Genomic DNA, 115,343 nt, shown 5'->3' on the forward strand with positions numbered 1-115,343 from the left:
GGGCAAGTACGTGAAGCCTCCGGCCGCGGTGCGCAAGCGCATGGCGGCGGACCGCCAGGCCTTCGCCGAGGCCTTCGCGCAGCCCTTCGCCTCGCCCCACTTCACCCAGAACTTCGCGTGGCCCCGTGAGGACCGCATCACCGCGCCCTTCGGAGACCGCCGCACCTTCAACGGTAAGCTGTCCAGCCAGCACTTCGGCGTGGACATCGACGGAGACCCGGGCACGCAGGTGGTGTCCGCCAACGACGGCACGGTGGTGATGGCGCGCGACAACTACGCGGCGGGCAACACGGTGCTCGTGCACCACGGCGCCGGCCTGTACACGGCGTACTTCCACCTGTCGCGCATCAACGTGAAGGCTGGCGACACGGTGAAGCAGGGCCAGGACCTGGGCCAGGTGGGCAGCACGGGCCGCGTCACCGGGCCGCACCTGCACTGGGGCGTGAAGGTGGACGGGCTGTGGGTGGACGGCCAGAGCCTGCTGAAGATGGACTTCTTCCCGCACCTGCCGCCCAGCGTGGCCCGGAATGAAACCACCGGGCTCACCACGCCGTAGCCGAGTTCAGCGGTCGTGCCACTTGGGCGGGCGCTTCTCCAGGAAGGCGGAGATGCCCTCCCCCGCGTCGTCCGCCAACACGTTGAGCGACAACTGGGAGGACAGGTACTCCAGCGCGGCGGGCAGCGGCAGGTCCTCCGCGGTGAAGAAGGCCCGGCGGCCCAGCGCGAGGACGGCCTGGCTCTTCCCCGCCAGCTTCCCCGCGAGCGTGGACACCGCGCCGTCCAGCTCCGCCGCAGGCACCACGCGGTTGAGCAGGCCCAGCGTCAGCGCCTCGCGCGCGGGCAGCCGGTCGCCGGTGAGCACCAGCTCCAGCGCCCGCTTGCGGCCCAGGTGCCGCTGGAGCAGCGCCATCATCATCATGGGGAACAGGCCCACGTCGATTTCGGGCGTGCCCAGGTCCGCGGTGTCCACGGCGACAGCCAAATCACACGCGAGCACCAGCCCCAGCCCTCCCGCCAGCGCATGGCCGTTGACCCGCGCCACGGTGGGCTTGCGCAGCTCCTGGAAGCGGACCAGCAGCCGCCCGTAGGCCCGCCGGCCTTCGTGCGTGGCCAGGAAGCCCTCGTCGCCCGCCATCGTCCCCAGGTCACCGCCCGCGCAGAAGACCTTCTCGCCCGCGCCGGTGAGCACCACCACGCGCACGGCCGCGTCGGACTCCGCCCGCTCCAACGCCGCCATCAACTCGCGCACCACGCCGGGTGACAGCGCGTTGCGGGCCTTGGGCCGGTCGATGGTCAGGAGCGCTTGGGGGCCTTGGACTTCGTAGCGGACTTCTCCGGCTTCCATTCGGACACCTCCGCTGCCTGAGCGCCGGTGAGGACGCCGTAAAGGAAGGAGTTGGCGATCTGCGCCTTGGCCTGCTCCAGCGCCGCGGGGTCTCTCGCGTCGGCCAGGCCCACGACGAAGGCCGTGAGCCCCATCTCGATGTTGCCGAAGAGCAGCGCGGAGGCCAGGTGCGCGTCCAGCTCCGGCCGCAGCTCGCCGCGCTCACGCGCGACGCTGAACAGCTCCGAGCTGAGCCGGATGGCGTCCACGAAGGCCGTCTGCCGGTTGATGCGCGAGCCTGCCGGGCTGCGGGCAATCTCCAGGATGAGGACCTTCACCGCGCGCGGGTCCACCCGGTACGCCTCGAAGGCCACGTCGACGATGCCGCGCACCTTCTCCGCGAGCGTGCCTTCGCCCTCCACCACCGCGCGCACACGCGTGACGAAGCCGCTCCAGCCCGTGTCGAACACGGTCTCCAGCAGCTCATCCTTGTTCTTGAAGTAGTGGTAGACGAGGCCGTACGCGACGCCGGCCTCCTTGGCCACGTCCGCGATACGGCAGCCGTGGTAGCCCTTCCGGGCGAACACGTCGATGGCCGCGCGGAGGATGGTACGGCGCCGCTCGCTCTCACGGGAGCCGCTGTCCGCCGCCGGCTTGTTCTGCTGACCCACGAGGTCCTCCACCGGCGGGTGATTCGCCAGTCAACCAGCGGAGAACCTACGGAGGGCGGGCCCTGGGGTCAATGCCTTCGTGGGCCCGCCCAATCAAACGGTGCTGACTACTCCACGGTGCCCGAGATGGTGGGCCCAATCACGTAGACCTGGTGCCCCTCCTCCTGCGCCGCGGTGTACTTGCACAGCGGGTTCACCGACCAAGGGACGGGCGGGTTGGAGGGCGCCGGCGCGGGCCCTTCGGAGGGCTGCTCGTGCACGTCGCTGATGAGGTACGTCTCGAAGTTGAAGGACGGGTACGTCAGCGCGATGCCCGCGTTGGCCTGGGTCACCTTGACGGGCCCGGAGGCCCCACCGGCGCAGCCGTCATCCTCGCCATTCTGAGCGATGCGGTTGAACCAGGGGTCGGAGACGATGAACGAAACCGGGATGCCACCAAAGTGGCTGATGAACGGAGGCGGCGTGGTGGGCGGGGAGATCTGGAGCCGCGTGTCGCGATAGTCCAGCCCGTGGGGCATGCCCGTCCACAGGATGCGCTCCTGCACCCAGATGAGCGTGCTGGCGTCGTACTGGCCATTCTTGCCCGTCCAGCGGCCATCGCCGTTGGTGTCGACGTAGCGCTCACCCGGGTCCCACGTCCCGTTGTCGTTGTTGTCGACGAAGGGCTCGGTGGTGTCCTCGAAGGGCTCGCCCGAGTCCCACACGCCGTTGTTGTTCAGGTCGTCGAAGGCCTCCTCACCGCTGGTGATGGCGATGAGGGAGACCAGGTTGTCACGCGGGTTGTTGACGATGCCCGGGCGGATGGGGTCCGGACGGCGCGGCTCCGGGCGGTCCTGCTGCGGCTGCGCGGTGTTGCCGTAGCTGGCAATCGGGTTCTCGTCCCAGAGGAAGGGGTGCATCCAGAGCGGCGCCAGGTACTCGCCGGTGTGCGTCGCGTCCTTCACCGGGTTCCAGGTGAACACGCCCGGCTCCACGTCCTGGGGCAGCGGCAGCGACGTCTTGTAGAGGACCTCCGCGTTGCCCACCACGTCCGTGACGGACACCGCGCTGGGGCCAATGGTGCCGGCCTCGGTGAGGAAGGAGACCTGGGCGCCCACCACGCCGTCGCCGTTGCGGTCACCCACGTGCGCGATGCACTTGAGCTTCACGCCGGCGATCAGGCTGCGCGTGTCGTCCCAGGCGCCAATGGCGTGGTGCAGACCGGAGGCGTTGCCGGAGAACGAGCCGCACTGGAAGGTGAACTGACGGGAGCTCGAGTTGGTCCCCGCGAAGCTGACCACGGGGCTGACGGCCCGCTTCATCTCGGCGCCCGTGCCGGCCGTGGCGATGACGACGGCGGAGGCCACCCGGCCACCACGCGCCACCACCTGCACCGTCACGAGACCGTCGTTGGGATTGGTGACACCCTCGGTGGGCGACAGCTCGACGCCCGGGACCGGGGACTCCAGCGTGAAGGACACCTGCGTACCGGCTTGCGGCTGGCCTCGGGTATCCACCGCGCGGAAACGCAGCGTGGTGATTTCACCCAGTCGCGGCTGAGCCGGTGACTGGTCCACGAATTCAAGTGTGGCGGGAGCCGACGGCGAGCATGCGATGAACAGCAGGCTCGCGACGGCCACCCACGGGGCCAGACCCGGACGCATCAGTGGAAACTCCTTGAAGGCGATGAAGGAAGCGGGCTGTACGCGAGCAGCGCACAGCGCATCTTCCGCATCTTCCCGGGCCACCTACCGTCCAGTCAAGGACAGGACAGGCGGACCGGAGCCCTCTTGCGTCCAGGGCCTGGAATCCCTGGGGGATGTCTCAGGCGGCGGTGCCGCTGAACATCACCCGCGCGACGCCGAGGAGGCGGTCCACGTCCCGGGCGGTGAGGCCGCGGGCGCGCGCGAAGTCAGACAGGGGCCGCAGGAGGTCCTCCGTCTGAGCAAGGGTCTGCTCCGTTCCCGTGAAGAGCTCGCCCAGGCTCACGCCCAGGGCGTTGGCCAGTGCGGCCAGCGTCTCCACATGTGGGACGCGCTCGCCACGCTCAATCATCGAGAGGAACGACACGCTGATCTGCGCTCGCTCGGCGAGCTCTTCCTGCGTCCAGCGCTCCGGCCGCTGTGTCCGAAGCTCGCGGATGCGCTGCCCAATTCGTTTTCCGAGGTCCGACACGAAGTACTTCTCCTGGCTGTTTCGGGGTTGGAGGAACCACCACCCACGGCTGGTGATTCCTAGCCTCCGGAACCAAAGGATCCGAAATTCGCCACGATGAGGTTGATGCCGGAGAATTCCAGCCCCAACTCCCGCCGCAGCGTCATCACTCCCTCGACCCGCCAGCAGTCGCATGCAGGCCCATACGAGAGGCCGAACGTCTGCTGCTGGGCAACGAAGCGAGTTTCTTGAGTTTTAGGATCCCGGTAAAGCGGTTGCACAATTGCTTCGTACCGCACTCCCAGCCCAAATCCGAGCTTCAAACGCGTACCCGCGATGAGGGCCTGAGCACGTTCGGCCGGAGAGAAGCCGGGTTCTACTCGGGATAGTCCGCCTACCAAGGTATCCAGCGAGCGGCGAACGACGTCAGGGCCCACCCAACGGGGATCGGCGCCCAGCGCGCGGTCCTGCTCACTGATGGACAACAAGTCGTCGAAGCGCGCGTAGACGGCGTGCCCTTTGCCGTCATCGACGTTGATCTCCGCGGCCAGCCCGGAGATGCGGCCCGCTGTCGGATCGTACCTGACGGTCCCCGCGGCGGTCAGGATGCCCGCGTTGGCGCTGAGGCGCGCGAAGGTGTCGCGGAGCACGGGCCCTGAATCATCGAGCTTCCCCGCCGCCGGCACATGCCGGGTGAGGTCGAAGCCCTGACCGATGCGCAGGCGCAGCGGCTCGCGGATGGTGTTGCCCCGCTTGAAGCGCAGCGTCTGGTCCACGGCGAGCACCGCGTGCAGGAACCCGCGTGTGCGCCCGTCGGGTTGATACGGCACGGCCGCGTCCACTTCATCGTAGGGCCGCGCGGAGCCGTCCTCGGACGCGCCCGCCGTGGGCAGGCTGCCCCACCCTCCTGGCACGTAGCGCACCTCCAGCGACGGCGTGATGGCGTGGCGGAAGCTCGTCTCCTCCCCCTTGAAGACGCGCGTGAGCTGGCTCTCCAGCAGCACCCCCGCGATGGGATAGCCCCGCTGCCACGTCCTGCCGGAGACCTCACCCAGCCACACGTCCTGGCGCAGGCCCAGCGAAGGTGACACCCGCATCAGGTCGCCCACCCCGAAGGACGTCGACAGGCGCGGGTTGAAGTCCACGCGGTCGCGGGCCTCGCGGTCGTTCGAGTTGAAGATGCCGTCGGACTGGGGGGTGTCCGGACTCAGGCTCCGAGTGAGCGTCTCTGCGTTGAACACGGAGTAGTCACCGGCGCGACGGAAGATGCCGTCGATACCCTCATCGCCGTGCCCACCCCGAAGCGGTGCCAACCGGGAGTACTGCACGGTCAGCCCGCCCATGAGCCCGGCCAACACGGGGCGATCTGGCAACGCCAACGTGATGGCCGGCAGTCGCTGGAAGGTGGTGGGCGCCTTCAGGTCGGGACGCGACGGGTCCGCCGCAGCGGGCACGCGGTTGTCCTGAAAGAAGCGATACCCCCACCGGATGTCCTGACGCAGCGACACGTCGAGCCCTGCGTACAGGTCATCCTGACGCTGGTACACCGTGGCCGTGCTCCGGAGATATTGGAACTCACGGGCGACGATGTCCGCCGTAAGGTCGCGGGTGTAGAAGCCGTCGGAGACGAACGCGGCGTCCACGCGGTCGTGCCACCCGTTGCCCAAGTCCTGCGTGTGCTGCCAGGACGCCTCGCCCCGAAGTCCGCGACGTTCGTCCACGAGCTCAGACGTCCTCACACCGTCCACGGTCCGCCGGTAGAAATCGTCTCGGCTCGGGTCCCGGATGGGGCGGAAGTCATAGAGGAAACCCAGCGTGGCGCGGCCCCGGGTCCGCTCGCTGGGTGCGTAGCGGAACTCGGTGAGCAGGCGTGGCCCTTTCACGCCCGTGATGCCTGGCTCGCGCAGAGCCGAGTCAGCAGGATTCGGAACGGAGGCGCCGCCGCTGAAGTACCCCGGCGTGAAGGTCAGGTCGTAGCTCTGCCCCAACGTGATGAAGAGCGGCTGCTCCAACGCGAAGCCGTTGAGTGCGTTGAACGTGGGCTTGGGAATCAGCAAGCCCGTGCGCCGCTGGGACAGGGGCATGTAGAGCCACGGCAGCGCCATCACGGGCACGGACTTCACGTACACGACGGGCAAGGTCATCGTGGCGCGCTCGCCCAGGACGACCGTGGCGGAGCTTGCCTCCATGCGCCAGCCCGGCTCATTCGGGCTGCAGTTGCAGGGCGTGAAGGCCAGGTCCTCCACCACGAAGGTGTTCTCTCCCGTGCGCCGGATGCGCGTGCCGCTGAGCAGCACGGGCGTCTCGCCGATGGCGCGCAGCTCCTGGGGCGTCTTCGCGGCGAACAAGGCGTCCTGGGTGACGCCCTGCTTCTGCATGAAGAGTCCGCCCTCGAGGTTCGCCTCGTAGGTGCGCACGTCCATCGTCACGCGGTCGGCGACGGCGGCCATGCCACCCGGCCCCACGTACACGACGTTGCCGGTGGCGGTGACGAACGGATTCGCCGCGTCGTACTTCACTTCGTCGGCGCGCAGTTGCTGGGTGTCCGTGCGAAGCACGGCGTTACCGCGCGCGGTGACGACCTTGGTGTCCGCCTCGTAGACGACCAGGTCTGCCGTGAGCTGCGCCTTCTCGCCGTTGGGCAGGGCCAACGGCGTGGCGAGCGGCACCTGCGACGTGGTGACCAGCAGCGCGGCGGCGAGCGGGACGAAGAGGCTCATTCAGGGGGTGCAGGGTATGCCGCGCCCGGGCCGAGCGGCCCGCCCTTTTCACCGCCCTGTGCGCTGGAAGTCCAATGAAATGACGTTCCCGTCCTGCCGGGTCTGGAACGGCGCGCCCTGCCGGAGCTGGATGGTGATGCGCACATCCCGCCCGGAGGCGCTCGGGTCCACGCGGAGCACCGGGGACGCGAAGAAGGAGGTGTCCAGCGGCAGCGTGTTGTTGTTGGAATCCACGCGGGTGTTCTCCAACTCCAGCACGACCGTGCGGCCCCGCTCGCCCACCGAGTAGCTGACGGGTTCGTTGGTCCGGATGAAGACCCGGGACGAGTCCGCCTGCTGCTGGAAGCCCACCAGCGTCAGCGTCTTGCGACGGGACGACACCTCGCCGCCGCTCGAGCGCGACGGCTCCGAGGCGGGCTGCGGGCGGCGCTCCCGAGCGGCGCGGGCATCGGCCTGACGCTGGCGACGCTCATCGGCGGCGGCCTGTGCTTGCGCGCGGCGCTCTTCGTCGGCGGCCTGCTTGGCCGCGCGACGCTCATCGGCGGCGGACTGCTTGGCGGCGCGGCGCTCATCGGCGGCGGACTGCTTGGCGGCGCGGCGCTCATCCTCGGCGGCCTGTGCGGCGGCGCGACGCTCCTCCTCCGCGGCCTGCTGGGCGGCCCGCTTCTTCTCGGCCTCGGTCCGCGCAAGCTCCTTCTTGCGCTGGGCCTCCTCAGCGGAGGCCTGCGCCTGCGCGCGGCGCTCATCCTCCGCGGCCTGCTTGGAGGCACGCGCGGCCTCTTCCTGGCGGCGCTTGTCCTCGGCCGCCTGTGCGGAGGCGCGAGCCTCGGCCTCCTGCTGACGCTTGCGCTCCGCCTCAGCGGTGGCCCGGGCCTGCTCCTCCTGCTGACGCTGGGCGGCGGCACGGGCCTCGGCCTGCCGCTTCGCCTCGGCATCCTGGTCCCGCTTCGCGGCAGCGGCGGCCTCCGCGGTGGCCTTCTCCTGGGCCTCGCGGTCAGCCCGCGCTGCGGCGGCGGCATCCGCGGCGGCCTTCTCCTGCGCCTCACGCTCAGCCCGCGCGGCGGCGGCGGCATCCGCGGCCGAGTTCCCCGCGGGGGCCTGCTCCGGCGTCGGCGCCTGCGCCACGGCCTGCTCTCCACCGCCCGCGACGCGGACGATGAGGCTGTTGCCCTGGGCCTGGATGTCCGTCTCGACTTCGCGGTCGTACCCGATGAGCACGCGCGCGATGGAGGACGACTCGGAGCCGTAGGCCGCGGTGCGGATGCCCGTCACCGTGGTGCTCGACACCGAGATTTCCTCGGGCACACCGGAGAAGGTGGCCTCGGAGATGTCGATGACGAGCCGCGGCGGGTCCGTCATGGTGAAGGTGGTGAAGTTGGCCTTCTGCGTGCCGGTGATGGTCACCGTCCCACCGTTCACCTGCACCGCGGTGATGGTGTTCAGGCTCCCAGCCGGCGCCTGCGCGAGCGCCACGAAGGGCACGAGCACCACACCGAGCAGCCACGCGACAAACGGCTTCATCGACCACACCCCTTCACATTGACAGAAGAGCGGGGAGGCTATCACGCACCAATGAGCCTCCAACTTTCCGTCCACACGCGTCTAGCGAAGCCGCGGCAGGCTCGGTGAGCGGTAGCGGTGGGTCCGCGCGTACTCGATGAGGTTCTTGATGTCGTAGCAAATCTGCCGGATGTCGTGCCCCATCGTCAGCTCGATGTGGCTGTTACCCTTCACCGGCCGCCAGAGCAGGTACTCGCTCTTCGCGGCGCGATACACGCTGCGCGTGGACTCCAACGAGGCCAGGGGATCCAAGTCCCCGAAGATGATGGCCATGGGAATCTCGATGCGACCGAAGCCCCGCTTGAAGTCGAAGCCGGTGCGGTAGCAGACCATCTCACCCCGGCGAATCCAGCGCGCGAACTGCTCCAGCACGCGACGCGGCTCTCGCTCACCGCCTTCGCGCAGGAGCCAGCGGATGTCATCCGCGCTCACGCGCTCCGGGTTGATGAGCCGGTTCAGTCGTGTGGTGAGCTGTTGATACAGCGGCGAGTCCTCCGCCTTCGCGAGCTGCCGCTCCAGCGTCTTGAGGATGATGTCCACCGGCACCGCGTCGAAGCGCAGCGTCCGCCGCGCCCGAGGGGTCAGCTTGCGCCCCATGCCCTTGTTCACCAGCCCCACGCCCCGCGCGAGCAGCTTGCGCCCGACGCCTTCCATCTTCCCACTCACGTTGAGGCTGGCGAGTGTCAGGTCGATCATCCCGGCCAGCATGGGCGCGCCGTGCGCGAGCAACCGCAGCAGCATGAAGCCGCGCCCCAGGTCCGCCGGGGAGCCGATGGTGATGAGGCCCTCGAAGTCGTTGTGGATGCCGGCGTAGCCGTAGCCCAGCATCCCGCCCATCGAGTGGCCGCAATAGAAGATGCGCTCACGCCGCGTGATGCGCTTCACGCCGGAGACGGCCGCGGGCAAGTCGTAGAGGAAGTAGCTGTCGATGTCCCAGCCGTAGTCGAGGTCGGGAGGCAGGGGGCGCTTGAAGCGCTCGGCCCGCTCCTTCTGGAACGCGATGGAGCTCTTGCCGTGCCCGCGCAGCTCCAGGATGTGGATGTCCACTCCGAAGAAGAGCAGGTTCTTGACGAACTGCCCGCTCGTCCACGTGTGCCGGTTCTGTGAGAAACCGTGCACCAGGAGCAGGGGCTCGCCAAACAACGGTTGCGGAAAAGGCTGCTTCACTGGACGGTAGCGGGTGATGACCAGCGACCAGCCGTCCGCCGTCTCCACGACGTACTTCGTCTTCGAGTAAAGCGCCCTGAAGTCGACTTCGTCGATGGAGGGGATGGGCGGCCCCGGTGTCGCGGCGGCTCTCCAGTCCGGCAGGCGCATGTCTTGAATCTACGGCGGCTGCTGCATCGCGCCAAGGTTTCGATACAAGCGAGCCTTCAACATCCCGACCAGGAACAGTGAGCCTGTACCCAGGATCAGGTCGTCCGAGGTTGCCCGCTCACGCGCGGCGGCCAGGGCGGCGTCCACATCCGGCCAGGCCGTCACGTCCTGACACAGCGCGCGCGCCTCGGCCAGATAGGCCTCGGGCGCGAGCGAGCGCGGTGTCTCCAGGGGTGTGAGCTGCACGGAGGCACACTCGGGGAAGAGCGCTCGCATCATCGGTCCCCGGTCCTTGTCCCCCACCACGCCGAAGACGAGGTGGAGGCGACGTCCCGGGTAGAGGTCCTTCAGCGACGCGAGGAGCACCTCCACGCCCGCCGGGTTGTGGGCACCGTCGAGCAACACGACAGGGCCCTGCCCCACCTCTTCCAGGCGTCCCGGCCAACACGCGGACGCCAGCCCCGCCCGCGCGGCCTCCGGCGGCACGGTGATGCGGCGCTCCTGCAAAGCCTCCAGGCAAGCGAGCGCCACCGCCGCGTTCTGCCGCTGGTGCGAGCCCCGCAGCGCCAGGGACAGCCCCTCCAGGCGCCACGACGTCCCTTGGTACGACAGGCCGCCGTCCGCTTGACGTTCGGCGAAGAAGTCACGGCCTTCGAGCCGCACGGGCGCGCCCACCGCCTCCGCCTTGCGGAGGATGGCCTCCAGGGCCTCCGGGGCCTGCTGCCGCGCCACGACACAGGGCACGCCGGGCTTGAGGATGCCCGCCTTCTCCCCGGCGATGGCCGTCAGCGTGTCGCCCAGGTAGTCCATGTGGTCGAAGGACACGGGCGTGATCGCCGTCACCACCGGGCTCGCGGCGGTAGTGGCATCCAGCCGGCCCCCCAAGCCCGTCTCCAGCACGGCGACATCCACGCGGACCTGGGCGAAGTGCCACAGGGCCACCACGGTGCCGAACTCGAAGTACGTCATGGGCTCGGACACCGCGCTGGGGTAGCGCTCCAGCACCTCCAGGATGCGCAGCCCGAAGTCCGCGTCGGAGATGTCCTCGCTGTCCACGCGGATGCGCTCGTTGACGCGCACCAGGTGCGGGGACGTGTAGAGGCCCACGCGGTGCCCGGCGGCGTGCAGCGCGGCCGCCGTCATGGCACAGGTGCTGCCCTTCCCGTTCGTCCCCGCGACGTGGAGCGCCGGGTACTGGCGCTCCGGGTGGCCCAGGGCGGCCAAGGCCTCCTGGACGCGCTCCAACCCCAGCTTGATGCCCGAGGGGTTGAGCTTCGAGAAGAAGGCCAGCGCCTCTTCCGGTGTCCGGGGCGCGCTCAGCCGAGCAGCCCCAGAATCTGCCCCAGCTTCGTCCGCAGGTCCTTGCGGTGGACGATGCTGTCGATCATCCCGTGGTCCAGCAGGAACTCCGAGCGCTGGAAGCCCTCCGGCAGCTTCTGGCGGATGGTCTGCTCGATGACGCGCGGACCGGCGAAGCCGATGAGCGCCTTGGGCTCGGCGAGGATGATGTCGCCCAGCCACGAGAAGGACGCGGCGACGCCGCCCGTCGTCGGGTTGAGCAGCACGGAGATGTACGGCCGCGTGCCGGTGCGGAAGCGGGCGATGGCCGCGGACGTCTTGGCCATCTGCATGAGGGAGAAGATGCCCTCCTGCATGCGCGCGCCACCCGACGCGGAGAAGACGATGGCGGAGCACTTCAGCTCGTGCGCGCGCTCGAAGACGCGGGCCACCTTCTCGCCCACCACCGAGCCCATGGAGCCACCCATGAACTCGAAGACGAAGCAGCCCACCGACACCTGGTGGCCCTGGATGCGGCCCACGCCGGAGATGAACGCGTCCGGCTCGCCCAGGTTCTTCCGCGTGGACTTGAGGCGGTCCTTGTACTTCTTGGAGTCACTGAACCCGAGCGGGTCTTGCGGCTCCAGCTCCTTGTCGAACTCCTCGAAGCTGTCGGGGTCCAGCATCGCGACCAGCCGCGCGCGCGCCGCCCAGTAGTGGTGGTGCTCGCAGTGCGGACACACCATCCAGTTCTTCTCCAGCTCCTGGCGGTAGATGATCTCGTCGCAGGACTCGCACTTCGCCCACAGGCCCTCCATGCGGGACGGGCGGGGCTCGGCTTGCGGTTCGGTGTCGACGGCGATGCGCGGCTTCTTCGAGAACCAGGCCATGAGGTGCGCGGGGTTAATCCGACGGCAGAAAGTCGTCAACCCCTCCGTGTGGCGCGCCGCGTCTAGAACTCGAAGGCGTCGTTCAGCTCCAGGACCTCCACCGGCAGCTCGGCCAGCTCCTTCTTGAGCTGCGTCACGAACGCCGGCTTGAGGTGGTACAGCAGCACCGACGCGCCGTTGCGCTCGAACTTCTGGAGTTCCAAGCCCAGCGTGTGAGGCGTGAGGTGGCCCGAGATGTCGGCCAGGGACTGCAGCTTGTTGGGGAAGGACGTCTCCAGCAGCAGCGCCTTGAGGTTCTTCGTCTCGTTGAGCGCCTTCCACAGCTTGTCGGTGGGCCCGGTGTCGCCGCTCATCGCCAGAGCGCTCTTGCCGTTGGAGATGATGAAGCCGCACGACTCCACGGGGTGGCTCACCGGCACGCTGCGCACGGTGTAGGGCCCCACCTGGAAGGTGCTCCCGGCGCGGAACGTCTTGATCTGCAGCACGGGCTGGCGCTTGGTCGGGATGCGGGTGAAGTCCGGCCACAGCGCGTTGTTGAACATGTTCTCGCGCAGGGCCTTGGCGCACTCGCGCGAGGCGTGGATGGTGACCGGGGTCTCCCGCCGGCCAATGACCAGGTCCGCCATCAGCGGCAGGTCCTTCACGTGGTCGAAGTGGCTGTGCCCCACGAGGACATGGTCCACGCGACACAGCTCCTCCAGCGACAACGTCCCCGTGAGCGCCCCCGCATCGAGCGCCAGCACGTCATCGACGAGGAAGCAGGTGCTCTTGCAATGGGGCAGCTCGCCGCCGTGGCAGCCGAGGACTCGCAGCTTCACGCTAGAGGTCTCCGAACTTCCACTTCATCTCCAGGTATTGGAGGAAGTCGTGCAGCTTGCCCGTGTCCGGCACGGTCATCCGGTCGCCATCCCGCTCGACCAGGCCCGTGCGCTCCAACCGGTCCAACATGGCGCGGACAGCGGGCTCGCCCACGCCAATCTGGCGCGGCAGCTCCCGCACCGGGAAATCAATCTCCACGCCGTCTTCCACCGGGCGGCCCCGGCCCTGGCAGGCCTGGAGGATCTGATGCACCACCCGGCTGGCCGGATCATTGTGCAGCAGGTTTTCGATCTGGGCGTCCGCCTCGGAGAGGCGCTCGGCCAGCTTCTTGATCATCCGGACCGCGATTTCGGCGTTGCCGCGGATCATCCCCTCGAACGTCTTGGGGTCGATGACCAGCAGCCGCGCATCCTCGTTGACAGTGGCGGAAGCATTGCGGGGCTTGTTGGAGATGATGGCCATCTCCCCGAAGAATTCTCCGGGGCCCAGCACGGCAAGGACCTTTTCCACATCCCGGACTCGCTTGGAGATGGCCACCCGTCCTGCCTGGATGACGAACATCTCCTTGCCGGCCTCTCCCTCGCGGAAGAGCTCGGTGCCCTGGGGGAACTCCTTGCCGAAACGTTGAAAGAGGGTTTCCTCGGCGCCCATCCTGCAAAGGAGTCAATCAGCCCACACTCGCCCGGTCAAATTCCCTTTTCTGTGCGCGACGGTGGGACAGGCGCCACGCCACGCGAGACACCGGCGCGGTGGCCGGGTAGAAGGCCGCCCGTGGGAACGACCTACAAGCAGTCCGGAGTGGATATCGAGGCCGGCGACGCGTTCGTCGAGCGCATCAAGCCCCATGCCGCACGCACCCTGCGCCCCGAGGTCATTGGCGGCGTCGGCGGGTTCGGCGGTCTGTTCGCCTTGCCACCTGGCAAGTACAAGGAGCCGGTGCTGGTGGCCGGCACGGACGGCGTGGGCACCAAGCTGAAGGTGGCCTTCGCCGCCGGACGCCATGGCACGGTGGGCATCGACCTGGTGGCCATGTCGGTGAACGACATCCTCACCTGTGGCGCCGAGCCGCTCTTCTTCCTCGACTACTTCGCCACGGGCCGGCTGGAAGTCGACGATGCCGCCGAGGTGGTGAAGGGCATCGCACAGGGCTGCGAGCAGGCAGGCTGCGCGCTGCTGGGCGGCGAGACGGCGGAGATGCCGGGCTTCTACGCGCGAGGCGAGTACGACCTGGCGGGCTTCTGCGTCGGCGTGGTGGAGCGGTCGGCCATCATCGACGGCAAGAGCGCGCAGCCGGGTGACGCGCTCATCGGGCTCCCCTCCTCTGGCCTGCACAGCAACGGCTATTCGCTGGCGCGCAAGGTGCTGCTGGACGACGGCAAGCTGGCCCTGGACTCGACGCCCGAGGGCCTGGACCGGCCGCTCGCGGACGCGCTGCTGGAGCCCACGCGCATCTATGTGAAGGACGTGCTGGCGCTGCTCCAGGCGGTGAAGGTGAAGGGCCTGGCGCACATCACCGGCAGCGGCATCCCGGGCAACCTGCCCCGCTGCCTGCCGGACGGCACGCGCGCGGTGCTGAGCGAGAAGACGTGGCCCAAGCCGCCCATCTTCGACCTCATCGCGAAGCTCGGTGGCGTGGACCGGGACGAGATGTTCAGCACGTTCAACATGGGCCTGGGGCTCATCCTGGTCGTGGCGAAGGACGACGTCGCCCAGGCACTGGGTGTCCTGAGTGGCCGGGGCGTGCAGGCGTTCGAGGTGGGCCGGGTGGAGGCGGGACAGGGCGAGGCCACGGCGGTCGTCGAGCCATGAGCAGCGCGCGGGTCCGCCTGGGCGTGTTGGTGTCGGGCAGCGGGAGCAATCTGCAAGCGCTGCTGGATGCCTGCGCGCGGGAGGACTTCCCCGCGGAGGTCGCCTGCGTGGTGTCCAACGTGCCCACCGCCTTCGCGCTGGAGCGGGCGCGCAAGGCGGGCGTGCCGGCCGTGGTGGTGGACCACAAGGCGCATGCGACGAAGGCGGACTTCGAGCAGGCCCTGCGCGAGGCGCTGCGCGCGGCGAACGTGGAATGGGTGTGCCTTGCGGGGTTCATGCGCCTGTTGAGCGCGGATTTCCTGGGCCACTACGCGGGACGGGTGCTGAACATCCACCCGTCCCTGCTCCCCGCGTTCCCCGGGCTGAATGCCCAGAGGCAGGCGCTGGAGCGCGGGGTGAAGGTCGCGGGCTGCACCGTGCACTTCGTCGATGCGGGCACGGACACCGGGCCCATCATCGCGCAGGCGGCCGTGCCGGTGCTCCCGGATGATGACGAGAAGGCGCTGGGCTCGCGGATCCTCGCGGAGGAGCACCGGCTCTATCCGCTGGCCGTGCGGCTCGCGGTGACGGGCAAGGTGACGCTGGATGGGGTGCGTACCCGCGTGGAGGCACCCGCCACCGTGGGCGAGCTGGCGCTGCGCAGCCCCGGCGCCACGGTCGAGCCCCGGTGAGCGAGAAGGAGCAAGGCCCGGGAGCGTTGCACGCGACGTCCCATGAAGGCGAAACCGCCCCGTCCTCGCGGGAGCAGCGCACCGCCGCGCTTCAAGGCGCGCCGGTGGTCCTGGTCAGCGCGTGCCTGCTGGGCGAAGCCTGCCGCTACGACGGCCGCTCACAGCGCTCCGAGCGCGTCCTCGCGGCGCTCGCGGACAAGGACATCGTGCCCATCTGCCCCGAAGTGGCTTCGGGCCTACCAGTCCCACGGCCTCCCGTGGACCTGTGCGGCGGCACCGGCGTGGACGTCTGGGCCGGGCGGGCCACCGCCGTGGAGCGGGCCGAGGGCGTTGACCGGACCGAGGCGTTCCAGCGTGGCGCCTGCCTCGCGTTCGACGCGGCCCGCAGGTTCGGGGCGACGGTAGCGCTGCTGAAGGAAAAGAGCCCTTCGTGCGGCAGCCAGCGCGTCTACGAGTCCGGCCAGCTCCGCGCGGGCGAAGGCATCACCACCGCGCTCCTTCGCGAGCACGGCGTCACCGTCCTCAGCGACGAAGATTTGTAACCACGCCCCTACCCGCGCGCGGGCAACGTCCACCCGTCCCCGGGCAGCGGCGCGAAGAGCGTCTCCACCACCTCGTCGGTGACCTCCGCCAACGTGGTCGGCTTCCAGTGCGGCTTGTTGTCCTTGTCCACGAGCACCGAACGGATGCCCTCGCGGAAGTCCGGCCGCGCCGTCATCGTCTGGCTGAGCCGGTACTCCACGTTGGCCATCTCATCGTAATCCCGCGTGCGCCCCATCCGGAGCTGGCGCAGCGTCACCTTGAGGCTCGTCGGGCACATGCGCAGCAGCGTGCCCCACGTCTCCTGGGCCCAGGGCGTGCCCTCCACCTCCAGGGCCTGCTGGATGTCGTCCACGCGCTCCGCGGCGAAGCACCGGTCGATGGCGGCGTGCTGCACGCTCAGCGGGGACGTCCCGGCGTCCGCGTGGAAGCCCGCGAGCACCGCGTCCACCACCGAGCTCGCCGCGCCGCTGCCCCAGGGCGCGGACACCAGCGCCTCCAACACGGAATCCAGCCGCGCGGACTCCACGTTGTGCGTGCCGTAGCCCAACCACATCGCGTCCGCCGCGTTGCACCGGGCCCCCGTGAGGCCCAGGTACGTCCCCGACTCACCCGGGAAGCGCGGCAGGAACCAGCCACCGCCCACATCCGGGAACAGCCCCAGCGCCGTCTCCGGCATGGCCAGGATCAGCTTCTCCGTGACGACCCGGTGCGTCCCATGCATCGACAGCCCGAGCCCACCGCCCATGCAGACACCGTCCACCAGGGAGACGTACGGCTTGCCGAAGTGGTGGATGCGGTGGTTCAGCGCGTACTCCGCGCGGAAGAACTCACGCGACACCCGCCCTTTTTCGTCGGCGGAGGCGTCTCCCACCGACAGCGCCACCGCGCGCACATCCCCACCCGCGCAGAAGGCCCGTCCGCCAGCGCCCCGGATGACGACCGCCTGGATGGCCGGATCCGCCGCCCAGGCGTCGAGCGCCGGGTGCAGCGTGCGACACATGCCCAGGTTCAGCGCGTTCAGCGCCTTGGGCCGGTTCAAGGTCACCACGCCTACCGCGCCACGCGTCTCGAGCAGGAGGTCGTCACTCATGCCGTGGGGGATATCAGGCGACCAGCCCCTTGGGTGGATTCATTGGCCCACGGTGTCGCCAGACGCGCTATGGCTCGGGCCATGACCTCCGCACTGTCTCCCCTGCGAGCCGTCGTCTTCGACATGGACGGCACCCTCGTCGACAACATGCGCTTCCACAACGAAGCGTGGGTCTCGTTCGCCCGGAAGCTCGGCCTGCCACTGACCGCCGAGGACTTCCAGAGCCGTTACGCCGGCAAGAAGAACGAGGAGATCATCCCGGAGCTGCTCGGCCGCCCGGTCGCCCCGGACGAGGTGGAGCGCATCGCCGAGGAGAAGGAGAGCCACTACCGCACCCTCTACCGGCCCCACCTCCAGCTCCACCGGGGCGCGGAGGCGTTCATCCAGCGCCTGCGTGACGCCCGCTGCCCCGCGGCCATCGCCACCGCGGCGCCCCAGGGCAACCGCGAGCTGGTGCTGGATGGGCTCGGCATCCGGTCGCTGTTCGCCAGCATCGTCGGCGCCGAACAGGTGGCGCGGGGCAAGCCCGCCCCCGACATCTTCCTGGCCGCCGCGAAGGCGCTGGGCGTGGAGCCCACCGCGTGCCTCGCCTTCGAGGACGCGGTGCTGGGTGTCATGTCCGCGCGCGAGGCCGGCATGACGGTGGTGGGTTTGACCACCGGCGCCCCCGAGGCCGACCTCCGTCAGGCCGGCGCGCACTGGGTTCTCCAGGACTTCACCACGCTGCCTCCAGAGCTGGAGCAGCGGCTCTTCGGCGCCGCCGCGCGCTGAAGCCGCCCCGGGCGCGCACGGCCCGTGGTGAAAAGGGCGCCAGCGGCGGGCACGTTGTGTAGTGTTGCCCGCCTCATGGCGACGTCCTCTGCCAAGCTCAAGCTTCCCGCCGGGCCGTCCCGGCATGTCTACGACGTCATCGTGCTCGGCAGTCAGTTGGGCGGTGCGCTCGCGGCGGCCCTCCTGGCGAAGCGCAACCACCGCGTGCTGCTGGTGGAGCACGACGGCATGGGGCCCGGTTACGAGCACGGTGGCTACGTGCTCCCCTACGCCCCCTTCGTCTCCCCGCCCCTCAAGGCCATGCCCGCCGTCGAGGAGGCCCTCACCGAGCTGGGCATCACCGGCCTGGTGCAACGCGCGCTGCGGCCCCATGCGCCAGAGCTCCAGCTCCTCATGCCCCGCGGCCGCCTGGACCTCCACGGCGACGCGACCCGCCGCAAGGCGGAGGTGGCGCGAGAGCTGGGCGACGAGGGCCCGTCCCTGCTGGGCGCCCTGAGCGGCGCCGCCGCGCAGCACGAATCCAGCGATGCCTTCTTCAAGGCGGGCCCCGCCCTGCCCCCGGACGGGTTCTTCGAGGGCTGGGGCCTGAAGAAGCTCATCCGGGCCCACCCGGGCCTGGACACGCCGCCCCAGCTCACCGGCGACGCCCCGGCCGTGTCATTGGTTCGCGGCCTGCTGCCCTTCGTCAGCCACCTGGAGCGCCCCGAGTCCGCGCTCGCGCAGTCGCGCGCCATGTCCCAGGTCCTCGCGGCCCCGTCCTTCTTCACGGGCGGGCATGAAGGGCTGCGAGAGATGCTCGCCCGCCGGGTGGCGGAGCTGGGAGGCGACGTGCTCGGCCGCGACAACCCCGCGGGGTTCATCGTGGAGGAGCTGGCCTTCGACGGCAGCAAGTTCGCGGGCATGAAGCTGATGCGCTCGGACACCGTGTACCGCGCGGCCTGCCTGGTGGCGGCGACGGACGCGGGCGCGCTGCGGCGGCTGGTGAACGACAAGAAGCACCACCGCGGCCTGCTGGAGCACCTGGATCAGTCGAACACCAAGTCCCTCCTCTTCAGCGTCAACTGGGTGGTTCCGGAGTCCGCGTTGCCACGGGGCCTGGGCGAGCTGGCGCTGCTGGACACGGGCGACGCGGAGCTGGGGCCGCTGCTGATCCAGGTCCACCCCGCGCGCGCGGCGCAGACCCAGGGCGGCAAGGAGGCCAAGGCCACGGAGGGCATGCGCGTGGTGTGCGCGGGCGCCTTCGTGCCGGCCTCCGCGAGGGATTTGGGCGAAGAGCACCTCCAGGGGCTGGCCACGCGCATCGACGAGCACCTGGACGCGCTGATGCCCTTCACCGCGCAGCACCGCCTGCTGCGCTCCGCGCCCTACCTGGACGCGGGCGGCGTGCGGGGCAGCCGGCTGATGCCACATCCCCTGTTCAGCTTCGAGTCGGAAGCCTTCCTCGGCGTCACGGGTTTGACCCAGCGCACGCCGGCGAAGAACATCCTGCTCGCCAGCAGGGAAGTCCTTCCCGGTCTCGGGCTGGAAGGCGAGCTGCTCGCGGGCATCCGGGCCGCACGGCTGGTGCAAGACATGTTGAAGAAGAAGGATCCGCTCAAGGGCTGATCCTGGATCTAAGGCTGGATTTCCGGGCCGTTCTCTGGCAGGTTCCGCCGCTCTTTTAATCGGCAGGCGTCCAACGCCCCAGTTTTCAAGGAGTTAGAGGTCATGGCGTGGAAGTGTGACATCTGTGGCAAGCGTCCGCTGGTCGGCAACAACGTCAGCCACGCGAACAACAAGACGAAGAAGCGGACCCTGCCGAATCTCCAGAAGGTTCGGGCCAGTGTGCAGGGCAGCACCCAGCGCGTTCTCGCGTGCACCCGCTGCATCAAGGCGGGCAAGGTGACGAAGGCCGCTTGAGGTCCTCACGCTCGAGGGTGGGTCCGTAGCGCGTCTCAACCCCCGCCACGGCCCCCCCTACCGAGCGGCTTTATCCCGTGCATCCGCCGCATCGCTGCTTTCGGGCAGCGCGGTGCTTTGCCGGTCGCATGACATGCAGGCCGCCATCCGTGCGGTTCGTGCCGTCATTCCCTTTATGGGAAACGGTATGTTCCGTGGCGGATGCCTTGCGGGCACGCATCCTGGCGAGCCCTTCGCGAGCATCGGGCCATACCTTCCGTGCCTCGGGTCCTGGACTCGTGGTGAATGTCGCGTCGTCAACTGGCGCGAGGTGTCAAGTCGGTCTAGGTAAGATGGCACCGTGAGCAGCGTCAATCTGATGGCCCGCGAAGTGGCCGCGAAAATCGTTTTCTATGGACCGGGCCTGTCCGGGAAGACGACCTCTCTCAGGAAGATCTACGAGACGGTCCGCCCCGCGCACCGCGGCGAGATGATGTCCATCGCCACGGAGGGGGACCGGACGCTCTTCTTCGACTTCTTGCCGGTGAAGGTGGAGCGCGTGGGCGACTGCTCCGTGCGGCTCGCGCTCTACACCGTGCCGGGCCAGGTCTTCTACAACGCCACCCGCAAGCTGGTGCTCCAGGGCGCGGACGGCGTGGTGTTCGTCGCGGACTCTCAGCCGGAGGCCATGGACGCCAACCGCGAGTCCCTGGCGAACCTGGAGGAGAACCTCTTCGAACACGGCATCCGGTTGGATCGCTTCCCGCTGGTGATGCAGTGGAACAAGCGGGACCTGGACGGCGTGCTGCCCGTGGAGGTGCTCCGCCAGGAGCTCAACCCGCGCGGCGTCCCGGAGCTGGAGACCTCCGCCGCCAACGGCCGCGGGGTGCTCGACACGCTCAAGGCCATCACCCGGCTGGTCATCAAGGACCTGCGCGCCAAGCGCATCGTCCCGCCGCCCCGCCCCGCCGCGGGCGCGCAGCCCGCGGGTCTGGAAGCGCAGCTCACCCAGCACCTCCAGCACCGGCAGCAGCCCGGCACCCCGCCCCAGGCCGCGGCCCAGGCGGCAGGCCCGGTGCCTCGCGTGGCCCCGGTGGTGGCCGTGGTGCCCCCGCCCCGCGTGGAGCCGGCGCCCATCCCCACGCCCCAGCCCGGTCCCAAGCTGCTGGGCGCCGCGAGCGCGCTCGCGCCCGGCGACATGTTCGACCACGCCCGCGCCGCGGAGGCCGCGTTCATGACGGGGGACTACTCCACCTGCGTCACCGCGTGCTCGGACGCCATCCGCCGGGCCCTGGCCTTCGCGGGCGAGGGATCCCTGGGACAACAGGCCTTCCTGCTCCGCGTGGACGGGGCGGACCTGCTCCGGCTCCAGGGCCTGTCCACCCAGCAGCACCTGCGCGTGGATGACGCCGCCTTCTCCCTCTACGTGATGATGCAGGTGTTCGTGCGGCTCAACGCGGTGGGCCTGCCCAGCGCGGAGTAGCCCCCGGGCTCCCGCACCGGCGCGGGAGCCCTGCCCCACTCAGCGCGGGTAGCCGAGCTGCAACAGCCCCATCCGCTGGAGCTTCGCCAGCGTCTTCAGCGTCTCCAGCTCCCGCGCCGGACTGGCGAGCACCAGCGTGGACACGTCCCAGGTGCCATTCACCAGCCCGGCGATCTGCCGCTCCTCCGGCTTGAGCAGCGCCTGGCCCTGGGGGTCATGAATCATGTGCGGCACGGACAGCGGCGGCAGGTCCGCGTAGAGCGCGGCCACGTGCTCGCGCTGCACCAGCCGCGCGAACTCGCGCACGCGCCGGTCCGCCGGGTCGCTGGCCAGCAGGGACGTGCAGACGATGCCCGCGGCGTCGAACTGGCCCTCGCGCATCAGCACCGCGCCCTTCTCCAGCATCTCCGCCACGGGGTCCGCCTCCACCTGCGGCGCCCCGTCCACCTCCACCAGCTTCGCGCGCAGCAGCTCATGCACCCGGCGCGTCACCGACGAACGGGACACCCCCATGGACAGGCGCAGGCGCCCCAGGTTCTGCGGCGTCGCGCACAGCCCCAGGATGATCCGGTGCATCAGCGGCTGGCTCGGGCTGGGCGGTGACAGCGCGCGGACGCTGAGCGCGTCGATGGGCAGCGCCTTGTCCACGTCGGACTGCTCGTCCACCCAACGCAGGGACTCGAAGAGCAGCTCCCGGATGCTCATGTCGGACGGAACCCAGTCCTCCCCCGAGCGGTCCGCGTCCTCCGTCCAGTGGAAGGTGCCTCGGCCGGCGATGGTCAGGTCCATCATCGCGGCGAACAGCTCCTCCCGGCCCAGGTCGCGAATCCACCGCGCCTGGATGCCGTGGATGTCGAACGCGGCGTCCACGTCCGGCGTGCGCGCCAGCTCGTCGAAGGCCGCGAGCACCTTCGTGCCCGACGCCAGCTTGGACAGGGTGAGGAGCCGGGCCACGCGCCCGCGAAGCCCTTCGGCCGCGGTGGCCCCCACCTGGCCAGACAGCAGGAAGAGCTTGCGCTCACCGGCCTCCCAGGAAAGCTGGAGCGTTCCCGTCTTGCGGGAGCTGTCCAACCATTGAAGGAACTCAGGAAGCGGATAGCTGAAGAGGTCGCCGTGGAGGGCCATGCGTGTCGGACTCTTCGATCAGGGATGGGGCTTCACTCTCGTCGTCGCCGGATGCAAGGCGCGGCTCGAACACGGCTTCTCGTTGCGCCGGGCAGAAGACGCGCAGCCCTGAGCGCCACCCGCGACCGGCGGCATTGGCACTTTGCGGACGTTCCAAAACGTCTCGAAGGTACCGGGATTTTCGCGAGTGCCTAGAATGAGTTCGATCCCACGCGATGATGTGCCGACTCTAGCCGATTACTCAATCTTCGTTGGCCGACCCAATGGAAATGGATATTCGGCAAGCCGGAACGAACCTCTCGACACCCCTCGGAATCCGCAGCGGGACACAGCCATGACGAAGATCGCTGATCACGACGCCTACATCGCCGCGGCGCCCGAGCCCTTCCAGCCCGCGCTGAAGCAGTTGCGCGCCCTCCTGGCCCGCGTCCTGCCGGAAGCGGAGGAGGTCGTGGCCTACAACATGCCGGGCTTCAAGCTCGGTGGCTCGGTTGTCGCGGGCTATGCGGCGTTCAGCAAGCAGTGCGGGCTGTATCTCCATCCCAGCGCCATTTCCGAACATGCCGAGGAGATCGCGGCCGCCGGCCTGAAGGCGACCAAGACCGGCATCACCTTTTCGCCGCGCAAACCCATCCCGGACGACCTCGTCGAACGACTGGCGCGGGCGTCACGGAAGGGTGCCGGAGCCTGACCGCTCATCCATGGCAGCTCCGTCCGCATCGAGGATAGAGTCCCCCGCCGCGCGCGTCGCGCTCCTGTTCATCGATGGTGTGGGCATTGGCCGAAAGGACCCGGCCATCAATCCGCTCGCCCACCGGGAGCACCTGCTCTCCCACTTCGAGGACGCCCCGAGCCCGCCCCTGCCCCATTCGGGCCGCTGCATCCCCGTGGACACCACCTTCGGCGTCCCCGGGCGGCCCCAGTCCGCGTCCAACCAGACGGCCATCCTCACGGGGGACCCGGCCCCCGTGCTGCTGGGCCGCCACGTGCTCGGGTACCCCAATGCGCCGCTGCGGGGGTTGATGGCGGACCGCTCCATCGTCCGGAGGCTGGGCGCCGCGGGCCGCACCGCCACCTTCGCCAACGCCTACCCCGCGCCCTACCTGGACGCGCTGGGCGTCCCCCGCCGGCCCAGCCATTCGCCGCCGGAGTTCGTCCTCGCGCCCGAGGCCCGCCGCAAGGTGAGGCCCTCCGCCTCCAAGCTGGCCTTCGCCGCGGGCGGCGTCCCCCTGCGGACGCTCGATGACGCCCGCGCCGGGGACGGCCTCACCCACGACATCACCGGCGCCAGCGCCCGGGCCTACGGACTGCCCGCGCCGGAGCGCTCGCCCGAGGAAGCCGCCGCCATTTTCTGGAAGGTGGCCTCGGGCGCGGACTTCACCTTCTTCGAACACTACCTGGCGGACGAGGCCGGCCACGCCCAGGACTGGACGGCGGCCCTGGCCGCGCTCGACGCCTTCGACGCCTTCACCCGCGCGGTGGCGGCCTCCCGGCCCGCCGGCGCCCGCGTGCTGGTGTGCAGCGACCACGGCAACGTGGAGGACCTGTCCACGCGAGGCCACACGCTTCACCCCGTCCCCGTGCTCTACTTCGGCCCACCCGCGCCCGAGGTGGAGTCCTTCTCCACCGTGGCCGACGTCGGACGCGCGGTGCTGAGCTGGTTGGGTGCGGAGTGAATGGAGTCGTGACTTCACGAGCCGACATTCTCGGGCGCCCCGGCTGGGTGGCGGCGCTGCTCGTCCTCGGGCTGCTCAGCGGGTGCGCCAGCGTGCGCAGCACCCGGGTGCAGTTGGAGCCGGGCCAGGGCGCCGCCGCGCGCATGCCCGCGGGCACGAGCATCGACATCGAGTTCCAGCCGCGGGACGCCGACGCCGCGGCGCAGGTCCGGCTGGCCGTGGAGCGCGCCATTCCCCGGCTCATGCGCTGGGGGAACTTCGACGACCGCGTCACCATCGTCGTCCACCCGAACCATGCCGCGCTGGAGCGCGCCGCCAACCGCCGCGGCCATGACTTCCTCCGCGCGTGGGCGCGGTACGAGCAGATTGAAGTCCAGAGCCCTCGCACGTGGACGTCCCGGGGTGCCAGCCAGGCCCAGGTGGACGAGCTGCTGCTGCACGAGCTCACCCACAGCCTGATGTACCAGATCGCCTCGGACCGGCTCGGCTGGACACGCAAGCGCATTCCCCTCTGGTTCCGCGAAGGCATGGCCTCGTACACCGCCGAGCAGGGCTACCGGCTCTCCAGCCTCGAGGACCTGGAACACTTCTGGCGCACCCACCCCAATGCGGACCCGCTGTCCCAAGCGGACGCGCTGTACCAGGCGGAGAGCGGCATCGTGTACGGCGCCGCCCACCACGCCTTCACCTTCCTGGTGCGCCGCTACGGCGAGGAGGCCGTGAAGTCGGTGCTCCAGGGCATGGACCGAGGCCCCGACTTCGACCAGGCCTTCCGTCAGGCCGTGGGCCTCCCGCCGGAGAACTTCCTTCAAGACTTCCGGCGGTATGTCCAGTTGCGCGGCTTCAAGGGCGCCAGGCCACTCCGGCCTCCCCAGCCACGTCCCGCCCGGCTCGTACCTCTGCCTACTCCGCAGTGAGGCGGCGCGAGCACGTCCGCGGTTTCAGAAATTGAACACATGAGGCATCGTAGGGCCCACGAACCATTCTCATGAATTGGGAATTTGGGAATCGCTGGATTTGACGGGTCCGGCGTCGAGGGACATGCACCATGGAGCAGGAACGCCCCCTGCAGCATCCGCCAGGCTCGGTGTCGGATTCGCGGTCCCTGCGTGAACGGCTGAGCTCCTCCCTGGCGAAGCTGGAGCGCCTGAGCGCCGGTGAAGACGTGCCCGAGGCGGTCCGCGCGGAGCTGGCTTCGCTCCAGGGCCTGCGCGGTGAGCTGGAGACGTTGCTCAAGCACCGGACGCTGTCGCTCAGCCACCTCGCCGCGGGCCTCGCGCACGAAATCAACAACCCGCTCGCCTACACGACGGGGAATCTCGAATACCTCCAGCAGCGGCTGAACAGCCACCCATTGCCGGCGTCCCTCGCCGACGAGTGCCAGCAGGTGCTGGACGAGGCCTTGGAGGGTGCGCAGCACATCCACCGCGTCGTCGCGGACCTGCGGGCCCTGTCCATGGGCGACACCGGCGTCGAGCGCCCCGTGGATCTCCAGTCGGTCCTGGAACGCACGCTCCGAATGGCCGCCAGCCAGCTCCGCCACCGTGCGCGCGTGGTGCGGGCCTACGCGCCGGACGTGCCGCGCGTGCTGGGCACGGAGACGAAGCTGGGCCAGGTGGCGCTCAACCTCGTGCTCAACGCGGTGCAGGCCCTTCCGGAGGGCCGCACCTCCGAGCATCAACTGACGCTCGGCCTCCGGGAGGAGGAGCGCGGCGTGGTGCTGTCCATCACCGACACCGGCCCGGGCATCCCCACCGAGGTGCTCCCCCACATCTTCGACCCGTTCTTCACCACGCGGAACGAAGGCATGGGCATGGGGCTGGCCATCTGCCGCGACATCGTCACCGCGATGGGCGGCGCCATCCGCGTGCTCAGCACGCCGGGCCACGGCACGACGGTGGAAATCACGCTGCGGCGCGCGCAGCCCGCCCGGCCCCCGGAGGCCCCACAGCCGGAGAGGCCTTCACCGCGCCGCCGCATCGAGCACGCGGCTACGGCTTGCGCGCCGGAGCCTCCAGCGCCGCGGGGCTGGTGAGGATGGGCGGCCGGTCCTTGCCCTCCATGGTGCGCTGGAGCTCCAGCTCCTGGAGCAGCATGGCGGGCGCCACGGTGGACACCGGCACGTTGCCGCTCTCCGCGCCGCAGAAGCCGTTGAAGACGCCCTGCTTCTGGCCCGAGGCCAGGATGCGGTTCACCGCCGACAGCGGCGTGCCCACGATTTCCACGCCGCGCACCAGCGTCTCCTTCCCCGTCTTCACGTCCACCCGGTACACCATGCGCGGCACGCCCTTGAACGCCTGATAGCCGTAGCTGGACGTGTTGGTGTTGCCGCCGGTGATGTCGCGGATGATGAGGCCGTACGGCTTGCCCTGACGCTTCGCCTCGGCGATCAGCCGCTTCTTCAGCTCCGCGTCGCTCACGCCATTCGTGCTCTCCACCAGCAGGTTCGCCATGCGCGCCACGGGCTTGAGGTTGCCCTGGCTGCGGCCATGGCCGTTCGACTGGAGGAAGCCCTCCACGGGACGGCGGCCCTGGAGGTAGTTGCGCAGCACGCCCTTCTCCACCAGCGTCACCCGCTGGCCGCGCACGCCCTCCTCGTCGAAGAGGTAGTAGCCATTGAGCGGCTCACCGTGGAGCACGCGGCGCGTGGGGTCGTCGTGGATGGAGATGAACGACGGCAGCACCTGCTTGCCCACCTGCCCCTTGAACGTCTTGCCCTCGCTTTCGCCGCCCTGCCGGTCGCCTTCGAGCCGGTGGCCCACGGCCTCATGGAAAAGCACCCCCGCGGCCTCCGGCGCGAGGATGGCGGGGCCCGTGTACGGGTCGATGGCGGGCGCTGCGCGCAGGGCCAGCAGCTCCTCGACGATGGTGTCCGCGGCCTTCACCAGGCGCGCCTCGTCCGGGAGCCCCGCCTCCGTGGGCGAATAGAAGTTGCGTGAGTTGTCCAGGAGCTGCCCGTCCGGCGCGCGCGTGACGGCGGAGACGTGCAGGCCGTACAGCGTCTCCTCGGTGATGATGCGGCTGCCTTCCGACGACACGAACAGCCGCGTCACCTTGTCCTGGGTGATGCGCACCTCCGAGTCGAACAGCTCCGGGTGCGCGTTGAAGCGCGCGGACACGTCACGCGACACCTTCACCCACCGCTCGCGGTCGAACGGCGCGCTCACCGGAGGTTCGGTGTGCTGCACGGGCTTCTCGCGCGAGAAGGACGGTGGACGCTTCGGGTCCTCCACCGCGTAGACGTCCTCGCCCTTCTTCTTCAGGTATTGGAAGAGCGCGGACTTGAACTTCTCGTCGGTGATGAGCCACAGCGAGGTGCGAAGGGCCAGCGGGGAATCATCCAGCGGGCCTTCCTTGCGCGACACATAGCTGGTGCCCTTGCTGGAGAAGCTGAACTCGAGCCCCTCCTCCACCGAGCTGTCGAAGTCATAGTCACCGACGCGCACGTCGACGTACAGCTTCCGCTCGCGGTAGCCGTCGTCCATGAACAGCGCCCCGTAGCGCGCGGCGACCGCGTACGACACGTAGTCCTTGAGCTGGTAGCTCATGAAGTACGGGGGCTCGTGGTTCTGCATCTTCAACTGCTGGTGGTTGCGCGACAGCTCGGCGGACATCGCGTCGAGCAGCGTCACGCGTGCGTCCGGCACGGGCGCCGCCGCCGTCAGCAGCGCCGAGACCGCCAGCAGGGGAAACACGGGTCGAAGGAGGGCTTGCACGTCCCCGACACTAGCCCATCCACTCCACGTTACGAGCAGCTCCGCGCTCACGGATGCCGCCAGGCGGAATCCGTGAACGAGAGGCCCCCCGCCCGGAGGGTCGGTTTCCGGGCGGGCGGCGTGTACTGTCAGGCCTTGGTCACTTTTTCGCGGCCCTTGCTCACGCCCTTGGTGGCGTTGCGCGTATCGATGACGACCTTGGAGCGGTCCACCACCATGGCGTAGTCGATGTCCGAGTGGTCCGTGAGGATGAGGACCGCGTCGTACTGACCCAGCGTCTCCGGCTTCAGCGGCACGGACTTCATCTCCATGTTGAAGCCGTGGCCCTTGTGCAGCTCGGGGACGTACGGGTCGTGGTACGACAGCTCCGCGCCCTTCTCCGCCAGCAGCGTCATGATGCGCAGCGACGGACTCTCACGCATGTCGTCGATGTCCTTCTTGTACGCCGCACCCAGGCAGAGGACCTTCGCGCCGTTGAGCGTCTGCTTGTTCTGGTTCAGCGCCTCCATCGTGCGCTGCACCACGTAGTACGGCATCTGCCAGTTCACCTCGCCGGCCAGCTCGATGAACTTGGTGTGGAACTCGTACTCGCGCGCCTTCCACGTCAGGTAGAACGGGTCAATGGGGATGCAGTGCCCACCGAGGCCCGGGCCCGGGAAGAAGGGCATGAAGCCGAACGGCTTGGTGCTCGCCGCCTGGATGGCCTCCCACACGTCCACGCCCATGCGGTCGCAGAGCATCTTCATCTCGTTGACCATGGCGATGTTGACGCAGCGGAAGATGTTCTCCAGCAGCTTGGTCAACTCCGCTACGCGCGTGGAGGACACCGGCACCACTTCCTTCAGCGCGCTGCCGTAGAGGGCCGCGGCCACCTCGGAGCACTCGGGCGAGTAGCCACCGACGATCTTGGGAATCGTCTTGGTGTTGAAGCTCTTGTTGCCCGGGTCCTCGCGCTCGGGGCTGAAGGCCAGGTAGAAGTCCTTGCCCGCCTTGAGCCCATTCTTCTCCAGCAGCGGCTTGAGCACTTCCTCCGTCGTCCCCGGATACGTGGTGGACTCCAGGATGAAGAGCTGTCCAGGACGCACGTGCGGCGCGAGCGCCTCACCCGTCTGGATGATGTAGCTCATGTCCGGCTCACGCGACGCCGTGAGCGGCGTGGGCACGCAGATGATGACGCAGTCCATGTCCTTCGCCTTGGCGAAGTCCGAGGTGGCCTTCAGCTTGCCCGACTTGCTCAGCTCCGACAGCGGCGCGCTGGGGATGTGCTTGATGTAGCTCTCCCCCTTCTCAATCTTTTCGATTTTCCGCTTGTCGACATCGAGCCCCATGACAGGGAAGCCCGCCTCCGCGAACGCCATGCCCAGCGGAAGACCGACGTAGCCAAGCCCGACCACACCCACCCTCGCGTCCCGCTTCTTGATGCGATCCAGCAGCGGGCTGCTCACCATCACCCTCATCGTGCTCACCTCTCCTGATGCGACGTGCCGTCCATGACGGTCACGTCCCGACCCGACAATCAGCGGAAAACGACGACCCACCTCAGCCATGCCGGGGGCGTCACCTGCCCCCGGAACTCCACCGCCAGCGACGGCACCACCCGCCCGTACCCTGGCGAATACCGCGACGGCACCAACCGCGCCGTCAATCCCTGCTCCAGCACCACCCAGGCGAGCGGAGCCCCTTCGGGGCCCAGCTCCACCACGAGCGGCTCGAACGACACCGGCTCTTCCATCACACGACCCGCGCGTGACAGGACCTGCACCTGCGGCGCCACCACACGCGCCTGTTCGTCTGGCAGATGGAATCTGCCCACCACGTCATGCCGGCCCGTGCCCACGAAGCGGTCACGTCCGGCCAGAGCGCGCTCGCCCCGGTCCAGCCGGAACGTGCGCTCGATTCCCACCGGCGCGGCCAGCCGGCGATAGCCGTCATGCCGCACCAACAGCCTGTCCACACTCTTCCCTGGCAGGAAGGCCACCACCCGCGCCCGGGCTTCCTCGGGCAGCGCGAACAAGCGCGCCGTATCCAGGGGCGCCTGCTCCTCGCCGTCCACCTGCACCGTGTTGTGCGCCGCCGTGGAGCGAAACCAGTTCCGCGTCGCGGGCTCACGCGTATAGGTGCCCGTGCCCGGATCCACGATGACGGGGCGCCCGTCGAGGTGGAGTTCAAAAGAAAGTTTGTCGTTGTGGCTGTGTCCCCCGACTCCGCCCTGCCCCTGCTTGCCGGCGCTGACAGTGATAACGACTCCGTCGCCGCGCAAGATGTGAAAACCACCTTCCGGAAAGCTCACCGACACGGGCGCCGGCGCGGACGCGAGCGCGGCGAAGCGCGACTGGCCAGCACGGCCCAGCAGCCACGCGGCCTCGTCCACGAGCTCGCCACCGCCCAGGCCCGCATCGCCGAAGAGCGCCGCGCCCAGCCCCACCAGATAGCCGTGCGCGTTGTCCTCGCGCTCTCTCAGCGGGAAGACCCGGCCGGAATCATTGTCGCCAATCTGCGGCGCCAGTCCCTGCTCCGAGCACCACGCGCGCACGGCGTGGAACATGCGACGCAGCCGGGATTCATACCGGGGTCCCATGGGCACGCCCGCGCCGCGTGCAACGACATACGCCAGCGTGAACAGCTCCACCGATAAGCGGTGATAGGGAATGGAGCCCTCGAAGGACGTGCCCTCGAGGTGGACCTGCGTCTCCATCTGCTCGCGCAGGCCGCCCACCGACAGGGACAACTGCTGCGCCGCGCCCGGCAGCTCCGGGAAGAGCAGCCCTGTCACCAGCAGGCCCACGTAATTGGAGACCAGGTGGTTGTTGGGCACCGCGCCCCGGTCCTCGAGATGCGCCTCCACCCAGGCCGTGTGGTCCGCCAGCGCGCTCAGCACCGGCACCACGAACTCCGGCCGCGCCACCTCGGGCGCGTCGGAGAACATCACCAGCGCCTGTGCCAGGTTCGCGGCGCGCAGCGCCACCTCCATGGCACACGTCCAGTGCACGCCGTGGCCCAGGGGATTCGCCTGGAGGAAGTCCAGCACCTGCGACACGAAGCCCCGCGCCAGGCGCGAGCGCGTGTCCGCCTCCGTCTCCACCCAGTAGCCCTGGCCCAGCGCCACCACGCTGTCCAGGCGGCCCATCACCCACGGATACTTGGGGTCACGCCCCGTCGCGGCGAGCGACATGCGCTCCACCGGCTCCACCGGGTAGCGGTGGCCGCTCCCCGGGTCGAGCGACCAGTCCACGGGACGGCCTTCACCGAAGGCGACCACCGTTCCAAAGATGTCCCACTCCTGCCGGAGCGCCGCCCTCGCGCGAGCCCGTGCGCGCTCGACACCGCCCGGCACCGCGCCGAGCGCCGCCAGCACCGACGGACGCTGCGAGGCTTCACACCAGATGCGCGAGGTCCGCTGGCCCAGGGCCAGCTCCACCAGCTCGGCGCCATCCGCGGCCCCGTAGGACTGGAGGAGCTGCACCTCGTCCGCGCGCTCGCGCCGACGATAGAGCGCCTGTCGCGCCACACCCTGGACACGTCGTACCGCGCTCCGCGCCAGTCCTGCTGGTGCGAGTCGAGCGATCGCCGCGTAGTAATCGAGAGTCCCCATTCGCCCCTTCCGCCACCCGTGCCGGATGCCGTTAGCAAGTGCCCGGCCAGAGCCCCCTTCTCAGGAATTGAGCGGGGTTGCGCGGAGCCGTCTTTCCCCCTGACGGTAAAAAGTGGGGGGATCACACGCCCTGAAGGGAAAAGGATTTCCGATTCACGGGCCTCTCAATCCCACCCAGGGCAGTGTTGCGGCGCGCGCGAGGCGTGCTCATACCTTCGGGTGTGCTGGCGGGTGCTTGGACGGGGTGGCGCATCGAGCCCGAGCTCGATGCAGGGGTGGAGCAGGCGCTCGCGCGTATCGCTGAGCGCGCTTTTCGGTGCGGGGCACGTGCGGGGATGGAAGCGCTGGTCAGGGAGACACAACGGATGACCGGCGCCGCTTCGGTGGCGTTCTATGACGGCAGCGTCTGCGTGGCGGAGACAGGGCGAGGCGCCGGTGCGCGCGCTCCATCCCGCTCGCGGCGCCAACCCGCATTGGTGGTGTGGCCCGAGCGCTCGGCGACGCGGGACACGCGGGTGATGGAGCGGATGTCGGCGTTCGGCGCCGTCCTGCTGGCGGCACACGCGCGCGAGCAGGACGCGGCGGCGCGGCAAGTGCAGCTCCTGAAGACGCAGCGGCAATTGGAGCGGCGGGTGGCGAACCAGGAGCAGCGACGCTCCCGGGCGTCTCACGACCTCAGGACACCATTGATGGTCATCAAGGGATACGTGGACATGATGCTGAAGGGAACGGCGGGCGGGCTGACGGCACCCATCCAGCGGTATCTGGAGCGGCTGAAGCGGTCGGCGGAGGACCAGAGCGCCATCATCGACCGCAGGCTCGCGAAGGTGACCGAGGTGGGCGTGAGCGACCTGCGCCCGCTGCTGCGCACGGCCTTCATTCCCGCCGCGCGGGGCGGCAGGCCGGTGGACACGACGCTGACGCTGCCCGACAGGCCCGTGGCCGTACCCGGGTCCAGCGATGACGTGGAGCTGCTGGTGCGCACCCTGTCGCGCGCCGTCGCGGCTTCGGGCGCCCCCGCGGCCGTGCGCGTGGAGGCGGTGGGCGACGCGGGCGTGTGGCAACTGCGCGTGAGCCTGCGCGGTGGCAAGGCGCTGCCGGAGAAGACGGTCACCACGCTGCGGTACCTGACGCAGCGACTGCGCGGCGGACTGTCGCTGCCAGAGGAGACGGGCAACGGGCTGGTGGTGCACCTGCCCGTGGATGACACCGTGCCCGTGGCGCATCGCGACGCCTGAGTCCACGTGGGCGCGAGCCACGGGCGGGTGATGCACCTACCGGCGGGCACCAGGCGTCTGGCGACGCCTGACCCCAGGCCTAAGTGAGCGCGAGCCACGGGCGGGGGGAATGAACCTGCCAGTGGATGACACCGTGCCCGTTGCGCATCGCGACGCCTGAGTCCGGGCCGGCTGGGCGCGAGCCACGGGCGAGTGGTGCACCTGCCCGTGGATGACACCGTGCCCGTGGCGCATCGCGACGCCTGAGCCCACGTGGGCGCGAGCCACGGGCGGGTGATGCACCTACCGGCGGGCACCAGGCGTCTGGCGACGCCTGAGCCCTCGCCTCAGGACGCGGGCAGAAGCTGGCGCACCATCTCCAGCAACCGGCCCCGCTCCACCTCGCGTTTGACGAGGTAGCCGTCCGCACCTGCCTCCAAACCGGCGGCGCGGTCCTCGGGGCTGTCCAGTGACGTCACCAGGATGATGGGCGTGCGGTGAAGCTGCGGATGCGACTTGATGCGCCGCGCGAGCCCCACGCCATCCAACCGAGGCATCTGCCAATCGCTCACCACGAGCTGACAGGCCGTGCGCTCCAGGATGCCCCACGCCTCCTCGCCGTCCGCCGCCGTCACCACCGGGTAGCCGGCGATCTCCAGCAGCGACTTCATGGCGAAGCGCGTGGTGAGCGCGTCGTCGCAGACGAGAATGCGAGGCCGCGCCGTCTCCGTGGCCGCCGAGCGCGTCTCCGGCCGGGCCGCGCGCACCAACTCCGGCGCGTTGAGCACCGGCACCACGCGGCCATCATCCAGCACCGCCGCGCCCGCCAGATGGCGCACGGCACGCAGGTGACGCCCTAGCGAGCGGACGACAATCTCCTGCTGCCCCACCACCTCGTCGATGGCGAACAGCACCTTGTCCTCGCCCACCGTGAGCAGCGCGGCCGCCTGCACCTTCCCTGAATCCAACGCCAGCGGGAGCCGAGGCAACCCGATGGCCTCCGCCAGAGACAGGAAGGTGAGCTGCTCGCCATCCAGCCGCGCCACCACGCGTCCCGCCACCGTGCCCACGTCCCCGGGCTCCAGCCGCAGGATGCGATTGACGCTGTCGGAAGGAATCGCGGACACCGCCGTGCCGGTGCGCACCAGCAGGCCCAGCGCCGCGGCCAGCGTCAGCGGCAGGTCCACGGTGAAGCGCGTCCCCCGCCCCGCCGTGAAGGCCACGTCCACCGAGCCCTGGAGACGCTGCGCCGTCGCCTGCACCACGTCCAGGCCCACGCCCCGGCCCGACGTCGCCGTCACCTGATCTCGAGTGGAGAACCCCGGCTGGAACACCAGCCGCGCCGCCTGGCTGTCCGACAGCTTCTCCGCCGCTTCGGACGTCAGCAGGCCCCGCTTCACCGCCGTGGCCCGCACCCTCTCCGGAGACAAGCCCGAGCCGTCATCCTCCACCACCACCGCGATGCGCGAGCCACGCGGCTCCACGCGCACCGACAGCCGGCCCGCCTCGGGCTTGCCCAGCGCGCGCCGCTCCTCGGTGGACTCCAGCCCATGGTCGATGGCGTTGCGCACCAGGTGCAGCAGCGGGTCCTTCAGCGCGTCGAGGATGCGCCGGTCGAGCCGCACGTCCCCGCCACTCAAATCCAGGGTGACTTCCTTGTTGAGGCGCGCGGACGTCTCGCGAACGGTGCGCCGCAGCGGCTCCAGGACCTGCGAGGACGGCACCATGCGCAAATCGCGCAGGTCGTCTCGAGCCACCTGCGCCACCAGCGCGAGCTGCTCGCCGTCGCGGTGCGACTCCTTGGTCAGCTCCAGCAACTGCTTCTGGAGGCCACGCATCTGCGTCACACCCGCGCGCAGCGGCTCCAGCGCGGGTCCGCCCCCGGCCATGGCGAGCTGCGACGACGCGCGCTCAAGGTGCATGAGCACCTCACGCATGCCGTCCATCAACTGCCGGTGGGCCGCGCCCCGCCGCGTCTGCTGCGCCCGGCCCGCCAGGAGCAGCTCGACCTGGAGCGCGATGGACTCCAGCGTCTTCAGCGACACCCGGACCACCTGGTCCGAAGCGCCACGCGCCTCCTGAGGCGCCGCAGCGCCCGACGCCGCCTGCTGCGCGGCCGGGCTCTCCGTCTGCGTGGGTGACGGCGCGGCCCTGAGCGCATGTACGGCGCGCGCCACGGCGCCCGCACCTCCCGCCGCCTCCAGCGCGGTGCGCAGCGCCACCAACGTGCCGGCGACATCCGACGCCGCCAACCCCGCCGAATCGCCCCCCGGCTCCATCCGCGTGAAGCCCAGCGCCGCGGCCTCCGCCAACGTGGCCACCTTCTGCGCCCCAGCGGCCTCCGCGGAGGCCTTGAGCGTCCGGGAGCGCTCCACCGCCGTGCGCACCACCGCGGCCCGGTCCGGAACGTCTGGAGAGCACAGCGCGCTCAGCGTCGCCTCCAGGAGGTCCAGCACCTCCATCCCCTGCGCCGCGGCACCGGACGAGGCGCCCTCGGGCGTGGCGTCAGGCACGGAGTGGCCCAACGCCGCCAGCAGCGAGGCCAGCCCGTCCACCGCGGGCGACTGTCCCGCGTCGCCCCGCGCCATGGCGGTCTCGATGGCGGAGAGGCCGCGCAGCATGGCCTCCACGGTGTCGCGAGGCAGCCGCTCCTCGTGGTTGAAGGCGGCGAGCCCGTCCTCGATGGCGTGCACCACCTGCTCGATGTCGTCGAGCCCCAGGCTGGCCGCGGAGCCTTTCAGGCTGTGGACCAGCCGCTTGAGCGACGGGAGCAGGTCGGGCTCACGCCCCTGCACCGGCCCCTCCAGGCCCAACACCTTCGACCCGATGGCCTGGATCTGCTCTCGCGTCTCCGCGGAGAACACCGGCCAGATGCTGCGCAAGAGCTGAGGATCCATGGTGCGTGCCTACTCCCCATCGGGCCGCGTGGCGGACGGGCCCCCGAGCTGCTCCAGGTCCAACACCGTCAGCCGGTCCGGCGTGAGGAACAAGAAGGGCCCGGGTGGAGGCTGTGACAGCTCCACCTTCGGCAACTCCTTGCGCCCCTCCACGGACTCCGCCGCCAGGCCGAACCCCTCTTCATTGTCGCCCGCCTCGACCACCACCACCTTGCTGAGGTCGGACATGCCGCCGCCCTCCAGCCCCAACAACTGGCGCAGGTCCAACACCGGGACCACGCGCGAGCGGCTCACCAGCGCGCCCAGCACGTGCCGGGGCGCGCCGGGCAACGAGGCGATGCCCCGCGCCTCCAGCACATGGTCCACGTGCTCGATGCGCACCGCGTAGCGCTCCCCGCCCACCGTGAAGGCGAGCACGGAGAGCACCTCCTGGCGCTCCTCGTGGCGAGACTCGGCCAGGGCCCGGGCGCGCGCGCTCAGCACCTCGCGCCGCTTCTCCGGGCTCACCGCCTGCCGGCCATCCAACTGCGAATGGGCCTCGGTGAGCTGCCGCTTCAGCCCCGCGTAATCCGTCTTGGCGTCGTCCTTCGACATGCGCTCAGTACCGGGTCGCAGGCAGTTTCAGGATGTCGCGCACCTTCGAGCGAAGGTCGTCGACGGACACGGGCTTGTTGAGGAACGCGCTGGCACCCACCAGCTTGCCCTTCTGACGGCTCGCATCGTCCTTGAGCGAGGTGAGCATCATGAACGGCGTGTCGTGCAGGTGCGGGTCGGCCCGCACCGCCGCGCAGAGCGCGAAGCCGTCCATCTCCGGCATCTGCACGTCGGAGATGATGAGGTCCGGCTTGAGCTCCCGCGCCTTCGTCAAACCCTGTGCGCCGTTCGGCGCGTCGAAGAACTCCAACCCCCACCCCATCAGGTAAACCTGCAGGAGGTTGGTGATGGTCTTCGTGTCTTCGACGATCAGCACCCTTGCGTTCATAACTGGTACCTACCCACCAGGTCCGAGAACCGTTTCGAAAGATTGGTCAGATTGCCCGCCACCTGCTCGATGCGCCGCGTGCTCTCCACGGCGTCGCTCATGGCGGAGGTCAGCTCGCCCATGGCGGTGGAGATCTGCTCCACGCCAATCGTCTGCTGCCGCGTGTTGCCAGCGATTTGCCGGGCCGCGCCCGACGACTCCCGGATGACGTCCGACAGCCCCAGGATGGTGGTGCCCGCCTCGCGCGCCAGCTCCATGGCGGCCTGGGCCCGGCGGCTGCCCTCCTCCGTCGTGCTGACCGCCTGCCGGGTGCCCTTCTGCACTTCGTTGAGCAGCCCGCGCACCTGCTCCGCGGCGATGCGGGACTGCTCCGCCAGCGTGCGCATCTCCGTGGCCACCACCGCGAAGCCGCGCCCGTGCTCGCCGGCCTTCGCCGCCTCGATGGAGGCGTTGAGCGCCAGCAGGTTGGACTGCTCGGCCACGTCCTTCACCGTGTTGATGATGTCGCCAATCTGCAGCGTGCGCTCACTCAGGTCGGTGATGGACAAGGCAATGGCCTTCACCTGCTCGCCCAGCTTCTCCATGCCGGCGACGCTCTCACCGACGACCTTCTGGCCCTCCGCGCTGAGGGTCTCCGACTTCTGCGTCTGGGAGATGACCGAGTCCGCGTAGGACGTGGCCTGCTTGGACGTCTGCGCAATCTCCGCCACGGTGGTGCTGGTCTCGTTGATGGCGGAGGCCTGCTGGTGGGCCATGGCCGACTGCGCCGTGGACGTGGACAGCACCCCCGCCGCCTCGCGCTCCATCTCCGACGCCGCGCCGCGCAGGTCCTGCAGCAGGTGGGACAGCGCGTCCGTCATGACGGCGAAGCTGCGCGCCACGTCACCAATCTCATCCGAGCCGTTGACGTCGATCTGCTGGCGGAGGTCTCCCGAGGCGATGCCCGCCGCCGCGCGGGCCAGCCGCTCCAGGGGAACGACGAGCACGCCCGACACCAGCCACGCGGCCACCAGGCAGACCACCAGGACGAGCACGCTGATGATGGCGGTGAAGCGCGTCGCCTCGCGAAGCGTCGTGCTCAAGCCCTCCTCGTGCAGCGCCACCTGGAGGGTGCCCAGGTGCGTCGTGGTGCCCGGCGACAGCACCGGCGCGGTGCTCTCCATCAAGCCAATGCCCTTCGCCGTGCGCTGGCGGAGCACCGCGGCGTCGCCCTCGACGGCGGCGGGAGCCTGGGCCTCACCCTCGAAGCGCTCCGCGGAGGCCTCGCTCACGAGCGCGCCCTCCGCGTTGTGCACGCGGACATAGGCGACCTCGGGCCCCATGCTCAGCGCGCCGCGAACCACCTCCTGGAGCCGCTCCAGGTCCCCCTTCGCCATCAGGGGCGTCACCGCCTTCACCAGCTCGGAGCTCACCGAGCCGGTCCGGCGGGACAAGTCATTGCGAAGCGCGCCGCCCATCTGCATCCAGGTCGTCACGATGAGGATGATGGCAACCAGCCCTCCCGTCGCGCCGGTGAGCGCGAGGATTTTCATCCGCAGGCTGAGCCGGCCCAGATGCGCGCGGCCCGGCGGTGCCTGGTGCGTCTCTTTGACGTCCACGTTACCTCCCACCTCGTGTGGAGCGCGCACGACTCAGCGCCCTCCGTGCCAGCCAGCCTGCTCGACTGGCGCCAGCGCCTGCCTGAGGCCTCCGGCCGTCATCGTCTCCACCCCACGCAGCGGGTGTTCATCATCCAATCCGTCCAGCGCGCGCAGGGCGTTCTGCCGCGCGCGCTCCGCGTCCTCGCGGCGCTCCATCCGACGGTACAGCGCCACCAGCGTGGCGTGCCCCAGCGCGAGCCGAGGCTCCAGGTACAGCGCCTTGCGGATCGCCTCCACCGCCCCATTCAGGTCCCCTCGGACCTCGGCCACCATGGACAGCAGCAGGTACGCCTCGGGAATCAGCGCCTTCGCGGCCTCGCGGGCCAGCACGTCCGCCTCCTCGAAACGCCCCGCCCGGGCCGCGTCGATGGCGCGCTCCAACGGCGGGGTCTGCACGGACGCGGCCGCCGCCGCGGGGACGAAAGCAGGAGGCTGCGCGAACGACGGAGCCTCCACGGGCGCGGCTGGAAGCGAAGCGATGTGGGCCTCGCGGGCGGACGCCATGTCGCGAGCGTGCTCGGACGAAGCAGCCGCGGCGGTGAGTGGCGACGGCACGCGGCTCGCCTCCGCGAGCCCCTGCACCACGTTCCCAGTCCCTTGCGCGCTCCGCGAAAGGCCCGCCTCCGCTGGCGTGGGCCAGACGAACGGAGGCGCCGCGGCGACCACCGTGTTCCGGCCCCGCGCGGCCCTGCCCGCGCGAGGCAGGCCGGTGTCTGTCGTTGCGGCGCGTGCCTCACCCGGCATGGGCAGACGCAGCGCCACGCTGCCCTCGGCGTCCACCATCTCCAGCCCCAGGCCGTTGGTGAGGGGCACCTCGGCCGGCGAGACGAAGAGGAGGCCGCCGGGCGCGAGCGCGTCGACGAAGCGGCGCAGGACCTCGCGCGCCAGCTCGGTCGGGAAGTAGATGAGCACGTTCCGGCAGAAGATGGCGCCCAGGCCCAGGAAGGGCGGCGGATCCACGGCCAGGTTGTGGCGGCGGAACTCCACGGCGCGCCGCACCTGGGGGATGACGGAGAACGACTCGCCCTCCGCCACCAGGAAGCGCTTCTCCTGCTCCGGTTCGATGCGGCGCAGGGACCACGGCCCGTAGAGCCCTTCCTTCGCGCGCTGGAGCGCCCGGCCGGACACGTCCGTCGCGAGCACGCGGAAGCGGCCTTCGGGCATGCCCTCGGCCAGGAGCGCCATCGCGATGCTGTAGGGCTCCTCGCCGCTCGCGCAGCCCGCGCTCCACACCTGGAAGCACGACGCCGCATGGGACTGGGCCAGCCGCGCCACCGAGCGCAGGTGCTCGGGGTGGCGGAAGAAGTACGTCTCCCCGATGACGGCGTGCTCGATGAAGCACTCCACCGCCGCGGACTCACGGACCAGCAGCCTTCGCAGGAAGGCGTCGGGCGCAAGCCCTCGCGAGCGCGCGGCGCGCTCCAACGCCGTCTCCAGCGAGCGGCGCAGGCTGCGCGCCAACGTCACGCCGCAGGCCGTCTGGAGGACCTCCTCGACCCGGCCCAGCGTCGCGTCGTCGAGCACACCCTCGCTCACGGCGCCTCCGGACTCACCAGCACCGCGGACGTCCGCAGCAACGGGCGCACGCCTTCGGGCGTCCGGCACAGGCCCGCCATCAGCCCGCTCGCGTCCCACGGCAGCGGCGCCGTGCCCTCTGGGGTCCCGTCCACCAGCACGGGCGCCTCCACCAGATCGCGCACGCGGTCCACCAGCACCGCCACCGTGCGGGCACCACCGCCACAGACGACCAGGTGCGCGTCCAACGACGCCTCCCGCTTCACCCCCAGCAGCGCCGACAGGTCCACCACCACCGCCGGACTGCCCCGGTAGACGAAGGTCCCCGCGATGTGCGCCGGCGCCCCGGGCAGCGGCTCCAGCTCCACCAGCCGCACCACTTCCTGAACCGACTCCGTATCCATGAGGGCGCTGGTGCCCGCCGCGTCCACCGTCAGGTACATGCCCGGCAGTCGCAGCTCACCCGCCAGCGACGTCAGCTCCTGGCGCAGTTGGGCCTTCTCCGTCTCGAGCTCGCGCAGCCGCTCCTCGACGGAAAGACGGCGCGACTGCGCGACCGTGGAATTGTCTGGTGTGTCTGCCATCAGGGGAACTCCCGCCGCTCAATGAAGCGCGGGATTTGAGCACGCTAATCTGTCAGACAAAGAAGCGTCAATGCGGGCTAACCGGCATGGAGTTTCGCATTTTCTGACGGAGGATGGTCGCAACGGAAGGCATCAGACGTGCTGGATCGGACAGCCCCCTGGTGCGTAGCCGAGGGCAGGTATGGTTTGATGAAGTGCGGCGACACTTCAGGAGAACCGATGTTGCTTGCAGTCTGGGGCTACCAATGATCAAGGGCGACTCGCCGAATCCCGAGGCACCCGCAGGCGCGGGCTCGGATCCTCTCATCGGCCGCACCCTGAACGGCCGCTTCAGCATCCTGGAACCGTTGGGCATCGGCGGCATGGGGCGGGTCTATCGCGCCCTCCAGGCCCCCCTCGAGCGCGTGGTCGCGCTCAAGGTCCTCAACCCCAACTTCCCCAGCAGCCGGGATCCGGGATTCCAGAAGCGCTTCCTGCGTGAGGCGTCGCTGACCTCGAAGCTGCGCCATCCCAACACCGTCACCGTCATCGACTATGGACAGACGGACGACGGCATCTTCTATATCGCCATGGAGTACCTGGACGGCCGCACGCTCGCCCAGGTGCTGGGTCAGGTGGGACCGCTGGCGTGGTCCCGCGCCATCTCCATCACCCAGCAGATCTGCCGCTCGCTGCGCGAGGCGCACAGCCAGGGCATCATCCACCGCGACCTGAAGCCCGCCAACATCATGCTCCTCAACGAGCATGATCAGGACCTGGTGAAGGTCCTGGACTTCGGCCTGGTGAAGTCCGTGGCGGCGCCGCAAGAGGGGCAGATCTCCCCCGAAATCACCCAGAACGGCACGTTCCTGGGCTCGCCGCAGTACATGGCGCCGGAGCAGGCGCGCAACGCCACCGACGCGCGCAGCGACGTGTACTCGCTGGGCATCGTGCTCTTCCAGATGCTGATGGGGCGGCCGCCGTTCATCGCGCGCGACCACATCGAGCTCATCTTCGCCCATTACAAGGAAGCCCCGCCCACCTTCCAGCAGGTGCGACCGGACCTCCACATCCCGCCGGAAATCGAGGCGGTGGTGCGCCGCTGCCTGGAGAAGGACCCGGCGCGCCGCTACCAGACGATGGACGAGCTGCTGGAGGGCCTGCGCGAGGCGAGCATGTCCGCCGGCGGCAACAGCGGCATCTTCAAGCGTCCCGGTGGGGCGACGACGACGGGCCCCTACCCGTCCCCCGCGCTCTTCTCCAACGTGGGCAACAGCACCGAGTCCGGTGACACGCTCGCGGTGGACATCAGCGTGGAGGTGCCCCAGGAGGTCAAACGCGCCCGGCAGCGCACGCTGCTGACGGGTGGCCTGGGCGGCCTCGTCGTGGCGGGCCTCATCGCGGGCGGCGCGGTGGTCTTCCTGTCGAACAAGGCGGAGCAGCCCGTCACGCCTCCGCCCGAGGTGGCGGCGGCCCCCGTCGCCGCCGCGCCCGTCGCGGAGCCCGCCGCCGAGGCCGCGCCCGCCAACACCGGCAAGGTGCGCTTCAAGCTGATGAGCCAGCCCACCGGCGCCCGGGTCTTCTACCGGGGCAAGGAGCGCGGCGTCACGCCCTTCACCCTGGAGATTCCCTCGGGCCAGGATGGCTCCGTCACCGTGGAGCTGACCTTCGCGATGGAGGGCTACCAGATGGAGACCGTCGTGACGGGCGGCACCGGCGAGGTGGTGCTCTCCCAGAAGCTGCAGAAGCGCCGGGGGGGTGGCGGTGGCCGCAACATCGAGGTCGCCGCGGCGGCGCCGGAGGAGAGCTTCGAGGAAGCCGAGCCCGTCGCCACGCCGGGCGGCATGTCCGCGCCGGTGCTGCTGGCCCCCACGGCCTCCCCCGCCGCCGAGCTGCCCATCGCCGCGGCGGTGGGTGGCGCCACGGCCACCGCGGCGGACCCGTCTCCGGCCAAGGGCTCCACGACGGGACTGGCGCTGCCCGTCCTGCCGACCGCGGCGGTGGCCTCCGCCCGAGGCGACGTGCTCCCCTATAACGAGGACATGCCGCGCCCAGAGATGCTCGAGCAGGGCAAGGACATCGTCTACACGCGTGAGGCGATGGCCGCGAAGTCCAGCGGCGTGATGATTGTCCGCTGCACCATCACCCAGCAGGGCCGCGTGGAGAAGTGCCGCACCATCAAGTCCGTGGCCCACATGGAGCGGGCGGTGCTCGACGCGCTCGCATCCCGCACCTACAAGCCCATCATCTACAAGGGCTATCCGGTGAACGTGGACTACACCTTCAGCATGCGGCTCGTGGCCCCGCGCCGCTGAGCCACTGAAGGCCCGCCGGACCGGGCGCGCTGACGGCGCGTCAAGGTCCGGTGGACGGCACCACGGGCGGCGCGGGCGGAATGGCCGGCACGCCGCCCCCCGGGGGCACGCCCCAGTCCACCACGGGCCAGCCCCGCTTCCGGGCGTGACTGCGCAGCCGGTGGTCCGGGTGGACCGCCACCGGCCGCCCCACCACCTCCATCACCGGCAGGTCCGAATACGAGTCGGTGTAGAAGGCGCACGCCGAGAGCGCCACGCCCGCCTCGCGGACATAGGCCTCGGCGCAGACGCGCTTGCCCTCCCCGAAGCAGATGGTGCCCAGCGCGCGCCCCGTGTGCAGGCCGTTGCCGTCGACCTCGAAGCGGTTGCACAGCACCGCGTCCAGCCGCAGCTCGCGCGCCACCAGCTCCGACAAGTACCCGGTGGACGCCGTCAGGAGGACGAGCCGGTCTCCCGCGCGCCGGTGCTCCTCCAACACGGCCCACGCACCGGGCCGGTAGAGGGGCCGCACCCGCTCCTCGTAGAAGACGGCGGTGCGCGCCTGGAGCGGCTGCGCGGGCGTGCCCGCCAGTTGGGAGATGGCGCGGGCCACCGCGTCCTGCATGGACACGAAGCCCAGGTGGTAGCGCGCAATCCAGAGGCTCGCGCGCAGCGCCTGCATGCGGGTCATGTGCCCCAGCTCCAGCTCCCTGCGAATCCACAGCGAGCCCGAGTTGGCGGCGATGAGCGTCTTGTCCAGGTCGAAGAAGGCGACGGCCACGTGTGAACCTCTAATCCCGTGAGCCCGGCGCCGCCGCACGGACCGGCTGGCCGCCTGCCCGCCGTCGGCCTCGCACCAGGGCCAGCGCGGCCCAGGCCAGCCCCAGCCCCAGCACGCCCTGCCCCGGCGCCGCCGCGCAGCCACTGCCACGCCCCTCCGCCTTCAAGGCCATGCCCGCGCCCTCACGCACGAAGCACTGCGTGGGAGGCAGGTGCCTGGGGTAGATGGAGCAGAAGCCCTCCGCCGAGCCCGGGTCGATGATGCGCTTCTGGATTTCACCAGGCGGCGCCGTGGCCTCCATCGTGGCCCCGGGGACGAAGACGTGGTCCAGCCCCACCACGTGGCCAATCTCGTGCGTCATCGTGTTCTGCAGGTCCGTGGACACGCAGTCCACCGCCGCCCCGCGCTCACAGACGGGCGAGTCCACGGTGGTGAAGAGGAACCCGTAGCCCCCCTGCGGCTGGGACGCGTTCATCTCGATGTCCGAGTCCAGCACCCGGCCATCCCGGTACGAGAACGTGGACGTGGTGAGACCGATGGTGCCCATCCCGTGTTCCCAGCACTGGTACACGTTGCCGCACGTCTCCTCGTCCCAGCACGGGTCCTCCGCGGGGGCGACCTCCCGGCACGACGTCTCGCGGAACGTGATGATGTTGTAGTTCTCGCGCGGGCGCGTCTGGTCGTAGCCCACGACGACCGGCCCCTGTTTGTCTTCTCGCCGGATGAACTGGAAGTCGCTGCACTCCCCGGAGAGCCGCCGCCACGAATCGAAGGACGCCTCGATGGCCGTCACCTCGGTGTTCCCTGGCGTGCGCGCGCTGCCCGCCGCGTCCAGGTGATAGACGTACTCCCGCACCGGCCACAGCAGACACAGCGGGTGGCCGGGCACCACCGTGCGCCGGTAGACGGGCTCCTCGGACATCTGCGCCTGGGCGCCCAGGGCCAGCAGCCCGGCAACGACTCCCAGTCCCGTTCTCACCGCGCCGCCTCCTCGCGACGCGAGCGGCGCAGCCACCACAGCGCCCAGACGCCCACGAGCGACAGCGCCCCGCCCGGCCCCGCTGCGGAACAGCCTCCCGCCTTGGGCCCCAGCTCGACGCCCGTCACCGGATGCAGACACGCCTGGCTCGCCTGCCCCTTCGGATAGGCGTCACAGACGAAGTCCCGTGAGCCCGAGTCCACGATGCGCTTGGACACCTCGCCCGGCGGGGCGCTCGGGTTCATGGTGGAGCCCGGCGCGCGGGTGTGGTCCAGGCCAATGAGGTGGCCCACCTCGTGCGTGGCCGTGTTCTGCACGTCCGTCGCCACGCAGTTCGTCGTCACCGGCGGAAAGCAGGTCTGCCCGTTCGCGGTGGTGAACGAGAAGCGCGCCGCGTTGAAGGAGATGTCGGAGTCATAGATGATGCCCGACCGCTCGTCGTACGTGGTGAGCGTGATGGCGATGGTGTTGTCGTCATCGTCCCAGCAGTCGAACTCGTTGGCGCACGTGTCCTCCGCCCAGCACGCCTCCGAGGCGGGCACCACCTCGTTGCAGTCGCGCGTGCGGAAGAGCACCAGGTTGGTGTTGGTCCCCTGGCGCCGGTAGCCCACCTGGCGCTCGTTGACGCGCGGACCTTCCTCCAACGTGAGGTTGCCACACCGGGCGAAGATGTCCTGCCAGCTCTGGAACGAGGCGCGAATCGCGTCGAACTCCGTCTCGCCCTGCGTGTCCGGATTGCCGAAGGTGCTCTGGTTCCAGACCACGCGCGGGGTCGTCCAGAAGAGGCACTGCGTGCGGGTGTCGCCCGCGTCGACCCGGCTGCGGACGTACGGGTCCGTCTGCCCCAGCGCCATCGCGATGAGAAAGGGAGCCAGAGGCGTCACGGTGCCTGCTCCCCAATCGCCTCGCGGACGGCGGCCTTCAGCGCGTCCAGTGACAGCGACTGGAGCGCGGACGCGGTCGGCTTGCGGGTGACGGGGTCCAGCAACCGCGAATCGGTGGGCTCCGGCACCGCGAGCACCGACTTGCCCTCACGCTTCACCTGGAACTTGCCCTGCGCCATGTCGGACACCCGGAAGGCGCGAGGCCCGCGCTTCTGGAGGAACACCACCACCTCTTCTCCGGGCGCGAAGGACGCCAGGCCATGCACCACCTGGCCAATGTCCCCCATGCGGCCCCCGGGCTGGGTGACGAGCACCGTGCTCCCCGGCTGGCCCTTGAGCGACTCCGTCACCTGGATTTCGACGTCGGTGAGGATGCGCATCCCGTCACCGCTCCAGCGGCTCTCCACCCGGCGGACGACCCCGTGGACGACGGTGTCCGCGCCCACGGCGAGCCCGGACAGGTCCACGCGAAGCTGGGTGGTGGCGCCCGCGGGCACGCCCCCCAGGAAGACAGCCAGGAGCAACGTGCGAACTACCTGACGAATCGACATACGAGTTCTCCCTGGGCATCCAACTTACTCCAGGAACGCCCCTCCGCGTTGACCCTCCATCTTGGCCCTGCTAATCCGCGCGCCCGTATGCCTCCTGCCCTTCGCGTCCGCTTCGCCCCTTCGCCTACTGGCTACCTTCACATTGGCGGTGCCCGTACCGCGCTGATGAACTTCCTCCAGGCGAGGCGCCAGGGAGGCACCTTCGTGCTGCGCATGGAGGATACGGACCAGGGCCGCTCCACGCCCGAGTCGGTCCAGGCCATCCTGGACGGCCTGACGTGGCTGGGCATCGACTGGGACGAGGGCCCCGGCAAGGAGGGCCCCTACGCCCCCTACTTCCAGATGCAGCGGCTGGACACCTACCGCCAGCACGCCGACCAGCTCATCTCCGAGGGCAAGGCCTACCGGTGCTACTGCACGAAGGAAGAGCTCGACGTGCAGCGGCAGCTCGCGGAGAAGGCGGGCGGCGCCTTCAAGTACCCCGGGACCTGCCGCGAGCGGACCGAGCCTCCCGCGGGTCGCAACGTGGATGAGGCCGTCATCCGCTTCAAGATGCCCTCGGGCGAGGGCTCCGTGTCGTTCACGGACAAGGCGCTGAGCACCATCACCAAGGCGTACAGCGACCTGGACGACTGGGTCATGATGCGCGCCGACGGCATCCCCGTTTACAACTTCGGGTGTGTCATCGATGACCACCTGATGGACATCACCCTGGTCGCGCGCGGCCAGGAGCACGTCAACTCCACCTTCCCGCAGCTCATGCTGTACCAGGCGCTGGGATGGACGCCGCCGGAGTTCGCCCACCTGCCGCTCATCCTCGGGCCGGACCGCGAGAAGCTGTCCAAGCGCAAGCACCCGGAAGCGGACGTGATGGTGCACAAGCGCAACGGCATCATGCCGGAGGCCCTCCTCAACTTCGTCATCCGCCTGGGCTGGAGCCACGGCAACGACGAGGTCATCAGCCGCGAGCAGATGCGGGAGTGGTTCGACTTCAGCGACGTGGGCACCACCTCCGGCGTGTGGAACCCGGAGAAGCTCCTGTGGCTCAACCAGCAGTGGATGAAGCAGCTCCCGGTGGAGACCGTGGTCGAGCGGCTGCTCCCCTTCATGGAGGCCAAGGGCATCCAGGCGAAGGGCGACCCGCGGCTGGAGACGCTGGTGCGCACGCTGCGCGAGCGCTCCAACACGCTGGAGGAGATCGCCACCATCGCGGCCAACGTCTACTTCCGCTCGGGCATCACCCTGGACGAGAAGGCCGCCACCAAGCACCTCTCCGGTGAGTCCCTCAACCTGCTGCGCAAGGTGCGCGAGACGCTCACCGCCCTGCCGGAGTGGTCCGTGGAGGCGCTGGACGGCGTGGTCAAGCAGGTGAGCGAGGCGTCCAGTGTCGGCATGGGCAAGGTGGCGCAGCCCATCCGCGTGGCGCTCACGGGCAACACCACCAGCCCGGGCATCGGCGAGACGCTCGTCCTGGTGGGCCGCGACGAATCCCTGCGGCGCATCGACGCGGCCTTGACGCGCGCCTGAGCCGTCAGGCGCAGGTTGCGGTGGACGTCAGCGCCCTGGACTCCTATCTTTCGACCTCATGATGCGTGCCCTTGACACCCTGAAACGCGGTTTCTATAAGGCGCGCCCGCTCGGAGCGGCGCTGGTGGCGCTCTGGACGGTTTCAGCGGGCGCCGAAGTCATCAATGGCGCGCAGTTGCCGGATGGGTCCAGGCGCGTCGGTGAGAATCGCTACCGGTCGCCCAGGGATTTCGATGGCACGCTGGAGTATTACCGCGCGGTCTACTCAACGAGCGGTTACCCCCGCCGGCAGATCGTGAACCAGCCGGGCGTGAAGGCGGTTCACATCACCAACCCCTCGGGGAAGAACTTCGCGGGGTTGAACATTTACGAGGCGAACGACGAGGTTCGCATCTACATCGTCCCCCTGCAGCAGGCTGCCAAGCCCGCGAAGAAGCCGGAGACGACGAAGAGCAGGAAGAAGTAAACGCCGCACCGAAGTTGTTGCAGTCCCGAAGTGGTGTTGGTAGAGAAGCGCCGCGGTCGAGCAGGTCCTTGGGGAATCGTCTAACGGCAGGACAGCAGACTCTGACTCTGCTTATCTAGGTTCGAATCCTAGTTCCCCAGCTCGTTGTACCGGTTGCACCGCAGTACTCGTTGGTCTGAGTCAACCCGGCAGTCGAAATAAAGGGGTTGACGAGGTCGGACGAAAAAAGGTAGAAATCGCGGGCAGTTAGCAGCGGTTGAAACAAGTATCGGCCCTGTCGTCTAGCGGTTAGGACGGAGCCCTCTCACGGCTCAAACTCGGGTTCGAATCCCGGCAGGGTCACACTGAGACGCCCACCTTCTGAAAAGAAGGTGGGCGTTTCGCTTTGCGGGCTTGTTTCCCAAGGAGTGTCCGCGCGACAGGCAGCGCCCCACTTCAGGGCGCGCCGTGTGCGGTGCCGCGCCGACTTCAGGCTGACGGCGCGGAGATGCTCCGACGAAAGCTGGCGAGCGCCGCGGCGAGCCGGTCCTGCGCACGCTGCACGCCCCGCCGCAACAGCAGCATCCGCACCTTCTCTGGCAGGGCGTTGGCTCCCTGGCTGGTGCCGAAGCCCACCAGGTCCATGCGGAGCGTAATCGCCTCCAGCAGGTCGCCCAGGTCCGCCTGGGGACTGGCGAGCAGGAGCACATCCGGGGGCTTGCGTTGCAGGCGCTCGGCCAGGGTGCGCCACTGCGGGTCGCCCGTCTCGACGATGACGACGTCCGCGTCCTCCAGCTCGGTCGCGTAGGGCGGCAGCTCCAGGGCGTCGAAGCCCGCGTCCTTCAGGACGGTGACGGTGTCCGAGCCGCCCACCACCGCCACCCGGCCATTGAGGCCCAGGCGAACGGACTCCTCGTAGGCGCGGAGCTCGGACTCCAGTGCCTCGTGGGCGAGCTCGGGGGCATCCCGGCCCGAGGCCAGGAGGGCGGCGGCTTCGCGTGCCACCTCCCGAGCCTGCTCTCTCACGAGGATGCCGGCGGAACGCCGCTCCAACGCGGCGCGCACCTTGGCGCGGAGCACGCGCAAGTCGTCGAAGGGCTTGAGGATGTAGTCGCTGGCGCCGGCGGCGAAGGCGGCGACGACGGACTCCGAGCTGGCGTAGCCGGTAATCATCACCGCCTCGAGGGACGGTTGGAGCCGCCGCGCCTCGGCGATGAGCTCCACGCCCCCCATGCCGGGCAGGTTCTTGTCCGTCACCAGGACGTCGAAACGCTGTTCGGTCAGCAGCGGCAGCGCCTCCTCGGCGCTCGCGGCCAGCGTCACCATCAGGTCGGCATCGCGCTCCAGGAGGCGGGCGCAGATGTCCAGCACGACGGGCTCGTCATCCACCACCAGCACCGTCGAGGCGAGCGTCCTCTCCCCCCCACCCTCACCTTCACCGGCCTCGAACGGGAGATCCATGATGACGCAGATTCGCACAGCTCACTTCCAGTTACGAAGCGCGCATTTGAGGCCCGCTATGCTGGGGGGCGTGGCGAGCTTCGAAGACGCGTTGCAGGACAACCGGGTGCCCGGGCGATTGGGCGACGTGCGCCTGCGCTATGACGGCGGCCGGCTGGTGGGGGAGTCCGTGCCCCCCGCGTGGGACCGGCGCGCCCTCCCCGGCCTGTGCGTCGGGGTGGGGCTGGGGTGTGCGGCGGCCGCGGCCGTGCTCGCGGGCCAGCGGGACGGCGCGGGCGCCGCGGCCCTGCTGGGGTTGCTGGCGGCGGCCCTGGTGGGACTGGCGCTCAAGCTGGAAGCCGGCCTGGGACGGCGGCGCTTCGTCCTCCATTTCCGGACCGAATCCCTCCGGGTGGAGCGGCTGACGTGGGCGCCCCGGGCCACGCGCGCGGAGCTGATTCCCTTCGACGCGGTGCGGGCCGTGCACATGCTGGAGCGCCCGGGCCCGCGTTACGCGCTGGTGGTGGAGTACGCCCTGGAGCCGGACGGCCCCCTGCACCGGGTGGAGCTGGTGGAGCACATCCGCCCCACCGAAACCGCGACGCTGCACCGCGTGTGGCGCCTCTTGAGCAACGCCTTCGGACTCAGGGGTGCAGGGCTCGCCGGAGGGTGATTTCGATTTCGGTGCCGTCGCCCGGCGTGGAGGACAACCGGAGGCTGCCGCCGAACTGCGTCACGAGCTCGCGGCAGATGGACAGGCCCAGTCCGGTGCCTACACCCACGGGCTTGGTGGTGAACATGGGCTGGAAGACGCGCTCCTGGAGTTCCAGCGGAATGCCGCAGCCGTTGTCCGCCACGGTGAGCACCACGTCTTCGGAGCGCGTCGTCCACCGCACCTCGATGCGCCCGGCGCGGCCCGTGCTGCCCATGGCCTGCGCCGCGTTGACGATGAGGTTGAGCAGCACCTGGCACAGCTTCACCGGGCCAAAAGTGACGCGCACGGGCTCGCCGTTGCTCGTCAGCCGCGCCCGCTCACGCACCTCGGCGCGGGCCAGCTTCACCGCGAAGGACACCACTTCGGCCACGTCCGCGGTGGCCTCCAGGTCCTCGCCCCGGGCCTGGGCGCGCAGCCCCAACGCCACCTGCCGCAGGTGCTCGGCGCCGTCCGCCAGGTCCTTGATGAGCGCGGGCAGGTCCTCCACCGTCTCCGCCACGCCGGCGTCCGGATCCTCCTGGAGGTGCCGCGACACGTACTGGATGACGCTGCCCAAATCCCGCTGCAGCGACACCACGTTCTGCGTCAGGTAGCCCACCGGCCCCATCAGCTCGTGCGCGATGCCCGCGGTCACCTGGCCCAGGGTGGCCAGACGCTCGGACTTCATCATGCGGCCTTCGACCTCCCGGATGCGCAGCTCCAGGCGGGCAATCTTCAGCGCGTCGTCGAGCGCGGCCTGCAGCTCCGCGCGGTCCCACGGCTTGACGAAGTAGCGCGTCACCTGGCCGCGGTTGACGGCGTCGATGACGGCCTGCATGTCCGCGTAGGCCTTGACGAGCATGCGCTTGGCGTCGGGCGCGATGGTGCGGGCCCGCTCCAGCAGCTCCACGCCCGTCATGCCCGGCATGCGCTGGTCGGAGAGGATGACGCCAATCTCGCCCTTGCGCTGCTCCAGCAGCGCCAACGCCTCGCTGGGCGACGAGCTGCGGAAGATGCGGAAGCGCTGCCCGAAGTTCGCGTCGAAGACCCGGAGGTTCAGCGCGTCATCGTCGACGTAGAGGACCGCGGGCAGTTCAGACGGGTTCATGACGCTCCTCCTGGCCAGCGTCCCATGAAGGGGGCCAGGCTGGTAGGGCCCTAGGATAGCGCCTCAGCCCCTTCGCGATCTGCTGGGTACACCGCGCACCACCAGCGGGCGGGCGCCCGACGTCAGGCGCCCGGCCCCGTCAGCGCGAAGAAACGGAATGCGGCGAATCCACCGTCTCCCGGTCACTCTCGAGCGCGCGGGCCACGGCATCCACGGAATCGAAGCGAATCCGAGGGAGCGAACCCAACAGCGAGAGCACCAGGGACGGCGCCTCGTTTTCACGGGCCACCCAGGTCAACTGCCGCGCGGACAGCGGGTACACCGCGCCTTCCAGTGCCTTCTGCAGCGACTCCGCGAGAGGCAGCGGCGGACCTACGCGCGACTCCAACTCCGACACACCCTGGGCAAGCCGTTCGCGTGTCATGTCGTCGTTCATTGAGGACAAGTTAAGCAGCGAACCCGACCGGTTGCTGTCATTTTTTTCGTGCTTGTGGGGCAGCCAGGGGCACGAGCCATGCGGGCTGCCCGTGGGTGGTCAGCCCGCGGCGCACGTCCCACCGTTACCGCCACGAAGCGTGCCAGACGGCACCCGCACGGGAGACGCGACATGGCGAAGGACAAGGATAAATCCGAGGAGACGAAGCGCGAAGCGGCCGGGGATAACGGCTACGCGGAGCACATCGAGCACCTGGAAGGCACCCGGCCGGAGCCGTGGCCCGGAATCCGAGGCCGCTCCGACGACGAGGAGAACGAGCTGCCGACCGGAACGCCGCGCGAGCGGCAGGCGAGCGTCACGGACACCCAGCGCCGGCTGGAGCAGGAAGCCCACGGCCGCAAGGAGCCGACGCGGAAGTAACGGCCGCGCCCGGTCCCTGCCCCACCGCCGCGCGGCCCAGGACCTGGGCGCGCGGCGTGGGGTACTTGCCTAGAAGAGCAGCCGCGTGGGGTGCTCGAGCAGCCCGCGCAGCTCGCGCAGGAACTCGGCGCCAATGGCTCCGTCGATGACGCGGTGGTCGCACGAGAGCGTCGCCGTCATCATCTTCCGGACCGCCAACTGCCCATCCCGCACCACGGCCTTCTCCGCCACGGCACCCACCGCGAGGATGGAGGCCTGCGGGGGGTTGATGACGGCGACGAACTGGTCGATGCCGTACATGCCCAGGTTGCTCACGGTGATAGAGCCGCCGGTGTACTCGTCCGGCTTGAGGGCGCGCTTGCGGGCGCGCTCCGCCAGCTCACGCACGCCCGTGGCGATGGCCTGCAGGCCCTTCTGGTCCGCGTCCTTGAGGATGGGCGTGATGAGCCCTTCCTCCAGCGCCACCGCGATGCCCACGTCCACGCTGTGGAACTGGACGACCTTGTCGCCCTGCAGCGAGACGTTGATCTTCGGGTAGCGGCGCACCGCCATGGCCACGGCCTTCACGATGAGGTCGTTGACGGAGACCTTGAGGTCCATCGCCTTCGCCTCTTCGCGCACCTTGACCGCCGCCTCCATGTCCACCTCGATGGTGAGGTAGAAGTGAGGCACGCCGGGCTTCACCTCCGTCATCCGCTGCGCGATGACCTTGCGCATGGACGTCAGGGGCACGACGGTGGGCTCCGGACGCACGCCCGTCGTGGGCTGCGCCGCGGGCGCCTTCTTGGCGGCGGGCGCGGCAACCGGGCCCCGCGACAACGCCTCCTCGATGTCGCGCTTCACCACGCGACCCGAGGGACCGGAGCCGCTGACCTGCGTCAGGTCCAGGCCCTTCTCCTTCGCGATCTTCTTCGCCACGGGGCTGGCGCGCAGCCGCCGTCCACCGGACGGGGCCGGCTTCGAGGCGGGAGCAGGCTGAGGCGCGGCGGCGGCCTTCGGAGCCGACGGCGCGGGCGCGGCGGGCTTCGGTGCCGCGGGCGCCTGGGCGGGCGCGGACGGCGCCGCCTTGGCCCCCTTGCCGGTGAGGTACGCGATGGGCGCCCCCACCTTGGCCATCTCGTTCTCCCCGACGACGATCTCCGCCAGGGTGCCGTCGTCGTAGGCTTCAATCTCCAGGTTGGACTTGTCCGTCTCCACTTCGGCGACGGCCTCGCCCGAGGACACCTTGTCCCCCTGCTTCTTGAGCCACTTGACGATCTTCCCCTCCGTCATCGTCGGGGACAGGTTCGGCATCTGGATGGCGATGCGGCTGTCCCCGCCCGACGGCTGCGGTGACGACGCGGGCTTCGCGGCGGCCTGCGGCGCGGGCGCCGGCTCCGGCTTCTGCTCCGGGGGCGTCTGCTTCTGCTCCGGCGCCTTCGCGGCGGCGGGCGCGGCGGACGCGCTGGCGTCCACCTTCTCACCCTTGGCGCCGAGATAGGCGATGGGCGCGCCCACCTTGGCCATCTCGCCCTCGCCGACGAGCACCTGCAGCAGGTATCCGTCGTCGTAGGCTTCGATTTCCAGGTTGGACTTGTCCGTCTCCACTTCGGCGACGGCCTCGCCCGAGGACACCTTGTCCCCCTGCTTCTTGAGCCACTTGACGATCTTCCCCTCCGTCATCGTCGGGGACAGGCTCGGCATCTGGATGGGAATGGCCATACGCGTTCAGGCTCCCTCGCGGTACAGCACCTTCTTCACCGCGGCGATGATCTTCGGTGCATCCGGCTGCGTCGCGTTCTCCAGGTTCGCCGCATAGGACATGTTCACGTCGAGCCCCGTGACGCGCTCCACCGGCGCGTCCAGGTCGTCGAACGCCTTCGACTGGATGATGTCCACCACGGAGGCGCCCACGCCGGCGAGCACCCAGCCCTCCTCCACGATGACGGCGCGGTTCGTCTTGCGCACGCTCGCCAGGATGGCCTCTTCGTCCAGGGGCCGCAGGGTGCGCAAATCCAGCACCTCCGCGTTGATGCCCTCCTTCGCCAACTCCTCGGCCGCCTGCATGCAGAAGTAATACATGCGGCTCCAGGTGATGATGGTGACGTCGGTGCCCTCGCGCTTCACGTCCGCCTTGCCCAGCGGCACGACGTGCTCGCCTTCCGGCACCTCACCCTTGATGGCGTAGAGCCGCTCGCCCTCGAACATCACCACCGGGTTCTCGTCCCGGATGGCCGCCTTGAGCATGCCCTTGGCGTCCGCGGGCGTGGCCGGCGCAATCACCTTCAGGCCCGGGAAGTGCGCGTAGTTGGCCTCCAGCGCCTGGCTGTGCTGGCTGGACAGCCGGCCACCGGCGCCGCCCGGACCGCGAAACACGATGGGGCAGCGAAGCTGGCCACCGGACATGTGCCGCAGCTTCGCGGCGTTGTTGACGATCTGGTCCATCGCGAGAATCGCGAAGTTCCAGGTCATCATCTCCACCACGGGGCGCAAGCCCACCATGGCCGCGCCCACGCTCAGGCCGGTGAAGCCCAGCTCGGCGATGGGTGCGTCGATGATGCGCGCGCTCCCGAACTTGTCCAGCAGTCCCTGCGACACCTTGAAGGCGCCGTTGTAGCGGCCCACCTCTTCACCAATGAGGAAGACGTTGGCGTCGCGCTCCATTTCCTCGGCGAGCGCCTGGTTCAGCGCCTCGCGGTACATCAACTCGGGCATCGTCGGCTCCGACTCGAAATCAAAAAGGGTTGGTCAACAGGGCAGCGAGGGCGCCTAGCGGATGAGGCCCGCCTTCTTGTCGGCCGCCTCGGCCTGCTCGCGCGGCTCCAGGTCCCACGTCACCTTCAGCTCCTGGCCGCTGGGGTACGAGGGCCACTTCACCTTCTGACCCAGCACGCGCTCGCGGGGGTGGACGTCCTGCTCACCCTCCTCGACGATGGTGTCGCGCCACAGCTCGTCCAGGCTGGGCTCGGGCGACTCGTCGGCGAACTTCACCGCCTGGTCCACCAGCGCCTTGACCTCTTCCTCGATGGACTCGAACACCGAATCGTCGCCCATGCCGTGCTTCTGCATGTAGGCGCGCAGCTTCGGAATCGGGTCGTTCTTGCGCTCCTCCTCCACCTCCTGCTTGGTGCGGTAGGTGGCGGGGTCGGCCATGGAGTGACCGCGGAAGCGGTACGTGTTGGCCTCCAGCAGCACGGGGCCCTTGCCGGCGCGGCAGTACTCCGCGGCGTCCTTGACGGCCTCGTACATGGTCAGCACGTCCATGCCGTCCACGGGCTCGCCGCGCATGGCGTAGGCGCTGGCGCGCTTGTAGATCTCCGGCACCGCCGCCGTGCGGGCAATGGCCGTGCCCATGCCGTAGCGGTTGTTCTCGCAGATGTAGATGACCGGGAGCTTCCACTTGGACGCCATGTTGAACGTCTCATGGAGCGAGCCCTGGTTGGCCGCGGCGTCGCCGAAGTAGCAGACGGTGACGCGGTCCTCGTTGCGATAGCGGCTGGCGAAGGCCATGCCCGCCGCCAGGGGAATCTGGCCGCCGACGATGCCGTAGCCGCCGTAGAAGTGGTGCTCGATGTCGAAGATGTGCATCGAGCCGCCCTTGCCCTTGCTGTAGCCGGAGTCCCGGCCCATCAGCTCGGCCATGACCATGCCCGCGTCGCTGCCACGGGCCAACGGCTGGCCATGGTCGCGGTACGCACTGAGCATGTAGTCATCCGGACGCAGGGCCTCCGCCGGCCCCACCGCCACGGCCTCCTGGCCGATGTAGAGGTGGCAGAAGCCGGCGATCTTCCCCAGCGTGTACTGCTGACCCGCGCGCTCCTCGAAGCGACGGATGAGGTACATCTTCCGGTACATCTCCAACAGCAGTTCTTTTTTGTACGGGCTGGCCACCGCGGGATGCCTCCATGCAGGCCGCCCACGGGACTTCCGGGGCGGCGAACGCCGAGCGACTCAATAGCGCGCGGCAATGGGACTTCAAAGCCTTTCAACCCCCAGCGCGGCCGCGCCCGTTTCAGGCGCGGTGCGTCAGGAATCCAGGGCGAAGTGCGGGACGGAGATGACCCCGTCGAGCAGCTCCACCGGCCGGCCCGAATGGTCCGTGGCCAGATGGATGACGGTGGCCTCTGGAAACTTCCGCCGGTAGTCGTTCGCGTGCGTGGGCTCGTTGTCGAAGGCAGCCACCACGCTCCCCAACCGGCCCAGCTTCGCGTGCGCCTCGCGCTTGAAGGCGTCGTCGTCCTCGGCCAGCGTCGGCTTCATCAGCAGGAGCACCCGGTCCTCATCCGGCAGCACCAGGCCGTGGCGGCGCATGCAGGACACGGAGCCCTCGCGCATGCCCTCATGGCGGCCCGTCACGTAGACGAGCCGCGCGCCGGTGGCCACCACGTCATGGGTGAAGCGGGCCGCGCCGTCGATGGCGATGTCGTCCACGCAGTAGTCGCTGGTGAAGAAGCGCTCGGCCCAGAAGCGGCGAGCCTCCGGGAAGTGGGACTCCACCAGGGAATCCTCCAAGCCACACGCCCGCATGGCCTCCTTCATGTCCCAGCCCGTCACCCAGTGGCGGGGCTCGCAGGCGGACAGCACGTCCAGCGAATTGGCGGCGCCGTACTCCCGCAGGATGCGCGCCTGACGGGGCCGGTTGTCGAACAGGGTCGAGTCCAGGTCGAACGCCAGGATGGCGCCGGGGCCCACCGACCGGGCGCGCTCCAGGATGGAACGCAGGGTGTCTCGCCAGTCGTCGCGGATGCGCTTCTTGAAGTCGTCGTAAGCCATGTGCGCGGGGAGATTACCCGCGCGCGCGGGCCGGTGCTTCCGAAACCGCAGCGCCCAGGCCGTCACGCTTCCATCACGCTCCACGCGCTACCTGCCCTGGCAACGCCCTGGGAGAGGCCTGAGTGCTCGGTTCGGTGACGAGCAGCGAAGGGGGCCGCCCCTCCCTTTCGGCGCACACCGGTTTTTTCCAGGAGTTCATTGCCATGAAGAGATGTCACGGGGCGCCCTTGCGCCCCTGGGGCTTGCTCGCAGCCCTGTTCCTCCTCGCATGCGGTACCGAACCCGACCCCGAAACGGGGCCCGAGTCCGTGGAGCAGCGGGCCGCGCCGTTGGGGCTCGCCACGGTGAGCACCTGTGACGCGGCCCAGGTCGCGTGGGACCACGACACGACGCGGCCCGACGAACAGAAGGCCTGCGCGGGCCCCTGGGAGTACCAGGCCTACGTGCGGCCCTGCTACGCGGAGGCGACCTCCAGCGCGTGCCCCCGCATCGGGTGGGTGCAGAAGGAGTGCATCTACTACCAGTCCTGCCGGCATCCCTCGTTCGGGCAGGAGCGCACCGCCACGGTGACGCACACGGTGACGGTGACGGGGTGGAAGCATGAGGGCATCGAGTGCATGCCCGGCTGGGGGTGCAACCGCGTCATCGAATACGAATATGACAGCCAGTACGACTGCCACTCGGCGGTGCAGACCGTGCGGGACCAGGAGCCCGGGGGCTGGGGCCAGAACGTCTATCCCACGGTGAACGAAGGGCCTCTCGTCTCCCAGCCGGGCGTTTCCAGTCCCTTCACCCAGGCCTGCACCATCACGCTCTACGACGTGCCCATCTTCTTTCAACGGGCCGAAGCCCCCTGCCCGGAGTCCCACCGCGCCCAATGTGACAGCGACATCCCCATCCACGGCGCGTGTCGGGACAACACGCATGGAAACGCGCCCACGGAGAGCGAGTGCGGGCTCGCGAATGGTGGCGCGACCCAGCTTTCCGCCCAGGGCCTGTCCCTGAGCAGCTTGAAGGGCACGTTCAATCCCGCGGCGGCCATCGACCTGACGCCCACGTGCACCACGTGCGACGACCTGCCGATGCAGACGCCCACCGACGTGAACACGAAGTTCCAGTGTCTCCAGGCGCGGGTGAACCAGCTCCAGAGCGCGGGGCCCTCCGTGGAGCTCCAGACGGCCGCCACGCAGCTCCGCCGGCTCATCGAGGTGAAGGGCCACCTGCTGCCTCCCGCCCGCTGGGTCACCGCCCGGAACTTCTACCGAAACCCGAGCTACCAGTCGGCGTGTGGGAACACCCTGCAGCTCCCCGCCATCAGCCCCACGTGTGACGCGAGCATCGTCCATGACCGCGCGGCCCTCGTGGGCGTGTGCCATCCGCTGACGCTCGACCACGTGGATCCAGCCGTCGCCCGGCTGCACCTCGGGAACTGCCTGGGGTTCATCGACACCGTGACGGTGGACCCGCTCTGCGGTCTGCAGCCGTACGCCGAGCCCTACCGGGACGTCTCGCTCACCTTGCTGAAGAAGGTGCTGGCGGCCCCCACGGGCCCCAGTGGCACGGAGCGGCAGCAGAAGCTGGCGGCCAACCTGGAGGCCATCGAACAGTGGCGGCAGCGCGCGCTCGACCGGCTCTACATCGCGGATGACTACCGGGACGTGGACCCGCGCTTCTGGGAGGAGCTGAGCGGCCTGATGGGCGCGTTCTGGAAGGGCGCCTATGACAGCGAGCAGCAGATGGGCTCGACGCTGACCCCCGCGGCACTGGATGACCTGTCCGCGGCCTACATGAAGGTGGACCGGGACGTGTTGCTGGCCGCGTTCGAAGCGCAGGGCACCGTCGACTCCGCCCTCTTGCTGCCCGTCATCAGCGATGCGTTCCGCGGCATGGTGGACCGGCTGCGCGTCGCCAGCGCCTCGCATGACCTGGGCTGCCGCTACCTGACCTGCGCCGGGGGCGCGCTGAACACGGAGGTCAGCGAGCTGTGGAAGCTGCTCGGCCTGCTGGGTGACGCGGACGAACTCCAGGCCGCGCTCAACGGCGCCACGAAGGTGCGCAGCGAGTGGAGGACGGTGTTCCAGCGCATCGTGGACCAGCACTCGCGCCTGGATGGCGCCGCCAGCGACGTGCTCGCCGACTACCGGCCCACCACCCTGGCGTTCATGCTGACGCGCGCTCCCGAGCAGATGCCGCAGATCGCGGTGAGCTTCACCCAACTGGTGCGCGAGGCCCGCATCCGCTCGGCCAGCTACGAGGAGCACGGCCTGTTCGACTCCGTGGCGCGCAACGTCCTGCACCGGGGCATGAACACCAGCCCCGACGAGCAGCAGCTCCTCGACGGCGAGCTGGACCGCGTCCGCAACCAGCTCGGTCAGCGCGTCGCGGAGTACCAGTCGACCCGCGCGGCCCTCGTCCAGGGGCTGGTGCAGGACCTCCAGAACCAGCAGGCCCAGTCCGCCGGAATCGCCCGCATCATCTCCCAGGTGGAGCGGCTGCGGCTCTTGTCGGAGGACCTGGCCGGACTGCGCAACAACGTGGAGGTCGCCAACGCCCGGCAAGGCGACTTCATGAAGGCGTTCGATGACCTGGTCGCCACCACGGACCTGAATCAGCAGGTCCAGCAGAGCACGGTGCCCCCCATCAGCGTCCACGCCAGCAACGCCGTGTTCCCCGGCGGCAAGGCCTATCCAGGCGACCTGCTCACCCAGATGGCCGCTCGGGTGAGCGGCACGGCGCCCTGGGTGTATCCGGTGCAGGCGGGCGACTTCGTCACGCTCGAGGTCACCGGCAAGTGGTCCCCCACGTGCGCCATGAGCCAGGGCACCTACCACCTGCCCAGCACGGGCGGCGCGATGGCCCCCATCCAGGTCACCCGGACCGAGCAGGGCCCCAGCGGACCGCAGACGGTCCCCGTCCTCACCGGACCGGAGGGCTTCATGCTCGACTACCAGAACAGCGCGTTCCACGCGAAGTCGAAGCAGTCCGTCAAGGAGAACGGCACCTACCGGAACTACTCCAGCGCCCAGTCCCTCTGCGCGGGTGTGTCGGCGTCGGCGGGAACGCCCGGCCTGCTCGAGTCCGTCTACGGCGCGTCCGTGAAGGTCTACGCGAACGCCGAGACGTGCGCCCGGTGGGACAAGGGCGAGCGCAGCTCGGATTCAGACATCGATGCCGACACCGACGGCCAGGAAAGCCGGAGCGTCGCGGCCTTCACGACGGGCCTGCGCGTCCCCAACACGCCCTTCCCGCAGCTCCCCGCGGGCAGCCTCCTGCTCCTGGAAGTCGCCCGCCCCGCTCCGCCGGCACAGGCCATGCGGCTCCACGTCCGCAACGTCCACGTGCTCCAGTCGCCCTACACCGCCATCGCGGTGGACCGCGACGCGGACCTGCACCTCGTCGTCAATGACCGCACGGGCTGCGGCCCCATGCCCGCGGGCAACCTGACGGTGAACGTCAAGCACTCCCGGCCGCTCGCGCCGAGCCTCCAGCAGCTCGGACGGGCCATGGCCACGGTCCGGGCCCAGCTCCGCGCCGCCTTCCCGGACTATCTGCGACAGGGACGGTTGCTGCCCCAGGACCTCTCCTCCCTGCGCAGCCAGGCCTTCGCGCAGCTCGCCACCGAGTGCGCGTGCAACGTCAACGACCCCTCCAGAATCCCCACGACGTTCAACGGCCTGTTCTCCGCGTGGCTCGAGCACGACCTGGCCACCCTGCAGCGGCAGGTGGAGATTCGCGCGGTGATGCGGGAGCAGTCCCTGATGCTCCTGGACCTCAAGGCCCTCAAGGACGACCTGGCCATGGCACAGGCCGAGGCGCGCTGGGTGCGGATGCTTCCGCTGTGGAACCTCCGCCACCTGGATGGCTCGCGGCTCGACGCGCAGACACGCACGGTCGTCACCACGCTGAATCAGTACCTCTACCCCATCATCCATCTGCGCTACCCGAGCGTCATCACCGCGCTGGCGAATGACGCGGCGTCGCGCGCCGACCTGCTGGAGCTGGTCAACATGGACTGGATGGGTCCCGCCATGGCGCGAGCCGAGCGCGTGCTCGACGTGGAGGCCGACATCCGCGACAAGCTCGCCGCGGCACGGCTCCCCACGAACCCGCTGACGCCGAAGTACGTGGCGCTGACCTTCCCCCGTCCGGGCTTCTCCGCGCGGACGCCGTACCGGCAGGTCAGTGACTCCCGCGCCTCGCAGGTATGGAACCACCTGCTCACCACGAACATCGCCTCGTTCACCGTCCTCCCCGAGGACTTCTACGCGGCCACGGGTGGCAACGCGCAACTGCTCTGCCAGGAGGGCAGTCCCGTCATCCGCGCCATGGGCCTGTTCGTGCTGGTGAATGGCGTGGACGGTGGCGCGCTCAGTGGCGCGCTCGCCACGCGGCCGTACACCCGGATGGACTCGCAGCTCTCCTTCCCCACGCTGTCGGGACTGGAGAGCTACCGGCAGCTCAACGAGGAATGGCTGAGCGGAGGCATCCCCGTCACCTACGGCGGGCCGCTCGACGCCCTCAGCCATTTCAATCAGTACGCCCTGCCCCACCGCGCCGGCAACGGGCTGTCGCCGTTCACCCGGTTCGACATCAATGGGACGGTGCTGATGGAGCCCATCATCCCCGGTGAGTCTCCCATCATCGATGTGGCCACCGAGCTCGTCCTCGTCTTCCAGGTCGAGCCCCGGCAGCTCGTCTCGCCCATGACGTGGATTCGCACCTGCCGCACCGCCACGTCACTCACCGCCCAGGCGGAGCCCACCGCCGAGCTGAACCTCCACTGACGTAGCGGTCCTGAGTGCGCCTCACGGGGCGAGGGCCGGACACCCGTCCGTCTCTCGCCCCGCTTTTTCTTCGCAGTCCCTTCGAGTCCTTCCGTGAAACTTCCGCGGCTTCTCACCGCTTCGCTGCTCTACGCCCTGTTGCAGGCGTCGCCGTCGCAGGCACAGACCTCCACGTCCTTGGATGCCAAAGTTCAAGCCCCCGAGCTCAGCGCGCCTCAACGGGGCTCGCTCGCCGGACAGCTCGCCAGCGTCACTTTCGGCCCGGCGGATGTCAGCCGCGGCGCCTTCAGCCTCCCCTCTCCCTTCTCTTTTCCCACCGAGCGTGGCGCCGCGCTGGGGCGCTTCTTCCCGGTGTACTCGCCGGACAGCGGGCTCTCCGAATGGGGCACCGGCTGGCAGAACGCGCTGGCCTTCACGCGGTGGCGCGCCAAGGGCAGCCACGACTATGTCACCGACGGACTCACCGGACCCTGGGGCCAGTTCGTCCCCGGTGATGACGGCTACTGGTATCCCAACGGCCTGTCCTCGCCCATCCGGCTCGAGCAATTGACGGACACGCTCATCGCCTACCACGCGGATGGAAGCCGCTGGACGTTCGGTGGACCGGGCCGCCGCGTCGTCACCTCGCGTGGAACGTGGTCCTGGCTGCTGGCCGAGGTCGTCACGGCGCACGGGCGCAAGACGCGCTTCGACTACGAGGCGAACGCCTCGGGCCGACTCTTCCTCAAGACGGTGTCCTATGGCGGCGTTGGCGACGACTTCCAGCACCGCGTGGTGCTGGACTACGAGCCGCTGGCCCAGCCCTTCCGCGACTTCCGCTCCGGGCAGGAGCTGACGTTGGACCGGCGCGTGACGACGGTGGCCGCCCAGAGCCGGCACGCGGTGACGGGCGTGTTCACGGAGCGCTGGCGCCACGAGTTGACGTGGCAGGCCGAGGGCCTGGGGCCCGCGTTCCATCTCCAATCCGTGCTCCAGCGCTTCGCCTCGGGACAGACGGCGCCGCCCACCGTCTACACGTACAACCTGGCCGCGGAGCACCTGGCGACGACGCAGCTCGAGCACGTCCCGAAGCTGGACGCGCTCTTCCCGGCGTTCACCTCGGATGTGCTCCAGCCCAACCGGGGCACGTTCGTCGACATCGACGAGGACGGCCGGCTCGACCTCGAGCACCACGCGGCCAACACGCTGCTGGTGCAAGGCGACGACGGCTTCACCCTCGAGCCCCTCCCGCCCAGGCCGCCCGACGCCGTCCTCGCGTGCCGCAATCCCCAGTCCTCCTTCAACCAGCCACGCGGCCTCGCGCAGTTGCGCGGTGACAGTGACGTCCAGGTCGTCAGCCTCCGTGCCTCCAGCTTGAGGACCCAGACAACGCTCACCGTCTGCAACCGGCCCGGGCAGGCCCTGGGCACGCAGACGCTCACGGGAGACTGGGAGCTGGGGGCCAACGTCAAGCTGGTGGACCTGGACCGGGACCACCAGCCCGACCTGGTGCGCGTGGACAGCGGGAGCTACCGCATCCTCCCCAACACGAGCACTGCCTCCACGTTCTCCTTCGGCGCGCTGGTGCAGGGCACGCTGCAGCCCACCATCTCCCCGAACAGCTCGTGGCTGCACGACTTCAACGGAGATGGCGTGCCCGACATCGTGTCCCGCTACAGCGGAGGCCTCATGGTGTGGTTCGGCCTGGGCAACTTCGCCTTCAAGCCGCAAGGCCAGTCCTTCGAGGTCCGGACGCTGCTGGGCCAGACGCTCACGAACCTCTCGGACTTCCAGCTCAACTTCGTGGACACCAACCGGGATGGACTGACGGACCTCCTCCTCACCCGCGTCTCCAGCCCCGCCGCGCACCTGGTGGTCAACACCGGAAGCCGCTTCCAGGAAGTCGCCGTCCCGGGGCTCGCCGCCTTGGGCACGGCCATCAGCCGCCCCGTGGTCGCCGACCTGTCGGGCAGCGGCGACGTCGAGGTGTCCTATACGCGCGTGGAGCAACTGGTGACCCGCGCGTACCGACTGGCCATGGACACCCCGGGCACCGCGCTGCTGCGCACGGCGGACGACGGCAAGGGCACGGTGCTGCGCTTCGACTACGCGCGAAGCCCCGCCTTGCCCGGGGTGCGCCAGCGCCAATCCGTGTTGGCCGCACTGGAGGTGGCGTCGTCGGGCCACGACGTCACGCGCTACACGTATGACTATCAGCAGCCCACGTTTCACGCCGTGGGCCGCTTCCTCGTTGGCTTCGATGCCGTGACGCGGACCGCGCCCACGAACGTCCACGACGTCACGTTCCTCAATGCGGATGCCTATGCGGGCGTGAAGCTGTCGGAGACCCGCAGGGACGTCCACGAGACCGCCGTCCACGCGCTCGAGACCTGGCAGTACGAGGATTCACTCTTTCATGGCGTGGCGCACAAACGACTGAAGGAGTGGCTCCGGGGCTGGGCCTCGGACACGCCCGGCGTGCTCCCGCTCCAGGAACGGACGGAGTACCTCGACTACGAAGCCGGACTCTGCCCCTCACGCGTCCGGCAGACGGGGGCACACGGCACGCTCGTCACGGAGACGACGCGCGCCACCGTGCCCGGGTTGGGGCCCGCGCTGCACTGCATGGAGTCGACGACGCGGCTGACCGGCACCCACGCGAATGCCACGTGGGACTTCGTCCACGAGTCTCACGTGGTCCGCAACAGCGTGGGTCTGACGACGGAGGTCCTCAGCGTCGTGCCGGGCCACACGCAGACCGTTCAGCACACCGTGTATGACGCGGACTTCTATGTTCAGGAAATCTCGGCGCCCGGGCGGGGCGGAACACGCTTCCGCTACCACCCTGGCACCCGGCTGCTGGACGAGGTCATTGCCCCGGATGGCGTGGTCACCCGCGTGGGCCAACGCAATCCCCTCACCGACGCGGTGCTGACGCTGGAGGTGGACCGGGGCGCCCAGACGTACTCCCGCTTCTATCGCTACGACGCGTTGGAGCGGTTGGACAAGGAATGGGATGACCTCGCGGGCTCGGAGACCCAGCCCAAGCAGACGTACGCCTACCGGTTCGCCACGGGCGTTGCCCCCTCGTCCCTCTTCATGTCCACCCTGGTGGATGCCCAGGCGGGCGCCGCGCGCGACAGCGTCGTTTACGCCACGGCCGCTGGCGAGAGCGTGACGACGGCGCGGCGCATTCCACAAGGCTGGGTGTTCGACGGCGTGGTGGAGCGCAAGCCCTCCTTGGGCGAGACGCGCACCTCCATGCGGCCGACCCTGGCGGAGACCGTGGACGTGCTCGCGCTGAACTACACCGGCCTGCTGGACAACGCCCAGTCCGTGCACTTCACGCGCACCTCATCATGGGGCCATGACGTGACGTCGGCCCAGGCGTTTCACTCGGGCGTGGAGAAGCAACTGGCCGCCTCGCTGGAGTTGGAGGCCGGGCAGCTCCAGCAGACCACCTGGGAGAACGGCACGTGGCGCACGCGCATTTGGAGAGACGCCGCGAACCGCATGGTGGCGCGCGAGGACGAGGCGAACACGCGCTTCGACTACCACCGCGACGCCCTGGGACGGCTGCGCCGGGTCGACCTGCCCGACGGCACCGCGCACCATGCCCATTACGACGGCCACGGGCGCGTGTCGCTGCTCGTGCGCGAGGGGGTGGCCAGCATCGAGTACGCCTACAGCCCGGTCACCGGCCTGCCCACGCTCAAGCGCATGGGCTCTCCCGCGGGCGCCGTCCACCGGCAGACGACCTTCGTCCATGACGCCGTTGGACGGCTGGCCCGCGAGACGCACGAGGACTTCCTGGGCAGCGCGCCCCAGGTGTACCGCTACTACTGGGACGGCACCTCGCCCGACTTCCCCAACCTGCCAGCCACGCTCGGCCTCGTGTCGGCCATCGAGGGCGACGGCTACACGAAGCTGATGACCTACCACCCGGACGGCAAGCTGTCCCAACGCACGCTCCGGCTCCATGGCTGGTACACGCTCGAGTGGCTGTACACCTACGCCGACAACGGGGAGGTCCGCAGCGAGACCTCGAAAATCTGGTCGCCCCATGGCGGGCCGCTCGTCTCCAGCAAGACCAAGCTCTGGCACTGGAACACGCAGGGGCAGCTCTCCGAACTCTGGATGGAGGGCCAACCCATGGCGCTCTTCGACTACGACGCGAACGGCCTCCCGCTCTCCGTGGCCTTCGCCGTGGGCGGCACCGCCACGCTGGGCCATGACCCGCTGACCCGGGAACGGGTGTCACTGACGCAGGCAGGCCCCGGTTGGAGCGCCTCCACCTCCCTGCGGCTGAACGCGCGCGGGCTCATGGGCGAGGAGTCCTACTCACTCGGAGGTCCCCCGCTTCAGCGCCAGTACGTTCATTCGGCCCAGGGGTTCCTGACGCAAGCCACGGATGCCCAACACGCCTATGCATATGGCTTCGACAGCTTCGGGTTCCCCACCTTCATCGATGAAGCGGGCACGCGAAGGGACTTCTCACGCCAGGGCAACGCCCTCTCCGTCGGAGGAACGAACCACGTCTTCGATGCGATGGGGCGGACCGTCTCGAAGGGGGATGTGACGCTCGTCTACGGCCCCCATGGACAGGTGGCCCTGGCGACGCGAGGGCAGGAGCAGTGGAGCTTCATCTATGACGAATCCGGCCACCGGCTGCTCAAGCGCAGCCATGGCGTGCCGGTCGCGGCCTACGCCGAAGGTGGCGTGTACCTGGACGACACCGGCCTCACGGAGCCGTTCCGTTTCGGCGGGCAGCTCGTCGGACTGGTCAAGAACGGGGCTTTCCAGATGGTGGCCACGGACCTGAGGGGCACGCTCCTGGCCGACACGGATGGGACGCACCGGTGGGTCTCTCCCTTCGGCAACCGGACCCACCATCCCGACGTGGCCGCGGCGCTGGACTACGCGCAGAGCGGCTATGACGCGGACCTTGGCGTCATCCGCATGGGCGTGAGGGATTACGACCCGGCCATCAACCGATTCCTCACCCCGGACCCGCTCTACCTGGAGGACATGGAGAAGTGCGGCGAGAAGCCCATCGAGTGCAACCTGTATGGGTATGCCCGCAACGCGCCACTGAACCTCGTGGACCCGTCGGGGCTCGACACCATCGTGCTCCATGGCGGCGGCCCTGGGAATGCCGGCGGCGTGGCGTTGTTGGAAACCACCGCGCGAAACCTCATGCCGGACGTACGGACCGTTGTCCCCAACAAGGTCCATGGCGCTGGCTTGTTGAAGAAGGATCCAGCGCCCGCCCAGGCCTTCGCCAGCAACCACGTCCATGTGGATTCAACCCAGAAAAACCTCGTGGGCTTCAGTCTGGGAGGAGACGCGGCCATCCTCGCGGCGGCGGCGTCGGGGCCTCAAGGCGCGACGGACGCCAAATGGAACAACGTCATCGTGTTCGGTGCACGCGTCGACCGGATCATGGCCAACATCGAGGCCGCCGCGAAGAACTCGGACCAACTCATCATCGTCAACCTCATCGGAGACCAGTACACGATTGGAGGCGGACCCAACTTCTTCGGAGACCGGAAGGCAGAGTCGCTCTCCGACCAGATCATCCGGACGTACGGCTCACTGGAGGACTTCTCCAAGAAGTTCCCCAACGTCACGCTGGGCACCGTGGCGGGTGACCATGGCGGCGCGGCCAACCGGGAGGCCTCGATGACGGCGATTCGTGCCGCGTTCGAAGCCTCTCGCGAACGGGCCAGCAACAACACGATGCAACGGCCCACGGAGTCCACACCGTGACGCAGGCCCCGCGGGCCACCGTGGCCCCGGGGCGCATCGATGACCTGCGGCCGCGCGCCGCGGGGGGAGTCACCCTCAAATAGAGGCTCCCGGCGACAGGGCCGGGAGCTTCACGCCGCCGTCTTCCACCCCGGACGGCTGGGCGTCGAGCCCGGCCCCGGCTCCGGGAAGCGCTGCATGCGCTGGATGCCGTTGCGGTCCAGCACCAGGCGCACGAACTGGACGGAGTCCTGGCGGCGCTCCGTCTCCTCCTCCACCACGGTGAAGCGGAACACCATGTCCACCGGGTAGCGCTTGGTGCCGCGGATGTGGCCCACGGACAGGTCCGCCAGGTCCACGTACTCCAGCGCCAGCTCCGGCTCGTCCATGTCGCGCAGGAAGCGCTCCACGTTGAGGCGGAGGATGTCCGTCACGCCCGTCAGTCCCCGCTGTGTGCGGGGCAGGTGCCGCGCATCCAGGACAATCTGCTTCTGGTAGCGGATGACCGTCTCTGACAGCTCGCCCTGCGTGGCGGTGAGGAAGTCGTCGCGCTGGCGGAGCGCCGCCACCTCGTCCGGCACCTTCAGCGCGGGCCCGTAGTCCACGCGCTCCTCGCACGCGCCAATGACGCGTCCGGTGACGGGGTCCACCAGGTTGGTGGTCCGGTCCGCCAGGTAGATGGCCGCCGCCCGGCTGAGCATGCGGCGCAGGCCTTCCTTGATGCGGTCCTTCACCATGTACCCCACCACGAGGATGAGGAAGAAGTTGAGGCTCGCCTGCGCGTAACGCTCCTGCGCCCAGAAGGCCACCGCGGTGGCGACCGTCATCGCCACGCCCGCGGCCAGCGCGAAGAGCATCTCCTCCCAGCCCTGCCGCTTCTGCCGCCGCTTCGACGACAGGAAGAGCACGTTCATGCAGAACTTCTTCAGGAAGCCCAGCCGGAGGATGTACTCCTCATTGTCCCCCGTGGGGCTGAGCACGCTGCGCAGCCGGTGCTCCTTGCGGTACGCCTCCTCGCGCAGCACCGCCTCCATCAGGCCCTTGCGCAGGCCATGCCACGGCTCCCCACGCGGCAGCGCCTTCATGTCCGCCACCGCGCGCCGGAAGCCGCCCTCCACCAGCAAGCTGACGTATTCGTCCACCAGCCGCAGCGAGGCCCGCGAGCGCTCCTGGAGCCGCAGCTCCCCCACCGAACGCAGCCACACGCGAAAGCGCTCCAGCACCTGGGCCACGCCCGCCTGCATCGCGATGACCTCGGACTCCAGCATCGCGCACGCGTCCGAGGGCAGCACCCCGGGGACTTCGCAGCGCGACTCCACCGTGGTCGCGAAGCGGCGCAGCGCCCCGCGCAACATGCAGGACAGGAGCTTGGCCTGGTAGACGACGTCCTTCTCCTCGCCCATCCCCGTGCGCAGCCACGCCTCCAGACGCACCAGCGGTGAGGCGTCCGCGCTGAGCAGCTCGTTCACCGCCATCACCGGCGTCTTGAAGCGCACGTAGTTGTGGATGTCCGCGTAGAAGTCCGCGCGCGGGTACGTCTCCGCGTCCACGTTCAGGCTCCCGGGCAGGAAGAGGTACGCCTCCACGAGGTAGCGCGTCTCTTCCACCCCAGAGGGCTGGTACTCGAGCTTGATCTCGAACTGCTTCCGGTCGTGAACCTCGAAGCGGCTTTGCAGGGGTGCGGGTAACTGGGACACGGGCAGAGTCTACGTTACATCCCTGTCACGTGGGAGTGACCCCAACGCCACACATCGTTGGGGCCACAGGGACATCACCCTCCGGTGCCGGTCCGGTTCGCGGGCGCCGCGGGGGGAACCGGGAGCGTCGCGGGGATGGGCGTGGACTTCGCCTGCGGACGGGCGTTCCACACGCGCGTGGCGAGCAGCAGGCCCAGGAAGGACAGCGGCAGCATCGCGTAGGGCCAGTTGCTCCAGTTGGCGGCGAGCTTGCCCTCTTCCCCCGTCGGCAGGATGGAACCCAGCAGGACGGACTGCAGCGCGGTGCCGGCGTACACGGCGCCGTCGATGATGCCCACCGCGAGGCCCGCGTTCTTCTTGCCGCCGAAGTCCATGCTCGCGGTGCCGGACAGCATGCCGTGCACGCCGATGACGCACAGGGACATGAAGATGACCGTCCAGCCCAGGAAGGCGTTCTCCAGCACGAAGACGGAGACCACGGCGCCCAGCGACATGCCCGCATAGAGCACGGCGGACACGGGGCCGCGGCGCGAGTCGAAGACGCGGTCGCTGATGACGCCCGCGAACATGCCGCCGGTGATGCCCGCGACACACAGCAGCATGCCCCAGTTGGCCGCGACGAAGGACTCGCCAATGCCCGTCGCCTTCGCGAACTTGGGGTACCACTGCATGATGGCGTTGCGCATGAAGCCGCTGCAGAACTCGATGCAGAGGATGATGATGATGGCGCGGTTGCTCAGCATCTTCTTGAGCACCGCCAGCACGCCGAGCTGAGGCCCCGTGTCCCCGGAGGACGCGTCCGCGGTGTCGAAGTCCTGGTGGCCCGCGTGGCTGGGCGTGTCGCGGATGACGAAGAAGTCGACGATGAGGAACACGGCGAGGATGGCCGCCGGCACGAAGAACACCCAGTACGTGGGCGCCGCCTTCACGATGAGCCGGCTCCAGTCGTAGGCGAAGTAGATGCCCAGCGAGATGAGGATGCCGAACACGCCGCCCAAGAGGCCGCGCTCGCGCACGTGGAACCACGCCGCGTTCACCTTGACGATGGAGACCGCGCCGAAGCTCTGGAAGTACATGTTCACGGCGTAGAGGAAGGACAGCGTCGACACCAGGCCGCCCGGGGGCGTCCAGTTCTGCGTCAGCACCGCGTACACCACCGCGCCCATGGCGACGTTCGCCAGCGACGAGCCCGCGGCCGACATCAGGATGGTCTTCCGGCCACCGAGCCTGTCCGTCAGCGGGCCATTGAGGAGGAACGCCGCGCCGTAGACGGCGGTGCCCCACGCGAAGATGGTGCCGAAGTCCGCGTTGGAGGTGCGGTCCCCCATGGCGCTGGTGGCCACGTTGAGGTTGTAGCGCCCCATGTAGAGGAACGCGTACGTCATGCCCAGCGGGAACCAGTTGAAGAGCCGGCGGCGCTTGAAGGCCTCCGAGTGTCCCAGTTCCACCTTGGGCAGGCGCGCGAGGACGAGGCCAATGGCCCCCAGGAGGATGAGAATGGGCAGGAACTGGGCCAGCCAGGGGGGCAGCGACGACATGCAGCGACCTCTGCGGTGGATTTCGGAACGCCGCGCACCCTACCCCGGCACGCGGCTCCCGTGAAACCCAAGCGAGGTCAGGGCTGCAGGGCGAGCAGCCGCGTCAGGGCCACTTCCGTCTTCGCATCCGGGATGTCACCGCGACGGCACGCCTCCAACACCTCGTGGATGGAACGCCAGTGCAACTGCGTGCCTTCCTCCAACGGAGAGCCATCCCCTTCGGGCTCCTCGGGTGACATGCCGGTGACGTCCACCGCCGCAGGGAACACCTTCTCCGAAAGGATGCCGGGCGCCAGGAAGAACGAACCGCCCAACAACCGGATGTCCTCCGGATTCACCTTGTAGCCGGCCTCCTCGTGCACCTCTTCCGCCGCGCGCCGGCGCAGTCCCTCCTCCCCCTTGTCCTCCGGCTCCAGCAGCCCCGCGACGATTTCTTCCACGCGCAAGTAGCCAGACGCGGGGTCGGGAACGGTCATCGCCCCACGGTTGTCCTTCCGGAAAAACGCCGCGGGCCGGAGGTTCATCCGCGTCAACACCTCCAGACCTGACGCGCCGCGGCGGTAGACGAGCACCGCCACGGCGTCCAACCGGGGCCGGTCCACCACATCCACCCTGTAGACGGGAGAGGAGGAACCGTCCTCGCGCCGGTTGCGGCACCGCAGCCGCCGCACCCTGAGAAATCCCTCGTCGCATCTCGCGGTAGACGAGAAATCCTCGATGATCTCGATGTCAGTCACACTGGAATGCCGCTGCCGCATGTCCGCCTGCTCTCCTGGGGAGTAGGAACGCCGATGGCCGGAACCCGGCCCGCCATGGTGGCGTTGCTTGCCCGACAACTGCTGATCCCGTACCTTGCGCCCGCTTTACCGCTGTCTCCCCCCCGAAACACGGAATTCTCTTGATGCGTCGCCTCCTGCTCGGCCTCAGCTGCGCCCTGGCCTCTGCTTCGTGCATGCCGGTGCTGGAAGGCCAGGATTACAACCTCGAGGGGCAGGAGGTGCGTCTGACGCTCCTTCATACCTCGGACATCCACTCACGCCTCATCCCCTACGATTTCTCTCCGTTGAAGACGGACATCGATCTGGGGACCGTTCCTGAAGCCGGCCCGTTCGGTGGCGCCACGCGCATGGGCGCGCTGCTCAAGCGCGAGCGCGCCCAGGGCGAGCGGGTGCTGCACGTGGACTCGGGCGACTGCTTCCAGGGCGCGCCCATCTTCAACCTCAACATGGGCGAGGTGGAGTTCAAGTTCCTCTCGCAGGCGCGGCTGGACGCGGCGGTCGTGGGCAACCACGAGTTCGACGCGGGCCTGCGCAACTTCACGCTCATGGCCCAGCAGCACGCGACGTTCCCGCTGCTGGCGGCCAACTACTTCTGGGACGACTGGCGCACCAACGGCAACCACCAGACGGCCCTCGAAGTGGAGCCCTACACCATCCGCAACGTGAAGGGCCTGCGGGTCGCCATCATCGGCATGGCGAACATCTCCTCGCTCAACTCCATCGTCGAAGGCGGCAACAGCCTCCAGGTGACGCCGCTGGAGCAGAACGAGGTGGCGCGCGCCTACGTGGACCTGCTGCGCCCCGTCACGGACCTCATCGTGCTGGTGAGCCACCTGGGCCTCCATGAGGACCAGGACGTCATCCAGGGCTACGAGGCCTATTACGAGTACGCCCGCGTCAAGGCGTACGTGCAGCGCCAGAAGGAGCCCTGGCAGGTGCTGGAGTGGTTCGGCCCCGAAGGCAACGACAAGTCCGTGGTGCGCGTGCGCATCCCCGGCGTGGTGGGCGTGGACGCCATCATGGGTGGCCACCTCCACGTCGTGCTCAACCCGCCGCAGCTCCTCACCGACCCCTCGGGCCGCAAGGTGGTGCTCGCGCACTCCGGCGCCTTCGCCAAGTACGTGGGCCGGCTGGAGCTGGTCGTGAAGATGCCGGAGGTGCTCGGCACCGGCGAGGGCGGCGAAATCGTCAGCCAGGACTTCCGCGTGTTCCCGCTGGACGCGCTGTGGTGCGACGACGCCATGCGCCGCTTCCGCCACGACTCCAGCGTGTTCTGGGCGGAGGGTGACTTCCTCCGGGACGACCGGGTCCGCCAGGCCATCCAGGCGTGCAAGAACCAGGAGGACCGGATGACCACCCATCTGCTCCAGCCGTACATCCTGGGCATGGACTTCAACCTGCAGTTGACGTCCATCTTCTCCTACGCGCCGCGCGACGTGCAGCGCCGCAACAACTCCACGGGCGGTGACTCGCCGCTGGGCAACATCGCCGCGGACTCCATGCGCAAGCGCCGCCGCGTCGAGGCGGAGATGTCCCTCACCAACTCGCTGGGCATCCGCGACAACCTGTACGCCGGCGTGGTGACGCAGGAGTCGATGTTCAACGTGTTCCCGTTCGAGAACACCATCAACATCATGTACCTCTCCGGCAAGGAGATGCAGGAGCTCTTCGACTTCGTCACCGAGCGCTCCGCCGAGCGTGGCTGCGTGAGCCAGGCGCAGATCTCCGGCGCCCGCTTCACCATGGACTGCGCCCAGGTGCAGGTGAACGACCTGCAGATCTCCTGTAACCCGTCGCTCAACGGCACGGACTGCCCCAACCAGGAGCGTCAGGGCCACGCGCCGTGGCAGTGCCTGGTGGACCAGAGCAGCTCCTCCACCTCGGGCCGCTGCTACGCGCACCCCGGCACCGACATCCAGATCAACGGCAAGCCGCTGGACACCACCGGCACGTACAAGATCGCCGTCAACGACTACATCGCCAAGGGCGGCTCGGGCTTCAACGTCCTGAAGCGCAACACCACCCGCATCGAGACGGGCATCTCGCTGCGTGACTCGCTCATCGGCTACATGCAGGGCTTCTGCACCTGCGACGACATCCTCGCGGGCCGGGAGACGTCGAAGGCGGGCCTCTACTGCGGCAACCTCATCAACGGCCGCTGGACGGTGAACGAGCAGGTGGTGGGCGCCTGCCGCGCCGCCGCCAACTTCAAGGAATCGCTGAACACGCAGGTCGGAAGCTGCACCTGCAAGGACCTGCTGGCGTTCCCCGCGGATGCGGCCGAGCGCTGCGGCGTGCCGGGCCTGACGAATGAAGACATCCAGAACCAGTGCAATGTCCCGGACGGCCCGTACACCGGCCGCTGTAGCTGCCGCGACGTGCTGGCGGGCAACAACCCCATTTGCGGCTCGGTGACGAACCAGCTGCGGAACTTCTGTGAGAACCCCACCTCCGTGTCCATCGCGGACGCGGTGGAGGATTCCCGCATCGGCCGGAGGGTGAAGTAAATGAAGCGCCTGCTCTTCCTGTCGGCCCTCGCGGCGGCCGGCTGTTACACCCAGGAAACGCCCCAGCCCGACGGTGTCGCCTCCTTCCAGGTGACGCTCGCGGGCATCTACACCGGCGGCACGCGCACGCCGCTGCCGGTGGTGAACGAATGCGCCACCGCCCACGGCGGCCAGGCCCTGGTCCCCTTGGAGGTGCGCGGCACGGCGGACTGCCGTCTGGCGCTCCCCCGCACGCCGGTGGACTTCGACGTGGAGATCCTCGCCCTGGACGCGAAGGGTCAGCCCATGGAGTCGTTCAACGGGCCGGTGTCCTTCCGCACGGTGCCCGGCAACCTCATGGGTGAGTACCGCTACCGCTGGACGCAGCTCACCAACGGCCGCGGTACGGGCACGGTGCGCTCCGGCCAGCTCTACGGCGACACGCACGTGTGGGTGCAGGACGAGGCGCCGCAGGTCGACTACGCCAACGGCCAGGTCGTCCCCGGCGAGCTGCCCGTGGAGCCTGCGACGCGCACCAACTCCACCGGCCTGTCCCGGCTCATGAAGTTCGAGGAGCCGACCATCGCCACGGTGCAGGTCCCGCAGAACAGCGACCAGCTCACCGCCTACGCCGGGACGTACATGCGCATCGGGCGCAACCCGGAGGCCGGGCCGCCGCTGCTGCAGAACTGCCCGGAGGGTGACCCCAACGACAAGCAGCCGGTGACACTGCTGGTGACGGGCACCGACCCCGGCGGTTTCTTCGTGACGGACCTGACGGCCTGCCGCGTGCGCGAGGACAGCGTCCCGGGCGCCAACATCCAGACGGGTGAGCCGGACGGCTACTACCCCGGCCGCTTCAACTCCATCTACATCTACAACTACTCCTTCCCGGAGGGCCTGGACCCGGGCGACCTGCTGTGGTCCGTGTCCGGCTCGGTGCAGGAGTTCACCGCCACCACGCAGCTCACCTTCCCCGCGTGGTCGGTGCGCGAGCGCGTCCGGCTGCTGCCGCAGACGGAGTGGACCAAGTACCTGGACATGGCGCCGCCCGTGGAGATCAACGGCCGCCTGTGCGGTTACAGCAACTCGCTCTACATGACCGACCCGCTGTGTGGTTACAGCTACGGCAACTACAAGATGGAGAGCCTGGAGTCGTCGCTGGTGAAGCTCACGCGGGTGAAGTTCCCGACCGTGTTCCACAACTGCGACACCAACGGCAACGGCTCGGTTCCCTTCTTCTGCCCCAACACCCGCGCGGGCACCTGGGGAAGCTGCGGCACGGACAACCCGAACGACCCGGACATCCAGGAGCGGCAGTGCAACATCGACTGCACCCTGGGCATTGGCCAGTTCGCCGGCGTCCACTGCTCGGAGCGCAACACGTACAATGGCTTCGGCCAGTTCACGGTGGAGATGAACCCCTCCGGTCCCGCCTCGGCCGGCCTGGATGAGTCCGTCCCCAACCGCATCCAGACCTTCACGGTCAACGTGAACGCGGACCCGACGGTCGTGAACTGGGCCCAGTCGGACGCCTTCAGCCGCGACCAGCGCGTCAACGTCGCCTGCGACAAGCCGGCCAACGTGCGCTTCGGCGCCACGGGCACGCCGGTGGCACTGGCCGCCAACACCCCGCTGCAGCACACCATGGGCGCGGGCCAGGGCATCGTCTACGCTTCCGTCCAGAACCGCGAGGACGGCACCCTCACCTGCAAGGTGGCGGCGGACGCTCGCACGCGCGTCAACCTGGTGACCAAGGACGCCATCCCGGACCTCGTGCCGGACTGCCGCGAGGACGACCCGAACGCCCAGGCGGCGCAGCAATGCCGCTACCTCCACGCCGCCAGCTTCGACGTGGTGGGGCACCTGCGGCAGGTGAGCGCCGCCCGTCCCCGCTGGAACTTGCTGCCTCGCGACCTCGACGACATTTGCTGCTACCCCGGGCCGGGAATGGAGTGCCCCCAGCCCATCCGGAATTGCGTCAATCCGTAGTCTTTTGAAGATTCTCGCGACCCGGTGACGGGAAGCAGGGAGGAGCGGTCCCCCCAGACCGCTCCGTGGAGAGGGACATTGAAAACGTTGCAGAAGCTGGCCCTGACCGGCCTGATCTCCCTGAGTGCGCCCGCCTGGGCCAGTGACTTCGTGGATACCCGTCTGTCGTTCGTCTTCGCGGACGACAACGTGCTGGCGGGTTCCGGTGAAACGACGCCGAACAGTCCCAATGCCCGGTTCGGCGCCGGTAACCAGAACACGCAGTTCTACGACAACTTCAACACCCGGTTCTCCGGCTTCGAGTCCCTGTCGAACGTGGTGCTCTACAAGCGGGCACCGGCATTCTTCGAGGGCCTGACGACCGAGGCGGCCCTGACGCTGGTGGTGCTCGAGCGGCCCTCGGGCGGCGTCGATATCCGCGACAACTCCAGCTACATCCGGCTCAACTACCAGCCCCCGGGCTGGGGTGAGAAGGAAGGCATCTCGCTGGTCGGCTTCCCGGTGTCCGCGGACCGTTTCCGTCTGGGCTATGCGTTCCGCATCTCCTGGGGCGGCAGCGGCGTGTTCACCACCCGCTCGGCCGCCAACGGCGTGCCCGGCGGCAAGATTCAGATCACCCGCGACAACTGGTACGCGTACGTCGGCGGCAAGACGGCGCTCATCCAGAACGAGCTCATCCTCGAGGAGGAGACGAAGTACGGCCTGATGGCCGGCGCGGGCTGGGACATCCTGGAGACGCTGCGCGTCGAGGCGGGCGGCGGTTACTTCCAGAAGGGCCTGGTTCCGGGCCTCGCGACGCTCGGCGTGGAAGCGCCGGTGAACGCGGCCGGCCTCTCCGGTCAAATCGTCTACCACGTGGGCGTGCCCGTCGGCACCTCCGTGGACTTCCGGCTCTACAAGAACGACCCGGACATCTATCAGCGCTTCTTCGCGCCGGAGAAGTACCCGGGCGGCCTCTCGTACACCGTGTCGCTCGAGGGCAGCTACCTGTCCCAGACGCTGGAGAAGCCGAACGAGTTCGGCGCCACCAAGCCGCAGGGCTCCACGGCCCTGGCCCTTCAGGCCCGCGCGAAGTACGACCTGTGGCGCTTCAGCCTGCTGGGCCTGTACCGCAGCCTCTCCTTCATCCAGTTCGAAGTGCCGGGCTTCCCCCCGTTCCAGGACTTCCCGGACGGCACGGAACTGCGGCCGGAGATGTTCCTCGCGGTGGGCGCGGACTACCACCTGCCGAAGCTGCACCTCACGCCGGGCTTCATCATCGGTGTGCAGCAGCCGGCCTCGTTCCGCAGCCCCACGCCGGTGCTCGGCGGCAACAACCCGCCGGAGAACCTGATTGGCACGCGCACCGTCGTGGTGCGTGACGTGAACCAGCTCAGCATCCTCCCGGAGACGTGCGGTGGCGGCGTGTGCCGCGCCGAGCCCATCTACTCCGCGAAGGCCACGTTCCGCTGGGACCTGTCGGAGTCCGTCGCCGCCGTCGGCGAGGTCTACTACACGTACGACACCAACCGGACCACGTTCCGGGACGACGTGACGGGCGTGGCGCAGCCGAGCTTCGAGCGTCCGCACGCGCTGGGCTTCAACACCCTGCTGCAGGCGCGCTTCTAGGCGCCCCTCCCCTGCCCCCGCATCGGGGCCGGGGAAGACACCGCGGCCCGGTCTCTCCGCATGGGAGGCCGGGCCGTCGTGCGTCAGAGGGTCGTCATCCGCACCACCTCGTCGAAGGCGGTGAGCCCCTGCGCGAGCTTGCGCACCGCCGCCTCGCGCAGCGTGCGCATGCCGGAGCGGCGGGCCGCGTCCACCATGTCCGAGTACGGCGCCTCGCGGGCGATGAGGTCCCTCAGCTCGCCCGCGGCGCTGACGATTTCGAAGACGCCCGTGCGGCCCACGAAGCCGGTGCCCCGGCAACGCACGCAGCCGGAGCCCTTGAGCAGGCGCACGCCCCCGGGCAGCAGCGGCAGGGGCGCGTTGAGGGCCAGGAGTTCGTCGGGCGTCAGCGACGTCTCCTGCGCGCAGTGACTGCACACGCGGCGCAGCAGGCGCTGGGCCATGACGCCCAGCAGGCTCTGCGCGAGGAGGAAGGACGGCACGCCCAAGTCCCGCATGCGCGCCACCGCGCCCAGCGCGTCGTTGGTGTGCAGCGTGGACAGGACGAGGTGGCCGGTGAGCGCGGACTGAATCGCGTTCTCCGCCGTCTCCGGGTCGCGAATCTCGCCCACCATGATGACGTCCGGGTCCTGGCGCAGGATGTGGCGCAGCGCCCCGGCGAAGTCGAGCCCCACCTTGGGCTGCACCTGCACCTGGTTGAAGGCGTCCCACACCATTTCGATGGGGTCTTCGATGGTGGTGACGTTGACGTCGGGCCCCGCGAGCGCCTTGAGCGCCGAGTACAACGTCGTCGTCTTGCCGCTGCCCGTGGGGCCGGTGACGAGGATGAGGCCGTGGGGCTGGTCAATCCACGACTCGAAGGCGCTCTTCTCGTCCTCATCGAAGCCCAACTGGGCGATGTCCTGCACCAGCGTCTCCGGGTCGAAGATACGGATGACGACCTTCTCTCCGAACGCGGTGGGCAGCGTGGACACGCGGAGCTCGACTTCGCGGCCCTCGCGCTCCGTCTTGATGCGGCCGTCCTGCGGCTTGCGGCGCTCGGAGATGTCGATGCGCGCCAGCATCTTCACGCGCGAGACGATGGGCGCATGCACCGGTGCCGGCAGCGTGTGCACCGGGTGCAGGACGCCGTCGATGCGCAGGCGCACCACGCTGGTGGCGCGCTTGGGTTCGATGTGGATATCGGACGCGCGGTTGTCGAACGCGTAGCGCAGCAGGTAGTCCACGGCCTGCACCACCGGCCGGTCCGACGCCTCCAGCTCCTGGGTGCCGCTGAGCGAGACGAGCTGCTCGAAGTTGGCGACCTGGGTGCCGCCCGCCGCGGTGAAGTCGTCCGCGGCGCGCGCCAGCGTCGTCTTGAAGCCGTAGATGTCGCTGATGGACTTGAGGATGTCCGCCTTGGCGCTGAGGACGGGCTCCACGGGCAGGCCCGTGAGGCGGTGGAAGCTCTCGAAGAGCTCCCGGTCGAAGGGATTGGCCACCGCCACCAGGAGCCGCCCCTGCGGGGTCCGCTCCAAGGGGAGCAGCACGTGCTTCTGCGCGTAGGGCCGGGAGACGGTCCGCGTGGCCAACGCCATGTCGAGCTTCAGCGGGTCGATCTTCCGGTAGGCCATGCCCGCGGCGCGCGCGGCGGCCTCGGTGACGCGGTCCTCGTCCAGCAAGCCCCGCCCGTTGGCCAGTGGCACCTGGAAGGCGGCCACGACCTCCACCGGAGACACGTCGTAGCGCGCGGCCTCCTTGCCGCCGGAGGCCCCTCGCGCCTTGAGGACGCGGGCGCGCGCGGCGGACTCCCGGGAGAGCACCTCCTGGGCTTGCTGGGGCTGTAGCAGCCCCTGGGCGACGAGCGCCTCCAGGACGAACAACGTCGTGAAGTCGCCTCGGCTCTTCGGAGAAGTGCCACCCGCGCCGTTCGCTGGCTGTACCAAGCCGTCTCCTTTCGCCCCAGCCACCCGCCGGAGCGCAGCCTCACAGCGTACCAGACGCACTCCGGCGCTCGGCGCGCCCCGAATGGGAAACACCTCCGGACGCCTCGCCCGCATCCGACCCTGGCAGGCAGGGCGCCGCCTCGCGGCTCAGCGCGTCCTGGACGAATCCGCGGCTCGCTGGAGCGCCCTTGCCCGCACGCGACGCGCGCCCCGGGAATCCATCACCAGCATGGGCGGAGGCGCGGCGCGCTGCCGCCCCGAAGCCCGCATGCGGCGCGCCCACGGGGAATCCATCACCGAGGAGACATCGCCAACGCGGCTTCAGTCCACGGGGCACAACACGCAGGCCGTGGCGGCGCCCCTAGTGCACGGTGCTCGTCACCGCGAGCACGGTGGCATCTACCAGGGCCTCGGGCGTTGGCCGCTCTGCGACCGCCGCGGCGGGGACACCGAGCCGCTCCAGCGTGGACGCCGTCGTCGGGCCAATGGCCACCACCCGCGCGGTGGCCAGCCGCTCACGCCCCGCCTCCTCCAGGAAGGCCTCGGCCGTGCGCGGCGACGCAAAGAGCACCACGTCCGGAGGCGACGCATCCAACATCGCCAGCGCCTCCTGCGTCAGCGACGCGGCCGTGGACCGGTACGCCGTCACGCGGGATACGAACACGCCGTACTCCCGCAAGCCGTCCTCCAACTCGCGCCGGCCTTCCTCGGCGGCGGGGAGCAGGACTTCGTCTCCCGGTTGCAGGGCATCCTTGATGAGGTTGAACAGGGCCTCGCCCGTGCCCTCGGAAGGCTCGGCCACCACCTCCAGGCCGTAGCCCTCGGCGGCGCGCGTCGTGCGCGGCCCCACCGTGGCCACCTTCACCCGCTTCATCCGTTCCTGGGTGCCCGCCTCGCGAAGAGCCTCCATCAGCGCCTCCACGCCCGACGGGCTCGCGAAGACCACCCAGGCATAGCGATGGATGTGCTCCGCCGCGGACGCCAGCGGACGCGGGTCCTCTGGGGGATGAAGCTCCAGCAGGGGAACGCTGAGCACTTCCGCGCCCTCGTCCTCCAGCAGGAAGCACAGCTCCTCGGCCCGCTCACGCGGGCGCGTCACCAAGACTCTCTTGCCTTCCAGTCGCCGTTCCACGCGCGCGGCAGTCTAGGACTCCCGCGCGCCCGTGCGGCGTGCGAAATCACGCAAGATGTCCGCCGCCCCACGCGACAGCAGCTCGTCCGCCAGGGCCTCGCCCAGCGCATGGGCCTGCGACACCGGGCCGCGGACCTCGCCCCGCACCACCCGTGTGCCATCCGGACGGCCCACGAGTCCGCGCACGAACACCGCGTCCCCGGACACCGTCGCATGCCCCGCCAGCGGCACCGTGCAGCCACCCTCCAGCTTCGCGAGCAACGCGCGCTCGGCGGTGACGGCGATGCGCGTCGTCGGGTGCTCCAGCGGCGCCAGCAGCTCGCGCACGCGGGCATCCTCCGTCCGGCACTGGATGGCCAGCACGCCCTGCCCCACCGCGGGCAGGCTCACCTCGGGCGGCAACACCTGCGTGATGACGTCCTCGAGCCCCAGCCGCTTCAGCCCCGCGTACGCCAGCAACGCGCCCGCCAGGCCCTGCTCCCGCGTCCTCGCGAGCCGCGTCTGCACGTTGCCGCGAATGCTGACAATCTCCACGTCGGGCCGGCGCTCCCGCAGGATGCAGCTTCGGCGCAGCGACGACGTGCCCACGCGCGCGCCCTGGGGGAGCGCGTCCAGCGTCACCCCGTTCAGACCGCAGAAAGCATCGCGCGGGTCCTCGCGCTCCGGCACCGCCGCCAGCATCAACCCTTCCGGGAACACCGACGTCATGTCCTTGAGGCTGTGCACCGCGATGTCGGCGCGGCCGTCGAGCAGCGCCTGCTCGATTTCCTTCACGAACAGGCCCTTGCCGCCCACCGCGGACAGCGGCGCGGACAGGAAGCGGTCCCCCTCGGTGGTCATCTCCACCAGGGACACGTCGAGCCCGGGATGATGCGAAGCCAGCAGCGCGCCCACGTGGCGCGCCTGCCACAGGGCCAGGGGACTCTGCCGGGTGGCGATGCGCACGCGCGACATCACTTGCCTCCCGTGGCGACCTGAATCTGCGGGGCCATGACGGAGGGCGCGGCGGCGGCGGCGCCCACCTCGTCCTCCAGGAGACCGAACAGCTCGGCAGCGGCACCGGCGAGCCGGTTGCCCTCCCCCTCGGGTCCCACGGCGCGCAGCCGCGCGGTGGGCTCATGCAGCAGCTTGTTGACGATGGCTCGGCCCATGGCCTCGATGCTCTTGCGTTGCTTGTCGTTGAGTCCGTCGCCCAGCGCGCCCAGCGTGCGCTCGACCTCGGTGCGGGCGATGGCCTCCGCGCGCTGACGCAGCCGCGCCAGCACCGGCGTCCCCTCGCGCAAGGCGCGCTCCTTGACGAAGCGCGCCACTTCCTGCGCCACCAGCACGCCCGCCTTCTGCGCCTCCTCGGCGCGCGCCGCGGCGTTGTCCGCGACGAACTTCTGGATGTCATCCACGTCGTACGCGTGCACCCAGTCCAGCGTGCCCACCGCCGGGTCGATGTCCCGAGGCACCGCCAGGTCCACCATGAACAGCGGCCGGCCCCGGCGCCCGCGCCCCAGCGCGCCCACGTTGTCCCGCGTGAAGAGCGGCACCGGCGACGCCGTGCTGCACACCACCACGTCCGCCGCCGCCACCAACGAGAACAGCTCCTCGAACGGCTTCGCCTGCCCGCCCACGTCCGCCGCCAGGGCCTCCGCGCGCGACAGGGTGCGGTTGGTGATGAACAGCTTCGAGGCGCCCGCATGCTTCAGGTGCCGCGCCGCCAATTCGCCCATCTCCCCCGCGCCCACCACCAGCACCGTCTTGCCCGCGAGCCCGTCGAACACCTTGCTGGCGAGCTGCACCGCCGCCGCCGCCATGGACGTGGCCGCGCGGCCAATGGCCGTCTCCGTGCGCACGCGCTTGGCGCAACTGAACGCGGCCGAGCAGGCGCGCATCAGCTCACCGCGCACCGCGCCCGCGCCCTGCCCGCGCTCGAAGGCGTCCTTCACCTGTCCCAGAATCTGCGCCTCGCCCAGCACCATGGAGTCCAGGCTGCACGCCACGCGGAACAGGTGCACCAGCGCCGCCTCGCCTTGGTGCTCATAGAGGTGCTCCAGCGCCTCCACCCCGCCCAGCGACTCCAGCTCCGTCAACACGCGTTGCCGCGCCAGGTCCACGCTAGGCGCGCTCAGGTACACCTCCACGCGGTTGCACGTGGACACCCACAGCGCTTCCATGGGGGCCTGCGCCAGCCGCTGGAGCACGTCCATCTGCCGCGGCTCCGGCAGGGCCAGCCGCTCGCGGACGTTGAGGGGCGCCGTCCGATGGGACAGGCCAATACAGATGAGCTCCATACTCACGGCATCCTCAGGGCCGCCGCCGCGGGCGAAGGCACGTCATACGAGGACAAGAAGGACACCATCACCAGGCAGAAGCCCGCCATGGTGAGGAAGGCCACGCGGCGCCCGCGCCACCCGGCGAAGGTGCGCGCCATCAGCAGCGCGGCGAAGACGGCCCAGGCCACCAGCGTGGCCAGCGTCTTGCCATCCACCGTCCACGGGCCCGGCGCGGAGCCCACGAAGAAGGCCCCGGTGGCCAGGGTGATGGACAGCGCCAGGAAGCCCCACACCACCAACCGGCGGTTCAGCGTGTCCAGGAACTCCAGGGACGGCAGCCGGGAGAAGAGCAGTCCGAAGCGCTTGGCCCGCACCTGCCGCTCCATGAGCACGTACATGACGCCCACACCGGCGGCCACGGCGAACGCGGCCAGCCCCATCAGCGCCAGCGTGATGTGCAACGGCAGGAGCGGCTGACGCACGCCCGGGGGCAGCGGCGCCTGCCCGCCCTGCAACAACAGCCCGGGCAGCAGCGCCGCCAGGGCCAGGGGCGTGAGGAACGCGCCAATGACGGGGCGGCGGTAGCGCACGTCCAGGAAGAGGAAGATGGCCAGCAGCAGGAAGGCGAGCGCGGAGAAACCCTGGGCCAGGCCCACCGGCCGGCCGCTCTGGACGCCGAGCAGTTCGAAGAGGGCCACGCCGTGCAGCGCCAACCCTCCGCCCACCAGCACGCGCCCGGCCGTGGCCAGCGCCTCGGATTGGCGGACCAGGTAGGCGAGATACACCACGGCGGCGATGCCGTAAGCGTGGCAGGCGAGCGAAACGAGCGTGTGGCTCATAAGGGCAGGCTCATAACCACGGGAGACGGGCGAATCAGCCCATCTTGTTGAGGATGAAGGCGGCCAGAAGGTCCGCTTCGGAGTCCGGCTTCTTCTCCGCGCCCTCTGGCCGGGGCGCGCTCGCCGCGACCTCCGCTACATACCCCGGAACGACCTCGTAGGCGTTGTCCCCCACCAGCACCGAGTCAGCCATCTGCTCGGCACCCAGTCGGGCAAGCTGCTCCTCGGTCTTCACCCGGGCCACCAGCCCCTGGGTGTCCTCACCCGACACGAGCTGGACGAAGTGCACCGCGGGCGAGAGAGGGAAGGCCACGCCGCCTTCCGCCATCACCACCAGGCGGCCGTCCCGCAGGTCCGCTTTGTCCGCCAGTGCCCACTCCTCGAGCTGGGCCTGGGGCAGGAAGAGCTTCGTCACGCCCGGCAGCTTACACCACCCATCCGCCCGGGGGTGGATGCCGTGGGGGAAATGGTTGAAACAGGGGCCGTTCATCCGCATCTGAGCCGCCAGATTGGCTGATGCCCGGCCGATCCTTGCAGGGCCACCGGTCGCGTACTACAGGACGCGCCGAAGCTGCCCGGAGCGGGCACGAGGGAGACACCATGGCAAGCGCTGACGTGACGAACATCGGAGATGGCGACTTCAAGCAGCAGGTCCTGGACTCCCAGGAGCCCGTGCTGGTGGACTTCTGGGCGACGTGGTGCGCGCCGTGCCGCGCCATCGCGCCCTCCATCGAGGCGCTGGCCTCGCAGTACAAGGGCCAGATGAAGTTCGCCAAGCTCAACATCGACGAGAACCAGGACACGCCGCAGGAGTACGGCATCCGCTCCATCCCCACCCTGCTCGTCTTCAAGGGCGGCAAGGTCGTGGAGCAGATTGTCGGCGCGGTCCCCAAGACCCGCATCGAGGACGCCGTCAAGAAGGCGCTGACCTAGTCCCGACGCCGCGGGGCCGAGCGCGCGGGTGAGCCCTGGCTCCCCGCGCCCCCTCGCGGCGCCACCTTCTCACCCCAGCAGGTCCACGCAGCGGCGCAGCACCTCCAGCCGCGAGTACCGCTTGTCATTGCCCGGCACCACGTGCCACGGCGCGTCGGGCCGGTGCGTGCGGTCCAGCATCTCCTGGATGGCCGCCTCGTACTGCTTCCACTTCGACCGGTTGCGCCAATCCTCGGGCCCCAGCTTGTAGCGCTTGGCCGGGTCCTTCTCGCGCTCGCGAAACCGCTTGAGCTGCGTTTTTTTGTCGATGTGGATGAAGAACTTCACCATCCGCACACCGTCCGCGGTGAGCATGTGTTCAAAAGCGTTGATTTCATCGTACGCGCGCCGCCACTCCGCCGGCTTCGCCAGCTTCTCCACCCGCTCCACGAGCACCCGCCCGTACCAGCTCCGGTCGAACATGCAGACCTCGCCGGCTCCCGGAATCTTGCGCCAGAAGCGCCACAGGTAGTGGTGCCGGCGCTCCTCCTCCGACGGCGCGGAGATGGGCCACACTTTGTAACCACGTGGGTCCATCAACGTCGTGAGCCTTCGAATGGCGCCACCCTTCCCGGAGGCATCCCAGCCCTCGAAGACAACGACGGCCTTCCGCCCTGCCAGGTAGTTGCGCGTCTGCAGCTCGAAGACACGCTCCTGCAGTGATTTGAGCGTCTTCTCATATTCCGCGTGTTCACCCACCGAGACGCCCGGGTCGACCGCCGCGAGTGTCACAGCCCCGTGAGGACATACGGGAAACACGTATCCATTTGCAGTCTTGTCATCAATTTTCTGAGATCGTTTACGAGTCAAGACAGACCCTCCAAGGTTGTATTGACAGCGATGACTTCAACCGCCAAATAGGCACATAGCAGTGTCTGTGTTGGTTGACTGTTTTCACTTGGAGTATTCATGGCACGTCCTCGAAAAGAATTGTCCACCGTCCCGCTGACGCCGGCCATGGTGAACTGGGCCGAGGCCCTGGGTGACGCCATTGGCCGCGGCATGCTGCGCGCGCTCAACGACGGCATGCCCCGGCTGGGCAGCCCTTCGCCGAGTCCCAACGCCCTCACCGCGGGTCGCCGCAGGGGCCGTCCGCCGAAGGTCATGGCGGGAGCCAGCCTGGTGTCGTTGGACCGTCGCTGTACCGTGGATGGCTGCACCCGTGAGCAACGCTCGAAGGGGTTGTGCTCCGCGCATTACCAGGCCGAGCGCCGCCGGCAGATTTCGGGCGGCAAGTCGGCCTGATTGACTGGCTTCTGGCCAATCGCCCACGGCCCTGGGCGAAGGCCGGTGAGCAGCGTCAGCCCTGCCAGGGGTCGGAAACGGAAGACGTCGCCTTGAGCAGCTCCCAGGCCGCCAGCACGTCCACCACGCGCTCCACCTCGTTGGGCAGGGAGCGAGCCCGCTGAGACTTGAGATAGTCCTCCGCGAAGGCCCTCAACCGCATCCCCACGAAGAGTCGCGCCAGCGCAACCTCCGTCTGTCCGCTGAAGTCGAGGAAGCGCACGCCGAAGCCGCTGCGGCCCTCGGGGCCATCCCCCCGCTCCTCCCGGACGATTTCCGCGCGCGCCAGCACCGGCGCGGCCCCCGGCTCCAATGAGAAGCGGACGCCCAGCACCGTGCCCAGTGGCAGGTAGAAGGTGCTCTCCAGGAACGCGCCGCTGACGCTCACGTTGATGGAGAGCAGGCTCGCCTCGAAGCGGCGCTCCCCCGCCTCGTCATCCACCCAGACCTCGAACCGCGTGCCGAGCTGGGCCCGGGGAAAGTGACGGTGCTCCGCCTCCCCCTGATTCATCTCAATCAAGGGTGAGAACGTGGGCCGAGGCTCGGCGCTCACCGCCGCGGGCGCGGCCACCGGCGCTCGCGCGGGCGCCGCCGCCACGGGGCGCGCCTCCTTCGCCAGCACCGGCGCCTGCTGCACGGGCGCTCGCACCGGCGCCTCCACGCGGGTTGTCCCCACTGCCTTCTGGCCACCCTTCCTCTGCATGACGCGCCCTCACCTGCCCGGGAGGGACTCGCCCTCCAGTTGCGTTGGTGGGGTGATTCATACACCACCCCATGCCGCGCGCCGAGAAACGCTTGCGCCCGTCTTCGGAAGATAGATTCCAGGAATTCTCAGAACATGTGACGTCGCATGCTGATGTTCACCAGCAAGCCGATGCAGAGCATCACCGACAACAGGGATGAGCCGCCGTAACTCATCAGCGGCAGGGTGATACCCGTCACCGGCAGCAAGCCAATCACCATGCCGATGTTCTCGAACACCTGCCAGAAGAGCATCGCCACCACGCCCACGGCGACGAAGGCTCCGAATCTGTCTCGCGCGTTGAACCCCACGCCCAGGCCGAAGATGAAGATGGCGCCGTAGAGCACCAGCAGGACGAGGCACATCACGAAGCCGTGCTCCTCCGCCCACACCGAGAAGATGAAGTCGGTGTGCTGCTCGGGCAGGAAGCGCAGGCCCGTCTGGGTTCCCTCGCGCCAGCCCTTCCCGGAGACGCCTCCGCTGCCCACGGCGATTTTCGACTGGGCCGCGTGGTACCCACTGCCGCGCAGGTCCGCCTCGGGGTCCAACCAGCCGGAGATGCGCTGGCTCTGGTGCTTCTTCAGGTAGTGCCGGACGATGGTGGGCCGCGGCTCTGGCACGTCGCGGATGTAGTCGTTCCAGATGACGATGCCCGCCGCGAGCACGCCCGCCACCAGCGTGGCCACCAGGTACCAGCGCACCTTGCCGAACAGGATGACGGTGAGCGAGGACAGGCCAATCATCAGCGCCGTGCCCAGGTCCGGCTGCACCAGCACCAGGGTGAAGGGCACCAGGACGACGAGCACCGGCTTCCACAGCCGCGTCAGGCTGTAGGACGGCTCATTGGGCTGGAAGTCGTCGTGGTAGACCTTGGCCAGCATCAACACGACGCCAATCTTCACGAACTCCGCGGGCTGCATGCGGAACGGGCCAATGACGAACCAGCTCTCCGCGCCCTTCGCCGTGTGGCCGAAGAAGCGCAGCGCGATGAGCAGCACGATGTTGCCCACGTAGATGGGCACCGCCATGCGCTGAATCCAGCGGTAGTCCACCAGGCACACCACCAGCACCGCGAGCATGCTGACGCCCAGGTAGAGCGTCTGCGAGCCCCACACCGGCGAGTGGGGCGGGCGTGACGCCGAGGCCAGGTTCCAGATGCCCAGGCCGCACACCGCCAGCACGGAGATGATGAGGCCCCAGGGGATGTGGGGCACCATCCGGCGCTCAATCCGCAGTTGCACGCGCGCGTTCCTCGTCATCGCCCGGAAGCCGGGCCGGTGGCCGCACACCCCGCGTCAGCGCCGCCTCTTCAGGGCCAGGCGCGCGCTTCACGGAGGACGGCGTGTAGGGCTGATTGGGACGCGGCGGCGGCGCCGTGGCGTCCAGCTTCTTCAGGTCGAAGTACTTCTGGAACACCGCCATCGCCGTGGGCGCCGCGTCCGAGCCGCCGTGTCCGCCGTGCTCGTTGAGCACCACGATGGCGAGCTCCGGCTTGTCCGCGGGCGCGAAGCCGGCGTACCAGGCGTGGTCGCGCTCGAAGAAGCTCATCTGGTGCGTCTTCAGGCGGATGGCGCCCAGGCGGGCCACCTGCGCGGTGCCCGTCTTCGACGCCACCAGGATGTCCTTGTCCCGCATGTGGTTCGTCCGCGCGCGGTAGGCCGTGCCGCCCGGCTCGTGCGCCACCTTCACCAGGCCGTCGATGACCGCCTTGAGGTGCGGGGCCGGCAGCTCCACCTTGCGCACCACCTCCGGCATGAAGGACTCGATGGTCTGCCCATCCAGGTCCTCCAGGCGGTTCACCATCTGCGGCTTGTAGAGCGTGCCGCCGTTGGCGATGGCCGCGTACACCAGCGCAAGCTGGAGCGGCGTGACGTTGTTGTCGCCCTGGCCAATGGAGCTGTTGAGCGCCATGCCCTTGGTGTAGCCGCCGGGGGAGGCCTTGTCGTGGTACGCGCTGGTCGGCATGATGCCCGGCACCTCGGCCACCACGTTGACGCCGGTGGGGCTGCCCAGGCCCAGCGACTTGCCCATCTCACCAATGGGGTCCAGGCCGATGGTGTCCGCCACCTTGTAGAACCAGGTGTCGCAGGACGACTTCATCGCGGTGAACCCGTCCACGTGGCCATGGCCCGCGTCCTTGTGGCAGCGCCACGTGCGCGCGCCCAGCCGGTAGCCACCCGGGCAGTTCACCACCGTCTCCGGACGGAAGGCGCCGGACTTGAACGCGGCCAGCGCGGTGACGACCTTGAAGGTGGACCCCGGGCTGTAGTGCTCGGCGGCCACGCGGTTGATCATCGGGTCCAACGGGTCGCGCGACAGCAGCGCCATCTGCGCGGGCGTCACGCGGCCGGTGAGCAGGTTGGGGTCGAAGCCGGGCCGCGACACCAGCGCGCGGATGAACCCCGTGTTCACGTCGATGGCGACCACCGCGCCCGTCACGCCCGGGAAGGCCCGCTCCGCCTCCTCCTGCAGCCGCATGTCGATGGACAGCACCAGGTTGCTGCCCGGACGCGGCGGCACCACGGCGTTGTCCCCCAGCTTGTCGTTCAGCTCTTCAATCGTCTGTCCGCGCGCGTTCACCACTTCCTTGCGCACGCCATCCGTGCCGCGCAGCCGCTGCTCGAAGTAGCGCTCCAGGCCGCGCCGGCCAATGTAGTCCCCCAGCGCGTAGCGGGCGCCGTCGCCGTTGAGGCGCTCCAGTTCCTCCTGGGTGATTTCATTCATGTAGCCCAGCACGTGCGACAGCACGTTGTTGGTGCGGTAGTGGCGGTGCGGCACGGGCGCCACCTCCACGCCGTCCAGGATGTCGCGCCGCGCGGCGATGCGGTCGTACTCGTCGCGGGACAGGTCCACCCGCACCGGCACCGGCTGGAAGGGCGCGTTGCGGCGCCCCGTGCGCACCATGTCCTCCACCTTCTTGCGCTGGTCCGGGTCCCACTGGAGCAGCTCCGCCAGCCGCGGAATCACCTGCTCGAAGCAGTCCGTGCAGAAGGCGGGGGTGACGAAGGCGTCGAAGGACGGACGGCTGTCCACCAGGATGGTGCCGCGCGCGTCCTTGATGACGCCGCGGTCGGCGCGCAGCCGCACCTCCTTGACGAAGTTGGCCACGCTCTTGGCGGCGTACTCCTCGCCCCGGGTGATTTGCAGCCGGTAGAGCTGGATGGAAATCAGCCCCAGGCCCAGCACCATGGCCAGGCCCAGCCACACGAAGCGCCGCTTGAGCTCGCGCCCGGGCGTCGTATTTCCCAGCGTGGGAGGCGTCACCGCAGCAACCCCGCGGGCCGCTCCTGGGACGCCTCGAAGCGCCGCAGGAGTGGGAAGAGCGCCAGCGCCGCCAGCCCCGTGAGCGCCACCTGCAGCGGCATCTCCGCCAACTGCGAGCCGGGGCCGTCCTCCTTCACCGTCAGCCAGGTGAAGAAGGTGACGAGCAGCGAATGCCCCACGTCCGCCGCCATGGAGAACAGGGCGAAGGCCAGGGCGCCGCGGACCTCCACGAAGGTGGGCACCAGCCGCCCCACCAGGAAGATGAACACGGCCAGGAACGTGTAGAGCCACGTGGGCTGCCCGCTCATCAGGTCGAGCAGGTACCCCACGCTGAAGGCGGAGATGGAACCTTCCACCAAGGTCGCCCGCAGGGCCAGGAACGCCACCAGCACCACGGTCACGTCAATGCGGCCGAGCTCCAGGCCCGCCTGCTTCACCAGGACCGACTCCAGCGTGAGCAACGCCAGGGCCAATGCGACCGTCACCAGGAACTTCATTTCGACGCGCCCTCCGCGGTGCCGCCCGGCGCCATGGCGCTGTACGGACTGCCCACCACCAACACCTCTTCCAGCTTGCTCGTATCCACCGCCGGGACGATGTCCGCGCCCTGGAACATGCCGTGCTCCTTCTTCTCCAGGCCGGTGACGCGGCCCACCACCACGCCGGGCGGATAGATGCCATCCGTGCCCGCGGTGATGATGAGGTCTCCGTCCTCCACGTCCTCGGTGCGCAGCATGTTCTCCAGCTTCAGGGGACCGCCTCCCGTACCCGCCGCCGTGCCCCGGGCCCGCGAGCGCTGCACGCGCACCGCCACCCGGCTCTGGGGGTCCGTCACCAGCGCCACGTCCGCGTACCCGCCGGTGGCCCGGATGACCTGTCCCACGATTCCGTCCGGCGTCACCACGGACATGCCGCGAAAGACGCCTTGCTGCTCGCCACTGCTGATGCGGACCGACAGGAGCTTCGCCACCGGATTGACGCCCACCACCCGCGCCGGGATTTCAGGCCCCGGCTCCGCCTGCGCGTAGTTGAGCAGCTTGCGCAGCCGCTCGTTCTCCATGCGCGACTCGCCCAGGGCCTGCACGGCCGCCCGCAACTGGAGGTTCTCCAAACGCAGCGCGTCATTCTCCCGGCGCACGCCCCGCAGGTCCAGGTAGTTCTGACCCGCGGCCACCGCGCCCTCGATGGCGGAGGTCAGCCCCTGTTGGACCGGGGATGTCACCGCGATGATGGCCCGGTCGACGAAATTGGGTCCCCTGCCCTTGCTGCCGCCGAGCAGGAAGGCCACGAGCGGGGCGAGGAGCAGAAAGCCCACGAAAAGGGGGCGGTAATACCGCTTGAGGAGCGACCACACTGGCTGGAGTTTCCGGGGGTGTTAGAGGAGCAGGGGCGGGCTAAGGGCTCTAAATCGCTTGCATTTTCCGGTGCGATATCCTAGGCAGTCAAGGCCTGCATGGGGGGCGGTTCCTGGTCCACCACCCACCGGCCGGGCTACCAACAACACCGCGTCGCGAGTCCTTCCGCACGGCTTTTCTCGGCGCGTTTGCCCCAGAAGTGACGACAATGGACGGTCTGAATCCCCGGAAGGTTGCCTCGCTCCTGTTCATCATCGGCATCGCGGTGGTGTTCACGCTCCAGTTCGGCCCGGGCAGTACCGGCTTCGGAGCCTCGGGCGGCGCGGTGGCGCCTGGCGCGGTGGCGACGGTGAACGGCAAGGAAATCCCGCTGCGCGACTTCGCCGCGGCGTGGGCCCAGCAGATGAACTTCCTGCGCTCGCAGGGCAGCCCGGTGCCGGAGTCGCTCGCCCGCCAGTTCGGCATGCACACCCAGGTGCTCGACCGGCTGGTGAGCACGGAGCTGCTGGCCCAGGCGGCCGAGCGCCACGGCATCACCCCGTCCGACGACGAGCTGCGCAAGCTGCTCTTCCAGAACACGGACTTCCAGAAGGACGGCCAGTTCAACTTCGAGCGCTACCAGCAGGTGCTGCGCGACTTCTACCGGAAGACGCCGCAGGACTTCGAGACGGAGCTGCGCCGCCAGTTGGCCGCCCAGAAGATGGTGGACGTGGTGCGCGCCAACGCCGTCGTCTCCGACGACGAGGTCCGCGCCCGCTTCGAGAAGGAAGGCAACCAGGCCAAGCTCGTCTTCGCGCGCTTCCTGCCGGCCATGTACGCCGACAAGATTCCCGCCCCCACCGCCGCCCAACTGGCCGAGTGGACGAAGACGCACGAGAAGGAGATCAAGGAGTACTTCGAGGCCAACCGCTTCGTGTACCAGCAGCCGGAGCGCATCCGCGCGCGCCAGGTGCTGGTGAAGCTGCCCCCGGAGGCCACCGCCGAGCAGAAGAAGGCGGCCCTGGAGAAGGCGCAGGCGCTGCGCAAGGAGATCGAAGGCGGCAAGGACTTCGCCCAGGTGGCGCGTGACAGCAGCGAGGACCCGGGCAGCAAGTCGCGCGGTGGCGACCTGGGCTGGGTGGAGCGCGGGAGCTGGGAGCCGGCGCTGGCGGACGCGGCCTTCGCGCTGCAGGCCGGCCAGGTGACGCAGCCGGTGGAGACCAAGTTCGGCGTGCACCTGGTGAAGGTGGAGGAGAAGCAGGCCGCCCAGGACCAGAAGCTGGAGGACGTGCAGAAGGAGATCGCCACCACGCTCTACAAGCAGGAGCGCGCCAAGCAGCAGGCCCGCGCCGAGGCAGACAAGGCGCTGGCCGCCATCAAGGGTGGCCAGTCGCTGAAGACGCTGTTCCCGCCGGAGAAGGAGCAGCCCGCGCTGCTGCGCTTCGAGACGGAGTCGCGCCCGGAGGCCGTGGAGACGGACAGCTTCACCGCCGAGGGTGAGGCGGTGCCGCACCTGGGCCCCGCGCCCGAGCTGGTGAAGGCGACCTTCGCCGTCAGCAACCCGCAGCCGGTGGACGGGGTGTTCCCCGCCGGTGAGGGCTTCGTGGTGGCGCAGGTGGTGGAGCGCCAGAAGCCGGACGCGGAGGGCTTCGACAAGCGCAAGGACGAGCTGCGCAACCAGGCCCGTCAGGCCAAGCAGATCGAGCTGACGGAGTCCTTCCTCAAGGCGCTGCGCGAGCAGGGCGCGGTGGATACGAACACCGCCGCCATCGACTCGGTGGTGGGCACCGGGTGATTCCGGGCGTCACACCGTGACGCCTCCGAGAGGGCCGGGCCGAGGGAACTCCCCTCCCCGGCCCTTTCTCTTTGCGGGCTTGGGGCTACCGCTCGGGGAACTGGGGTGAGCCGTTGCCCTGGGGTGGCACGGGTTCGGCGATGCAGAGCGCGTCCCGGCCCCGCGCCTTGGCGCCGTACATGGCGAAGTCCGCGGCGCGGATGAGGTCCAGCGCGGACGTGGCGTGGTCCGGATAGGTGGCCACCCCCACGCTGGCGGTGAGGCGCACGTCCAGGCCCTGCTCCACCAGGAAGCTCCGGCCCCGGAAGGCCTCGCACACGCGCTGACCGATGATGGCCGCGCCGTCCTGGTCCGTCTCCACCAGGAGCATGGCGAACTCGTCTCCCCCGTAGCGGAAGACGGCGTCCAGGTTCTGCCGGCCCAGGGTGATGAGCAGGTCCCCCACCTCCTTCAAGGTCGCGCTGCCCACCAGGTGCCCGTGGGTGTCGTTGACGCTCTTGAAGTGGTCCAGGTCCAGGAAGACGAGCGACAGCGGGTGCCGGAAGCGCTCCGAGCGCTTCACTTCCTGATCCAACAGGGCGCGCAGGTGCCGGGCGTTGTAGCAGCCGGTGTGCTCGTCCGTAATCGTGAGCTCCTGCACCCGCCGGAAGTTGCGCGCGTTTTCAATGGCGATGGCCGCGTAGTCCGCGATGGCGGTGAGGATGGTGAGGTCCTCGTTGGTGAAGGGCGGATCCATGGGCCCGTTCACCAGCTCGATGATGCCCAGCACCCTGCCCCGGGCCAGCAGCGGCACGGCGAGGATGGAGCGGGTGTGGAAGGCGGAGGCCTTGTCGAAGCGTGGGGAGAAGCTGGGGTCCCCGCCCACGTCATGGACGAGCCGGGCCACGCCGGACGTGAAGACGGCCCCGGCAATGCCCTCGCCGGGGTTGAGCTGGAGGCCCTTGAGCACGTCCGCGCCGTCCCCCACCGCGATTTCGAAGTAGAGCTTCCCGGTGCGCTCGTCCTGGAGGATGAGCGACCAGTTGCGGGGCAGCAGCAGGCTGCTGACCTTCTGCATCACGAGCGCCAGCACCTCGCGCAGCTCGAGCGTCGAGGTCAGGGCCTTGGCCATCTCATTGAAGGCGGCAAGCTGCTCGACTGTCCGCTTCATGGCCGACAGGAGGTCCGCGGGATTCATCCGTAGAGTCCACTCCGGGGCACAAGTCTGGTAAGGCCGGACCGAGCCGTAACATGCACATGAACGCAGATCAAACGTTGCTCATCCTGGCTTCCGCGTCGCCGCGACGGCGTGAACTTCTGTCACAGTTGGACATCCGCTTCACCGTCTCCGCGGCGGACATCGACGAAACGCCCCACCCGGGGGAGGCCGCGCCGGCCTACGTCGAGCGGCTCGCCCGGGAGAAGGCCCGCGTGGTGGCCGCCCGCCACCCCGGCGCCTGGGTGCTGGCCGCCGACACCACCGTGGCCCTGGGGACCGAGCTGATGGGCAAGCCCCGGGACCCGGAGGAGGCCCAGGCCATGCTCACGCGCCTGTCCGGCCGCACCCACGACGTCTACACCGGCGTGGCCCTGGCGGGCCGGCACGAGGAGGCGCTGGTCGTTCACACGCGCGTCACCTTCCGAGCCCTGCGTGAATCGGAGATGGCCTGGTACGCCCACTCCGGCGAGCCCCTGGACAAGGCGGGCGCCTACGCCATCCAGGGCAAGGGCGGCTTCCTCGTCGCCGGCGTGGAGGGCAGCACCTCCAATGTCGTGGGCCTGCCCCTGGGTGAGACGGTGGCGCTGCTGGAGCGGGCCGGCGTGCCCGTGCCCTGGAGGACGGAATGAGCGACGGGAGCGTGGCGGAGCGGCTGGCGGCGGTGCGCGAACGGCTCGCCGCGGCCTGCGCCCGGGCGGGGCGGCCCGTGGAGTCGGTGACGCTGGTGGCCGTCTCCAAGCTGAAGCCCGCGGCCCTCATCCGCGAGGCCTACGCCGCCGGCCAGCGGGACTTCGGGGAGAACTACGCCCAGGAGCTGCGGGACAAGGCCGTGGAGCTGGCGGACCTGGACGGCCTGCGGTGGCACGCCATTGGCGCGCTCCAGACGAACAAGGTGAAGTACGTGGCGCGGGTGGCCGGGGCCTTCCATGCCCTGGACCGGCTCGAGGTGGCCCGGGAGCTGTCGAAGCGCCGCGAGGGCGCCCCTCCCCTGCCCGTCTACGTCGAGGTCAACGTGGGCGCGGAGGCCACCAAGAGCGGGCTGGCGCCCACCGCGCTCGGCGCGTTCCTGGACGAACTCCGTGCGCTGCCGGGCCTCCAACCCGTGGGCTTGATGGCCCTGCCGCCGCCCACCGACGACGAGGCCCGCGCCCGGGGTGACTTCCGGACGCTGCGCGAGCTGGCCCGGACGCACGGACTGCAGGGCCTGTCCATGGGCACCACCCATGACTTCGAGTGGGCCATCGAGGAAGGCGCCACCGTGGTCCGCGTAGGCACCGCCATTTTCGGCGAGCGCGAGCTCAAATCTCCCTGAACTTCACCCGGCCCTCCGAGTTCACGGACACCTTGAACTCGGCGCCGCAGTAGTTGCAGCGCACCTCGTCGCCCTGGCTCAGCGCATCGTCGACGGGGTTGTTGGCGTGACAGGAGGGACAGTCGAAGTCCTTGCGCGGCTTTCCGCTGGCCTTGGCCGCGTCCTTCTCGTCGTCGTCGAAATCGTAGGTACCGCCACCACCAGACATGGGCGCCTCCCTCGGCATGGCACCCGACATCCCCGGGGGCCTCGCCAGCGAGGCTACCAGCGGTGTCAGCGGGTGGACATGCCACCGTGCGGCAATCCTGGCCGTGCAGTGGGCGGGAAGCGGCGCGCGTCGTCCTCGCGTGAAAGAGTGTGTCTCCCCGTGGAGCAAGCGGCCGTTGATTGAATGGCTGGCCAACAGCCGCGTCAGGGGAAATGGGCGGCGGCGGGAATGGTTCGGAACCGGGTCTGGCGAATCGCGGCCAGGCTACCTAACTTCCAAGCGAGGGAGCTCACCCGATGCAAACGCAGTCCAAGTGGGGGGTCGCGGCGCTGTTCGCGGGCCTGGTGTGGTCGGTCACGGCCACGGCCCAGGAGTCCGTGAACCCGGCGTTTGGCCCCGGTGAGCAGAGCTCGTACCGCGTCCGGTATCTGGGAATCACGGCGGGCACCGCGCAGGTGACGGTGGGCGCCACCATGAAGCAGTGGGGCGAGGAGGTCTGGCCCATCGTCGCGGTGGCGCGCTCCAACGACATGCTGGGCGTGTGGCCCATCAAGGACAAGTTCGTGTCCTACTGGCAGCCCGAAAGCCAGCGCGTGGTGGGCAGTGACTTGCATGCGGATGAGAACGGCTCGCGCCGGCGTCAGCGCATCAAGATGTTGCCGGATGGAAAGTCCGCCTTCGTCGTGAAGCAGAAGGAGGGCGAGCCGGCGCGCGAGTCCACGCGCGAGGTGCCCGAGGGCACGCTGGACATGACGGGCGCGACGTTCGCATTGCGCAATCAGGAGCTGGCCGTGGGCGCGGAGTATGCCTATCCCGTGTTCACGGGCAGCAAGGCGTTCACCCTCCGCGCGAAGGTGGAAGGGCGCGAGGTGCTGGGCACGGAGCTGGGCAAGAAGGAAGTGTTCAAGCTGCGTGTGAAGACGGAGTTCGACGGCAACCTCGCGTCGAAGCGCGACATGTTCGTCTACCTCACCACGGACCCGAGCCACGTGCCGGTGCGGGTGGAGGCGGACCTGGCGCTGGGCACCATCGTCGCGGAGATAACCGACTACAAGCCGGGCCGCAGCATGGCGGTGGCCCGAGCCGAGAATGGCGGGTAACCCCCGCCGGAGAGTGAAGGCGGCGGATGGCGGCAGGATGGGCGTGGGCGGTGGTGGCGGCGGCGATGTCCGCGACGCAGCAGGAACCTCAGGTGTTGTCGCCCCTGGTGAAGGTCCGGCCGGGCGACGCCGTGAAGGGACGCAAGGACGCCCGGCTGAGTCTGGCCCGGGGTGAGTGCGAGGCCGTGCAGGTGGCGCTGCCCGGCAAGGTGGAGCACCCCAGCGTGGAGCCGTTGACGCTGAAGGGGCCCGGCGCCGCGATGAAGGCCTCCGTGTGGCGCGAGGCCTTCATCGACGTGAAGACGCCGTCCAACGGACAGGGGCACAAGGGCCCGTGGCCAGACGCGCTGGTCCCCGTGAATGCGCCGGGGCACGACCCGAAGCTGCCCACCGTCTTCTACGTGGAGGTCTGCGCGCCGGAGAAGCAGGAGCCGGGCACGTACCGCGGCCAGTTGCGGGTGAAGGCGGGGAGCGGCAAGCCCGTGCCGGTGGCCTTCACCGCGGAGGTGCAGCCCTTCGCGCTGCCCGCGACGTCCTCGCTGCCCAACAGCTTCGGCATCTCCATGTACAGCATCGCCCGGGGCCACGGATTGGACCCGGAGTCCGCCCAGGCCCGCGAGCTGCTGCGCGACTACGGGCGCGCGCTGCTGGAGCACCGGGTGAGCGCCCACGGCATGAGCATGAACCCGCCCCCGGTGCGCTTCGAGAAGGGCCGCGCGGTGGTGGACTGGAGCGCCTACGACGCGGAGATGGCGCCCTTCCTGGACGGCACCCTGCTGTCCTCCGGCGCGCGCTTCACCAGCTCCGACGTGCGCGACAACAAGCAGGCGAAGACGGACGCGGAGAAGACGGCGTACTACCGCGCCTTCGCCGAGCACTACCGGCAGAAGGGCTGGCCCGCGCAGCTCTTCTTCTACGCCAAGGACGAGCCCAAGCCGGAGGACGTGCCGCTGGTGAAGGCCCAGTCCACGCGGGTGCGCGCGGCGGGCGGGATTCCGGTGCTCGTCACCAGTCCGCTGGATGACGCGCTGAACAGCTCGGCGGACATCCTCACGCCCACCCTCAACTGCTTCTATCCCCGGCCGGGGCCGCAGACGTGCCCCACCGTGCTGGAGGCCACCGCGCTGCGCAAGCGGCTGTCGGGGAACACCCGGGTGTGGTGGTACCAGAGCTGCAATTCGCACGGCTGCACGGGCGGGCCGCCGGACGACAAGAAGGTGGACGCGGCGTACAGCGGCTGGGCCTCGTACATGGTGGACCACTCCGGGCCGCTCAACCGCGCCATGGGCGTGCTGGCGTTCTCCTCCGGCGTGGACGGCGAGCTCTATTTCGACACCGTGTTCGCCTACAACACGAAGAAGGACCCCTGGAAGGACGTCTTCGAGTTCGGCGGCAACGGCGACGGCACCCTCTTCTATCCGGGCACGCCGAACCGGGTGGGTCCATCCGGCCACCAGCCCGTGCTCACGTTGCGGCTGAAGCACATCCGGGACGGACTGGAGGACTACGAGTACCTCCGGCTGCTCTCCGAGCTGGGTGACGCCGCGTTCGCCCGTTCGGCCGCGCGTCGGCTGGCACGCACCGGTTGGGACATCACCTCGGATGCGGGAGAATGGGAGGCGGTCCGACAGGAAGTCACCGCCCGGCTCCGCAAGCGTTGGGCGGAATCCGAATATGCGAAGGGCCCGGGCCGTCAGACGCCACAGAGCACCCCGTAGTCCACCCGGAAGGAAAAGGATGAGCTCCATGCGCACCCTCCTCGCGGCCGTGTTGTCTCTGTCCACCGCCAGCGCCTGGGCCCAGATTCCAGACACGGATGCGGACACGCAGGAGTCCACGAAGGCGGAGGCGGAGACGGCCGAGGCGCCCCTCACCGTCGAGGCTTGCGCCTCCGCCCTGCCCTCGCTGCGCACGCCCCTGGCGTTCATGCCCGGCGAGGTCCTGGAGTTCGACCTCGACGCCATGGGCGCGCAGGCCGGCACCATGACGATGCGCGTCCACAAGCAGAAGGACGGGCACCTGCCCATCCAGGTGGAGGCGCAGACGAACTCCTTCTTCTCCAAGGTGCGGCGGGTGCGCGGCAGCGCCACCGCGTACCTCCACCCGCGCACGCTGCGCCCCAAGCGCTACATCGAAGACACGATGGAGAACGAACAGCGCCGCAAGGTGGAGGTCGCGTTCGGCCAGAAGGAGCGCACCGTCAAGGTGGACTACCAGTTCGGCCAGCGGCCCAAGGGCCAGTTCAACTACACCTTCGACAAGGACGGCCTCGACGTGGCCGGCGCCATCTACCTGCTGCGCCAGCTCCCGCTCAAGGAGGACCTCCAGGTCTGCTTCGACGTGTACGGCGTGCGCCGCATGTGGCGCATGCAGGGCACCGTGGTGAAGAAGGAAACGGTGACGACGCCGCTGGGCCAGTTCAACGCCTGGCACATGCAAGGCGTCGCCGTGCGCCTGGACCGGCCCAAGCAACGGCGCGAGGTGCACGTCTGGATTTCCGACGACGCGCGCCGCCTGCCCCTGGCCGCCGTGGGCACCATCGACCTGGGCGCCGTGCGCGCCACCCTCACCTCCGTCTCGCGCCCCGGCGAGAAGCCGCAGAAGAGCGAAGGCCAGGAATCGATGAAGTGGTGAAACACTGAATCCGGATTGATTGCTGTTCAAAGGGCCCGCGGCGCTGATGCCGCGGGCCTTCTCATTTGCCCTGAAATTGAAATTGGTTTGCAGAATCAAAATCAAGAGCGTACGGTGCGCGCCGCTCCGATGACCTTTCTCGCGTCCCGTTCGCTCTTGATGTCGCTGGGTGCTGTCTCGCTGCTCACCGCGGTCTCCGCCGAGGCACAAAGCGCGCCACCCCCGCCCTCCCGTCCCCCGCTGACGTTGGATATCGGCGGCTACGCGGACCTGCAGTTCGCCTACTTCAACCACGGGGAGAACCAGAACCGCGCGGGCGGCTCGCAGCGCGACTCGCGCATGGCGTTCGACACCACACGACTGGTGCTGGAGTTGGAGGCGGGCCTCCCTGAGTACGGGTTGAAGGCGGAGATGGAGGTGGAGTTCGAGCACGGAGGCACCGGCGCCTCGCTGGAGCTCGAGTACGAGGAGTTTGGCGAATACGAGATGGAGGTGGACCGGGGCGGCGAGGTGCTCGTCGAGGAGCTCTACCTGGCAAAGACGTTGGGGCCTGAAGTCACCCTCTCCGTGGGCCGCTTCTACGTGGCGGTGGGGACGCTGAGTGAGTTCTACCGCCCCACCGACTACCTGGGGACCATCCGGGACGAGGCGGAGACGCTCGTCATCCCCAACACCTGGGATGAGATGGGACTCCAGCTCCGCTGGCGCGCGCCCTGGGGGCTGCGCCTCACGGGGCAGCTCATCAACGGCCTGGACTCCACGGGCTTCAGCTCCCAGCTCTGGGTGAGCGCGGGCCATCAGCGCCGCTTCGAGCTGACGCGCGCCACCGACCTGGCCGTCGTCGCGCGCGCCGACGTCACCCGCTTCGACGGCATCATCTTCGGCGCCTCCGCCTACTACGGCGACACCACGCGCAACCGGCCCAAGCCGGACCTGGTGCGGCAGTGCGAGAACGCGAATCCCAACGTGGTGGCGCCCTGCGGCTACGTGTCCGCGCCGCTGCTCATCCTGGACGCGCACCTCTCCGTGCAGCGAGGCCCGTGGCGCGCGAAGGCGCTGGTGCTGTGGGGCCACCTGGAGAACGCGGAGCTGGTGTCCCAGCGCAACGCGCGCCTCTCCAACCTGCTCGACGTGCTGCGCACGCCCGTGTCCGACAACGCGCTGGCCCTGTGGGGCGAGCTGGGCTTCGACGTCGCGCCATCCGTGGGCCTGGGCGAGGCGCACCAGCTCTTCCCCTACGTGCGGCTGGACTACGCGGACACGCAATTCAAGCCGCGCGAGTCGCTCTTCAACAACCCCCGCTTCCGCCGCACCGTCTACACGGTCGGCGCCGCCTACACGCTGCGAGGCGTGGCGGTCGCCAAGCTCGACTTCAGCCACCGCCGCCTCGGCTCCGACGCGTTCCGTCCCGAGAACACGGTCCGGCTCTCCACTGGCTTCTCCTACTGACGTCCCCCACGAAAGGCACACCATGCCCCGCTTCACGATCCCCTTGCGCCGTCTGCTGCTTCCCGCCCTGATGTCCGGAGCCCTGCTGGCCAACGCCTGCGGCAGCACGGACGACTGCTGTGACGTGGGCCCGAACACGGCGCTCGAGCAGTCGCTCATCATCAACTTCACGGACACCGTGGTGCTGCCCACGTACCAGCGGCTGGCCACGCGGCTGACGGAGTTGGACGCGTCGGTCCAGGCGCTGCGCAACGCCCCCACCCAGGCGAACCTGGATGCGGCGCGTGCCGCGTGGTTCGCCGCGCGCATCCCGTGGGAGCAGAGCGAGGGCTTCCTCTTCGGCCCCGTGGACAGCTTCGGGTATGACCCGGCGCTGGATAGCTGGCCGGTGAACCGCACGGACCTGGACGCCGTGCTGGCCAGCGGCGACGCGCTGACGTCCACCTACGTGCGCAACCTCCAGGAGACGCAGAAGGGCTTCCACACGGCGGAGTACCTCCTCTTCGGAGACGGCGGCACGAAGCGGCCCGCGGACTTCAACGCGCGGCAGTTCGAGTACCTCACCGCCATCACCGCCGAGCTGAAGTCGGTGGGTGATTCGCTCGCTGGCGCGTGGACGCAGACGACGGACGGCCGTCCGCCGTACCGCGACACGCTGACCACCGCGGGTCAGGTGGGCAACGCGGCCTACCCCTCGCTCCAGTCCGCGGCGCAGGAGATGGTGGGCGGCATCATCAACATCCTCGACGAGGTGGCCAACGGGAAGATCGCCGACCCGTACGACGCGAAGGACCCGGACCTGGTGGAGAGCCAGTTCGCGTACAACTCGCTGAGCGACTTCACCAACAACCTGCGCAGCGTGGAGAACGTGTACCTGGGCCGCCTGGACGGCACGCAGGCCCAGGGACAGACGCTGCGGGACGTGGTGGGCGTGGACTCGGAGCTGGACGTCAGGATTCGCGCGGAGATTGCCCAGTCCATCAGCGCACTCGCGGCGATTCCCGAGCCGTTCCGTGAGTCCATCCGCGACCCGGCCTCCGCGCGGAACATCGAAGCCGCCCAGGCGGCCATCAACGCGCTCAAGAACACGTTCGAGTCGCAGGTGATGCCGCGGGTCAACCGCTGACGCGTCCCCACCCGGGAACGAGGGAGGCGAAGCGCGATGCGACGAACGTGGTGGATGGCCATCCTGGCCTTGGGCACCGTGGGCTGCGGTGAAACGGCTCCCGGACTGCCGTCTGCTCCGCCCAGGGCGGGCGGCGATACGACCATCGACAACCGCACGTCGCTCGCCTTCGCCCAACCCGCGCCGAACCTGTCCGCGGAGCACGATGCGCTGCACCGCGCGGGCGACGCGGCCTTCGCCGCCGTGTTCGTCCCCGCGCCCTCGCGCGTCAATCCGGGCCTGGGGCCCGTCTTCAACAACACGTCCTGCAACGGCTGCCACCTGCGCAACGGACGCGGCATGCCCGTCATGGGGCCAGGGCCGCAGCGCACGCAACTGCTGGTGCGGGTGAGCCTGCCCCAGGGCGTGCCCGAGCACCCGCTCGGCGCCGTCCCCGTGCCAGGCCTGGGGCTCCAGGTGCAGGACCAGTCGAACTACGGCGTCCTCCCGGAGGCGTCCGTCACGCTGGAGTGGGTGGAGTCGCCGGGGCGGTACGTGGATGGGACGGCGTACTCGCTGCGCTCGCCGCGGGTGCACATCCATCCCTCGGATGGTTCGACCCCGCCGCCGGACATGTTGGTGTCACTGCGGCTGCCGCCGCCGGTGTTCGGCCTGGGCCTGTTGGAGGCCGTGCCGCTGTCCACGTTGCAAGCGCTGGCGGACCCCGACGACCGGGATGGCGACGGCATCTCCGGGCGGATGAACGACGTCTGGGACGTGGCGCTGCGCGCTCCGGCACCGGGACGCTTTGGCTGGAAGGCGAACAGCCCGGATCTGTTCCAGCAGTCCGCCGAGGCGTACGTCAACGACATGGGGATTACGAATCCCCTCTTCCTGGAACCGGACGGCACGCACGAGCTGTCACGGGAGTTGTTGGACGCGGCCGTCTTCTATTCGCAGTCGCTGGGAGTGCCAGCACGGGCCTCGCTGGAGGACGCGGAGGTGCTTCGCGGCGAGGCGCGGTTCCGGTCGCTCGGGTGTGGGCAGTGCCACCGCGAGACGCTGGAGACGGGCGCGCATCCGGTGGCGGAGGTCTCGCATCAGCGCATTCATCCGTACTCGGACCTGTTGCTGCATGACATGGGCGAGGGCCTGGCGGATGGACGTCCGGATGGCGCGGCCACGGGCACGGAGTGGCGCACGCCGCCCCTCTGGGGGCTGGGTTTGACGCAGACCGTGCTGCCCTACGCGAGCTACCTGCATGACGGCCGGGCTCGCACGCTGGAGGAGGCCATCCTCTGGCATGGCGGAGAGGCCGAGCTCGCGCGCGAGGGCTTCCGCGGACTGGGGGCGTCGGAGCGCGCGGAGCTGGTGAAGTTCCTGGGCTCACTCTGAGCGGATGCGGGTGATTCGGCCCGGACTGGAAAATTGACGGAGTGCTACCTGCCTGTAGCGTCGGGCCATGGCCCCTCCGGCACTCGCTCTCGCCGCCTCTACGCCGCTGCGCCGTGCCGACCCGGTCCGGGTGGCCGTGGAGCGTCTGGCCCGTTCGCTGCCCGCGCGCACCGACGCCGCGGTGCTCGTGGACCTCCTGGAGGACGACCTCCGCGAGGGACTGGACGCGCTGGGCGATGTCGAGGCCCACTTCACGGACCTGCTCGACACGCTCCGGACGGAAGCGCTGACGCCGGCCACGCTCGTGGACTCAGGGGATGACTTGCGCGTCCTGCAGCAGCTCGACTCGCTGCATGACTCGGTTGTACGGCTGCGCAAGCGCCTGTCCCAGGCGGCGATGCTGAGCCGGTTGGCCCAGCCGCCGCCTCGCAGCCGCTGAGGGGCGGAGCCCCACGAACTCGGCCAGAGATGGGCGCTCTGTCAGGGCCCCGTCGCGGGTGCCGGAGTCGCCGCGGGCGCGGCTGGCCCCACCGCAGGCCCCGTCACGGGCGAAGGCGTCGCGGGGAGCGCGATCGCCGGACCCGCGTTGAGCGGCGCGGGCGTCCCCAACAGCGGCGTTGGCAGCGCGCCATTGAGCGGCGCGGGCGTGCTCAGCAACGCGGGCGGAGACAAAGCCGGGCTCGAGTTGAGCGGCGCCTCGGTGGCGATGATGCCCGCGCTCGACTGCCCCGTTCCCACGAAGGCATCGAACGAGCCCGGCGCCAGGGGCTGCACCCCGAACGAACCGAACGTCGACACCGTGGGCGGCGTCGCGAACGTCTGCGTCGGCGCCGTGCCACTTCCCGCCGTGAAGCCCAGCGGTGCGCCCGTCCCAGCCTGCGCAGTACCACTTCCCGCCGTGAAGCCCAGCGGTGCGCCCGTCCCATCCAGCGTCGGTGCGGGAAGCTGCCCGGAGAAATTCGCGGGCCCCGTCGACGTCGAAGGCGCGGCCAGGCCCCCGCTGATGACATCCGGCGTCACCGGCAGCACGGGAGCCCCCGGCACCACCGCGGGCGTCGTCGCGTCGCTCCCCGTCGCCGTGCCCGGCACCGTCACCGTGGTGACCGTCCCGGTGTCCTGAACCTGCGCCGAGGTGCCCTCCACCCCGGCCGTCCCACCGCCCCCGGTGGCCGACGGCGCGGGCGGCGGCGACGCCGTCACGGGCGCCCCCACCACCCGGGCCCCCGGAGGCACCGGCGTCAGCGAATGCCAGCTCAGCGGCGGATTGCCCGTGTTCTCCACGAAGGGCCGCGAGCGCACCGCCACGCCCCCCACGTCGATGGCCACGTCCTCGAACACGAACTGGATGAAGCCGCGCGGCTCGAGTTGCTGCGGCAGGTTCCACACCAGCACCACCAACTCCGTGTCGTCGTAGCGGGCCTGCCGCAAGAGCCGGTGCGTGTCGTCATCCGCGTACGCGCCCGCGGCCAGCGCCGCCGCGTGCACGAAGGCCCTGTCCGTCAGCAACTGCCCGTTGCGCCAGACGCTGCCCACGCCCCACACCGCCACCGCGGCATGCGTGCGCGTCATCGCCGTCCAGCCCAGGCCACTGTCGCCGTAGAGCGGAACGTCCAGCAGCACGCCGCCGCCAATCGCGTGCGGCGGAGGCCGGGGCATCGGGCCTGACGAATCGCCCTGCCCTTGCTCCTGTTCCGGCGGGAAGCCCGGCTGCGTCAACTCGACGCGATACTCCGTGGCCCCCAAACGAAACGAGGCCTCCAACTGGCCCTTGTCACCGAACGTGGCGCCCGGCAGGGACACGCGGTCCTCCACCGTCAGGGACGCGCTTCCCGTGCCGCTCTCGGCCAGGTCGGTGAAAGGCAGTGAGCCTTGGATGAAGAAGCCGTCTGGCTGCCCGGTTCTCGCGCTGGCCTCCAGGCCCTCGAACGTGAACCCGCCTGGCGCTGCGGCCAGCAAACCTGACAGTAAAACCGTGGAGATGGGTCCCGCCATCGACGCTGCCTCCTTGGTTCACAAGGTAGGCAGCGGAGCGGGGAACGGCATGCCCCACCCCTCAGAACTAGATGAGGCCGCGCGCCCGACGAATCTGCTCGACCGTCTTGTTGTACTCGATGTCGAAGGCGCTGGTGCCCTCCTGCAGGTGCTTCAGGCGGGAGCGGGCCTCCTTGTCGATCTCGTCGTCCACGTCGAGGTGACGCTTCATGACGGCGAAGATCTTCTGACGCAGGCCGTTATCCGCCGAGTACACCTCTTCGACGTTCCGGCTGATGAGCAGGAATTCAATCATCTGGTTGATGACGTATTCGATGCCCTCGTCGCCCATCTTGAAGCCGCGGACGTCCGCCATCTCGCGCTTCACCTGGTTGAACTTGGAATAGTCGTAACCGCGACGCTCCAGCGCCTCACGCGTCGCCTGGTTCACACGCTCCTCGTTCGCGAGGTACTCACGCATGATGGCCGACAGGTCCATCTCGGCGTCGGCCACGCGCATCGGCTCCACCTCGATGTCCCCGTCCTGCATGAGCTGCTGAATGGCCTCGCGCGAGATGATCGGGATCACCTTCGGATACAGCCTCATGTCGGTCCCTCGCCCTCTGTGAAACGTGCTCGGAATCGTCAACCGCTATAGTTCAGCGCCGAGCCCAGTCGCAATGAAAAACCCCAGGAACGTCGCGCTTCCAGCGCACTTCCCAGCAGGTCTGCAGCGGAAATTAATCACGCCGCCCCGGGTGGCAGCCCTCCCCGCGTTTTTTCGTTCACAGGTTCGTGCGCATCGTCCAGGGACGCCTCGCGTACGGGGTCCTCCGCATCCTCATCCGGGTGGCCATGAAGCCCCGCATGGACGCGCTCCGCCATGGCGGGACCAACGACCTCCGCGAGTTCTTCGATGGACGCCTCCCCCACCCGCTTGAGCGAACCGAAGTGCCGCAACAGTTGCTTGCGCCGCGTCTCACCCACCCCCGGAATGTCTTCCAGCGCGGACCGGACCCGGCTCTTTCGCAGCACCTGCTTCTGGTAGGTGATGGCGAAGCGGTGGGCCTCGTCCCGCATTCGCGTGAGCATGAACATCTCCGCTGAATTCTGGGACAGGACAATGGGGTCCTTGCGCCCCACCACGAAGATGCGCTCGGGGCTCCGGGCGCTTTCGGCATCGCGGTCGAACACTTCCAGGTCGCGGCTCTTGGCCAGACCCACCACGTCCACCGTCTCCACGCCCACGTCCTTCATCGCGGCGTGCGCGCTGGCCAACTGGCCCTTGCCACCGTCGATGACGAGCAGGTCCGGCAGGTCGTTGTCCTCCAGGCCCCGCTTGAGCCTGCGCGAGATGACCTCGTACATGCTGGCGAAGTCGTCCTGCTTCTCCAGGGTCTTGATTTTGTACTTCCGGTAACGCGACTTGTCCGCGTCCCCGTCCGTCACCGCCACCTGCGAGGCGACGATGGCCGAGCCCTGGAAGTGCGAGATGTCGAAGCACTCCATGCGGCGCGGGAAGTTGCGCAGGCTCAGCCGCTGCTGGAGCCGTGACAGCACGGTGTCCGTCTCGTCCTTCGTGCGACGGCGCTCCACGAAGGCCTGTTCCGCGTTCTTCGCGGACATCTTCACCAGGTCCAGCTTCTCGCCGCGCTTGGGCACCAGCACGCGAACGCGCTCCCCCTTGCGCTCGGAGAGCAGCGCATCCAGGCCCTCCGTGCCGTCTTCCAGGTCCAGCGGCAGCAGCACCTCTTCGGGCACGAAGCTGCCCTGGTCGTAGTAGAGGTTCACGAACGAGGCGAGCAGCTCCTCGTCGGGGAACTCCTGACTGCCGAAGGGGAAGGCCTGGCCGCCATTGAGGCGGCCCTGCCGGACCCAGAGGACGTAGAACAGGATGCGGTCGCCCTCGCGGTGGAAGGCGAAGACGTCCTGGTCCTTGAAGTCCGTGGTGGCGACCTTCTGGCGCTCCAGGCTGCGCTCGATGGCGCTGAGCTGATCCCTCACCCGCGCGGCCTCTTCGAACTTCAGCTCCTGGGCGGCGCGCTTCATGCGCAGGCGCAGGCCCTCCACCAGCTCGCCGCCCTTGCCCTCCAGGAACATCACCACTTCGTTGACGCTGCGGTGGTACTCGTCCTGCGGCACCGGGTACACGCACGGCGCCGGGCAGCGTCCAATCTGGTGCAACAGACAGGGCCGCTTGCGGTTGGCCAGCACGTGGTCGGTGCAGGTCCGCAGGTGGAAGAAGCGGTTGATGACCCGCAGCGTCTCGCGGATGGCGCCCGCGCTGGAGTACGGCCCGAAGTAGCGCGCGCCGTCGCGCTCGTACTTGCGCACCACTTCCAGGCGCGGATACGGCTGGCTCTTGTCCAGCCGCAACGAGATGAACTGCTTGTCGTCCTTGAGCAGGACGTTGAAGCGCGGCCGGTGCTTCTTGATGAGCTCGTTTTCGAGGAGCAGCGCCTCCTTCTCGTTGCTGACGAGCACCGTCTCCAAGTCACCGAGAAGCTGATCCAACAGCGACACGAAGACGCGTGTGTCGCCGGTGCGGTTGAAGTACGAGCGCACGCGGCTGCGCAGGTTGATGGCCTTGCCCACGTAGATGATCTGCCCGCGGCGGTCCTTCATCAGGTACACGCCGGGCTCGGTGGGCAGTGCGTCCAGCTTCTCCAGAAGCTTCGCGTCCATGACGGCCCCCTCCTCCCCTGCTACCGGCGGGCCCGGGTGGAGCGGCCTCCTCCGCCGCTCCCGCCCCGTCCACGGCCCTTCTTCTTCGCGGGCTCCGCGTCCGCCGCCTTCGCGGGCGCCCTCAGCAGCGAGCGCGACGCGGGCTTGAGCCCCATGTCCATGTCCTTCAGGAGCTGCACGCGGTCGCGGTACTCGGCGGCCTTCTCGAACTGCATCTCGTCTGCGGCGGCGAGCATCTCCTTGGTGAACTCCTCAATGAGCCGCTTGATCTCCTTGGGCTGGAGGACGTCGTCCTCGCCTTCGGCGGCCATGGGCAGGGCGCCCGCGTCACCCGCGTCGTAGGCGATGTGCTCGGACAGGTCGGTGATGTTGCTCTTCACCGAACGCGGGGTGATGCCGTGCTCCAGGTTGTACTGGCGCTGGATGTCGCGGCGGCGCGTCGTCTCCTCCAAGGCCTTCTTCATCGAGTCGGTGACGTTGTCGGCGTACATGATGACGCGGCCGTGGACGTTGCGGGCCGCACGGCCAATCGTCTGGATGAGGGAGACGTGGCTGCGCAGGAAGCCTTCCTTGTCCGCGTCGAGGATGGCCACCAGCGACACCTCGGGGATGTCCAGGCCCTCGCGCAGCAGGTTGATGCCCACCAGCACGTCGAACTCGCCCTTGCGCAAGTCCCGGATGATGGCGGTGCGCTCAATCGCGTCGATGTCCGAGTGCAGGTAACGCACGCGCACGCCCACGTCGGCGAAGTACTCCGTGAGGTCCTCCGCCATGCGCTTGGTGAGCGTCGTCACCAGGACGCGCTCCTGGCGCGTGACGCGCTGGCGCACCTCCTCCAGCAGGTCGTCCACCTGATTGCCCACGGGGCGAATCTCCACCTCCGGGTCCGTCAGGCCCGTGGGCCGGATGATCTGCTCCACCACCACGCCCTGCGACTTCTGCAGCTCGTACTCCGCGGGCGTCGCGGAGACAAAGATGGCCTGGGGCACCAGCTCCTCGAACTCCCCGAACTTGAGCGGGCGGTTGTCCAGCGCGCTGGGAAGGCGGAAGCCAAAGCCCACCAGCGTCTCCTTGCGCGCGCGGTCGCCCCGGTACATGGCGCCAATCTGCGGCACTGTCTGGTGGCTCTCGTCGAGCATCACCAGCAGGTTGCGCGGGAAGTAGTCGATGAGACACGGCGGCGGCTCGCCCGCGGAGCGCCCGGAGAAGTGCCGGGAGTAGTTCTCGATGCCGCTGCAGTAGCCGACCTGCTCAATCATCTCCAGGTCGAACATGGCGCGCTGCTCCAGCCGCTGCGCCTCCAGCAGCTTGCCCTCGCGCTTGAACGTCTGAAGCTGCTCGGTGAGTTCGTCGCGGATGGTCTGGATGGCGCGGCGGCGCACGTCCTCTTCCGCCACGTAGTGGCTGGCGGGGAAGATGACGATTTTCTCCAGCGCGCCCAGCGTCACGCCACGCAGCGGGTCGAACTCGGTGACACGCTCCACCTCGTCGCCGAAGAAGCTGACGCGCACGGCGCGCTCCTCTTCGTACGCGGGGAACACCTCCACGGTGTCACCGCGGGCGCGGAAGGTGCCGCGGTGGAAGTCCAAATCGTTGCGCTTGTACTGGGCCTCCACCAGCTTGCGCATGAACGTGTCGCGGCCCATCTCCTCGCCCACCGCTGCGCGCACCGCCAGGTCCACGTAGCTGCGGGCCGCGCCGAGGCCGTAGATGCACGACACGCTGGCCACGATGATGACGTCGTCCCGCGTGCGCAGCGAGTGGGTGGCCGAGTGGCGCATCCGCTCGATGTTGTCGTTGATGGACGAGTCCTTCTCGATGAAGGTGTCCGTCGACGGGACGTAGGCCTCGGGCTGGTAGTAGTCGTAGTACGAAACGAAGTACTCGACGGCGTTGTGCGGGAAGAGCGACTTGAACTCGCCGTAGAGCTGCGCGGCCAGCGTCTTGTTGTGCGCCATCACCAACGTGGGCCGCTGCACGTTGGCGATGATGTTCGCCATCGTGAAGGTCTTGCCCGAACCGGTGACCCCCAGGAGGGTTTGATAGCGGTCGCCCCGCTGGACGCCCTGCGTGAGTTCGCCAATGGCCCGCGGCTGGTCGCCTTCAGGATTGTGTTCGCTGACGAGTTGGAAGTCCGGCATACCCGCGAGATCTAACACCGCGCGGGTGGGAAGGCCGGATGTTCGTGCCGGTGCTACTTCGAAGTGTCCTGTCCCTTCAGCGCCTCCAGGGACTGCAGCCGGGCGGCCTCGAACTCGTCGCCCTTGTTCCAACGCGGCAGGTCGGAGCTGCGGGCCACGTGGGCGCCCAGCAGGAAGAACAGGCGCACGTCCTCCACCGCGCCGGAGAAGTCCCATTCCGGGCGCAGCTCGTCCGACGGCTGGTGGTAGTGCTTCGACTCCCAGAGCTCCCGCTGCTGCTTGCCCCAGCCCTCCGGCTTGCCAATGAAGTCCATCCCGCTGCCGAAGTAGGCGGCGGGAATCCCCCGCTTGGCGAAGCTGAACTGGTCCGAACGGTAGAAGAAGCCCCGGTCGGAAAGCTGGTCCGCCTTCACCACCCGGCCCTGCGTCTTCGCCAGCGCGGTGAGCGTGGCGTCCAGGTTGGATTTGCCCAGGCCAATGACGGTGATGTCGCGCGTGCGGCCGTGGATGTTGGCGCCGTCGATGTTGAGGTTCGCGGCGACGCGGCCGTGGGGCACGGGCGGGTGTTCCGCCAGGTATTGCGAGCCCAGCAGGCCCTGCTCCTCCGCGGCGACGGCGGCGAAGAGGATGGAGCGGCGCGGCGCCTTGGGCAGGGCCGCGAACGCCTTGGCGACGTTGAGCATGGCCGCCACGCCAGAAGCGTTGTCGAGCGCGCCGTTGTAGATGGTGTCCTCGCCCGGCTTGCCACCTTCCTTCTTGCCCAGGTGGTCATGGTGCGCGGTGTACAGCACCACTTCCTGGGACAGCTTCGGGTCGCTGCCGGGCAGCAGCGCCAGCACGTTGGCGGTGGGGCTGCGGCGCACCGTGTTCGTCAGGCGCGTCGTCAACGTCGTCCCGAGCGGCACGGGCTGGAAGTCCCGCTTCTGCGCGGCGGCCTGCAACGCGGTCAGGTCCTTGCCCGCGAGCTGCAACACCCGGCGCGTGGCCGCCTCGGTCGTCCAGGCCTTCACCTGGAGACGGGGGCCCTCCGCGGCGGGCAGCTCGAACTGCTCGCCCGTCCACGACGTCTGCACCACCTGCCACGGGTAGCCCGCGCTGGGCGTGGTGTGGATGATGATGGCGCCCGCCGCGCCCATCTTCGCGGCCTGCTCGTACTTGTAATCCCAACGGCCGTACCAGAGCCGCGTCTTTCCCGCGAAGAGCTGCGGGTCATCTTCCGGGTCGCTGTTGAGGATGAGCAGCGTCTTGCCGCGCAGGTCCATCCCCTTGAAGTCGTCCCATTGATACTCGGGCGCCTGGATTCCGTAGCCCACGAAGACAAGCTCGGACGCGTCCAACTTCGACTCGGGCGCCTGCACGCCGGACACGGCGATGAAGTCCTGGTGGAACTTCAGGCGCACCTCGTCCTTGGCCGACTTGAACGACAAGTCCTGGGCGCTGCTGGTGACACCCACCAGATCGAAAGGCTGGAAGTAGGTGCCGTCCGTGCCCAGGGGCTTGAGCCCGAGCGCCTCGAACTGCGCGGCGATGTATGCCTGCCCCAGCGCGTCACCGCGTGTCCCCGGTCCACGCCCTTCCAGCAAGTCATGAGCGAGGAAGCGCACGTGCGCGCGCAGCACCTCCGGAGCAATGACGCTGGAGGCGGTCTTCTCCGCGGGCGTCGTCAGCGGCACGCGCTGCGCGAACGCGGGAGCGGAGCAGAGGGCGAGGAGCAGGGGCAGCGAGCGCATCATGGTGTCCCGAGCCCTAACATGAAGCCCGGGACACCCGAAGCACTGCCTCAACCCTGGACCGGCGCCACCTTCCACGTCGTGCCGGCGGGCGTGTCCATGATTTCCACGCCCTTCTGCTTCAACTCGCTTCGCACCCGGTCCGCGGCGGCGAAGTCCTTGGCGGCGCGAGCCGCGGTGCGCTCGCCCAGCAGGCGCTCCACGTCCGCCACGTCGATGCCGCGCTCACGCACGGCGCGCTCCCGGCGGCGCAGCAGCCACGCGTCCGGCGCGTCCTCGAAGAGGCCCAGCACGCCGGACACCCGGCGCACGTCCTCCCGCAACGCCTGGAGCGTCCGGCCCATCAGCGCCTTGTCCTTCACCGGCGGCTTGTCCGCGAGCTCGTTCATCATCCCGAAGAGCCCCGACAGCGAACCCAGGCCGCCCGCGGAGTTGAAGTCGTCGTCCATGGCGGACTCGAACTCGCCAAAGAAGCGATGGGGCTCGCCGTGCAGCGGGCCCTTGCCGAAGTCCTTGCCCGCCACGCGCTCGTCGACCTTGCGGAGCGTCTCGTAGAAGTACTCCATGCGCGCTTCCGCGTCCGCCAACGCCTTGTCGGAGAAGGCCAGCGGGTGGCGGTAGTGCGTGGAGAGGAAGAAGAAGCGCAGCGCCTCCGGGTCCACCTTGGTCAGCGCGTCGCGCAGGCGCACCACGTTGCCCAGCGACTTGGACATCTTCGCGCCTTCCAGGTCCAGGAAGCCGCAGTGCATCCAGTACCGGGCGAAGGTCACGCCGTTGGCGGACTCGCTCTGCGCGATTTCGTTTTCGTGGTGGGGGAAGATGAGGTCCAGCGCGCCGCCGTGGATGTCGAACGTCTCACCCAGGTACTTGGCGCTCATGGCGGAGCACTCGATGTGCCAGCCGGGCCGCCCCGGGCCCCAGGGGCTGTCCCACGCGGGCTCGCCGGGCTTGGCGGCCTTCCACAGCGCGAAGTCGAGCGGCTCGCGCTTCTGCTCTCCCGGCTGCACGCGGTCACCCACGCACAAGTCGTCCAGGTTGCGCTTGGACAGCTTCGCGTAGTCCGCATCACTGCTCACCGAGAAGTACACGTCTCCCTGCGACGCGTAGGCGTGGCCCTTGTCCACGAGCTTCTGGATGATGGCGATGATTTCCGGCAGGTGGTCGCTCACGCGCGGCGCCACGTCCGGCTCCAACAGGTGCAGCGCCTTGGCGTCCTCGCGGAAGAGCTCCACGAAGCGCGCGGCCAGCGCCACGGGCGCCTCGCCCGTCTCCGCCGCGGCCTTGATGATTTTGTCGTCCACGTCCGTGAAGTTGCGGACGTAGCGGACCTTCAGGCCCCGGTGACGGAGGTAGCGGACCACCACGTCGAAGGAGGTGAAGGTGCGCGCATTCCCGATATGGATATAGCTGTAGACGGTAGGACCACAGACGTAGACCCCCACTTCGCCCGGGACAGCGGGCTGCAGCAGCTCCTTCTGCATGGTCATCGTGTTGAAGAGCCGGATGGCGGGCGGGGTCACGTGCGGCAATCCTCTTGGGTCCATAGGCGTGGGTGTGCCCCTCACTCTAGAGTCTCGGGTCCCGGACAGGCCAGTATTCGAGAGGGGTTCGTCACCGCCTCCAATCTGGGAGAATGGCCACCATGGCTCCACCGAACCCCAAGCGGCCGCCTCGGCCGCCCCGCCCGCCCGGTACGCAGGCGTCCCAGGATTCCGACGTGGAGCTGCCGTTCGACGACGACGAGGTCGACCCACTCCAAGCGGACGACCCTCGGCCCCAGCGCGTCCCTCAGTACCCCGCGGGCTCACGCAAGAGCCGGCGGCACGGGCCGGGCGCACGGGGCAACCACGACCGGGAGCTCGCTTCCGGCTTTGACACGTCTCACGAGTATTCGGACCCGGGCTATGCGCCCGCCTTCCTGTACGTCGAACGAGGTCCGGGCGCCGGGCAGCTCGTCCCCGTGAAACAGGGCTCGCTGGTGATGGGGCGCTCGTCCTCGTCGGACCTCCGGTTGCAGCATCCGTCCATCAGCCGGCGCCATGCGCACCTGACGCGGCGGGGGGACCGGTTCTTCCTGAAGGACCTCAGCAGTCAGAACGGCACCTTCCTCAACCGGCACCGCATCGCCTCGGAGGTCGAGCTGATGCCGGGGGATGAGATTTCCCTCGGCAATGCGCTGCTGCGCCTGCGGGGACATGGCGGTACGCCCGCGCTGGGCGTGCCCGTGGCCAGCGCCGCCGAGGCGCCGAGACCTCGCAGGGGATTGAGCTCCCTGGGCGTGGCCTTGGCGGCGGCGGCCGTCGGCTCGGGCGTGGCCGCGCTCATCGCCCTGTTCTCCCTGCGCGCGGCGGGTGACGCGGAGGCGCCGCCGTCCCCGAATGAAGGGGCGGCCCCGCTGGCGGCACATGGCACGCCGACCTCGAATCCGGGTGGAGCGGGAACAGCGGGCACGGCGGCCCCGGATGCGCGAGCGGGCGTCGGCGCGACGGGTGTGGCTGCGCCCCAAGGAGCCCATGGGACTGGCTCACGTGGGGCCGGCGCCGGTACAGCGCCAAGCGCCGCTGGGGTGAACTCCGAGGCAAAGCCGGGCACCAACGCCGTGCACTCCGGTGCGGCGCCCGAGTCGTCCAACACCAGGTCTGACCGCGAGCCCTCGACGTCCCGCGACGGCAGCGGGACGACGCCCCGAACCTCCCAGGAGCCGGTGACGCCCACGGCGACGGGCATCAGCGCGCTGAACGTCGCGAGGGGGACCACGAAACAGGTGCGTCCCGTCTCCGTCACCACGAGCGAACGCGCCACGACGGGCCGCGACGCTTCGGCGGACATCGAGCGACAGGCACCATCACGGACCGCCGACCCTGGCAGTTCTCCCCGGAGCCGTGCGCCCGACGCACGGCCACGCACGCAAGCCCCATCCTCGGGAGATGCGTCCGCCACGGCGCCGACCGGGACCGGAAAGGAAACCGAGGTCCTGCGCTTCTACGAAGCAGGAAACGTCACGGCCGCGAAGGAGTTGGCGCAGACGGAGAACCTGACCGGCCTGCATGAGCAGCTCGTCCGGTTCGAGACCGCCGCGGCCACGGCACGCAAGGCCCAGGCGAAGGGAGACCTCCCCGAGGCCATCGCCCAACTGTCGATCGCGCTCTCCGTGGACGACGCCCTTGCTCACGGCTGGAGCAAACACGGTCCGCCGCTGCGCAAGCAGTTGTCACGGCTGCACCTCCAAGTCGGCGTCGACCATGTCGCCGCGGGCCGGTCCACCGAGGCGCGCACCGCCTTCGAACAGGCCCTGAAGCACGACACGGGCAACCGCGAAGCGCGGGAGCACCTCGCCCGGCTCAGCGGCGCTTCAGCCCCCTGACGAGCAACATGGCGTTGAGCACCACGAAGCTGACCAACGCCAGGGCGACCAGCATCAAGCCGCGGTCCGCGCCGGGCCGCTCGCCCTCGACGAGGAGCCACAGGCGTCCCTCGTGCGGCTGCACCTCGCCCATCTGCTGCATCAGCGCGAGCGCGTCGCGGTAGCGGGGCGCATCGTCCTGAGCCAACAGCCGCCCCCGGACAGCGAAGGGCCGCTGGTCGGGCTGCGGCGGTGGACGACCCTCCGTCCACTGCTCTCCCGGAAGCGCCTCGCGCCGCACCACGAAGGGGGAATCGCGCAGCCCCACCAGCACGAACAGCCCACCCTCCACCCGCTCATAGGCGCCTCGGACCGTGGGCACGCCGTGCACCTGCGCGTAGCGGTTGGAGCCGAGCGCCTCGAAGCGGTACGCCCCTTCCGCCCCCAACGTCAGCGGCACGCTGGGCGACAGGAAGTACGACAAGTCTCTCCACTGCATCGTAAACAGGGCCACGCCCACGGCGATGGCCATGACCGCCGCCACCGGGCGCACCCCCACGCGGCGGCGCGACATCCGGGCCTCGAGCTCGGCGATGCGCCGGTCCCGCTCCTCCTCCGAGGCTGACTTCGTCTGTGGCTCAGTCATGGAAAGACAAAGCCCCGAGCCCCCTGAACGGGAACCCGGGGCGACGAGTCTTGGACGGCAGCCCAGCCCGCTCAGG

94 protein-coding genes and 2 tRNA genes (2 of these 96 only partly in view) are annotated in these 115,343 nt (G+C 69.2%); 38 read left to right on the forward strand and 58 right to left on the reverse strand.

Annotation, left to right across the window (positions count from 1 at the left end; translation table 11 throughout):
* On the forward strand, positions 1-556 hold the 3' portion of the coding sequence (locus A176_RS20815) for a M23 family metallopeptidase (RefSeq protein WP_002634862.1). It extends 434 nt beyond the left edge of the window; 556 of the gene's 990 nt are visible here — the last part of the coding sequence; its start codon lies beyond the left edge, outside the window; the stop codon is at positions 554-556.
* A 6-nt stretch (positions 557-562) separates the two neighbouring features.
* Here A176_RS20815 and A176_RS20820 read toward each other — a convergent pair whose 3' ends face one another.
* The 11 genes from A176_RS20820 to A176_RS20870 form a co-directional block, all read right to left on the reverse strand.
* On the reverse strand, positions 563-1,345 hold the full coding sequence (locus A176_RS20820) for an enoyl-CoA hydratase/isomerase family protein (protein ID WP_044890076.1): 783 nt from the start codon (positions 1,343-1,345) through the stop codon (positions 563-565).
* A complete protein-coding gene (locus A176_RS20825) occupies positions 1,294-1,995 on the reverse strand; it encodes a TetR/AcrR family transcriptional regulator (RefSeq protein WP_044890140.1) in 702 nt (233 codons plus the stop codon). The genes A176_RS20820 and A176_RS20825 overlap by 52 nt, the downstream gene beginning before the upstream one ends.
* A gap of 107 nt (positions 1,996-2,102) precedes the next feature.
* Positions 2,103-3,638, reverse strand: coding sequence for an Ig-like domain-containing protein (locus A176_RS20830; RefSeq protein ID WP_044890075.1), 1,536 nt, complete (start codon positions 3,636-3,638; stop codon positions 2,103-2,105).
* A gap of 160 nt (positions 3,639-3,798) precedes the next feature.
* Entirely contained in the window at positions 3,799-4,149 is a 351-nt protein-coding gene (locus A176_RS20835) for a helix-turn-helix domain-containing protein (protein WP_002634858.1), read from the reverse strand.
* A 59-nt stretch (positions 4,150-4,208) separates the two neighbouring features.
* Positions 4,209-6,848 (reverse strand): LPS-assembly protein LptD, encoded by a 2,640-nt coding sequence (locus A176_RS20840; RefSeq protein WP_002634857.1) that lies wholly within the window; start codon positions 6,846-6,848, stop codon positions 4,209-4,211.
* A gap of 48 nt (positions 6,849-6,896) precedes the next feature.
* The gene (locus tag A176_RS20845) at positions 6,897-8,369 is read right to left on the reverse strand and encodes an AMIN domain-containing protein (protein ID WP_002634856.1); all 1,473 of its coding nucleotides are present in this window, start codon (positions 8,367-8,369) and stop codon (positions 6,897-6,899) included.
* Positions 8,370-8,450: 81 nt separating this feature from the next.
* Complete coding sequence (locus A176_RS20850; RefSeq protein WP_002634855.1) at positions 8,451-9,725, reverse strand: alpha/beta hydrolase; 1,275 nt, start codon at positions 9,723-9,725, stop codon at positions 8,451-8,453.
* Between the two features lie 9 nt (positions 9,726-9,734).
* Positions 9,735-10,970 carry a bifunctional folylpolyglutamate synthase/dihydrofolate synthase gene (locus A176_RS20855; RefSeq protein WP_002634854.1) on the reverse strand — a complete coding sequence of 412 codons (1,236 nt, stop codon included), beginning with the start codon at positions 10,968-10,970 and terminating at the stop codon, positions 9,735-9,737.
* Positions 10,971-11,041: 71 nt separating this feature from the next.
* Positions 11,042-11,893, reverse strand: coding sequence for an acetyl-CoA carboxylase, carboxyltransferase subunit beta (gene accD, locus A176_RS20860; RefSeq protein ID WP_002634853.1), 852 nt, complete (start codon positions 11,891-11,893; stop codon positions 11,042-11,044).
* Between the two features lie 62 nt (positions 11,894-11,955).
* Positions 11,956-12,711, reverse strand: a complete 756-nt coding sequence (locus tag A176_RS20865; RefSeq protein ID WP_002634852.1) for an MBL fold metallo-hydrolase — start codon at positions 12,709-12,711, stop codon at positions 11,956-11,958.
* A 1-nt stretch (position 12,712) separates the two neighbouring features.
* Positions 12,713-13,363, reverse strand: coding sequence for a Crp/Fnr family transcriptional regulator (locus A176_RS20870; protein WP_002634851.1), 651 nt, complete (start codon positions 13,361-13,363; stop codon positions 12,713-12,715).
* A gap of 120 nt (positions 13,364-13,483) precedes the next feature.
* Between A176_RS20870 and purM the strand changes: the two genes are divergently transcribed.
* The 3 genes from purM to A176_RS20885 are packed head-to-tail and all read left to right on the forward strand — an operon-like array spanning position 13,484 to position 15,734.
* Positions 13,484-14,521: a phosphoribosylformylglycinamidine cyclo-ligase gene (purM, locus tag A176_RS20875; RefSeq protein WP_002634850.1), complete on the forward strand. Its 1,038-nt coding sequence runs from the start codon at positions 13,484-13,486 to the stop codon at positions 14,519-14,521.
* Positions 14,518-15,192 (forward strand): phosphoribosylglycinamide formyltransferase, encoded by a 675-nt coding sequence (gene purN, locus A176_RS20880; protein WP_002634849.1) that lies wholly within the window; start codon positions 14,518-14,520, stop codon positions 15,190-15,192. Before purM ends, purN begins: the two co-directional genes overlap by 4 nt.
* Positions 15,189-15,734 (forward strand): 2-thiouracil desulfurase family protein, encoded by a 546-nt coding sequence (locus tag A176_RS20885; protein ID WP_002634848.1) that lies wholly within the window; start codon positions 15,189-15,191, stop codon positions 15,732-15,734. The genes purN and A176_RS20885 overlap by 4 nt, the downstream gene beginning before the upstream one ends.
* A gap of 8 nt (positions 15,735-15,742) precedes the next feature.
* On the opposite strand, the gene A176_RS20890 is transcribed toward A176_RS20885, so the two are convergent.
* On the reverse strand, positions 15,743-16,825 hold the full coding sequence (locus A176_RS20890; RefSeq protein WP_002634847.1) for an enoyl-CoA hydratase/isomerase family protein: 1,083 nt from the start codon (positions 16,823-16,825) through the stop codon (positions 15,743-15,745).
* A gap of 81 nt (positions 16,826-16,906) precedes the next feature.
* Here A176_RS20890 and A176_RS20895 point away from each other — a divergent pair, with 81 nt between their 5' ends.
* The 4 genes from A176_RS20895 (at position 16,907) to A176_RS20910 (ending at position 20,957) form a co-directional block, all read left to right on the forward strand.
* Positions 16,907-17,596, forward strand: coding sequence for an HAD family hydrolase (locus tag A176_RS20895; protein ID WP_002634846.1), 690 nt, complete (start codon positions 16,907-16,909; stop codon positions 17,594-17,596).
* Between the two features lie 75 nt (positions 17,597-17,671).
* Positions 17,672-19,201, forward strand: coding sequence for an NAD(P)-binding protein (locus tag A176_RS20900; RefSeq protein WP_002634845.1), 1,530 nt, complete (start codon positions 17,672-17,674; stop codon positions 19,199-19,201).
* 102 nt (positions 19,202-19,303) lie between these two features.
* Entirely contained in the window at positions 19,304-19,495 is a 192-nt protein-coding gene (gene rpmB, locus A176_RS20905) for a 50S ribosomal protein L28 (RefSeq protein ID WP_002634844.1), read from the forward strand.
* 340 nt (positions 19,496-19,835) lie between these two features.
* The gene (locus A176_RS20910; RefSeq protein WP_002634843.1) at positions 19,836-20,957 is read left to right on the forward strand and encodes a GTP-binding protein; all 1,122 of its coding nucleotides are present in this window, start codon (positions 19,836-19,838) and stop codon (positions 20,955-20,957) included.
* Positions 20,958-20,996: 39 nt separating this feature from the next.
* Here A176_RS20910 and A176_RS20915 read toward each other — a convergent pair whose 3' ends face one another.
* Positions 20,997-22,082 carry a DUF4388 domain-containing protein gene (locus tag A176_RS20915; RefSeq protein ID WP_002634842.1) on the reverse strand — a complete coding sequence of 362 codons (1,086 nt, stop codon included), beginning with the start codon at positions 22,080-22,082 and terminating at the stop codon, positions 20,997-20,999.
* Positions 22,083-22,416: 334 nt separating this feature from the next.
* Here A176_RS20915 and A176_RS20920 point away from each other — a divergent pair, with 334 nt between their 5' ends.
* The 4 genes from A176_RS20920 (at position 22,417) to A176_RS20935 (ending at position 25,793) form a co-directional block, all read left to right on the forward strand.
* The gene (locus A176_RS20920; RefSeq protein ID WP_002634840.1) at positions 22,417-22,773 is read left to right on the forward strand and encodes an iron chaperone; all 357 of its coding nucleotides are present in this window, start codon (positions 22,417-22,419) and stop codon (positions 22,771-22,773) included.
* 10 nt (positions 22,774-22,783) lie between these two features.
* Positions 22,784-23,758 (forward strand): metalloenzyme, encoded by a 975-nt coding sequence (locus A176_RS20925; protein ID WP_002634839.1) that lies wholly within the window; start codon positions 22,784-22,786, stop codon positions 23,756-23,758.
* A gap of 8 nt (positions 23,759-23,766) precedes the next feature.
* On the forward strand, positions 23,767-24,675 hold the full coding sequence (locus A176_RS20930; protein WP_226993943.1) for a gluzincin family metallopeptidase: 909 nt from the start codon (positions 23,767-23,769) through the stop codon (positions 24,673-24,675).
* 131 nt (positions 24,676-24,806) lie between these two features.
* The gene (locus A176_RS20935; protein ID WP_002634837.1) at positions 24,807-25,793 is read left to right on the forward strand and encodes a sensor histidine kinase; all 987 of its coding nucleotides are present in this window, start codon (positions 24,807-24,809) and stop codon (positions 25,791-25,793) included.
* Here the strand turns inward: A176_RS20935 and A176_RS20940 are convergent.
* The 3 genes from A176_RS20940 to A176_RS20950 all read right to left on the reverse strand — a co-directional run bounded on the left by A176_RS20940 (position 25,750) and on the right by A176_RS20950 (position 31,066).
* Positions 25,750-27,474, reverse strand: a complete 1,725-nt coding sequence (locus A176_RS20940; protein WP_021781269.1) for a TldD/PmbA family protein — start codon at positions 27,472-27,474, stop codon at positions 25,750-25,752. The genes A176_RS20935 and A176_RS20940 overlap by 44 nt on opposite strands.
* A 128-nt stretch (positions 27,475-27,602) precedes the next feature.
* Positions 27,603-28,931 (reverse strand): nucleotide sugar dehydrogenase, encoded by a 1,329-nt coding sequence (locus A176_RS20945; RefSeq protein WP_002634835.1) that lies wholly within the window; start codon positions 28,929-28,931, stop codon positions 27,603-27,605.
* A 59-nt stretch (positions 28,932-28,990) separates the two neighbouring features.
* On the reverse strand, positions 28,991-31,066 hold the full coding sequence (locus tag A176_RS20950; protein ID WP_002634834.1) for an alginate lyase family protein: 2,076 nt from the start codon (positions 31,064-31,066) through the stop codon (positions 28,991-28,993).
* Between the two features lie 365 nt (positions 31,067-31,431).
* Here A176_RS20950 and A176_RS20955 point away from each other — a divergent pair, with 365 nt between their 5' ends.
* Entirely contained in the window at positions 31,432-32,304 is an 873-nt protein-coding gene (locus A176_RS20955; RefSeq protein ID WP_021781268.1) for a histidine kinase dimerization/phospho-acceptor domain-containing protein, read from the forward strand.
* A 326-nt stretch (positions 32,305-32,630) separates the two neighbouring features.
* On the opposite strand, the gene A176_RS20960 is transcribed toward A176_RS20955, so the two are convergent.
* Genes A176_RS20960 through A176_RS20985 form a run of 6 tightly spaced genes read right to left on the reverse strand, consistent with a single transcriptional unit; the run spans position 32,631 to position 39,901 of the window.
* Positions 32,631-35,180 (reverse strand): hybrid sensor histidine kinase/response regulator, encoded by a 2,550-nt coding sequence (locus tag A176_RS20960; RefSeq protein WP_002634831.1) that lies wholly within the window; start codon positions 35,178-35,180, stop codon positions 32,631-32,633.
* 9 nt (positions 35,181-35,189) lie between these two features.
* Positions 35,190-35,774, reverse strand: coding sequence for a chemotaxis protein CheW (locus A176_RS20965; RefSeq protein ID WP_002634830.1), 585 nt, complete (start codon positions 35,772-35,774; stop codon positions 35,190-35,192).
* Positions 35,775-35,778: 4 nt separating this feature from the next.
* Entirely contained in the window at positions 35,779-36,162 is a 384-nt protein-coding gene (locus A176_RS20970) for a response regulator (protein ID WP_044890069.1), read from the reverse strand.
* Positions 36,159-37,760, reverse strand: a complete 1,602-nt coding sequence (locus tag A176_RS20975) for a methyl-accepting chemotaxis protein (RefSeq protein WP_002634828.1) — start codon at positions 37,758-37,760, stop codon at positions 36,159-36,161. The genes A176_RS20970 and A176_RS20975 overlap by 4 nt, the downstream gene beginning before the upstream one ends.
* Before the next feature lie 33 nt (positions 37,761-37,793).
* Complete coding sequence (locus tag A176_RS20980; RefSeq protein WP_002634827.1) at positions 37,794-39,338, reverse strand: CheR family methyltransferase; 1,545 nt, start codon at positions 39,336-39,338, stop codon at positions 37,794-37,796.
* Complete coding sequence (locus tag A176_RS20985; protein ID WP_002634826.1) at positions 39,335-39,901, reverse strand: chemotaxis protein CheW; 567 nt, start codon at positions 39,899-39,901, stop codon at positions 39,335-39,337. Before A176_RS20985 ends, A176_RS20980 begins: the two co-directional genes overlap by 4 nt.
* 245 nt (positions 39,902-40,146) lie before the next feature.
* On the opposite strand from A176_RS20985, the gene A176_RS20990 reads away from it, so the two are divergent.
* Positions 40,147-42,195 carry a TonB family protein gene (locus A176_RS20990; protein ID WP_002634825.1) on the forward strand — a complete coding sequence of 683 codons (2,049 nt, stop codon included), beginning with the start codon at positions 40,147-40,149 and terminating at the stop codon, positions 42,193-42,195.
* Positions 42,196-42,235: 40 nt separating this feature from the next.
* Here A176_RS20990 and A176_RS20995 read toward each other — a convergent pair whose 3' ends face one another.
* The 4 genes from A176_RS20995 to A176_RS21010 are packed head-to-tail and all read right to left on the reverse strand — an operon-like array spanning position 42,236 to position 45,369.
* On the reverse strand, positions 42,236-42,955 hold the full coding sequence (locus A176_RS20995; RefSeq protein WP_002634824.1) for an HAD family hydrolase: 720 nt from the start codon (positions 42,953-42,955) through the stop codon (positions 42,236-42,238).
* Between the two features lie 10 nt (positions 42,956-42,965).
* On the reverse strand, positions 42,966-43,934 hold the full coding sequence (locus tag A176_RS21000; protein ID WP_002634823.1) for a myxosortase-dependent metalloprotease, MXAN_2677/MXAN_2678 family: 969 nt from the start codon (positions 43,932-43,934) through the stop codon (positions 42,966-42,968).
* Positions 43,931-44,818 carry a myxosortase-dependent metalloprotease, MXAN_2677/MXAN_2678 family gene (locus tag A176_RS21005; RefSeq protein WP_002634822.1) on the reverse strand — a complete coding sequence of 296 codons (888 nt, stop codon included), beginning with the start codon at positions 44,816-44,818 and terminating at the stop codon, positions 43,931-43,933. Before A176_RS21005 ends, A176_RS21000 begins: the two co-directional genes overlap by 4 nt.
* Positions 44,815-45,369 (reverse strand): hypothetical protein, encoded by a 555-nt coding sequence (locus tag A176_RS21010; protein ID WP_002634821.1) that lies wholly within the window; start codon positions 45,367-45,369, stop codon positions 44,815-44,817. The genes A176_RS21005 and A176_RS21010 overlap by 4 nt, the downstream gene beginning before the upstream one ends.
* Before the next feature lie 87 nt (positions 45,370-45,456).
* Between A176_RS21010 and gltX the strand changes: the two genes are divergently transcribed.
* From gltX to A176_RS21030, 4 genes are all read left to right on the forward strand, one after another.
* Positions 45,457-46,896, forward strand: coding sequence for a glutamate--tRNA ligase (gene gltX, locus A176_RS21015; protein ID WP_002634820.1), 1,440 nt, complete (start codon positions 45,457-45,459; stop codon positions 46,894-46,896).
* Positions 46,897-46,954: 58 nt separating this feature from the next.
* Positions 46,955-47,362, forward strand: coding sequence for a hypothetical protein (locus A176_RS21020; RefSeq protein WP_044890067.1), 408 nt, complete (start codon positions 46,955-46,957; stop codon positions 47,360-47,362).
* A 69-nt stretch (positions 47,363-47,431) separates the two neighbouring features.
* Positions 47,432-47,502, forward strand: a tRNA-Gln gene (locus A176_RS21025).
* Positions 47,503-47,632: 130 nt separating this feature from the next.
* A tRNA-Glu gene (locus A176_RS21030) sits at positions 47,633-47,704 on the forward strand.
* A 126-nt stretch (positions 47,705-47,830) separates the two neighbouring features.
* On the opposite strand, the gene A176_RS21035 is transcribed toward A176_RS21030, so the two are convergent.
* A complete protein-coding gene (locus A176_RS21035) occupies positions 47,831-48,802 on the reverse strand; it encodes a response regulator (protein WP_193409798.1) in 972 nt (323 codons plus the stop codon).
* Between the two features lie 58 nt (positions 48,803-48,860).
* Here A176_RS21035 and A176_RS21040 point away from each other — a divergent pair, with 58 nt between their 5' ends.
* Positions 48,861-49,454 (forward strand): hypothetical protein, encoded by a 594-nt coding sequence (locus tag A176_RS21040; RefSeq protein WP_002634817.1) that lies wholly within the window; start codon positions 48,861-48,863, stop codon positions 49,452-49,454.
* Here the strand turns inward: A176_RS21040 and A176_RS21045 are convergent.
* On the reverse strand, positions 49,426-50,583 hold the full coding sequence (locus A176_RS21045) for a sensor histidine kinase (protein WP_049872347.1): 1,158 nt from the start codon (positions 50,581-50,583) through the stop codon (positions 49,426-49,428). The two genes, A176_RS21040 and A176_RS21045, sit on opposite strands and share 29 nt — an antisense overlap.
* A 139-nt stretch (positions 50,584-50,722) precedes the next feature.
* Positions 50,723-51,007, reverse strand: a complete 285-nt coding sequence (locus A176_RS21050) for a DUF2795 domain-containing protein (protein ID WP_002634815.1) — start codon at positions 51,005-51,007, stop codon at positions 50,723-50,725.
* A gap of 183 nt (positions 51,008-51,190) precedes the next feature.
* Here A176_RS21050 and A176_RS21055 point away from each other — a divergent pair, with 183 nt between their 5' ends.
* The gene (locus A176_RS21055; protein ID WP_002634814.1) at positions 51,191-51,439 is read left to right on the forward strand and encodes a hypothetical protein; all 249 of its coding nucleotides are present in this window, start codon (positions 51,191-51,193) and stop codon (positions 51,437-51,439) included.
* A 69-nt stretch (positions 51,440-51,508) separates the two neighbouring features.
* On the opposite strand, the gene A176_RS21060 is transcribed toward A176_RS21055, so the two are convergent.
* The 4 genes from A176_RS21060 to A176_RS21075 form a co-directional block, all read right to left on the reverse strand.
* Positions 51,509-53,140: a pyruvate dehydrogenase complex dihydrolipoamide acetyltransferase gene (locus A176_RS21060; protein WP_021781266.1), complete on the reverse strand. Its 1,632-nt coding sequence runs from the start codon at positions 53,138-53,140 to the stop codon at positions 51,509-51,511.
* A gap of 6 nt (positions 53,141-53,146) precedes the next feature.
* Positions 53,147-54,133, reverse strand: coding sequence for a pyruvate dehydrogenase complex E1 component subunit beta (locus A176_RS21065; RefSeq protein ID WP_002639177.1), 987 nt, complete (start codon positions 54,131-54,133; stop codon positions 53,147-53,149).
* A gap of 54 nt (positions 54,134-54,187) precedes the next feature.
* Positions 54,188-55,309, reverse strand: coding sequence for a pyruvate dehydrogenase (acetyl-transferring) E1 component subunit alpha (gene pdhA / locus A176_RS21070; protein WP_002639176.1), 1,122 nt, complete (start codon positions 55,307-55,309; stop codon positions 54,188-54,190).
* A gap of 135 nt (positions 55,310-55,444) precedes the next feature.
* The gene (locus A176_RS21075; protein WP_226993944.1) at positions 55,445-56,257 is read right to left on the reverse strand and encodes an HAD family hydrolase; all 813 of its coding nucleotides are present in this window, start codon (positions 56,255-56,257) and stop codon (positions 55,445-55,447) included.
* Positions 56,258-56,394: 137 nt separating this feature from the next.
* On the opposite strand from A176_RS21075, the gene A176_RS21080 reads away from it, so the two are divergent.
* Both A176_RS21080 and A176_RS21085 read left to right on the forward strand, forming a co-directional pair.
* Positions 56,395-60,975, forward strand: a complete 4,581-nt coding sequence (locus A176_RS21080; protein ID WP_021781265.1) for a hypothetical protein — start codon at positions 56,395-56,397, stop codon at positions 60,973-60,975.
* A gap of 93 nt (positions 60,976-61,068) precedes the next feature.
* On the forward strand, positions 61,069-66,723 hold the full coding sequence (locus A176_RS21085) for an FG-GAP-like repeat-containing protein (protein WP_226993945.1): 5,655 nt from the start codon (positions 61,069-61,071) through the stop codon (positions 66,721-66,723).
* Between the two features lie 110 nt (positions 66,724-66,833).
* Here the strand turns inward: A176_RS21085 and A176_RS21090 are convergent, their stop codons facing one another.
* The 3 genes from A176_RS21090 to A176_RS21100 all read right to left on the reverse strand — a co-directional run bounded on the left by A176_RS21090 (position 66,834) and on the right by A176_RS21100 (position 70,695).
* The gene (locus A176_RS21090; protein WP_021781264.1) at positions 66,834-68,399 is read right to left on the reverse strand and encodes a hypothetical protein; all 1,566 of its coding nucleotides are present in this window, start codon (positions 68,397-68,399) and stop codon (positions 66,834-66,836) included.
* Positions 68,400-68,473: 74 nt separating this feature from the next.
* Positions 68,474-69,937, reverse strand: a complete 1,464-nt coding sequence (locus A176_RS21095) for an MFS transporter (protein ID WP_002639169.1) — start codon at positions 69,935-69,937, stop codon at positions 68,474-68,476.
* 77 nt (positions 69,938-70,014) lie between these two features.
* Positions 70,015-70,695 carry an NUDIX hydrolase gene (locus A176_RS21100; protein WP_002639168.1) on the reverse strand — a complete coding sequence of 227 codons (681 nt, stop codon included), beginning with the start codon at positions 70,693-70,695 and terminating at the stop codon, positions 70,015-70,017.
* A gap of 143 nt (positions 70,696-70,838) precedes the next feature.
* Here A176_RS21100 and A176_RS21105 point away from each other — a divergent pair, with 143 nt between their 5' ends.
* The 3 genes from A176_RS21105 (at position 70,839) to A176_RS21115 (ending at position 76,802) form a co-directional block, all read left to right on the forward strand.
* Positions 70,839-73,223, forward strand: coding sequence for a bifunctional metallophosphatase/5'-nucleotidase (locus A176_RS21105; protein ID WP_002639167.1), 2,385 nt, complete (start codon positions 70,839-70,841; stop codon positions 73,221-73,223).
* Positions 73,224-75,194 (forward strand): single stranded DNA-binding domain-containing protein, encoded by a 1,971-nt coding sequence (locus tag A176_RS21110; protein ID WP_002639166.1) that lies wholly within the window; start codon positions 73,224-73,226, stop codon positions 75,192-75,194.
* 78 nt (positions 75,195-75,272) lie between these two features.
* Positions 75,273-76,802 carry a hypothetical protein gene (locus A176_RS21115; RefSeq protein ID WP_002639165.1) on the forward strand — a complete coding sequence of 510 codons (1,530 nt, stop codon included), beginning with the start codon at positions 75,273-75,275 and terminating at the stop codon, positions 76,800-76,802.
* Between the two features lie 83 nt (positions 76,803-76,885).
* Here the strand turns inward: A176_RS21115 and A176_RS21120 are convergent, their stop codons facing one another.
* The 6 genes from A176_RS21120 to A176_RS21145 form a co-directional block, all read right to left on the reverse strand.
* Entirely contained in the window at positions 76,886-78,727 is a 1,842-nt protein-coding gene (locus A176_RS21120; RefSeq protein WP_002639164.1) for a GspE/PulE family protein, read from the reverse strand.
* Between the two features lie 361 nt (positions 78,728-79,088).
* Positions 79,089-79,829, reverse strand: coding sequence for a uroporphyrinogen-III synthase (locus A176_RS21125; RefSeq protein ID WP_002639163.1), 741 nt, complete (start codon positions 79,827-79,829; stop codon positions 79,089-79,091).
* Positions 79,830-79,871: 42 nt separating this feature from the next.
* Positions 79,872-80,816: a hydroxymethylbilane synthase gene (gene hemC / locus A176_RS21130; protein ID WP_193409799.1), complete on the reverse strand. Its 945-nt coding sequence runs from the start codon at positions 80,814-80,816 to the stop codon at positions 79,872-79,874.
* On the reverse strand, positions 80,813-82,138 hold the full coding sequence (gene hemA, locus A176_RS21135) for a glutamyl-tRNA reductase (protein WP_002639161.1): 1,326 nt from the start codon (positions 82,136-82,138) through the stop codon (positions 80,813-80,815). Before hemA ends, hemC begins: the two co-directional genes overlap by 4 nt.
* A gap of 2 nt (positions 82,139-82,140) precedes the next feature.
* Entirely contained in the window at positions 82,141-82,959 is an 819-nt protein-coding gene (locus tag A176_RS21140; protein WP_002639160.1) for a cytochrome C assembly family protein, read from the reverse strand.
* Between the two features lie 34 nt (positions 82,960-82,993).
* The gene (locus A176_RS21145; protein WP_002639159.1) at positions 82,994-83,455 is read right to left on the reverse strand and encodes a hypothetical protein; all 462 of its coding nucleotides are present in this window, start codon (positions 83,453-83,455) and stop codon (positions 82,994-82,996) included.
* Between the two features lie 104 nt (positions 83,456-83,559).
* Here A176_RS21145 and trxA point away from each other — a divergent pair, with 104 nt between their 5' ends.
* Positions 83,560-83,892, forward strand: a complete 333-nt coding sequence (gene trxA / locus A176_RS21150; protein WP_002639158.1) for a thioredoxin — start codon at positions 83,560-83,562, stop codon at positions 83,890-83,892.
* 69 nt (positions 83,893-83,961) lie between these two features.
* Here the strand turns inward: trxA and A176_RS21155 are convergent, their stop codons facing one another.
* Complete coding sequence (locus A176_RS21155; RefSeq protein WP_021781263.1) at positions 83,962-84,630, reverse strand: polyphosphate kinase 2 family protein; 669 nt, start codon at positions 84,628-84,630, stop codon at positions 83,962-83,964.
* Between the two features lie 210 nt (positions 84,631-84,840).
* Between A176_RS21155 and A176_RS21160 the strand changes: the two genes are divergently transcribed.
* Positions 84,841-85,176, forward strand: coding sequence for a hypothetical protein (locus A176_RS21160; protein ID WP_021781262.1), 336 nt, complete (start codon positions 84,841-84,843; stop codon positions 85,174-85,176).
* A gap of 55 nt (positions 85,177-85,231) precedes the next feature.
* On the opposite strand, the gene A176_RS21165 is transcribed toward A176_RS21160, so the two are convergent.
* From A176_RS21165 to mreC, 5 genes are all read right to left on the reverse strand, one after another.
* Complete coding sequence (locus tag A176_RS21165) at positions 85,232-85,918, reverse strand: PilZ domain-containing protein (protein WP_044890063.1); 687 nt, start codon at positions 85,916-85,918, stop codon at positions 85,232-85,234.
* A gap of 128 nt (positions 85,919-86,046) precedes the next feature.
* The gene (gene rodA, locus A176_RS21170) at positions 86,047-87,174 is read right to left on the reverse strand and encodes a rod shape-determining protein RodA (protein ID WP_021781261.1); all 1,128 of its coding nucleotides are present in this window, start codon (positions 87,172-87,174) and stop codon (positions 86,047-86,049) included.
* A 7-nt stretch (positions 87,175-87,181) separates the two neighbouring features.
* Positions 87,182-89,221 (reverse strand): penicillin-binding protein 2, encoded by a 2,040-nt coding sequence (mrdA, locus tag A176_RS21175; protein WP_002639153.1) that lies wholly within the window; start codon positions 89,219-89,221, stop codon positions 87,182-87,184.
* The gene (locus tag A176_RS21180) at positions 89,218-89,718 is read right to left on the reverse strand and encodes a hypothetical protein (RefSeq protein ID WP_002639152.1); all 501 of its coding nucleotides are present in this window, start codon (positions 89,716-89,718) and stop codon (positions 89,218-89,220) included. The genes mrdA and A176_RS21180 overlap by 4 nt, the downstream gene beginning before the upstream one ends.
* A complete protein-coding gene (gene mreC, locus A176_RS21185) occupies positions 89,715-90,575 on the reverse strand; it encodes a rod shape-determining protein MreC (RefSeq protein ID WP_002639151.1) in 861 nt (286 codons plus the stop codon). Before mreC ends, A176_RS21180 begins: the two co-directional genes overlap by 4 nt.
* Positions 90,576-90,784: 209 nt before the next feature.
* On the opposite strand from mreC, the gene A176_RS21190 reads away from it, so the two are divergent.
* Positions 90,785-92,350 (forward strand): peptidylprolyl isomerase, encoded by a 1,566-nt coding sequence (locus A176_RS21190; RefSeq protein WP_002639150.1) that lies wholly within the window; start codon positions 90,785-90,787, stop codon positions 92,348-92,350.
* Between the two features lie 85 nt (positions 92,351-92,435).
* Here the strand turns inward: A176_RS21190 and A176_RS21195 are convergent, their stop codons facing one another.
* Entirely contained in the window at positions 92,436-93,527 is a 1,092-nt protein-coding gene (locus A176_RS21195) for a GGDEF domain-containing protein (RefSeq protein WP_002639149.1), read from the reverse strand.
* A 53-nt stretch (positions 93,528-93,580) separates the two neighbouring features.
* Between A176_RS21195 and A176_RS21200 the strand changes: the two genes are divergently transcribed.
* Both A176_RS21200 and A176_RS21205 read left to right on the forward strand, forming a co-directional pair.
* Positions 93,581-94,177: a Maf family protein gene (locus A176_RS21200; RefSeq protein ID WP_002639148.1), complete on the forward strand. Its 597-nt coding sequence runs from the start codon at positions 93,581-93,583 to the stop codon at positions 94,175-94,177.
* On the forward strand, positions 94,174-94,860 hold the full coding sequence (locus tag A176_RS21205; RefSeq protein WP_002639147.1) for a YggS family pyridoxal phosphate-dependent enzyme: 687 nt from the start codon (positions 94,174-94,176) through the stop codon (positions 94,858-94,860). The genes A176_RS21200 and A176_RS21205 overlap by 4 nt, the downstream gene beginning before the upstream one ends.
* Here A176_RS21205 and A176_RS21210 read toward each other — a convergent pair.
* On the reverse strand, positions 94,847-95,068 hold the full coding sequence (locus A176_RS21210) for a hypothetical protein (RefSeq protein WP_002639146.1): 222 nt from the start codon (positions 95,066-95,068) through the stop codon (positions 94,847-94,849). The genes A176_RS21205 and A176_RS21210 overlap by 14 nt on opposite strands.
* A gap of 296 nt (positions 95,069-95,364) precedes the next feature.
* On the opposite strand from A176_RS21210, the gene A176_RS21215 reads away from it, so the two are divergent.
* From A176_RS21215 to A176_RS21245, 7 genes are all read left to right on the forward strand, one after another.
* The gene (locus A176_RS21215; RefSeq protein ID WP_002639145.1) at positions 95,365-96,168 is read left to right on the forward strand and encodes a DUF3108 domain-containing protein; all 804 of its coding nucleotides are present in this window, start codon (positions 95,365-95,367) and stop codon (positions 96,166-96,168) included.
* 26 nt (positions 96,169-96,194) lie between these two features.
* Positions 96,195-97,886: a DUF4091 domain-containing protein gene (locus tag A176_RS21220; protein WP_044890062.1), complete on the forward strand. Its 1,692-nt coding sequence runs from the start codon at positions 96,195-96,197 to the stop codon at positions 97,884-97,886.
* A gap of 19 nt (positions 97,887-97,905) precedes the next feature.
* The gene (locus A176_RS21225) at positions 97,906-98,802 is read left to right on the forward strand and encodes a DUF3108 domain-containing protein (RefSeq protein WP_002639143.1); all 897 of its coding nucleotides are present in this window, start codon (positions 97,906-97,908) and stop codon (positions 98,800-98,802) included.
* A 114-nt stretch (positions 98,803-98,916) separates the two neighbouring features.
* On the forward strand, positions 98,917-100,251 hold the full coding sequence (locus tag A176_RS21230; protein WP_226993949.1) for a hypothetical protein: 1,335 nt from the start codon (positions 98,917-98,919) through the stop codon (positions 100,249-100,251).
* A 22-nt stretch (positions 100,252-100,273) separates the two neighbouring features.
* A complete protein-coding gene (locus A176_RS21235; RefSeq protein ID WP_002639141.1) occupies positions 100,274-101,377 on the forward strand; it encodes an imelysin family protein in 1,104 nt (367 codons plus the stop codon).
* Between the two features lie 36 nt (positions 101,378-101,413).
* Positions 101,414-102,751 carry a di-heme oxidoreductase family protein gene (locus tag A176_RS21240; protein ID WP_002639140.1) on the forward strand — a complete coding sequence of 446 codons (1,338 nt, stop codon included), beginning with the start codon at positions 101,414-101,416 and terminating at the stop codon, positions 102,749-102,751.
* Between the two features lie 67 nt (positions 102,752-102,818).
* On the forward strand, positions 102,819-103,190 hold the full coding sequence (locus tag A176_RS21245; protein WP_044890061.1) for a hypothetical protein: 372 nt from the start codon (positions 102,819-102,821) through the stop codon (positions 103,188-103,190).
* Positions 103,191-103,231: 41 nt separating this feature from the next.
* Here A176_RS21245 and A176_RS21250 read toward each other — a convergent pair whose 3' ends face one another.
* The 6 genes from A176_RS21250 to cysS form a co-directional block, all read right to left on the reverse strand.
* A complete protein-coding gene (locus A176_RS21250; protein WP_002639138.1) occupies positions 103,232-104,743 on the reverse strand; it encodes a hypothetical protein in 1,512 nt (503 codons plus the stop codon).
* Between the two features lie 67 nt (positions 104,744-104,810).
* The gene (locus A176_RS21255; protein WP_013939209.1) at positions 104,811-105,329 is read right to left on the reverse strand and encodes a DUF507 family protein; all 519 of its coding nucleotides are present in this window, start codon (positions 105,327-105,329) and stop codon (positions 104,811-104,813) included.
* Between the two features lie 137 nt (positions 105,330-105,466).
* Entirely contained in the window at positions 105,467-107,407 is a 1,941-nt protein-coding gene (gene uvrC, locus A176_RS21260; RefSeq protein WP_002639136.1) for an excinuclease ABC subunit UvrC, read from the reverse strand.
* Between the two features lie 20 nt (positions 107,408-107,427).
* Positions 107,428-109,548: an excinuclease ABC subunit UvrB gene (gene uvrB / locus A176_RS21265; protein ID WP_002639135.1), complete on the reverse strand. Its 2,121-nt coding sequence runs from the start codon at positions 109,546-109,548 to the stop codon at positions 107,428-107,430.
* A 53-nt stretch (positions 109,549-109,601) separates the two neighbouring features.
* Entirely contained in the window at positions 109,602-111,281 is a 1,680-nt protein-coding gene (locus A176_RS21270; protein WP_021781260.1) for a M28 family metallopeptidase, read from the reverse strand.
* Positions 111,282-111,328: 47 nt separating this feature from the next.
* Positions 111,329-112,798: a cysteine--tRNA ligase gene (gene cysS, locus A176_RS21275; protein WP_002639133.1), complete on the reverse strand. Its 1,470-nt coding sequence runs from the start codon at positions 112,796-112,798 to the stop codon at positions 111,329-111,331.
* Between the two features lie 122 nt (positions 112,799-112,920).
* Between cysS and A176_RS21280 the strand changes: the two genes are divergently transcribed.
* Positions 112,921-114,642 (forward strand): FHA domain-containing protein, encoded by a 1,722-nt coding sequence (locus A176_RS21280; protein WP_082282931.1) that lies wholly within the window; start codon positions 112,921-112,923, stop codon positions 114,640-114,642.
* On the opposite strand, the gene A176_RS21285 is transcribed toward A176_RS21280, so the two are convergent.
* Together A176_RS21285 and A176_RS21290 are read right to left on the reverse strand one after the other, a co-directional pair.
* Positions 114,620-115,267: a hypothetical protein gene (locus tag A176_RS21285; RefSeq protein WP_002639130.1), complete on the reverse strand. Its 648-nt coding sequence runs from the start codon at positions 115,265-115,267 to the stop codon at positions 114,620-114,622. The two genes, A176_RS21280 and A176_RS21285, sit on opposite strands and share 23 nt — an antisense overlap.
* Positions 115,268-115,338: 71 nt before the next feature.
* Positions 115,339-115,343 carry the end of a CarD family transcriptional regulator gene (locus A176_RS21290; protein ID WP_002639129.1) on the reverse strand. Its footprint extends 490 nt past the window's final position, so the window shows 5 of its 495 coding nt (coding positions 491-495); its start codon lies beyond the right edge, outside the window; its stop codon occupies positions 115,339-115,341.

The organism is Myxococcus hansupus (genome assembly GCF_000280925.3).
Classification (GTDB): Bacteria; Myxococcota; Myxococcia; order Myxococcales; family Myxococcaceae; genus Myxococcus; species Myxococcus hansupus.

What these genes read in the sequence shown, in the direction of transcription:
- A176_RS20820 (WP_044890076.1), bottom strand. Translation starts at nt 1,345, where the DNA reads ATGGAAGCCGGAGAAGTCCGCTACGAAGTCCAAGGCCCCCAAGCGCTC.
- A176_RS20830 (WP_044890075.1), bottom strand. Translation starts at nt 3,638, where the DNA reads ATGCGTCCGGGTCTGGCCCCGTGGGTGGCCGTCGCGAGCCTGCTGTTC.
- A176_RS20840 (WP_002634857.1), bottom strand. Translation starts at nt 6,848, where the DNA reads ATGAGCCTCTTCGTCCCGCTCGCCGCCGCGCTGCTGGTCACCACGTCG.
- A176_RS20845 (WP_002634856.1), bottom strand. Translation starts at nt 8,369, where the DNA reads ATGAAGCCGTTTGTCGCGTGGCTGCTCGGTGTGGTGCTCGTGCCCTTC.
- A176_RS20850 (WP_002634855.1), bottom strand. Translation starts at nt 9,725, where the DNA reads ATGCGCCTGCCGGACTGGAGAGCCGCCGCGACACCGGGGCCGCCCATC.
- accD (WP_002634853.1), bottom strand. Translation starts at nt 11,893, where the DNA reads ATGGCCTGGTTCTCGAAGAAGCCGCGCATCGCCGTCGACACCGAACCG.
- A176_RS20870 (WP_002634851.1), bottom strand. Translation starts at nt 13,363, where the DNA reads ATGGGCGCCGAGGAAACCCTCTTTCAACGTTTCGGCAAGGAGTTCCCC.
- purN (WP_002634849.1), top strand. Translation starts at nt 14,518, where the DNA reads ATGAGCAGCGCGCGGGTCCGCCTGGGCGTGTTGGTGTCGGGCAGCGGG.
- A176_RS20890 (WP_002634847.1), bottom strand. Translation starts at nt 16,825, where the DNA reads ATGAGTGACGACCTCCTGCTCGAGACGCGTGGCGCGGTAGGCGTGGTG.
- A176_RS20895 (WP_002634846.1), top strand. Translation starts at nt 16,907, where the DNA reads ATGACCTCCGCACTGTCTCCCCTGCGAGCCGTCGTCTTCGACATGGAC.
- A176_RS20900 (WP_002634845.1), top strand. Translation starts at nt 17,672, where the DNA reads ATGGCGACGTCCTCTGCCAAGCTCAAGCTTCCCGCCGGGCCGTCCCGG.
- rpmB (WP_002634844.1), top strand. Translation starts at nt 19,304, where the DNA reads ATGGCGTGGAAGTGTGACATCTGTGGCAAGCGTCCGCTGGTCGGCAAC.
- A176_RS20915 (WP_002634842.1), bottom strand. Translation starts at nt 22,082, where the DNA reads ATGGCCCTCCACGGCGACCTCTTCAGCTATCCGCTTCCTGAGTTCCTT.
- A176_RS20920 (WP_002634840.1), top strand. Translation starts at nt 22,417, where the DNA reads ATGACGAAGATCGCTGATCACGACGCCTACATCGCCGCGGCGCCCGAG.
- A176_RS20925 (WP_002634839.1), top strand. Translation starts at nt 22,784, where the DNA reads ATGGCAGCTCCGTCCGCATCGAGGATAGAGTCCCCCGCCGCGCGCGTC.
- A176_RS20935 (WP_002634837.1), top strand. Translation starts at nt 24,807, where the DNA reads ATGGAGCAGGAACGCCCCCTGCAGCATCCGCCAGGCTCGGTGTCGGAT.
- A176_RS20945 (WP_002634835.1), bottom strand. Translation starts at nt 28,931, where the DNA reads ATGAGGGTGATGGTGAGCAGCCCGCTGCTGGATCGCATCAAGAAGCGG.
- A176_RS20950 (WP_002634834.1), bottom strand. Translation starts at nt 31,066, where the DNA reads ATGGGGACTCTCGATTACTACGCGGCGATCGCTCGACTCGCACCAGCA.
- A176_RS20955 (WP_021781268.1), top strand. Translation starts at nt 31,432, where the DNA reads ATGACCGGCGCCGCTTCGGTGGCGTTCTATGACGGCAGCGTCTGCGTG.
- A176_RS20960 (WP_002634831.1), bottom strand. Translation starts at nt 35,180, where the DNA reads ATGGATCCTCAGCTCTTGCGCAGCATCTGGCCGGTGTTCTCCGCGGAG.
- A176_RS20965 (WP_002634830.1), bottom strand. Translation starts at nt 35,774, where the DNA reads ATGTCGAAGGACGACGCCAAGACGGATTACGCGGGGCTGAAGCGGCAG.
- A176_RS20970 (WP_044890069.1), bottom strand. Translation starts at nt 36,162, where the DNA reads ATGAACGCAAGGGTGCTGATCGTCGAAGACACGAAGACCATCACCAAC.
- A176_RS20985 (WP_002634826.1), bottom strand. Translation starts at nt 39,901, where the DNA reads ATGGCAGACACACCAGACAATTCCACGGTCGCGCAGTCGCGCCGTCTT.
- A176_RS20990 (WP_002634825.1), top strand. Translation starts at nt 40,147, where the DNA reads ATGATCAAGGGCGACTCGCCGAATCCCGAGGCACCCGCAGGCGCGGGC.
- A176_RS21010 (WP_002634821.1), bottom strand. Translation starts at nt 45,369, where the DNA reads ATGTCGATTCGTCAGGTAGTTCGCACGTTGCTCCTGGCTGTCTTCCTG.
- gltX (WP_002634820.1), top strand. Translation starts at nt 45,457, where the DNA reads ATGCCTCCTGCCCTTCGCGTCCGCTTCGCCCCTTCGCCTACTGGCTAC.
- A176_RS21020 (WP_044890067.1), top strand. Translation starts at nt 46,955, where the DNA reads ATGATGCGTGCCCTTGACACCCTGAAACGCGGTTTCTATAAGGCGCGC.
- A176_RS21035 (WP_193409798.1), bottom strand. Translation starts at nt 48,802, where the DNA reads ATGGATCTCCCGTTCGAGGCCGGTGAAGGTGAGGGTGGGGGGGAGAGG.
- A176_RS21040 (WP_002634817.1), top strand. Translation starts at nt 48,861, where the DNA reads ATGCTGGGGGGCGTGGCGAGCTTCGAAGACGCGTTGCAGGACAACCGG.
- A176_RS21045 (WP_049872347.1), bottom strand. Translation starts at nt 50,583, where the DNA reads ATGAACCCGTCTGAACTGCCCGCGGTCCTCTACGTCGACGATGACGCG.
- A176_RS21050 (WP_002634815.1), bottom strand. Translation starts at nt 51,007, where the DNA reads ATGACACGCGAACGGCTTGCCCAGGGTGTGTCGGAGTTGGAGTCGCGC.
- A176_RS21055 (WP_002634814.1), top strand. Translation starts at nt 51,191, where the DNA reads ATGGCGAAGGACAAGGATAAATCCGAGGAGACGAAGCGCGAAGCGGCC.
- A176_RS21060 (WP_021781266.1), bottom strand. Translation starts at nt 53,140, where the DNA reads ATGGCCATTCCCATCCAGATGCCGAGCCTGTCCCCGACGATGACGGAG.
- A176_RS21065 (WP_002639177.1), bottom strand. Translation starts at nt 54,133, where the DNA reads ATGCCCGAGTTGATGTACCGCGAGGCGCTGAACCAGGCGCTCGCCGAG.
- A176_RS21080 (WP_021781265.1), top strand. Translation starts at nt 56,395, where the DNA reads ATGAAGAGATGTCACGGGGCGCCCTTGCGCCCCTGGGGCTTGCTCGCA.
- A176_RS21095 (WP_002639169.1), bottom strand. Translation starts at nt 69,937, where the DNA reads ATGTCGTCGCTGCCCCCCTGGCTGGCCCAGTTCCTGCCCATTCTCATC.
- A176_RS21100 (WP_002639168.1), bottom strand. Translation starts at nt 70,695, where the DNA reads ATGCGGCAGCGGCATTCCAGTGTGACTGACATCGAGATCATCGAGGAT.
- A176_RS21105 (WP_002639167.1), top strand. Translation starts at nt 70,839, where the DNA reads ATGCGTCGCCTCCTGCTCGGCCTCAGCTGCGCCCTGGCCTCTGCTTCG.
- A176_RS21110 (WP_002639166.1), top strand. Translation starts at nt 73,224, where the DNA reads ATGAAGCGCCTGCTCTTCCTGTCGGCCCTCGCGGCGGCCGGCTGTTAC.
- hemA (WP_002639161.1), bottom strand. Translation starts at nt 82,138, where the DNA reads ATGGAGCTCATCTGTATTGGCCTGTCCCATCGGACGGCGCCCCTCAAC.
- A176_RS21140 (WP_002639160.1), bottom strand. Translation starts at nt 82,959, where the DNA reads ATGAGCCACACGCTCGTTTCGCTCGCCTGCCACGCTTACGGCATCGCC.
- A176_RS21145 (WP_002639159.1), bottom strand. Translation starts at nt 83,455, where the DNA reads ATGCGGATGAACGGCCCCTGTTTCAACCATTTCCCCCACGGCATCCAC.
- trxA (WP_002639158.1), top strand. Translation starts at nt 83,560, where the DNA reads ATGGCAAGCGCTGACGTGACGAACATCGGAGATGGCGACTTCAAGCAG.
- A176_RS21160 (WP_021781262.1), top strand. Translation starts at nt 84,841, where the DNA reads ATGGCACGTCCTCGAAAAGAATTGTCCACCGTCCCGCTGACGCCGGCC.
- A176_RS21165 (WP_044890063.1), bottom strand. Translation starts at nt 85,918, where the DNA reads ATGCAGAGGAAGGGTGGCCAGAAGGCAGTGGGGACAACCCGCGTGGAG.
- rodA (WP_021781261.1), bottom strand. Translation starts at nt 87,174, where the DNA reads ATGGTGCCCCACATCCCCTGGGGCCTCATCATCTCCGTGCTGGCGGTG.
- A176_RS21180 (WP_002639152.1), bottom strand. Translation starts at nt 89,718, where the DNA reads ATGAAGTTCCTGGTGACGGTCGCATTGGCCCTGGCGTTGCTCACGCTG.
- A176_RS21190 (WP_002639150.1), top strand. Translation starts at nt 90,785, where the DNA reads ATGGACGGTCTGAATCCCCGGAAGGTTGCCTCGCTCCTGTTCATCATC.
- A176_RS21195 (WP_002639149.1), bottom strand. Translation starts at nt 93,527, where the DNA reads ATGAATCCCGCGGACCTCCTGTCGGCCATGAAGCGGACAGTCGAGCAG.
- A176_RS21200 (WP_002639148.1), top strand. Translation starts at nt 93,581, where the DNA reads ATGCACATGAACGCAGATCAAACGTTGCTCATCCTGGCTTCCGCGTCG.
- A176_RS21205 (WP_002639147.1), top strand. Translation starts at nt 94,174, where the DNA reads ATGAGCGACGGGAGCGTGGCGGAGCGGCTGGCGGCGGTGCGCGAACGG.
- A176_RS21210 (WP_002639146.1), bottom strand. Translation starts at nt 95,068, where the DNA reads ATGTCTGGTGGTGGCGGTACCTACGATTTCGACGACGACGAGAAGGAC.
- A176_RS21215 (WP_002639145.1), top strand. Translation starts at nt 95,365, where the DNA reads ATGCAAACGCAGTCCAAGTGGGGGGTCGCGGCGCTGTTCGCGGGCCTG.
- A176_RS21220 (WP_044890062.1), top strand. Translation starts at nt 96,195, where the DNA reads ATGGCGGCAGGATGGGCGTGGGCGGTGGTGGCGGCGGCGATGTCCGCG.
- A176_RS21225 (WP_002639143.1), top strand. Translation starts at nt 97,906, where the DNA reads ATGAGCTCCATGCGCACCCTCCTCGCGGCCGTGTTGTCTCTGTCCACC.
- A176_RS21235 (WP_002639141.1), top strand. Translation starts at nt 100,274, where the DNA reads ATGCCCCGCTTCACGATCCCCTTGCGCCGTCTGCTGCTTCCCGCCCTG.
- A176_RS21240 (WP_002639140.1), top strand. Translation starts at nt 101,414, where the DNA reads ATGCGACGAACGTGGTGGATGGCCATCCTGGCCTTGGGCACCGTGGGC.
- A176_RS21245 (WP_044890061.1), top strand. Translation starts at nt 102,819, where the DNA reads ATGGCCCCTCCGGCACTCGCTCTCGCCGCCTCTACGCCGCTGCGCCGT.
- A176_RS21250 (WP_002639138.1), bottom strand. Translation starts at nt 104,743, where the DNA reads ATGGCGGGACCCATCTCCACGGTTTTACTGTCAGGTTTGCTGGCCGCA.
- A176_RS21255 (WP_013939209.1), bottom strand. Translation starts at nt 105,329, where the DNA reads ATGAGGCTGTATCCGAAGGTGATCCCGATCATCTCGCGCGAGGCCATT.
- uvrC (WP_002639136.1), bottom strand. Translation starts at nt 107,407, where the DNA reads ATGGACGCGAAGCTTCTGGAGAAGCTGGACGCACTGCCCACCGAGCCC.
- uvrB (WP_002639135.1), bottom strand. Translation starts at nt 109,548, where the DNA reads ATGCCGGACTTCCAACTCGTCAGCGAACACAATCCTGAAGGCGACCAG.
- A176_RS21270 (WP_021781260.1), bottom strand. Translation starts at nt 111,281, where the DNA reads ATGATGCGCTCGCTGCCCCTGCTCCTCGCCCTCTGCTCCGCTCCCGCG.
- A176_RS21280 (WP_082282931.1), top strand. Translation starts at nt 112,921, where the DNA reads ATGGCTCCACCGAACCCCAAGCGGCCGCCTCGGCCGCCCCGCCCGCCC.
- A176_RS21285 (WP_002639130.1), bottom strand. Translation starts at nt 115,267, where the DNA reads ATGACTGAGCCACAGACGAAGTCAGCCTCGGAGGAGGAGCGGGACCGG.